Origin of the sequence: Candidatus Contubernalis alkalaceticus (assembly GCF_022558445.1) — a bacterium.
GTDB classification, from domain to species: Bacteria; Bacillota; Dethiobacteria; order SKNC01; family SKNC01; genus Contubernalis; species Contubernalis alkaliaceticus.
The window spans coordinates 115343-230685 of the sequence record NZ_CP054699.1 but is presented as its reverse complement, the minus strand read 5'-3'; the positions used below and the strand labels follow the sequence as shown (position 1 = coordinate 230685).

At 42.2% G+C, this 115343-nt stretch carries 104 protein-coding genes, 2 tRNA genes, 2 riboswitches and 1 other annotated feature (2 of these 109 running past the window's edge); of the genes, 14 read left to right on the top strand and 92 right to left on the bottom strand.

Annotated features, from left to right (window positions below):
* The 13 genes from HUE98_RS01050 to HUE98_RS00990 form a co-directional block, all read right to left on the bottom strand.
* Window positions 1-626, bottom strand: partial view of a sodium-translocating pyrophosphatase gene (locus tag HUE98_RS01050; protein ID WP_241422055.1) — the beginning only. It extends 1345 nt beyond the left edge of the window; the window shows 626 of its 1971 coding nt (coding positions 1-626); the start codon lies at window positions 624-626; the stop codon falls past the left edge of the window.
* Between the two features lie 33 nt (window positions 627-659).
* Window positions 660-893, bottom strand: a complete 234-nt coding sequence (gene secG / locus HUE98_RS01045) for a preprotein translocase subunit SecG (RefSeq protein ID WP_241422054.1) — start codon at window positions 891-893, stop codon at window positions 660-662.
* A 393-nt stretch (window positions 894-1286) separates the two neighbouring features.
* Window positions 1287-2576 (bottom strand): phosphopyruvate hydratase, encoded by a 1290-nt coding sequence (eno, locus tag HUE98_RS01040; RefSeq protein ID WP_241422053.1) that lies wholly within the window; start codon window positions 2574-2576, stop codon window positions 1287-1289.
* A 98-nt stretch (window positions 2577-2674) separates the two neighbouring features.
* Window positions 2675-4222 (bottom strand): 2,3-bisphosphoglycerate-independent phosphoglycerate mutase, encoded by a 1548-nt coding sequence (gene gpmI / locus HUE98_RS01035; RefSeq protein WP_241422052.1) that lies wholly within the window; start codon window positions 4220-4222, stop codon window positions 2675-2677.
* Between the two features lie 80 nt (window positions 4223-4302).
* On the bottom strand, window positions 4303-5064 hold the full coding sequence (gene tpiA / locus HUE98_RS01030; protein WP_241422051.1) for a triose-phosphate isomerase: 762 nt from the start codon (window positions 5062-5064) through the stop codon (window positions 4303-4305).
* 105 nt (window positions 5065-5169) lie between these two features.
* Window positions 5170-6363 carry a phosphoglycerate kinase gene (locus HUE98_RS01025; RefSeq protein ID WP_241422050.1) on the bottom strand — a complete coding sequence of 398 codons (1194 nt, stop codon included), beginning with the start codon at window positions 6361-6363 and terminating at the stop codon, window positions 5170-5172.
* Between the two features lie 16 nt (window positions 6364-6379).
* Window positions 6380-7390, bottom strand: a complete 1011-nt coding sequence (gene gap / locus HUE98_RS01020) for a type I glyceraldehyde-3-phosphate dehydrogenase (protein ID WP_241422049.1) — start codon at window positions 7388-7390, stop codon at window positions 6380-6382.
* A gap of 189 nt (window positions 7391-7579) precedes the next feature.
* Window positions 7580-8521 (bottom strand): DNA-binding protein WhiA, encoded by a 942-nt coding sequence (gene whiA, locus HUE98_RS01015; RefSeq protein ID WP_241422048.1) that lies wholly within the window; start codon window positions 8519-8521, stop codon window positions 7580-7582.
* Between the two features lie 64 nt (window positions 8522-8585).
* Window positions 8586-9470, bottom strand: coding sequence for an RNase adapter RapZ (gene rapZ / locus HUE98_RS01010; protein ID WP_318036513.1), 885 nt, complete (start codon window positions 9468-9470; stop codon window positions 8586-8588).
* Window positions 9471-9846: 376 nt separating this feature from the next.
* On the bottom strand, window positions 9847-10587 hold the full coding sequence (locus HUE98_RS01005; RefSeq protein WP_241422047.1) for a PHP domain-containing protein: 741 nt from the start codon (window positions 10585-10587) through the stop codon (window positions 9847-9849).
* 314 nt (window positions 10588-10901) lie between these two features.
* A complete protein-coding gene (locus HUE98_RS01000) occupies window positions 10902-11633 on the bottom strand; it encodes a phosphatase (RefSeq protein WP_241422046.1) in 732 nt (243 codons plus the stop codon).
* A 13-nt stretch (window positions 11634-11646) separates the two neighbouring features.
* Window positions 11647-12447 (bottom strand): Cof-type HAD-IIB family hydrolase, encoded by an 801-nt coding sequence (locus HUE98_RS00995; RefSeq protein WP_241422045.1) that lies wholly within the window; start codon window positions 12445-12447, stop codon window positions 11647-11649.
* 42 nt (window positions 12448-12489) lie between these two features.
* Window positions 12490-12843: a phage holin family protein gene (locus HUE98_RS00990; protein ID WP_241422044.1), complete on the bottom strand. Its 354-nt coding sequence runs from the start codon at window positions 12841-12843 to the stop codon at window positions 12490-12492.
* Window positions 12844-12983: 140 nt separating this feature from the next.
* On the opposite strand from HUE98_RS00990, the gene HUE98_RS00985 reads away from it, so the two are divergent.
* Window positions 12984-13862 (top strand): hypothetical protein, encoded by an 879-nt coding sequence (locus HUE98_RS00985; protein ID WP_241422043.1) that lies wholly within the window; start codon window positions 12984-12986, stop codon window positions 13860-13862.
* Window positions 13863-13875: 13 nt separating this feature from the next.
* Here HUE98_RS00985 and uvrC read toward each other — a convergent pair whose 3' ends face one another.
* The 29 genes from uvrC to HUE98_RS00840 form a co-directional block, all read right to left on the bottom strand.
* Window positions 13876-15729: an excinuclease ABC subunit UvrC gene (uvrC, locus tag HUE98_RS00980; protein ID WP_241422042.1), complete on the bottom strand. Its 1854-nt coding sequence runs from the start codon at window positions 15727-15729 to the stop codon at window positions 13876-13878.
* Window positions 15730-15771: 42 nt separating this feature from the next.
* Window positions 15772-18645, bottom strand: coding sequence for an excinuclease ABC subunit UvrA (gene uvrA, locus HUE98_RS00975; protein WP_241422041.1), 2874 nt, complete (start codon window positions 18643-18645; stop codon window positions 15772-15774).
* The gene (gene uvrB, locus HUE98_RS00970) at window positions 18642-20630 is read right to left on the bottom strand and encodes an excinuclease ABC subunit UvrB (protein ID WP_241422040.1); all 1989 of its coding nucleotides are present in this window, start codon (window positions 20628-20630) and stop codon (window positions 18642-18644) included. The genes uvrA and uvrB overlap by 4 nt, the downstream gene beginning before the upstream one ends.
* 261 nt (window positions 20631-20891) lie before the next feature.
* Window positions 20892-22154 (bottom strand): L-lactate MFS transporter, encoded by a 1263-nt coding sequence (locus tag HUE98_RS00965; RefSeq protein ID WP_241422039.1) that lies wholly within the window; start codon window positions 22152-22154, stop codon window positions 20892-20894.
* Window positions 22155-22920: 766 nt separating this feature from the next.
* A complete protein-coding gene (locus tag HUE98_RS00960) occupies window positions 22921-24210 on the bottom strand; it encodes a site-2 protease family protein (RefSeq protein ID WP_241422038.1) in 1290 nt (429 codons plus the stop codon).
* 69 nt (window positions 24211-24279) lie between these two features.
* Window positions 24280-25749 (bottom strand): S41 family peptidase, encoded by a 1470-nt coding sequence (locus HUE98_RS00955; protein WP_241422037.1) that lies wholly within the window; start codon window positions 25747-25749, stop codon window positions 24280-24282.
* Window positions 25750-26109: 360 nt separating this feature from the next.
* The gene (locus tag HUE98_RS00950) at window positions 26110-27342 is read right to left on the bottom strand and encodes a murein hydrolase activator EnvC family protein (RefSeq protein WP_241422036.1); all 1233 of its coding nucleotides are present in this window, start codon (window positions 27340-27342) and stop codon (window positions 26110-26112) included.
* Window positions 27343-27358: 16 nt separating this feature from the next.
* The gene (gene ftsX, locus HUE98_RS00945) at window positions 27359-28252 is read right to left on the bottom strand and encodes a permease-like cell division protein FtsX (RefSeq protein ID WP_241422035.1); all 894 of its coding nucleotides are present in this window, start codon (window positions 28250-28252) and stop codon (window positions 27359-27361) included.
* Window positions 28242-28928, bottom strand: a complete 687-nt coding sequence (gene ftsE / locus HUE98_RS00940) for a cell division ATP-binding protein FtsE (protein ID WP_241422034.1) — start codon at window positions 28926-28928, stop codon at window positions 28242-28244. Before ftsE ends, ftsX begins: the two co-directional genes overlap by 11 nt.
* Window positions 28929-29129: 201 nt before the next feature.
* Entirely contained in the window at window positions 29130-30068 is a 939-nt protein-coding gene (locus HUE98_RS00935; RefSeq protein ID WP_241422033.1) for a transketolase family protein, read from the bottom strand.
* Entirely contained in the window at window positions 30043-30909 is an 867-nt protein-coding gene (locus HUE98_RS00930) for a transketolase (RefSeq protein ID WP_241422032.1), read from the bottom strand. Before HUE98_RS00930 ends, HUE98_RS00935 begins: the two co-directional genes overlap by 26 nt.
* 125 nt (window positions 30910-31034) lie before the next feature.
* Window positions 31035-31895 carry a YitT family protein gene (locus tag HUE98_RS00925; RefSeq protein ID WP_241422031.1) on the bottom strand — a complete coding sequence of 287 codons (861 nt, stop codon included), beginning with the start codon at window positions 31893-31895 and terminating at the stop codon, window positions 31035-31037.
* Between the two features lie 60 nt (window positions 31896-31955).
* Window positions 31956-33021 (bottom strand): peptide chain release factor 2 gene (prfB, locus tag HUE98_RS00920; protein ID WP_241423473.1). Its coding sequence is split into 2 segments (ribosomal slippage): window positions 31956-33005 and window positions 33007-33021, totalling 1065 coding nucleotides; the frame shifts between segments, so codons are not numbered across the junction.
* Window positions 33022-33122: 101 nt separating this feature from the next.
* Window positions 33123-35636 (bottom strand): preprotein translocase subunit SecA, encoded by a 2514-nt coding sequence (gene secA / locus HUE98_RS00915; RefSeq protein ID WP_241422030.1) that lies wholly within the window; start codon window positions 35634-35636, stop codon window positions 33123-33125.
* 111 nt (window positions 35637-35747) lie between these two features.
* Window positions 35748-36293 (bottom strand): DUF5317 domain-containing protein, encoded by a 546-nt coding sequence (locus HUE98_RS00910; protein WP_241422029.1) that lies wholly within the window; start codon window positions 36291-36293, stop codon window positions 35748-35750.
* Window positions 36293-37546: an HD-GYP domain-containing protein gene (locus HUE98_RS00905; protein ID WP_241422028.1), complete on the bottom strand. Its 1254-nt coding sequence runs from the start codon at window positions 37544-37546 to the stop codon at window positions 36293-36295. The genes HUE98_RS00910 and HUE98_RS00905 overlap by 1 nt, the downstream gene beginning before the upstream one ends.
* A gap of 269 nt (window positions 37547-37815) precedes the next feature.
* Window positions 37816-38445 carry a hypothetical protein gene (locus HUE98_RS00900; protein ID WP_241422027.1) on the bottom strand — a complete coding sequence of 210 codons (630 nt, stop codon included), beginning with the start codon at window positions 38443-38445 and terminating at the stop codon, window positions 37816-37818.
* A gap of 90 nt (window positions 38446-38535) precedes the next feature.
* On the bottom strand, window positions 38536-39741 hold the full coding sequence (locus tag HUE98_RS00895; protein WP_241422026.1) for a hypothetical protein: 1206 nt from the start codon (window positions 39739-39741) through the stop codon (window positions 38536-38538).
* A gap of 302 nt (window positions 39742-40043) precedes the next feature.
* The gene (gene hpf / locus HUE98_RS00890) at window positions 40044-40580 is read right to left on the bottom strand and encodes a ribosome hibernation-promoting factor, HPF/YfiA family (RefSeq protein ID WP_241422025.1); all 537 of its coding nucleotides are present in this window, start codon (window positions 40578-40580) and stop codon (window positions 40044-40046) included.
* 208 nt (window positions 40581-40788) lie between these two features.
* Entirely contained in the window at window positions 40789-41487 is a 699-nt protein-coding gene (locus HUE98_RS00885) for a ComF family protein (protein ID WP_241422024.1), read from the bottom strand.
* A complete protein-coding gene (gene recD2, locus HUE98_RS00880; RefSeq protein ID WP_241423472.1) occupies window positions 41474-43648 on the bottom strand; it encodes an SF1B family DNA helicase RecD2 in 2175 nt (724 codons plus the stop codon). Before recD2 ends, HUE98_RS00885 begins: the two co-directional genes overlap by 14 nt.
* A 137-nt stretch (window positions 43649-43785) precedes the next feature.
* Window positions 43786-44010, bottom strand: a complete 225-nt coding sequence (locus HUE98_RS00875) for a DUF2922 domain-containing protein (protein ID WP_241422023.1) — start codon at window positions 44008-44010, stop codon at window positions 43786-43788.
* 48 nt (window positions 44011-44058) lie between these two features.
* A complete protein-coding gene (locus tag HUE98_RS00870; protein WP_241422022.1) occupies window positions 44059-44277 on the bottom strand; it encodes a DUF1659 domain-containing protein in 219 nt (72 codons plus the stop codon).
* A gap of 194 nt (window positions 44278-44471) precedes the next feature.
* Window positions 44472-45056, bottom strand: coding sequence for a response regulator transcription factor (locus HUE98_RS00865; protein WP_241422021.1), 585 nt, complete (start codon window positions 45054-45056; stop codon window positions 44472-44474).
* Between the two features lie 252 nt (window positions 45057-45308).
* Window positions 45309-46499, bottom strand: a complete 1191-nt coding sequence (gene metK / locus HUE98_RS00860; protein ID WP_241422020.1) for a methionine adenosyltransferase — start codon at window positions 46497-46499, stop codon at window positions 45309-45311.
* Between the two features lie 74 nt (window positions 46500-46573).
* A riboswitch (SAM riboswitch) is annotated at window positions 46574-46679 on the bottom strand.
* A gap of 152 nt (window positions 46680-46831) precedes the next feature.
* On the bottom strand, window positions 46832-47314 hold the full coding sequence (locus tag HUE98_RS00855; RefSeq protein WP_241422019.1) for a hypothetical protein: 483 nt from the start codon (window positions 47312-47314) through the stop codon (window positions 46832-46834).
* 216 nt (window positions 47315-47530) lie between these two features.
* Window positions 47531-47959 carry a 3-hydroxyacyl-ACP dehydratase FabZ gene (fabZ, locus tag HUE98_RS00850; RefSeq protein ID WP_241422018.1) on the bottom strand — a complete coding sequence of 143 codons (429 nt, stop codon included), beginning with the start codon at window positions 47957-47959 and terminating at the stop codon, window positions 47531-47533.
* Window positions 47960-48020: 61 nt separating this feature from the next.
* Window positions 48021-48779: an ATP-binding protein gene (locus HUE98_RS00845; RefSeq protein ID WP_241422017.1), complete on the bottom strand. Its 759-nt coding sequence runs from the start codon at window positions 48777-48779 to the stop codon at window positions 48021-48023.
* A gap of 93 nt (window positions 48780-48872) precedes the next feature.
* Window positions 48873-49541: a metal-dependent hydrolase gene (locus HUE98_RS00840; protein WP_241422016.1), complete on the bottom strand. Its 669-nt coding sequence runs from the start codon at window positions 49539-49541 to the stop codon at window positions 48873-48875.
* Window positions 49542-49670: 129 nt separating this feature from the next.
* Between HUE98_RS00840 and HUE98_RS00835 the strand changes: the two genes are divergently transcribed.
* Together HUE98_RS00835 and HUE98_RS00830 are read left to right on the top strand one after the other, a co-directional pair.
* The gene (locus HUE98_RS00835) at window positions 49671-50552 is read left to right on the top strand and encodes an AAA family ATPase (RefSeq protein WP_241422015.1); all 882 of its coding nucleotides are present in this window, start codon (window positions 49671-49673) and stop codon (window positions 50550-50552) included.
* 14 nt (window positions 50553-50566) lie between these two features.
* Window positions 50567-51907, top strand: coding sequence for a vWA domain-containing protein (locus HUE98_RS00830; RefSeq protein ID WP_241422014.1), 1341 nt, complete (start codon window positions 50567-50569; stop codon window positions 51905-51907).
* Between the two features lie 80 nt (window positions 51908-51987).
* On the opposite strand, the gene HUE98_RS00825 is transcribed toward HUE98_RS00830, so the two are convergent.
* The 18 genes from HUE98_RS00825 to HUE98_RS00740 form a co-directional block, all read right to left on the bottom strand.
* Window positions 51988-52152, bottom strand: coding sequence for a hypothetical protein (locus HUE98_RS00825; protein ID WP_241422013.1), 165 nt, complete (start codon window positions 52150-52152; stop codon window positions 51988-51990).
* 238 nt (window positions 52153-52390) lie between these two features.
* Window positions 52391-52466: transfer RNA gene (locus HUE98_RS00820), tRNA-Thr, on the bottom strand.
* A 128-nt stretch (window positions 52467-52594) separates the two neighbouring features.
* Window positions 52595-53359, bottom strand: a complete 765-nt coding sequence (locus HUE98_RS00815) for a UPF0280 family protein (RefSeq protein ID WP_241422012.1) — start codon at window positions 53357-53359, stop codon at window positions 52595-52597.
* An 11-nt stretch (window positions 53360-53370) separates the two neighbouring features.
* Window positions 53371-53778 (bottom strand): 4Fe-4S binding protein, encoded by a 408-nt coding sequence (locus HUE98_RS00810; protein ID WP_241422011.1) that lies wholly within the window; start codon window positions 53776-53778, stop codon window positions 53371-53373.
* Complete coding sequence (locus tag HUE98_RS00805) at window positions 53772-54992, bottom strand: homocysteine biosynthesis protein (RefSeq protein ID WP_241422010.1); 1221 nt, start codon at window positions 54990-54992, stop codon at window positions 53772-53774. The genes HUE98_RS00810 and HUE98_RS00805 overlap by 7 nt, the downstream gene beginning before the upstream one ends.
* Before the next feature lie 111 nt (window positions 54993-55103).
* Window positions 55104-55221: riboswitch (SAM riboswitch) on the bottom strand.
* Window positions 55222-55459: 238 nt separating this feature from the next.
* A complete protein-coding gene (locus HUE98_RS00800; protein WP_241422009.1) occupies window positions 55460-56332 on the bottom strand; it encodes a glycine betaine ABC transporter substrate-binding protein in 873 nt (290 codons plus the stop codon).
* A gap of 266 nt (window positions 56333-56598) precedes the next feature.
* Window positions 56599-57468, bottom strand: a complete 870-nt coding sequence (locus HUE98_RS00795) for an IS3 family transposase (RefSeq protein ID WP_407080286.1) — start codon at window positions 57466-57468, stop codon at window positions 56599-56601.
* Window positions 57469-57497: 29 nt separating this feature from the next.
* The gene (locus tag HUE98_RS00790; protein ID WP_241420515.1) at window positions 57498-57785 is read right to left on the bottom strand and encodes a transposase; all 288 of its coding nucleotides are present in this window, start codon (window positions 57783-57785) and stop codon (window positions 57498-57500) included.
* A 213-nt stretch (window positions 57786-57998) separates the two neighbouring features.
* Entirely contained in the window at window positions 57999-58850 is an 852-nt protein-coding gene (locus HUE98_RS00785; protein ID WP_241422008.1) for an ABC transporter permease, read from the bottom strand.
* Window positions 58851-60035: a quaternary amine ABC transporter ATP-binding protein gene (locus HUE98_RS00780; RefSeq protein WP_241422007.1), complete on the bottom strand. Its 1185-nt coding sequence runs from the start codon at window positions 60033-60035 to the stop codon at window positions 58851-58853.
* A gap of 368 nt (window positions 60036-60403) precedes the next feature.
* Window positions 60404-61339, bottom strand: a complete 936-nt coding sequence (locus HUE98_RS00775) for a nitrilase-related carbon-nitrogen hydrolase (protein WP_241422006.1) — start codon at window positions 61337-61339, stop codon at window positions 60404-60406.
* Window positions 61340-61459: 120 nt separating this feature from the next.
* Window positions 61460-62917, bottom strand: coding sequence for an asparagine synthase-related protein (locus HUE98_RS00770; RefSeq protein WP_241422005.1), 1458 nt, complete (start codon window positions 62915-62917; stop codon window positions 61460-61462).
* Window positions 62918-63057: 140 nt separating this feature from the next.
* Window positions 63058-64521 (bottom strand): trimethylamine methyltransferase family protein, encoded by a 1464-nt coding sequence (locus HUE98_RS00765; protein ID WP_241422004.1) that lies wholly within the window; start codon window positions 64519-64521, stop codon window positions 63058-63060.
* The gene (locus tag HUE98_RS00760) at window positions 64518-65201 is read right to left on the bottom strand and encodes a cobalamin-dependent protein (RefSeq protein WP_241422003.1); all 684 of its coding nucleotides are present in this window, start codon (window positions 65199-65201) and stop codon (window positions 64518-64520) included. Before HUE98_RS00760 ends, HUE98_RS00765 begins: the two co-directional genes overlap by 4 nt.
* A complete protein-coding gene (locus HUE98_RS00755) occupies window positions 65194-66735 on the bottom strand; it encodes a trimethylamine methyltransferase family protein (RefSeq protein WP_241422002.1) in 1542 nt (513 codons plus the stop codon). The genes HUE98_RS00760 and HUE98_RS00755 overlap by 8 nt, the downstream gene beginning before the upstream one ends.
* 2 nt (window positions 66736-66737) lie before the next feature.
* Window positions 66738-67562, bottom strand: coding sequence for a dihydropteroate synthase (locus tag HUE98_RS00750; RefSeq protein WP_241422001.1), 825 nt, complete (start codon window positions 67560-67562; stop codon window positions 66738-66740).
* Between the two features lie 30 nt (window positions 67563-67592).
* Window positions 67593-68999, bottom strand: a complete 1407-nt coding sequence (locus HUE98_RS00745; protein WP_241422000.1) for a trimethylamine methyltransferase family protein — start codon at window positions 68997-68999, stop codon at window positions 67593-67595.
* 34 nt (window positions 69000-69033) lie between these two features.
* Complete coding sequence (locus tag HUE98_RS00740; RefSeq protein ID WP_241421999.1) at window positions 69034-69573, bottom strand: hypothetical protein; 540 nt, start codon at window positions 69571-69573, stop codon at window positions 69034-69036.
* Between the two features lie 417 nt (window positions 69574-69990).
* Here HUE98_RS00740 and HUE98_RS00735 point away from each other — a divergent pair, with 417 nt between their 5' ends.
* Window positions 69991-70452 carry a helix-turn-helix domain-containing protein gene (locus tag HUE98_RS00735; protein ID WP_241421998.1) on the top strand — a complete coding sequence of 154 codons (462 nt, stop codon included), beginning with the start codon at window positions 69991-69993 and terminating at the stop codon, window positions 70450-70452.
* Between the two features lie 316 nt (window positions 70453-70768).
* Entirely contained in the window at window positions 70769-71407 is a 639-nt protein-coding gene (locus HUE98_RS00730; RefSeq protein ID WP_241421997.1) for a class I SAM-dependent methyltransferase, read from the top strand.
* A gap of 46 nt (window positions 71408-71453) precedes the next feature.
* On the opposite strand, the gene HUE98_RS00725 is transcribed toward HUE98_RS00730, so the two are convergent.
* Window positions 71454-73004, bottom strand: coding sequence for a peptide chain release factor 3 (locus HUE98_RS00725; protein WP_241421996.1), 1551 nt, complete (start codon window positions 73002-73004; stop codon window positions 71454-71456).
* A 358-nt stretch (window positions 73005-73362) separates the two neighbouring features.
* Window positions 73363-73719 carry a NifB/NifX family molybdenum-iron cluster-binding protein gene (locus HUE98_RS00720; RefSeq protein WP_241421995.1) on the bottom strand — a complete coding sequence of 119 codons (357 nt, stop codon included), beginning with the start codon at window positions 73717-73719 and terminating at the stop codon, window positions 73363-73365.
* 200 nt (window positions 73720-73919) lie between these two features.
* Between HUE98_RS00720 and HUE98_RS00715 the strand changes: the two genes are divergently transcribed.
* Window positions 73920-73996 (top strand) — tRNA-Pro (locus HUE98_RS00715).
* 73 nt (window positions 73997-74069) lie between these two features.
* Here the strand turns inward: HUE98_RS00715 and HUE98_RS00710 are convergent.
* A complete protein-coding gene (locus HUE98_RS00710; RefSeq protein ID WP_241421994.1) occupies window positions 74070-76205 on the bottom strand; it encodes an N-acetylmuramoyl-L-alanine amidase in 2136 nt (711 codons plus the stop codon).
* Window positions 76206-76279: 74 nt separating this feature from the next.
* Complete coding sequence (locus HUE98_RS00705) at window positions 76280-76984, bottom strand: pyrimidine dimer DNA glycosylase/endonuclease V (protein ID WP_241421993.1); 705 nt, start codon at window positions 76982-76984, stop codon at window positions 76280-76282.
* Between the two features lie 131 nt (window positions 76985-77115).
* On the opposite strand from HUE98_RS00705, the gene msrB reads away from it, so the two are divergent.
* From msrB to HUE98_RS00670, 7 genes are all read left to right on the top strand, one after another.
* A complete protein-coding gene (gene msrB, locus HUE98_RS00700) occupies window positions 77116-77541 on the top strand; it encodes a peptide-methionine (R)-S-oxide reductase MsrB (RefSeq protein ID WP_241421992.1) in 426 nt (141 codons plus the stop codon).
* Between the two features lie 132 nt (window positions 77542-77673).
* Complete coding sequence (locus tag HUE98_RS00695) at window positions 77674-78612, top strand: ABC transporter ATP-binding protein (protein WP_241421991.1); 939 nt, start codon at window positions 77674-77676, stop codon at window positions 78610-78612.
* A gap of 15 nt (window positions 78613-78627) precedes the next feature.
* A complete protein-coding gene (locus HUE98_RS00690; RefSeq protein WP_241421990.1) occupies window positions 78628-79851 on the top strand; it encodes an ABC transporter permease in 1224 nt (407 codons plus the stop codon).
* 10 nt (window positions 79852-79861) lie between these two features.
* Window positions 79862-81049, top strand: coding sequence for an ABC transporter permease (locus tag HUE98_RS00685; protein ID WP_241421989.1), 1188 nt, complete (start codon window positions 79862-79864; stop codon window positions 81047-81049).
* 178 nt (window positions 81050-81227) lie between these two features.
* Entirely contained in the window at window positions 81228-81635 is a 408-nt protein-coding gene (locus HUE98_RS00680; RefSeq protein WP_241421988.1) for a lytic transglycosylase domain-containing protein, read from the top strand.
* Between the two features lie 164 nt (window positions 81636-81799).
* Window positions 81800-83029 (top strand): DNA polymerase IV, encoded by a 1230-nt coding sequence (locus HUE98_RS00675; protein ID WP_241421987.1) that lies wholly within the window; start codon window positions 81800-81802, stop codon window positions 83027-83029.
* Complete coding sequence (locus HUE98_RS00670) at window positions 83026-83376, top strand: YolD-like family protein (protein WP_241421986.1); 351 nt, start codon at window positions 83026-83028, stop codon at window positions 83374-83376. Before HUE98_RS00675 ends, HUE98_RS00670 begins: the two co-directional genes overlap by 4 nt.
* 29 nt (window positions 83377-83405) lie before the next feature.
* Here HUE98_RS00670 and HUE98_RS00665 read toward each other — a convergent pair whose 3' ends face one another.
* From HUE98_RS00665 to HUE98_RS00615, 11 genes are all read right to left on the bottom strand, one after another.
* Window positions 83406-84551, bottom strand: coding sequence for an FAD-dependent oxidoreductase (locus tag HUE98_RS00665; RefSeq protein WP_241421985.1), 1146 nt, complete (start codon window positions 84549-84551; stop codon window positions 83406-83408).
* Between the two features lie 147 nt (window positions 84552-84698).
* Complete coding sequence (locus HUE98_RS00660; protein ID WP_241421984.1) at window positions 84699-84860, bottom strand: hypothetical protein; 162 nt, start codon at window positions 84858-84860, stop codon at window positions 84699-84701.
* 122 nt (window positions 84861-84982) lie between these two features.
* On the bottom strand, window positions 84983-85759 hold the full coding sequence (locus HUE98_RS00655) for a type III pantothenate kinase (RefSeq protein WP_241421983.1): 777 nt from the start codon (window positions 85757-85759) through the stop codon (window positions 84983-84985).
* Between the two features lie 17 nt (window positions 85760-85776).
* Window positions 85777-86604, bottom strand: a complete 828-nt coding sequence (locus tag HUE98_RS00650; RefSeq protein ID WP_241421982.1) for a biotin--[acetyl-CoA-carboxylase] ligase — start codon at window positions 86602-86604, stop codon at window positions 85777-85779.
* A 121-nt stretch (window positions 86605-86725) separates the two neighbouring features.
* Complete coding sequence (locus tag HUE98_RS00645) at window positions 86726-88489, bottom strand: formate--tetrahydrofolate ligase (protein WP_241421981.1); 1764 nt, start codon at window positions 88487-88489, stop codon at window positions 86726-86728.
* A 416-nt stretch (window positions 88490-88905) separates the two neighbouring features.
* The gene (ftsH, locus tag HUE98_RS00640; RefSeq protein ID WP_318036512.1) at window positions 88906-90834 is read right to left on the bottom strand and encodes an ATP-dependent zinc metalloprotease FtsH; all 1929 of its coding nucleotides are present in this window, start codon (window positions 90832-90834) and stop codon (window positions 88906-88908) included.
* Between the two features lie 76 nt (window positions 90835-90910).
* Window positions 90911-91435: a hypoxanthine phosphoribosyltransferase gene (hpt, locus tag HUE98_RS00635; protein ID WP_241421980.1), complete on the bottom strand. Its 525-nt coding sequence runs from the start codon at window positions 91433-91435 to the stop codon at window positions 90911-90913.
* Window positions 91436-91437: 2 nt separating this feature from the next.
* The gene (gene tilS, locus HUE98_RS00630) at window positions 91438-92862 is read right to left on the bottom strand and encodes a tRNA lysidine(34) synthetase TilS (protein WP_241421979.1); all 1425 of its coding nucleotides are present in this window, start codon (window positions 92860-92862) and stop codon (window positions 91438-91440) included.
* 460 nt (window positions 92863-93322) lie between these two features.
* Window positions 93323-95533 (bottom strand): SpoIIE family protein phosphatase, encoded by a 2211-nt coding sequence (locus HUE98_RS00625; RefSeq protein ID WP_241421978.1) that lies wholly within the window; start codon window positions 95531-95533, stop codon window positions 93323-93325.
* 108 nt (window positions 95534-95641) lie between these two features.
* Window positions 95642-95887, bottom strand: a complete 246-nt coding sequence (locus tag HUE98_RS00620; protein WP_241421977.1) for a FeoA family protein — start codon at window positions 95885-95887, stop codon at window positions 95642-95644.
* Between the two features lie 10 nt (window positions 95888-95897).
* The gene (locus HUE98_RS00615; protein ID WP_241421976.1) at window positions 95898-97667 is read right to left on the bottom strand and encodes a ferrous iron transporter B; all 1770 of its coding nucleotides are present in this window, start codon (window positions 97665-97667) and stop codon (window positions 95898-95900) included.
* A gap of 221 nt (window positions 97668-97888) precedes the next feature.
* Between HUE98_RS00615 and HUE98_RS00610 the strand changes: the two genes are divergently transcribed.
* A complete protein-coding gene (locus HUE98_RS00610; protein WP_241421975.1) occupies window positions 97889-98332 on the top strand; it encodes a DMT family transporter in 444 nt (147 codons plus the stop codon).
* Here the strand turns inward: HUE98_RS00610 and HUE98_RS00605 are convergent.
* The 17 genes from HUE98_RS00605 to HUE98_RS00525 all read right to left on the bottom strand — a co-directional run.
* Window positions 98325-99230: a Ppx/GppA phosphatase family protein gene (locus tag HUE98_RS00605; protein WP_241421974.1), complete on the bottom strand. Its 906-nt coding sequence runs from the start codon at window positions 99228-99230 to the stop codon at window positions 98325-98327. The two genes, HUE98_RS00610 and HUE98_RS00605, sit on opposite strands and share 8 nt — an antisense overlap.
* Before the next feature lie 160 nt (window positions 99231-99390).
* The gene (locus HUE98_RS00600) at window positions 99391-99858 is read right to left on the bottom strand and encodes a S1 RNA-binding domain-containing protein (RefSeq protein WP_241421973.1); all 468 of its coding nucleotides are present in this window, start codon (window positions 99856-99858) and stop codon (window positions 99391-99393) included.
* A 55-nt stretch (window positions 99859-99913) separates the two neighbouring features.
* Window positions 99914-100294: an FtsB family cell division protein gene (locus HUE98_RS00595; RefSeq protein WP_241421972.1), complete on the bottom strand. Its 381-nt coding sequence runs from the start codon at window positions 100292-100294 to the stop codon at window positions 99914-99916.
* 69 nt (window positions 100295-100363) lie between these two features.
* Window positions 100364-100867, bottom strand: coding sequence for a spore cortex biosynthesis protein YabQ (gene yabQ / locus HUE98_RS00590; RefSeq protein ID WP_241421971.1), 504 nt, complete (start codon window positions 100865-100867; stop codon window positions 100364-100366).
* A gap of 37 nt (window positions 100868-100904) precedes the next feature.
* The gene (yabP, locus tag HUE98_RS00585; protein WP_241421970.1) at window positions 100905-101204 is read right to left on the bottom strand and encodes a sporulation protein YabP; all 300 of its coding nucleotides are present in this window, start codon (window positions 101202-101204) and stop codon (window positions 100905-100907) included.
* A gap of 174 nt (window positions 101205-101378) precedes the next feature.
* A complete protein-coding gene (locus HUE98_RS00580) occupies window positions 101379-102380 on the bottom strand; it encodes a SpoIID/LytB domain-containing protein (protein ID WP_241423470.1) in 1002 nt (333 codons plus the stop codon).
* Between the two features lie 261 nt (window positions 102381-102641).
* Window positions 102642-102914, bottom strand: a complete 273-nt coding sequence (locus tag HUE98_RS00575; protein WP_241421969.1) for an HU family DNA-binding protein — start codon at window positions 102912-102914, stop codon at window positions 102642-102644.
* A 99-nt stretch (window positions 102915-103013) separates the two neighbouring features.
* Entirely contained in the window at window positions 103014-103826 is an 813-nt protein-coding gene (mazG, locus tag HUE98_RS00570; protein ID WP_241421968.1) for a nucleoside triphosphate pyrophosphohydrolase, read from the bottom strand.
* A 30-nt stretch (window positions 103827-103856) separates the two neighbouring features.
* On the bottom strand, window positions 103857-105518 hold the full coding sequence (locus HUE98_RS00565) for a putative polysaccharide biosynthesis protein (RefSeq protein WP_241421967.1): 1662 nt from the start codon (window positions 105516-105518) through the stop codon (window positions 103857-103859).
* A 224-nt stretch (window positions 105519-105742) separates the two neighbouring features.
* Window positions 105743-106297: a stage V sporulation protein T gene (gene spoVT / locus HUE98_RS00560; RefSeq protein WP_277623694.1), complete on the bottom strand. Its 555-nt coding sequence runs from the start codon at window positions 106295-106297 to the stop codon at window positions 105743-105745.
* 98 nt (window positions 106298-106395) lie between these two features.
* Window positions 106396-107352, bottom strand: coding sequence for a peptidyl-prolyl cis-trans isomerase (locus HUE98_RS00555; protein WP_407080269.1), 957 nt, complete (start codon window positions 107350-107352; stop codon window positions 106396-106398).
* A gap of 26 nt (window positions 107353-107378) precedes the next feature.
* Window positions 107379-110918, bottom strand: a complete 3540-nt coding sequence (gene mfd, locus HUE98_RS00550; RefSeq protein ID WP_241421965.1) for a transcription-repair coupling factor — start codon at window positions 110916-110918, stop codon at window positions 107379-107381.
* Between the two features lie 348 nt (window positions 110919-111266).
* On the bottom strand, window positions 111267-112103 hold the full coding sequence (gene pheA / locus HUE98_RS00545; protein WP_241421964.1) for a prephenate dehydratase: 837 nt from the start codon (window positions 112101-112103) through the stop codon (window positions 111267-111269).
* Between the two features lie 132 nt (window positions 112104-112235).
* On the bottom strand, window positions 112236-113246 hold the full coding sequence (aroF, locus tag HUE98_RS00540; protein ID WP_241421963.1) for a 3-deoxy-7-phosphoheptulonate synthase: 1011 nt from the start codon (window positions 113244-113246) through the stop codon (window positions 112236-112238).
* A gap of 100 nt (window positions 113247-113346) precedes the next feature.
* Window positions 113347-113641, bottom strand: a binding site (T-box leader).
* A gap of 85 nt (window positions 113642-113726) precedes the next feature.
* Window positions 113727-114311, bottom strand: a complete 585-nt coding sequence (pth, locus tag HUE98_RS00535) for an aminoacyl-tRNA hydrolase (RefSeq protein WP_241421962.1) — start codon at window positions 114309-114311, stop codon at window positions 113727-113729.
* A gap of 47 nt (window positions 114312-114358) precedes the next feature.
* Entirely contained in the window at window positions 114359-115006 is a 648-nt protein-coding gene (locus HUE98_RS00530; protein WP_241421961.1) for a 50S ribosomal protein L25, read from the bottom strand.
* A gap of 92 nt (window positions 115007-115098) precedes the next feature.
* Window positions 115099-115343, bottom strand: partial view of a ribose-phosphate diphosphokinase gene (locus HUE98_RS00525; RefSeq protein ID WP_241421960.1) — the 3' end only. 724 nt of this gene lie beyond the right edge of the window; 245 of the gene's 969 nt are visible here — the last part of the coding sequence; the start codon falls outside the window, past its right edge; it ends in the stop codon at window positions 115099-115101.

Below are 115343 nucleotides of genomic sequence, written 5' to 3'. Positions count from 1 at the left end.
ACATTGTCAGCGATAGTGGCAGGGTTCCGGGGATCATCCTCAGGAATTCCCGCTTCAACCTTACCCACCAGGTCTGCACCCACGTCAGCAGCTTTGGTATAAATACCGCCGCCTACACGGGCGAAAAGAGCGATGGAGCTGGCACCCAGAGCATATCCATTAATAACTTCAGGGTCACCATAAATCAAGTATAAAACACCAAGACCTAAAAGGCCCAATCCAACCACGGAAAGGCCCATAACGGTCCCGCCGGAAAAAGCAACTACCAGGGCTTCATTAATCCCGGTACGGGCAGCCTGGGTAGTTCTGGTGTTGGCTTTGGTAGCAATCTTCATACCAATATATCCAGCAGTAGCAGAAGCAAGTGCTCCCACCAGGAAGGATATAGAAGTCCCCCAGTCAATAAAGATCCCCAACACAATTACCAAAATTACAACAAAAATAGCCAGACTGCGGTATTCACGGTTTAAAAAAGCCATGGCCCCTTCATGAATGGCGTCTGACAAATCAACCATAGTCTTGTTGCCGGGGTCAGCTTTTCCGACTTTGTTAAATAGATACATAGCAAACAATAGTCCTATTGCTCCCGCAATGGGTGCTAAGATTATGTAGCTCTCAATATCCATATTTATTCTCCTCCTCCTTCAAAATAATGTACCTTACACATGAAAAATAGCTATAATAATTGAAAATATCATAAAAATTGCGGCTAGATAAGCAGTAATCTTTCCAAGCAGCTCTTCCTTGCTTTTCTTCTTTCCCCACAGAGCTTGGCCGCCACTGCCTCCGGATATAGCTCCAGTTAATCCTCCCTGCCCTCCCGACTGCAGGAGAACGGCTGAAATCAATGCAACAGATACTATTAGATATAGAACGGTTAAAGCAGTTTGCAAACAAATCACCTCCTTGGACTTATTAACTCTGTGGTACGCTTTAACTCCCCCTGCACAGCAGGAGGTTTTCCGGGATCGACTTGACCTTAGAATGTCTTCCCGGGGCTCCCGAAGGCGCCAAGTAATATAAGGTTAATAGAGCTGACTTTAGGCCAGTCTCCATAAACATTTTTTACCCCGGAAATTCCGGGAACCCTACTATTTAAACCAAATAATAAAGCTTCATACCTAAAGGTCCAAATATATAAGGGACATAGTTATAATTCGCAAGAAGCCATAAAAATTCCTTCTTTTTTTAATACTTTGTCTGAATTTTTTTAAATTTTCTAAACCTGTTAAAACACTATCTTAACAATATTTTTCATATCATAAAAGGGTATAAATTCAGCATTATTATTTCAGCCCAAATTTTTTAAATTCTTCTTTTCCGGCATAAAATCCTGTTTGATTCAATTCCTCTTCAATCCTTAATAAACGGTTGTATTTTGCCAATCGTTCAGAGCGGGATGGTGCCCCGGTTTTAATCTGTCCAGCACCGGTAGCCACAGCCAGGTCAGCAATGATATCATCCCCAGTTTCCCCTGAACGATGGGAAATCACCCAGGTATAGCCATTACGTTTGGCCAGGTCAATAGTATCCAGGGTCTCTGTAACGGTACCAATTTGGTTCAGTTTTATTAAGATGGAATTAGCAACCCTGCGGGAAATACCACTGGATAGTTTTTCCGGATTGGTTACAAAAAGGTCATCCCCTACAATCTGAAGCTGATTACCGACCCGGTCCGTCAAAAGCTTCCAGCCCTCCCAATCCTCTTCATCCAACCCATCTTCTATAGAAATAATGGGATAATTCTTTAAAAGATACAGGTAGTAATCTACCATCTCTTCAGAAGTTTTTTCCAACCCTTCCCCCTCCAGGTGATACGTGCCTTCCCTGTAGATTTCGCTGGCCGCTACATCCAAGGCCAGGTGAAAATCCTGTTTGGGCTTGTATCCTGCAGCTTCAATGGATTTAATAATAACCTCCAGGGCCGCCTCGTTGGAAGAAAGATTTGGAGCAAATCCACCTTCGTCTCCAACAGAAGTACTTAACCCCTCCTTAACCAAAGCCATTTTTAAATGATGGTAAACTTCGGTCCCCATGCGAAGAGCTTCCTTAAAACTGGGGGCTCCCGTAGGCAGGACCATAAACTCCTGGATGTCCACATTGTTATCGGCATGCTGACCTCCGTTTAAAATGTTAAACATGGGAACAGGAAGAATGTTGGTGTTTACTCCCCCCAGGTAACGATACAGAGGGATTGCCAGAGCTTCCGCCGCTGCTCTGGCCACAGCCATGGAAACACCCAAAATAGCATTAGCCCCCAGATTCTTTTTATTTGGAGTCCCATCTAACTCTATTAATAATTGGTCAATATTATTCTGATCCAGGGCATCTTTTCCTTCTAATTCCGGTCTAATAATTTTTTTCACATTTTCAACAGCTTTTAAAACACCCTTACCCTGGTAACGTTGTTTATCCCCATCCCTAAGTTCCACCGCTTCAAACTTACCGGTAGAAGCTCCCGAAGGCACCGCAGCCCGGCCAAAAGCACCGCTGGACAAGTAAACATCTACCTCCACTGTGGGATTCCCCCGGGAATCTAATATCTCTCTAGCTTCAATTCCAATAATTGTGGTCATTCTATATCCTCCTGTTATAAATTTTTAATTTTTAATTTTTTCTAAGTATATATAGCCTTATGCTCTTAACCCAACTGCAGTAATTAGTAACTTTTAACTTACTTTTGCGCTATTAAACTCTGCCCGGTCATTTCCCGGGGCTTCTCTATATTTAGTATTTCCAAAATAGTAGGAGCTATATCAGCTAAAATTCCTTCTCCCCTTAATTGAATGTTAAAATTATCCCCAATCAAGAAAAACGGTACCCGGTTGGAGGTATGGGCTGTGTGGGGCTGCCGGGTTTGTAAGTCGATCATTTTCTCTGAATTTCCATGGTCAGAAGTAAGCAGTACAACCCCCCCTCGGTTTAAAACAGCCTCCACAACTCTACCCACACAGCAGTCCACCACCTCTACTGCCTCAATGGCAGCTTTAAGGATACCGGTATGTCCTACCATATCAGGGTTTGCAAAATTAATCACAATCACATCATAAATGTTTTCTTCTATCTTTTCCAATACGGCTTCTGTAACCTCATAGGCACTCATCTCAGGTTTAAGATTATATGTAGCTACTTTGGAAGAAGGAATTAATATACGATTCTCCCCCGGATATGGTTCTTCCAGCCCACCATTAAAGAAAAAGGTTATATGGGCATATTTTTCAGTCTCTGCAATCCTTAGCTGGCTCAAACCTTCCCAAGACAACACTTCTCCCAGAGTTAAGGTCAAATTATCCGGTGGAAAAGCAACGGGAGTATCAATGGTAATATCATAAAGGGTAAAACAGACAAAATTTACCCGAGGAGGAGCTTCTCCTCGATTAAAATGAGGAAATTTATCATCAACCAGGGCCCTGGTTATCTGCCGGGCCCGATCCGGCCGAAAATTAAAAAAAATCACACCATCTTTTTCCCTAATTAATCCCCGGGGTACCCCCTGTTCATTCAGTACTACCGTAGGCAGCACAAACTCATCAGTCTGACCGTTCTCGTATGCCTTTTCCACAGCATGCAGTGAACTGGCCGCCACCTCCCCCTGTCCCAATACCATAGCTTGGTAAGATTTCTCAATTCTTTCCCACCGCCTATCCCGGTCCATGGTATAATAACGCCCACTGACTGTGGCCACCTCACCAATTCCCAAAGCCTTGGTTCGAGCTTTGAGATCAGTCAGATATTCTTTAGCATTTGCCGGAGGTACATCCCGGCCATCCAGCACAGCATGTATGTAAACTTTAGATAGACCCTGTAGTTTAGCTAAATCCAGAAGAGCATACAGGTGACGAAGGTGACTGTGCACTCCTCCATCGGACACCAACCCTATGAGATGCAGGGAAGATTTGTTTTCTTTAACCTGCTGGATTATATTTAATAGTGCGGGATTTTTAAAAAAACTACCATCTCGTATGGCTACATTTATTTTGGTTAAATCCTGGTAAACAATTCTGCCGGAGCCAATATTTAAATGACCTACTTCAGAATTACCCATCTGTCCTTCTGGAAGCCCTACCACTTCTCCGCTGCACTCTAAACTGGTATAAGGGTAACGACTTTGGTATGAATCTATATTAGGTGTCCTGGCCAGAGCAATAGCATTTCCCTCCAGGCCAGTTTCCAGGCCCCACCCATCCAATATGGTAAGAACCAGGGGTTTTGGCCTCTGCATATGGTTCTCCTTTCAAAATATATTAGAATATAATAAAACATCAGATATTTAAAAGCTGCTAATGATTAAAACAACAATTACTAGAAATTATTGGCAGCAGTCACCATTTTTATAAAAGAATCTTCCTTAAGACTGGCCCCACCAATCAGGGCGCCATCAATCTCTTCCTGGGCAAGGAGATCCTCAAGATTGTCAGGGTTTACACTGCCCCCATATAAGATAGGAATATTTTGGGCTATCTCGGGTGAGAAATTATCAAATACCCACTGCCGAATAAATGCAATAACCTCCCGGGCATCCTCTACAGAGGCAGACCTGCCGGTTCCAATAGCCCAGATAGGCTCATAGGCAATAGTTAAATCAGCGGCTGAGGATGAATCTACCCCCAAAAGGCCCTGTTCCAGCTGCCTTTCAATAACCTTTTTAGTAATCCCCTCTTCCCTCTGTTCCAGGCTCTCCCCAATACAAAAAATTGGTTTTATGTTAAAAGAAAAGGCAGCTTTAACTTTATCATTCACCTGTGAATCCGTCTCCCCAAAATAACCTCTTCTTTCAGAATGTCCAACAATCACATAACTTACACCCAGATCAGATAGTAAGTATGGGGAAACCTCACCAGTATAAGCTCCTTCCTTTTCCCAAAATAAATCTTGGGCTCCCAGTTTAATAGAAGTATTTTTCAGATCTTCCACCATATTAGCCAATGATAGAAAGGTGGGACATAAAATCACTTCCACACCGGTAAATGACTCACAGGCAGGGACAACCTTCTTTACAAACTCCCTGCTTTCAGAAACCGTTTTATACATTTTCCAGTTGGCTGCAATTACAGGTTTGCGCACTTTAATAAAATACCTCCTCTTTATGTTGCAAGTGTCAAGGGGACAGTTCTTCTGACAAACCTTGACACTAAAGCCCCGCCCCTACTAACAAAGGGCGGGGAATTTTTACACCTTAACTTTTTCTGGTAAAACTGACAGTGCAGGGAGTTCTTTCCCTTCCCAGAACTCCAGAGCAGCTCCTCCACCCGTAGAAATATGTGTCATTCTGTCGGCAACCCCTGCCCGTTCTACAGCAGCCACCACATCGCCTCCACCTATAACCTTAACCGCTTCCAGATCTGCAATAAAGTGAGCCGTCTCTACGGTGCCCTGAGCAAAATCTTCAATTTCAAACATACCCAGAGGGCCATTCCAGATTACCGTCTTGGCTGTATCTAAATATTCCTGAAACAAGTCTACTGTTTCAAGGCCTATATCCAAAGCCATCCAATCCGATGGGATTGAATCTGCCGCGACTACCTTCTGATCAGAATTTTCCGAAGCTTCGCTGGCAGCTATAAAGTCTACAGGTAGAACAAATTTTGCTTTCTTTCCCTCAACCATAGCCAGTATTTCTTTGGCCGCTTCTACCTTATCCTCTTCTACAAAAGATTTTCCCATCTGATATCCTTTGGCCTTTAAAAAAGTATTAGCCATACCTCCTCCGATTAGCAGCACATCCACGATATCTATAAAATGAGTGATCAGCCCAATTTTATCGGCAACTTTTGTTCCTCCCAAGATGGCCACCAGTGGCCTTTCAGGGTTTTCCATCACTTTGCTCATCACAGAAATTTCCTTTTCCATGTTTAAGCCTGCAGCAGAAGGCAGAAGTTCAGCCACCCCCACCGTGGAGGCATGAGCCCGGTGACAGGTACCAAAAGCATCATTCACATAGAAATCAGCCAGCCGGGCAAATTCCTTGGCTAACTGTGGATCATTGATGGTCTCTCCCGGGTGAAACCGAATATTTTCCAGCATCAGGATATCGCCATTCTTCAACATATCCAATGCTTTCAGCGGTTCTTCTCCCACCACATTATCCGTTTTGTACACCGGCATTCCCAACATCTCTGCCAATTTTTTGGCCACGGGATCCATGCGCAGCTCCTCCACCACCTGACCCTTAGGCCTGCCCAGATGGGAAGCAATAATCACTAAAGCTCCCTGCTCAACCAGATACTGAATGGTAGGGAGGCTGGAACGAATTTTGTTCTCCTCTATAATCTCCCCATCTTTGTTTATGGAAACGTTTAAGTCTACTCTTAACAATACTCTTTTACCCTTGACATCCAAATCTTTAACACTTACTTTATTCAATCTCTATTTGCTCCTTTCAAACAGCGTATCCTGTTCTGGCGATATAAAGAACCAGGTCTAAAGTTCTGCAGCAGTAAGCCCACTCGTTATCATACCAGGATACAATCTTCACCATATTATCCCCCATTACCATAGTAGATAAACTATCTATAATTGAGGAATAAGAATTTTTCACATAGTCAACAGAAACCAGCGGCTCATCACATACTGCCAATATTCCATTTAAAAACCCTTTCGAAGCTTCCCGTAAAGCTTCGTTAATTTCCTCTACCCCGGTACCGGTTCCCAGTTCCACCACCAAATCCACTACTGAAACCGTAGGAGTAGGCACCCGTAACGCATATCCATCCAGTTTCCCTTTTAATTCCGGCATAACCAGTCCCAAAGCCCTGGCCGCTCCGGTAGAAGTAGGTATAATGGAGAGTGCTCCAGCCCTGGCCCGTCTCAAATCAGAATGAGGAAAGTCATGTATCTGCTGATCATTAGTGTACGCATGAATGGTAGTCATTAAACCTCTTTTAATCTCAAATTTTTCATGAAGCACCTTTGCTGCTGGAGCCAAACAATTGGTGGTACAAGAGGCATTGGAGATCACCTTATGCTCCGGAACATATTTGTGATGATTAACTCCCATTACCACAGTAATATCTTCGTCCTTTGCCGGCGCTGTAATAATAACTTTTGAAGCACCATTGTTCAAATGGCCCTGCACCTCATCCTTGCTCCGAAAGACACCGGTTGCTTCCAGTACAATATCTACTCCATGTTCTCCCCACGGCAGTTTTGAAGGCTCCCTTTCCGCCAACACTTTTACTTCTTTCCCATCAATAATCAGACAACCGTCTCCGGCCGCTACACTCAGTGGAAATATTCCGTATATTGAGTCATACTTTAGCAGATGAGCCAGGATTTTCGGATCCCGAGTGCTGTTTACCGCTGTAATTTCAATATCCCTATGATTCTCAAAAACAGCTCTGATACATCCACGGCCTATTCGACCAAACCCGTTGATTCCAACTTTGACCATTTTTAACTTATTCCTCCCCTAATCAATTGTAATGCACTCCTTAATTAATTATTGTATCCTCTAGCTGTTTTAGAACTACTAAACAAAATTAATTAGTACATCACTTTTAATGAATTATGTTATTCTATTTAAATTTAATTCTATTCTTAGTATTAAATTCCTGCCTATACTGTATTTTCTTAACAATTTTTATTTTTTAATATTTTTGGACATTTTTTCCAGTTTTCGCATTCGGTGATTCACCCCCGATTTACTTAAAGGAGGGGTAAACATCTCCCCCAACTCCTGAAGAGTGGCTTGGGGATATTTTATTCTGAGTTCAGCCACCTGCCGCAGAGAATTGGGTATATTTTCAAATCCTATCTCCAGACTTATATTCCTTATGCTCTCCAGCTGGTTCACAGCAGCAGTCACCGTTTTATTCAAATTAGCTGTGTCACAATTCACCAAACGGTTAATATTATTGCGCATTTCCTTAAGTATTCTAACATTCTCAAAATAAAACATCCCTTGGTGAGCCCCTATAACATTTAAAAGCTCAAGGATTTTGTGACTATCTTTCAGGTAGACCAGGTAACTGCTTTTCCTTGGGATCACCTTTCCCTCAATATCAAAGGACTCTAACAAAAAATTTATTTCTCCGGCCTGCTCTTCATATTCCGCTCCTATTTCCAGATGATAAGATGTGTCTGGATTACTTATGGAACCCCTGGACAAAAAAGCTCCCCGGAGATATGCTCTTCGACAGCATTTTTTACCAATTATTTCCCCGGCAATTTTTTTGTTGAATCCGCTCAAATCCTGTTCCCTGGTAATTATTTTCAGGCTCAACAGTATTTCCTGTACCATTTCTTTCCCCGAGATTTTCACCAGGTACATATTATTTTTTTTCAGCCTGGTTTTCTTTTTTACCAATAGATGACTGTTCACTGCAAAAATTTTTTTAAAGAAAAGAAATATCCGCCGGGCTACCGCCGGGTTTTCCGTGTGAACGACTAAAGCTATCTCACTATGGGTAATCTGCAGGCTGCCGTTCATATGAATAAAGGCCGTTAGCTCGGCCTTCAGACAGCAGTTTCCCTTAAAATTTATTCTAGCCAACTCATTCTTCACTCTAAAAGAAAATGACATGTTTATCAACCTTTTATAAGCAGGGTTAATCCCCGCCAGTAATAATTTTTAAGTGACATGACTTTCAATTCTTTAAAATATCCCTGTGTTCCAAGGTTGTCTGATAATTATATTCTTTCAACACATTACTAAGTTCGTTTGAGATAGTTACCGAGCGGTGTTTGCCTCCTGTACAGCCAATGGCAATCACTAACTGAGTTTTACCCTCCCGAACATAACAGGGAATTAAAAATTTTAAAAAACTCCTGAGTCTTTGAAAAAATTGTCTGGTTATAACCCACTGCCACACATATTCTTTGACTGAAAAATCATTTCCGGTCAAAGGACGAAGAGAATCCACATAGTGTGGATTGGGTAAAAACCTCACATCAAAAACCAGGTCTGCATCCATGGGAATTCCATACTTAAAACCAAAAGATACCACCGAGACCAGTATACTGTTCTTATCCCTTTCTTTAGAAAAAAACTCTTTTATTTTTTCTTTTAATTCCTTGGGAGCCAGGTCAGTAGTATCTATAATTAAATCCGCTTTCCCTTTAAATTTTTCTAAAAGCTTTCTTTCCTCTTTGATCCCTTCAGATATACTCCCCTGCTCTGCCAGGGGGTGCCTCCTTCTGGTTTCCTTAAACCTCCGTATCAGCCTTTCATCAGTAGCTTCTAAAAACAATATTTCATATTGAAAACCCATTGATTCCATGGTCTTTAAAGCCTCCATGAGATTAAGGAAAAACTCCCTGCCCCTGACATCACAAACCAGGGCTATACTGCTAATTTTCCCTTCAGAATGAAGGCAGAGCTCAGCAAATTTAGGGATAAAAGTTGGGGGCAAATTATCTACGCAAAAAAATCCCAAATCCTCAAAACACCTGATTGCTTCCGTCTTGCCTGCCCCTGACAACCCAGTAATTAATACAAACCGTATTTTTTCCCCCACGTCTACAGGTTTCATCCCTTGAATTCTCCTCATTTTAAATTTTTAATAATATTTTATAATAATTTTATAAACCTACATTTTCATTATATAATTCCTGGTTTCATTAATCAATTACATTGTGGCTAAATTCAGACAACCCCTTGCAAAAAACAGTAAAGTGCTGTATTATGTAAACAAGGGCTTGCCGCCCTTATCATTATTACCTCCTTTAAAAATATTTACAGGCATTCATGAGAATGCCTGATTTTTTTTATCTCTTTTTTTTGAGTATAAGACCCCCACCTCTAAGCTTAAGCGTAGGTGAGGGTCTTAATCAGGTGGAGTAGAATCTCCACCTGATTCCCCGATGCTTTTGTTTGCTAAAACAGATTCACTCACAAATTAGTCCTATTCAAAAGTTATTCTTAGTATTTATGATCCTTGCGGGGTCCAGTTTCAGTTCTCTGGCAATTTTCTCACCCTCCTCCAGCCTGCCTACCTCCTCAGGGCTGTGGGCATCGCTGTTAATTACAAATTTTACCTTAGTCTCTGCCGCTGACTTGACAAAATTTGAGGATTTTTGACCGTGAGAGCTGTTTATTTCCAAAGCGGTTCCCCGACGGGAACAAACCTCAGCTAGAACATGGGTATTAATGTTAAGTTTCAATCCCGGGTGTACCACCACATCAATAGGGAAACGCTCCACCGCCCTAATTACAGCAAGGGTATTAATATAGCGCATCTTAGCACCTAAAGAATCAATGAATCGTGACAACCAATTTTTGGCAATTAAGTTTACGCCGCTTTTTAAATCCCGGGAAATAATACCGGTGTGAAGCCCGGCTAAAAGTATATCCAACTTCTTAATGTAAGGTGAAGGGATATCAATATCCCCATCAATACTGACAATGTTGGCCTCCACTCCCAACAGTATTTTAATTTCCGGATATTTTTTTTGGCATATTTCAATTTCACTTTGAATCTTGTCCAGAGTTTTGGCACTTTTTATTCCCACCAGAATATTAGCGGGGCCGTGGTCAGTGATAGCTACCTCCTGGAGACCTCTTTTTATGGCTGCTCGCACATTATCCTCTACGGTGCCTTTTCCATGACTGTGCCGGGTATGAGTATGATAATCTGCAAAAAGCTCCAAACGATTCGCCTCATTTCTAATAATTTAATTTTATACGGTAATTTTTACCACAATTCCTTAGCTTATATTTATGTTTCGTTTATCATTAAGTAAATATTCCATTCACCTTAACCGTGCAAATCCCTCCACATTTACTTACAATTTAGGGTTGGTAATTTCTCCAATTATGTATATTCCGGCATTCATCTCCCACCTGTGGAGGCTGGAAGCCTTCTGCCGGAGAGCAGAAAAAAATAAGGCTATCCGTAAAAGGAAAGCCTTATTATAATTATTTTTAAAAACAACACCTGTGTATCTAAAATACCTTAAGAAAATTACCCGTCCACAAACCTCTTTCTTCCTTTTTCCCCTAGATACTCCTTAATCTTGTCCAAGGAGGAATTAAGAACTTTTTCCTCAGTAAATCCAGCTTCCATTATCATTTCCAGCGAAGTTGAAAAATTCCCTACATGACAGCTGGTATGGGCGTCACTGCCAATTACTATTTTGGCCCCCATTTCTTTTGCCACTTGGGCAATTCTCTGACAGTTTTCACAGCTGCCCTTTCTGCTGACCGTCAGGGAACTATTGTTAATTTCTATCATAGTGTTATGTTTTATAGCAGCTTCCACCACCTGGTATTCATCAATGGGGTAATTAGGATTTCCGGGATGAACAATTATATCCACCTGTGGATTCTCCATAACCTTAATCATAGCCCTGGTGTTCTGTTCCTTTGAGCCGCCGGGATAACAGATGGCATGAAAGCCCGCCAGAACAATGTCCAACTTCTTCAAATATTCAGCGGAAAGATCAATGTTTCCCTGATGATCTATAATATTCGCTTCAATCCCCTTTAATACTTCTATACCACAGATTTCCTCCGGAAGAACATGAAGATTACCAAAGTAATACGCATGGGGACCCCCGGGCATAGCCGGCCCGTGGTCAGTAATTGCTACCATGGACAGCCCTTTCCTGGCTGCAGCTTCAGCAATTTCATTTATCGTGCTGTACGCATGACCGCTGGCAATAGAATGAGTGTGTAGGTCAGCTACCAGTCTCATTTTAAAATCTCCCCTACCTTAATATATATTTATTAATTACCTGGGTTACCCCATCGTTAATATTGGACGCCGTAATATAATCAGCTGCTTTTTTCACATCTTCCCGGGCATTTTCCACCGCCACTCCCAGCCCTGCATACTCTAACATATCAATATCGTTATAGCTGTCCCCTATGGCTATCACTTCTTCCCTTTTTACACCCAGGGAATCAGCCAGCGCCTTTAATGCCTGGCCTTTAGTAGCCCGAGCATTAGTTATCTCTAAAAAATAGGGCTTAGAAGGAACCACTTTAAGTTGATTTTTATATTTCTGAGAAAACAGATTCCAGTAACTTTTTATAGTGTCTTCCTCAGAGGAAATCATAGTCATTTTAGTAGGCTCAACCTTCAAAAATTCCCTCAGGTTACCCACTGACTGGTAGTCAACATCAGCGATACTCACATAAAGACGGATCATCTCGTTGTCCTCCCGGACAAAAAGTTCGTCGTTCAAATAAAGGTTCAGATGATTGCCATTTTCTTCCAACAAATCTATAATCTCCAGAGCCGCCTGCAGAGGCACAGGACAATGAAATATCTGCTCTTGGGTCCGAGCTGTTTTCACCAGAGCTCCATGGTAGGTGATTAACGGCACATCCAACTCCAGCTGTTGAGCATATGGAAGGGTAGAACGAAACATTCTTCCCGTAGCCAGAGTTACCGTAACTCCCTTTCTAATAGCTTCATGAATTGCTTTTTTGTTTTTTTCGGATATAACAAATTCTTCGTTCAAAAGGGTATCATCCAGATCCAAAGCAAGTAACTTAAAACTCATGATATAATAACACTCCTGTATCTGTTATTTTAGACATACAACTTACCTTTTTCTATCTTTAACCAGTGCCGTTAATAATCCACTGATAATACTTAACACTAACGCTCCAAAAATCCCTGCAAAAAAAACATTATCCACTGTAAATCCAGACACTGTGCCGGCCACAGCCCATAGAGTAAATCCGTTAACCACGAAAGTAAAAAGGCCCAAGGTGAGGATATTGAGGGGCAGCACAATAACGTGAAAGATAGGCCTGATCACAGCATTTACTAAACCCAAAACAAAAGCGGCAAATAATGAGGCAATAAAACCATCTATGGCTATACCCTCAATGATACCGGCAGTTAAATAAATCGCAAGCCCATTAAGTACCCAGCGTATGATTAATCCTTTCATCAATTCTTTCCTCCCCAGTAATTATTTCTTGGGCTAAAGTATTCGACAATAGTGTGAATTATACCTTTATTTTAAAACCTTCTATCATACTTTAGCCAGAATTAGTAAAGAATAAAAAAGAAAAAGTGGAAGTGCAAACAATGATTGTAACTACTACCGAAAAACTAAAAAAAAGGGAACCTGTAGAATGGGCACTGGACTATATCAAAGAATCCCTTGCCTTTTTAATGGACAGTGAAATTGACCAAAATTATAAATTAGAAATCATTTATACCTCCGGTAAAGACCTGGCTCTAAGTTATAGGGATATGATTGCAAAAGGAACAGTAGGCCAGGAGGGACTGCTGATAGCAGTGGGACTACCCGCAGCTAATCTCAGTGTGCTTCGTCTGCTGGTAAAGTGTACTCCCTGTCCAGCTCAGCAAAAAATTAACTCAATCCAAAAAATACTATTTTATTACGCCTCTAATCTTCGATATATTGAAACTTTTTTGGCCGGCATGAATACGGTTCCTTCCAGCAGCACAGTATCTCTTCCCTTTATAATGGAAACCTTAAAAATGGCCCGGGAGAGAGGCCTAAATACCGGCCTTTTAGAAATGAACAAATATCCCCTGCTGTTGTGCTCTCTTCCCTATGAAGAAAAGGCTCCCGCCTGCTATTTAAATTCCTTCCACACGGTTATTCTTTTTGCAAACGACTATTCTACCTTTCTTAAACGGCATATTATACTGCACGAAATTGGACACATTCTTTTTAATTTAAGGAAAAACCATTTCAAGAGCAAAAAAGCCTTTGTCTACCTTATTTCTTTGCTGGAAAAAAAATGTTCTGATTCTAAGATCACCTCTCTACATAACTATCGAAAAAAATTTATGGAAGAACTTTGTGCAGACCTCTTTGCTACTTACCTGCTCTACCCTGAAATGAAAAAAGAAAATATAGATAGCTCTCAGTTGGTCTTTTGTGAAAAGTTATCGGCAGCAGTCCGGCTTTACCTGCACAGCCTTAATTCCTGATTTACGCACACTGTCATCTGTTAAAAAATGCATTAAAATAACTGTAAATCTCTTGAGCTGTCTTTGAGTCCATGCCCGGAACTAAACACAGTTCATCCACAGAGGCCTGGCTTATTTTTTTAACACTTCCAAAATGCATCAAAAGATTCTTCTGTCGTTTTTCTCCCACTCCTTTAATACGGGTTAAAACTGAATTCATTGCATCTTTATCCCGCAGGAGACGGTGATAGGAAAGAGCAAATCGATGTGCCTCATCTCGAACTTGCTGCATGAGTTTCAGTACCGAAGAATTAGAGGGCAGCACCAGGGGAGATTTTTCCCCTGGAAGAAACAGGTGCTCTTCCTTTTTCGCCAGGGAAACCAGGTTTATTTGACTTTCGAATTCCAGTTCCTGCAGTGCCTCCAAAGCAGCTTTAAGCTGTCCTTTCCCGCCGTCTATAAGTATCAGCTCCGGAAGAGGAAGAAATTTGGCAGAGTCCAGAGTAAGATGCCCTTCAGATACCTCCTGCTGCTCCCGTAGGGCACCTTTTAGCCTCCGGGTCAGGGCAGAATTAAGGGCCAGATAATCATCGGGGCCCTGCTGCTCCTCCATCTTAAAGCGGCGGTAAGCACTGCGCAGTGGGATACCCCCTTCAAAAACCACCATGGAAGCTACAATTTTACTTCCCTGAAGGTTGGACACATCAAACCCCTCAATACGAAATGGAATTTCTAAAAGGCCTAAAATTTGTTTCACTTCTTTCAGCAGAGATATAATGTTTTTTTCCTTTTGCGCTTTTTCCTCCATAAATAAAATCGCATTCTGATCAGCCATGTCGATTAATTCTTTTTTTAATCCTCTCTGTGGACAAAGAATTGCTGCCTTAGCTCCCCTCCTCTGAGAAAGCCAGGACTCCAAAACTTCTTTTTCGGAAACTACTGCCGGTGTCAAAATCTCTGCAGGTACCGCCGTGGAAGAATTATAGTACTGCTTAATAAAAGCAGTCAGGATTTCTCTTGCTTTCAGCCCTTGAGTATTGGTCAAGGTAAACTGTTCCTTGCCCACAATCTTCCCCTGCCGGATCAAAAAAACCTGCATAAAGGTTTCCTGCTCAGCCTGGGAATAACCAATTACATCCAAATCCTTCAACTTAGGCGAAACTACCTTCTGTCGGGAAACCAAACCACTAAGGCCCTGATGCTTATCCCTTAAGGCTGCAGCTTTTTCAAAATTCAGTTCCGCCGCCGCCCCATGCATCTCCCGTTCCAACCTGCGTAATAGTTTTTCCTGCCTTCCCTCCAAAAAAAGAGTCAAATCCTTTACCAATCCCCCATACTGCTCCGGAGATACCTCTCCTTGACAGGGAGCCAGACAGTATTTTAAGTGATAGTTCAAACAGGGCCTTTCTTTTCCCCTGACCCGAAATTTTTCTTTACAGCTGCGCAGAGGCAGAACTTTTTTCAATACCTTCAGGGTCTCCCTTAAGGATTTTACATTGGTATAAGGACCAAAATAACGGGAACCATCTTTTTCTATCTTTCGGGTGAGAAGCAGCCGAGGGTATTCTTCCGACAGCGTAATCTTTAAATAAGGGTACTGCTTATCATCCTTCAGGCTGACATTGTATCTAGGTTTATACTGTTTAATTAAACTGTTTTCTAAAATCAAAGCCTCTACTTCCGTCCCGGTCACAATATAATCCAAATCTCGGGCATGCCCCATCATAGCCTGACTTTTGGTGTCCAGAGAATTATTTTGAAAATAAGATCTAACCCTATTCTGCAGGGAGACAGCCTTCCCTACGTATATAACTTCCCCATTTTTGTTTTTGAAGATATATACTCCCGGCTGATCCGGCAGGTTTACAGGTCTATCCTCAAGCCTCACGTCTTTTTCCCCCTGACAACCCTAATCCTATTTTCTTACATATTATTGTATTTCCTTGCAGGGAATTGCTGCGCTCTCCATTTTTTGCCCCTGCTCCCCGTCCACAATTGACTTTAGATACTGCCCTGTATAAGATTCCAACTCCTGGGCCACTTCCTCCGGGGTCCCTTTGGCTGTCACCCATCCTCCCTGGTCTCCCCCTTCAGGGCCTAAGTCTATAATATAATCGGAAGATTTAATAACATCCAGGTTGTGTTCAATCACCATCACGGTATCCCCAGCATCTACCAATCGGTTCAGAATACTCAAAAGCTTTTTGATATCATCAATATGCAGGCCGGTAGTGGGCTCGTCCAGAATATAAAGGGTTTTTCCGTTACTGCGGCGGCTCAGCTCTGACGACAATTTGACCCTTTGAGCTTCCCCTCCGGACAGTGTAGTAGCCGGCTGACCCAACTTCACATAGCCCAATCCCACATCATAAAGCACCTGCAGCTTTCTCTTAATTTTAGGAATTGCCTGAAAAAAATCCAGAGATTCGGCCACAGTCATGTCCAGCACCTGAGCTATGTTTTTGCCTTTGTAGGTGACCTCCAGTGTTTCCCTGTTATATCTTTTACCCTTGCACACCTCACAAGGGACATAAACATCCGGCAGAAAGTGCATTTCTATTTTTATAATTCCGTCTCCCTTACAAGATTCACACCGTCCCCCCCGCAGGTTAAAGCTGAACCTGCCCTGGTTATATCCCCTGACCTTGGCATCAGGCACCTGAGAAAATAATTCCCGGATGTAAGTGAATGCCCCGGTATAGGTAGCCGGATTAGAGCGGGGAGTACGACCGATGGGTGACTGATCAATCTCGATCACCTTATCTAGATGTTCTATCCCCAGTACTTGCTTATGTTTACCAGGTTTTGACTTGGCCCGATGAAGCTCCTGGGCTAATTTTTTATACAGAATTTCGTTAACCAGAGTACTCTTCCCTGACCCGGAAACACCGGTTACGCAGATAAACACTCCTAGAGGAATTTCCACATCCAAATCTTTCAAATTATATTCCCCGGCACCCTTAATCTGCAGCCATTTTTCTCCCGTTTCCCTGCGTCTGGAGGGCAGAGGAATCTCCTTCTTCCCAGACAGATACTGTCCGGTGATGGAACGGGGTTTCTTGAGGATCTCGTCAACAGTCCCTGCAGCTACTACTTCCCCACCCAGGTCCCCGGCACCAGGACCGATATCAATAACGTAATCAGCGCTCCAAATAGTTTCCTCATCGTGCTCCACCACAATCAGAGTGTTCCCTAAATCTCGCAAATTTTTCAAGGTGTTTAACAATTTCAGATTATCCCGCTGATGCAGCCCTATGCTGGGTTCATCTAAAATATACAGCACCCCGGTAAGCCCTGATCCAATCTGTGTAGCCAGGCGAATCCGCTGGGCTTCCCCTCCCGAAAGAGTCCCCGCCTTCCGGTTTAGGCTCAGGTAATTAAGTCCCACATTTACTAAAAAGTGCAGCCTTTCCCTGATTTCCTTCAGTATTAACCGGGCAATCATTTTCTCCTTTTCCGAAAGCTCCAATCCCTCAAAAAATTCCAAACATTGAGAAACGCTAAAAGAGGTAACTTGCGATATGTTTTTCCCCCCCACCAGAACAGATAAGCTTTCCTTTTTAAGGCGGGTGCCCTGACATTCTGGACAAGGCCGGCTGCTCATGTACCGGGTGATTTCCTCCCGGACGTATTCCGAGGTGCTCTCCCGGTAACGCCTCTCCAGATAAGGGATAATACCGGGAAAAACTGCATAATAATTGTGCTGTCTTCCTGAAGTGGCTGCATAGGAAAAGTGAATTTTTTCATTTCCTGAACCTCGGAGCAGGAAGTCAATATCCTTAGAATCCAGATCTTTTGTCGGCAGGTCCGGGTCAATATGATAATGCTCACAAACTGATTCCAAGAGCTGCTGGTAATAGGTATAATGCTTGGTTCGATTCCAGGGTATTATGGCTCCCTCCCGAAGGGAGAGAGCTTTGTTTATCACCAGGTCTGGATCAACCTCCAGCTTAAACCCCAGCCCACTGCAGCGAAGACAGGCGCCATAAGGACTATTGAAAGAAAACATCCGGGGGGTTAATTCCTCAAAACTGAAACCACAGTCCGTACAAGCAAAATTCTGACTGAAGATCTGTTCTTCTCCCTCTAAAAGGTGAACAATCACCAGCCCTCCTGACAGGTTCAAGGAGGTTTCCAGGGAATCCGCCAGCCTTCTCTCCAACCCTTCTTTAACCACCAGCCGGTCCACTACCACTTCAATGGTATGCTTCTTATTTTTGTCCAGGACAATTTCCTCCTGGAGTTCTCGGATCTCACCATCTACCCTGACCCTGACATAACCATCTTTACGGATGTCGTTAAAAGTTTTTTGATATTCTCCTTTTCTTCCCCGAACCAGAGGCGCTAAAATCTGCAGTTTTGAACCTTGGGGATAGGACAGAATCCGGTCTACCATATGCTCAATACTCTGCTGGGCAATGGGATCCCCACAGTTGGGGCAGTGGGGCCTGCCCACCCGGGCGAACATCAACCTGAGATAGTCATATATCTCGGTGATGGTTCCCACGGTAGAACGGGGGTTCTTACTTCCTGCCTTCTGGTCAATGGAAATTGCCGGAGACAACCCCTCGATATAATCCACATCCGGCTTATCCATCTGACCTAAAAACTGCCGGGCGTAAGCAGAAAGGGACTCCACGTATCTCCTCTGACCCTCTGCATAGATGGTATCAAAAGCCAGGGAGGATTTCCCTGAACCGCTGAGGCCCGTTACTACCACCAGGCTGTTCTTAGGAATCTCCACATCTATATTTTTCAGGTTATGCTCCCTGGCGCCCCTGATAATCACATAATCTCTGCTCATTTTTTCTCCTCCCGGACTGGACTTTTTAGTTCAAAAAGAATGTCCCTGATTTCTGATGCCTTTTCAAATCTTAGTTCCTTAGCCGCCTGCTTCATTTCCTTCTCCAAGCTATCCATAAGCTTCTTTCTTTCCTTCCGGGACAATTCGGAAAATTCACTCATAGTTATATAACCAGAGGGCTCTTCCGCCACCCGGGTTGCCTCAATAACATTTCTGATGGCTTTTTTTATAGTTTCCGGAGTAATACCATGCTTCTGGTTAAATTCAACCTGCAGCCCTCTTCTGCGGTTAGTCTCTTCTATAGCTTTTTTCATGGACCTGGTTATTGTATCTCCGTACATGATTACCTTACCATGAACATTCCGGGCGGCCCGTCCGATGGTCTGAATTAGCGAACGGTCAGAACGTAAAAACCCTTCCTTATCCGCATCCAGGATAGCTACCAGGGAGACCTCCGGCAGGTCCAGGCCTTCCCGAAGCAGATTAATACCCACCAGCACGTCAAATTCCCCCAGTCTTAAGTCACGGATTATTTCCATCCTCTCCAGAGTTACAATCTCAGAATGCAGATAACGGACTTTAATGCCCCTTTCCTTAAAATAACTAGTCAGGTCCTCTGACATTTTTTTAGTCAAGGTAGTGACCAGTACCCTCTCTTTAGCCTCCGTCCGTTTGCGAATTTCACCGAAAAGATCTTCTATTTGCCCCTCCACAGGGCGGACCTCCACCTGGGGATCCACCAGGCCGGTGGGTCTGATAATTTGTTCAATAATCTGCCGGCTGCAGCCCAGTTCGTAAGGCCCCGGAGTGGCAGAGGTGTAAACCACCTGGTTGACCATCTTTTCAAACTCCTCAAAGCGCAGCGGACGGTTGTCCATTGCCGAAGGAAGCCTGAACCCATGGTCCACCAAATTCTGTTTGCGGGATCTATCTCCCTGGTACATTCCACCAATCTGCGGTACGGTGACATGAGATTCGTCAATAATCATCAGGTAGTCTTTAGGGAAAAAATCCAACAGTGTATAGGGCCTGCTCCCCGGCGGCCGGCCTGTTAAATGCCGGGAATAGTTTTCAATTCCTGAACAAAAACCCACTTCCCGAAACATTTCCAAATCATACCGGGTCCGCTGTTCCAGCCTCTGAGCCTCCAACAGTTTGCTGTGCCGGTTTAATTCCTCCAAATGGCTTTCCAGCTCCTCCTCAATATCTTTAATGGCCCGTTCCATATTAGGACGGGAGGTAACATAGTGAGATGCCGGAAAGACAGCCGCATGCTGACGTTCCCCCAGCATTTCCCCCGTAACCACATCAATTTCCCGGATCCTTTCTATCTCATCGCCAAACATTTCTATCCTCAGGGCCTTTTCCGTATAAGAAGCCGGGTATATCTCCAGTATATCCCCTCTGACCCGAAAATTACCCCGGGCAAATTTAATATCATTGCGGGAATACTGCATGCTTACCAACTTCCTTAATATATCCTCCCGTTCCCGGTTCATCCCCACCCGTAAAGATAGAACCTGATCCCGGTACTCTTCCGGAGAACCCAAACCGTAGATACAAGAAACACTAGCTACAATAATCACATCCCGCCGTTCCAGCAGTGCACTGGTTGCCGAATGCCGCAGCTTATCAATCTCATCATTTATAGAAGCGTCTTTTTCTATATAGGTATCTGAGGAGGGAAGATAAGCTTCCGGTTGATAGTAATCGTAATAGCTAACAAAATATTCTACGGCATTTTCTGGGAAAAAATCTTTAAATTCACCGCAAAGCTGAGCTGCCAGAGTTTTATTGGGAGCCATGACCAGCGTAGGCCTTTGAACTTCATTTATAACCTGGGCCATAGTGAAAGTTTTACCCGAACCGGTTACCCCCAAAAGGGTTTGGTGGTCAAGCCCGGAGAACACCCCCCGGCTTATCTCTTTAATTGCCCGGGGTTGATCTCCCCCGGGAATATAATCTGAAACTAGTTTAAATTCCAATGAAAACACCTCAAGTCTAATTATAACAAAAAATCAACCGGTTAAATAGCTCTACCCAGCTTGCTAATATTTGTTATTACTTAAAACTAATTATACCAAATACTTAAGTCAAAGACAACGAAACGGCTGTACTGAAAAGTTGTCAGAAGAACCGCCCCTTGACAACTTGACAACATTGACAAAGAGAAAGGCTGCCAGGAAGATTATCACCGGCAGCCTTTCTCTTTGCTTATGTTTTTAATTAACTTTGAGCGTGATAGCTTATGAAGAGGCAGTCAACTGCTCTTCCTCCTGGATGTCTTTGGGAGCTTTCATGGTTACCGCCAGGATTATGCCGAGAACACTAAGAACAGCGGAAATTGTGTAAGCAACTCCGAATGTTCCGGTGGCATCCCGAACGAGACCTCCTACCAGCGGGCCAAAAACTCCTCCGCCGCCCCAGGCTGTAAATACTAAACCGTAGTTTACACCCAGGTTTTTAACACCGAAGTAATTAGCTGTTATAGCCGGGAAGATGGTAAGCATCCCGCCGAAGGCAAAAGCAACTAATGCGGTGGCGATAAAGAGGGGTACTGCCGTGACAAAGGTGGAGAACAAGGCAAAAACAGCAACCTGCAGGATAAACATGGCCACTAAAGTATTTCTAAAACCTAATTTATCTGCAATAATACCGCAGCCGATCCGTCCACCCCAGTTAAATACTGCATACATGGAAATCAACCAGAAAGCTAAACCATCATTTAGGGCTGCCTGCTCGATACCAATCCTTCGAAGCTGACCGATAATCAAGAGACCGGCAAAGGTTCCGATACAAAACATGCCCCATAAACCGTAAAACTGCGGAGTTTTCATCATTTGCTTGTAATCCCAGTCAACCACCAGGCCCTTGGCTTTAGCGGCAAATTTAGAAGCCAGGTGTTCAGGAGGAGGTTCTGGAATGTACCCTGCGGGTGGGTTGGAAATAAGCTGAGCCAGCAGAATAATGATAATACCATAAGCAATACCAAGAATAATAAAAGTATTTGCAAGGCCGAACTGTGCCAAAAGATACCTGGACAGAGGTGCTACATATACTCCGGCCAAACCAAAACCACTGACCACAATACCGGAGATTAGACCTCTTTTATGAGGGCCAAACCACTTTACGGCTGCTGGAGTAGGAGCCGCATAACCAAAACCCATAGCCAGACCGAATACAATACCGAAAGAAATTGACAATCCCACCGGTGTAATTAAAAAGCCTGACAAGACCATACCTATTAGGGCCAGCACACCAGCTGCTATAATAACTGTCCTGGGACCAATCCTATCCTGAAGGCGGCCGCCGGGAACCATTGAAACTGCAAAAATGAAACAAGCAATCATATAAGGGATTTGTGATTGAGTTGATGTCCAGTTTAATGGTTCAACAACCAGGACACCCTGAAAAGCTCCCCAAGAATATAGCACCCCGAGGCAAAGGTTAACACCCATACCTGCAAGGGCGACTACCATTCCTCTGTTACCTGTGCTTTGATTTGACATAATTTCACTCCTCTTCTAAGTTAATTTGAGGTTATAACAAACTAAAATGAGTCAAGAAATATTATGTTACAAGTCAATTGCTATTGACAAAAATTCGGCTGTAGATGCTGTTATTTTCATATGAACCCAATGTGATAACGAACCGATAATAACTAACCCTTTAGTCTTATAGACGAATCTTCTTCAACTAACACCTCCCTGCCAAGTTATCCCACTATGGTCTTACTTGTAATAACTCTCTATTTACAACCATAGTTCCACCCATACTTCCTCCGAATATTTCCACAGCCAAAGGCTCTTATAAACTCAAGAAATAAATTAAATCTAAAGATCATGCTATGGAATATTACTATTTCACCTCCTTTGTAATAGTATTTATATTTTTGCATCTCTTCAGTTTCTAGAGAACACTTTTAGAAAAGTGGGGGAAAGGCAGCCCTGCCCTTCCCCAAAAAATATATGGAGGGGAGAAACAATTGTTGAAGCATAAGTATATTTAATTAACTTTAAATTTTTGCATAAACAAAATCATTTAAAGTTAAAATATTATAATTTATGTATAATTCTATTCCTATTTTCCAAAAGAAAGATTTATTCCCTGATAAAGCTTTAGTTTTGACAATATTTAAAAAATTGTCTCTAAGTTCTAAATTTTCTGAATATTCCTCTTATCATTATATTCTGAATTTAATAAATATGCAAGTATAGTTTTGCAATTTTTTAAAAAATATACCCATTAGCAGTTATTATCCATCTGTTAATAAACCTATTTCTTTCTGGGCAGCCTTTCCTTAAGGGAATCCAAAAGGCTTCGCTGCTTTAATTCCACATATGTGGAAGTCTGAGAATCGGGAACTAAAATAATCCCCAGTTTTTTCGGAGAGGATTCCAGGTTAATGCGATACTTTACTTTTTTCCCATTGACCTTTTCTACCCACAGGGTAAAATGCTTCTCTTCAGACTGTATGCAGCGGTTCAAATCGCTGCGGTCTTCCATAATACAATCATTTATCCTCATAATAACATCCCCGCTGCTTAAACCGGCCTTATGGCCAGGATAACCAGGCAGTGTGTCTAAAATTTTAATGCCTTTTTCCGGTGGAACAAATATTGGTTCCTTGGAGAATTCTTCCCTGTTTCCTTTGATAATTAAATACTCATGGCCCAGGGGGGCAAAAATAACTGCTAAAAACATTAATTCTACCCGGTAGTATGCCAAAATAGCCAGTCCCAACAGAAGGAGGCTGTAACCGCTTAAATTTTTGGCCGAGCGTAGAGTCTTTTCCCGGGGAAAGGAGGATATAGAAATATCGCCGTAACCCAATCCGGCAGCGATGGGAAGCATCATAAAAGCAGCCTTGACCCCTTCTTCTAAAATTTGAGAAGAACCTAATAAGGGCCACCATGTTGGCATTTCAAGGCCCTGCGGAAGCTGCTGCACCGCCTCAGGCACCAATATAGTAATTAAACCTACAATAGGCAGAGGCCAGAATTTTTGCAGGCTGAACCCCCCTACCACCTGGCCGGAATTATTTTTAATAAAGAGAGGGCTCACTCCTATATGTCCGCTTAAGGCAATGAGCAGGCTTTCCGTCAGATGCAGGATGCCAATCAAGGCCATCAAGCCGGGAACGTTTATGTTTATTAACCCCTCTAAAAAAATATTATTGGGAAGAATCGGGGAAAGGCCTTTAGATACCATACTCAAAAGTCCAATAATCCCCCCGGCATAAGCAAAACAGATATAGCGAGGATTTATAAACATAAATAAAATAGCCAATGGCCACAGATATATAATTCCTACCTGATCCAACGAAATGCCCACAATAATCAGCATGACACTGGCCAATATCCCTCCTAAAATACCAAAGCCTGCCGAAACTAATGTTTGGCGCAGTATACTGTTTTTAGGCACCCCGAACATTTTAACCTCCATGCCAACAGTTTTCTTATATTGAAAAACTACCAGTAAAACCACCAACCAGAATATAAAATTCCCAAATGTGTACAAAAAACTATTAGAAAGCATGCCAAGCATCTCTATTACAGTATTCATCCAAAGGCCACGACCTCTCCACTTGAATTTAATAACTCTTGTAAATGTATATACCTGAAAAATACAGCCTTATGGCTCCGGAACAGTTTCCGCCAAACCTTGAATATACTCTATAGCGGTGTTCAACTGTGTATCCAAACCTGCCAGCTCTTTTTCCACTTTTTCATAGAGTACTCTTAAGGTGGTGCTTTCCAGTATTCCACTGGGGCCTAAATTATTAGCTTTTTGAAAAACTTTTAAATTCTCAACAGTTTTTTCATCAAAATACCCTTCCATCTCAAAATTATAGCCTAAGCCTTCCAGCATTTTTTGAAAAATTTTAACATCATCTCCATAGTTTCCAAAAGAGAGCTCCCTGGTAAAAGGAAAACGATAATAGTTAAATATCTCGGGGAGCTCAACATAAATATCCGGCTCCAGTCCAACGCTGTGAATATCCCTGTGCTCAGGAGTGAGATATTTAGCTACGGTTAACCGCAAACCCACATCTTCGCCATAAAAGTTTTCAATAGTCTGCACCGTTGATTTACCGTAGGTATTAACTCCAACCAGCACAGCAGCATCAGTATCCTGAAGCGCTCCAGCAATAATCTCAGATGCACTGGCTGAATACGCATTAACCAGCACCACTATTTCGTATTCTTTGGCCCGGGCTGAAGAATAGTAAGACCTGATCACTTCTCCCTCGGAATTCACCATAAAGGTTATGGGTCCCTGTGGGACTAATAGTTCTCCCAGTTCAACCGCCCCCTGCAGTACTCCACCAGGATTATTCCTTAAGTCCAGGATCAACCCCTGAATATCTTCATCCTCCAGCTTTTCCAGTTCATACTTGAAATTGTAACCGGTATGTTCATCAAAATTGGTAACCTGTATATAACCTATATCACCTTCCAGGATTTTAGAACTCACCGTATCCAATACTATATTTTCTCTTTTAACTTCAAATTCAAAGAATTCACTGAATCCCTCTCTTTTTATGGTGAGATTAACCTGGGTATTTTCCGGCCCTCTAATTCTACTTATAGCCTCCACCAGAGAAACCCCCTCCAGGCTTTCCCCGTCCACCGCCAATATTTGATCCCCGGAGACCAGCCCCACCTTTTCCCCCGGGCTTCCCTTTATGGGAGCAATTACCGTTATTCGGTCATTTACTACCGAAACCTCTATGCCAATCCCGCTGAAAGAACCTGATATTTTAATATGAATGTTTTCCAGCTCTTCCTCATCTAAAAAATAAGTCTGCGGGTCCCCCAAGGACCCAACCATTCCTTGGATGGCTCCTTTAAGCAGCTGCTCAGGTGGAACCTTTTCAATATACCGGCTGATCAGGGATTGGTATACTTTTAAAAATAATTCCAATTCCTCCGGATAAGAATTATCCCTTTCAGCTTGAACTTCCTCTTCTCCAGGCAAGAGCTCTTCCAGTAGAGCAGAATCTTGGCCAGAAAAATGTTTACTGGTAAAATGATACGTTGCTATGTTACTGACAAAAACCAGCATACATAGCAACGCAATCATAATTTTTTTATCTCTCATTTCTTAAAATAACACCAACTTTCCAGAATATGAATGCTTTAAAACCAGCTTATCTCTATTAAAAATTATAACATATTAAATAAATATTAAATAATAATTTTAATAAACACTTTTTTTAATATCTACTCCTCTTAAATCCTGCAGAATTTTTCTGCTACTGTAGCTATAATGAATAATTTGTGAATTACTTTCATGTATTATCTGAACAATAATTTGTAAAGATTAATCCGCCATAACATTAGCCCCTTTCTATATTCGAAAGGGGCTGTCATATGTATTCTTTCTAATTTTTTTTGCATTAATCATGACTGTTATTAGTTACTTGCCATTGGCTTAAACCCTTGAAGCTAGAACCGTTGATTAATAATAATTAAGAGGATTTACCCTTGTCCCGTTTACCCACACCTCAAAATGAAGATGAGGCCCGGTACTGGAACCGGTGGAACCCACAATGGCCAGTGACTGTCCCCGGCTAACCTGCTGGCCGTTGGAAACATGAAGGGCGTGAGCGTGAGCGTAAACAGTAGTTAACCCTCCTCCATGATCAATGATTACACAATTTCCATAGCCGCCGTAATACCTTGCTAAAATAACAGTACCGCTTTCCGCTGCCACAATGTTAACGGGACTCCCATTATAGTGGGAACTTCCCGGCCAGCGGCTGTGGGGAATACCTATATCAATTCCACCGTGGAAAGAACCCGCCTGCCTGGTAATAGGATCAACCCGATATCCAAATGGGGAGGTAATCCAACCTCTTCCGTACTCAGGAACCGGCCAGGATAGCTGACCAGTGGGAGCTGCCTGCTGCCTTCTTGCCTCATCCTGCATCTGCCTGATTAATTGTTCAATCTGCTTTGATTCGGCCTCCAGATCCCTAATCGCTTTTTCCTGAGCGTCAATAGCCTGCCTCACCTGGGAAAGCAGGGCATTCCTTTCCCTGGACTGCCGGTCAATTTGTTCCTGCTTGTCCAACTGAGATCTTTTTAACCCAAGCAGTGTCTGTCTGAAACCTTCCAGTTCATCCTTCTGAAACTTTAGTTCCGCCCTCTGGATTTCAAGTTTTTCCCTCTCCTGATTAATCTGGTTAAACAGACTTACATCACTGTCTAAGATACTCTTCATATAATTAAAGCGGGTTAGAAAATCATTAAATCCTGATGATGTAAAGAGTACCTCCAGATAGCTTAGGGAACCGTTTTCATAGATTGCCCTGATTCTTGTTTTTACCAGCTCATCCTGTTCCTCCAGCCAGGCCAACACCTCTGCAATCTCTTTTTCTTTTTCCTCTATTTCCATTTCTTTTACTAAAATCTGCTCTTCGATATTATTGATGTCATTATTTATCTTTGCTAATTCTTCTTTCGCCTGCTTAAGCTGATAGTCAATTTCATTAATTTCTGACAGCAGTCTATCTTCCTGGGACTTATACTCTTTCAGTTCACCCTGTTTATTGCTTATTTCACCCCGCACATCCTTCAATTCATCCTGTTTTTCACCTATGGTACCCGCAAAGGCTGTTGCTGTAAGGGAAAAACAAAAAAGTAATACCAGTAAAATATGAATTGCTTTTTTTTCCTTTTTTCCTTGCAAGATCATCCCCCCGTCGCTATACTTTTAAAAATTTCCTAAGGGAAAAACTGCTTCCCAGCACTCCCAATCCAATCCCCAGTATAAAAAGAGTCTGAAGCAAAAAATTAAATACATCCATCACCGGCATTAGACTTAAAAAAGGTATATTTATGGCCACCCATTCCACTATATACCGATAACCGTAAAACAATCCCACTACCGGCACCAGGGACCCTATAACCCCCAACACCAGCCCTTCAATCACAAAGGGCCAGCGAATAAACCAGTCTGTGGCACCCACAGTTTTCATAATTGTAATTTCCTGTTTTCGTGTAAACACCGTCAGCTTAATAGTATTGGCAATTAAAAACGTGGCAGAGACAGCCAGCCCAATCATGAAGGCAACTCCAACCCAGTTTAGTATACGGGTAATGGAAAACAGCTTCTCTAAAACTTCACTGCCGTAATCCACCCTGACTACTCCCGAAAGCCCTTCTATTTCTCCGGCCAATTTCGGCACATCTTCAGGAACAACAGTTTTAACTTCAAAAGAATCCCATAAGGGGTTATTGCCTTGATTTTCATAACCCTCCAACAGATGGCTCTGTTCCCCCATCTGAATTCTGAGCCTTTCCAGTGCTTCCTCTCTGGAAACAAAGGTCACCTCCTGGATTCCTTCAAAACCCTTAATTTTTGTATGCAGCTGATCAACTTGTGTCCTGGGTAAGTCTTCATCTAAAACCACCACCACTTCAATTTGCGATTTAATATCTGAGGACAAGAAATCGATATTGTAGTTCAACAGCATAAAACTCCCTAATAAGAAAAGGGTAATAATTACGACTCCCACCGAGGCCAGACTCATCCAAGTGTTTCGAAAAATACTTCGTAACGCTTCTAAAATAAAATAACCCCATGTTCTAGGCTTCATTTCGATAAGCCCCCTTCAGCTGATCCCTGACAATCATGCCTCCCTCAACTTCCACCACTCTCTTACGCAGGCGGTCTACAATTTCCTGGTCATGGGTACCCATAACAATTGTAGAACCCCTCAAGTTAATTACCCTGAGCAGGTTAACAATATCTTTAGAGGTTTCGGGATCTAAATTTCCCGTAGGTTCATCTGCTAAAATTATAGCCGGCTGATTAACAATAGCCCTGGCCAAGGACACCCGCTGCTGTTCCCCACCAGAAAGCTCCGTAGGTTTAACTTTAAATTTTTCCCCTAAGCCCACCAATGCCAGAGACTCCAGAACTCTTTTTTTTATTTCCCTACCTGGTGTTTCTATTACTCTGAGGGCAAAGGCCACATTTTCATAAACAGTTCTATCGGTTAAAAGCCTGTAATCTTGAAATACTAAACCTATATTCCTTCGGAAATAAGGAACTCTACTTTTTTTTAATTTAACTACGTCTCTTCCCAGAACTCTGATGCTGCCGTTGGTAGGTAAAAGCTCCCTATACAATAATTTTAAAATTGTCGTCTTGCCGGCTCCACTTGGCCCTACCAAAAAAACAAACTCTCCTTTTTCAATAGTTAAACTAATGTTTTTAAGAGCTTCCAGTCCATTGGGATATCTTTTTGTCACATTATTCAATTGGATCATTTATGTTATACACTCCTAGAATGCTAAGATACTTCGACTTACCTATTCGACAAATTATTTATAATTCCTTTATAAATTACTATTTTTAACAAAAAAGTTATTGTTTTTGTATAAAAAAAACCAATCTCGCCAAAAGAGATTGGGATTAATAACTTATAACTATTTTATTCCTTGCATTATGTATTCTGTAGTATGTTTTTGTTATCTTTTGTTAAGAAGTTCCTGCGCTGCCTTTACAATGTTTTTAGAAGTCAATCCATACTTCTCCAGCAGTAATTCCGGGGAGCCGGATTCTCCAAAGGTATCCCTAACCCCCACTCTTTTTACGGGAACCGGACAGTTTTCCGCAGTAACCTCCGAAACGGCTCCACCCAGGCCGCCAATAATGCTGTGCTCCTCTGCCGTTATAATGCCGCCGGTTTCCTGAGCTGCCCTGATAATAATTTCCTCGTCTAAGGGTTTCAAAGTGGGAAGATTGATTACCCTGGCTTTTACCCCCTGCTGCAGCAGGGTTTCAGCAGCTTCCAGGGCGATGCTTACCATAATTCCTATGGCAATAATCGTAATGTCTGAACCATCTTTAATAATTTTTCCTTTTCCTATTACAAAAGGTTCCTCCTCAGAAAACAATACCGGAACCCCCATACGGCCTAATCTTACATAAACCGGCCCATTCAACTCCACCGCCGCCTCTACTGCCTTTTTAGTTTCCGGACCATCTGCCGGCACTATTACAGTCATGTTGGGCATAACCCTCATAATGGCAATATCTTCAACAGACTGATGCGAACTCCCGTCTTCGCCCACAGTAATCCCGGCATGAGTTGCTACAATTTTTACATTTAGGCCAGTGTAAGCAATGGAATTCCTTACTTGATCGTATGCTCTACCTGCAGCAAAAACAGCAAAAGTACTGGCAAAGGGGAGCAACCCCGCGGCGGCAAAACCTGCTGCTGTCCCCATCATATCTGCCTCCGCCACTCCCATGTTGAAAAATCTCTGGGGGAAAACTTCTTTAAAATCAGCAGTTTTAGTTGACTTGGATAAATCGGCATCCAGGACCACAATAGATGAGTTCTTTTTTCCCAATTCTACTAATACTTCTCCATAAGCATCACGGGTGGCAATTTTTTGCTTCATATCCGCCTGACCCTCCTTCTAATTCACTGAGAGCTTTCTCCAACTGTTCCTTATCAGGAGCTTTCCCATGCCAGTCCACCATATTTTCCATAAAAGATACCCCCCTGCCTTTAATCGTACGGCAAACCACCATAGTGGGCTTTTCTTTTACAGTCAATGCTTCCTGACAGGCCTCCCATATTTGCTTTAAATCATGTCCGTCTATTTCAATTACCTCCCACCCAAAAGCTTCCCATTTTTCCTTAAAAGATAGGGGGGACTTTATCTCCGCACAAGGGCCGTCAATCTGAAGCCCGTTATAGTCCAGAAAAGCAGTTAAATTATCCAATTTATAATGAGCTGCAGTCATAGCTGCTTCCCAAACCTGTCCCTCCTGGCATTCTCCATCCCCCAGCAGCACAAACACCCGGTAGTCCTTTCCCATCACCCGGGCTGCCAGGGCCATGCCATTGGCGGCAGAAAGGCCCTGTCCTAAAGAACCGGTAGACATCTCTACCCCCGGCACCCTTTTCATGTCCGGATGTCCCTGAAGGAAAGAGTTAATTTTCCTTAACTTCCAAAGCTCCTCCTGGGGAAAAAATCCTTTTTCCGCCAGAGCTGCGTACAGGGCTGGAGCACCATGGCCTTTGCTCAATACAAAACGATCCCGGTCGGGATCCCGAGGATTATCCGGATCAACCTTCAAAACCTTGAAATACAGAACTGTTAAAATGTCCGCCGCAGAAAGAGAGCCTCCAGGATGGCCTGAGCCGGCTTCACCAATCATGCGAAGGATGTTTTTTCTTAAAATAACGGCTTTCTTTGCTAAATAATTAAAATCTACCTGATTTGTATTAGCCATTTTACACCTCCTACTGATTATGTATGATGCATTTTTTATAAATTTATTGGACAATTATCATGATATTGAAAAACCTTCATTATTAGAGAGCAAAAATAATTATACTATCTCAATTACGGTAGGCATCAATACCGCTGAAAACCCTCCCCCAGCACTTCGTGAACATTACTAACAATGACAAAGGAACCGGGATCTATATGCCAAACAATCTTTTTTAAACTGGTAACCTCCGCCTGGGAAACCACACAGAGCAGGATCTCCTTTTCCTGGCCAGTAAAGCCCCCCTGCCCTTTTAAAATTGTATATCCCCGGTCCAATTCTGTTTGAATAGCCTGGCCAATCTCCGGACCACTTTCAGAAATAATATAGCAGGCCTTGGCAAAACCCAGGCCCTCCTGAACCAGGTCGATTACTTTGCTGGTCACAAACAGGGAAATAAGAGCGTACATTGCCAACTCTGCACTAAATACCAGCCCGGCCAGAGCAATAATAACAAAGTCGATACCCAAAAGGCTTTGACCAGTTGATAAACCAATTGAATAATTTAAAAGCTGTGCAGCCAGAGCTGTCCCTCCTGTAGAACCCCCAACTCTGAAAACAATCCCTAAGCCTATACCCAAAAGGATTCCACCATAAATAGAGGCCAACAGAAGATCTGTCGTTAAAACCGGGAGAAAACTTAAAGCCTCCACCAAAACAGGTAAAAACAAGGAACCCGCAAGGCTTCTGATTACAAACTTCATGCCTAAGTACTTCCAGGCAGCAATAAAAAGCGGTACATTGGAAAAAAGTATAGTCAAGCCTACAGGGATATTAAAGGCATGAAAAATAATAATACCTAATCCGCTGACCCCCCCGGAAGCAATTATGTTAGGAATCAAGAACATGTTCAACCCAAGGGTCATAATAAGAGACCCAATCAGGGCTCCCATTATCGGCCATAACGCTTTTAAAATCACCTGAAGAATTTTTTTTGCTTTTTCCACTAAATACTTCCCCTAATTGATTATTTGTAAGGGGCATCTGCCGTCTAAGGTAACGGCTTACTATTTTACGGATTCTCTGTCCGATGCCTTCTGTCTTAAATAATGGTCGATAAAAAAATCAATTTCCCCGTCCATTACCGCCTGCACATTCCCTAGTTCAGCGTTGGTTCTATGATCTTTTACTAGACAATAGGGGTTAAATGTATAGGAACGGATTTGGCTGCCCCAGGAAATCTCCTTCTGCTCTCCTCGAATTTCCTCCAGCTGCTGCTCCCGTTCATTTTGATAGAGGGAAGCCAGCTTAGCTCTCAGGATTTTCATGGCCTGTTCTCTGTTAAAATGCTGTGAACGTTCGTTCTGGCACTGGGCCACAATACCTGTTGGAATATGAGTAATGCGCACCGCCGAATCAGTTTTATTAACATGCTGACCACCGGCACCTTTGGCCCGAAAGGTTTCTATCCGTAAATCCTCCTGATTAATCTCAACCTCGCCGCTTTCTTCTTTTACCTCCGGCATAACATCTACCGATGCAAAAGATGTATGTCTGCGGCCGGAGCTGTCAAAAGGAGATATCCGCACCAGGCGGTGCACTCCCTTTTCTGACTTTAAATAACCGTATACATCTTTGCCGGTCACAGAAAAAGTAACGCTTTTTAGCCCTGCTTCATCTCCCATAAGCATATCTAAAATCTCTACCCGATAACCTTTTTTTTCAGACCAGCGGGTATACATACGAAAAAGCATTTCCACCCAATCCTGGGATTCAGTACCTCCAGCCCCAGGATGAAGGGCTAAGATGGCATTATGGTCATCATATTTCTGATTTAACAGCATGGAAAGAAATAAGGAATCCAACTTCTCCTCAGCCTGGAGCAAAATCTTTGTAATATCCTCCTCCAAAGATTGGTCATCTTCCTCTTCCCGGAGAATCATCATTACCTCTACCTCTTCCAAAATATTCTCCAGAGTTTTTACCCGGTCCACAGAAAATTTTAAAGTGTTTAATTCATCTATAACCTGCTGAGCCTTTTCATTGTTGTCCCAGAATCCCGGTAAAGACATTTTGTCTTCTATCTTACTTATTTTTTGCTCTTTATTGATCAGGTCAAAGAGAAGCCCTCATTTCTTCAAGCTTTTCCTTCAATAAGACTGACTTTGCCTTAATTTCTCCATAATCCACCAGCTAAATCCCTCCTCTACTTATCATCTAAACCCCTTAAGTTATTAGCTGCCGCAGCACTTTTTATATTTTTTCCCGCTACCGCAGGGACAGGGCTGATTCCTTCCGATTTTTTCTGCCTTGACCGGCTCTTTCTTTTTACGTTCCGAACCAGAAGCATTTCCAGAGGAAATCTCCTGGGTTATCTCTGGCGGTTTATTCTCCATGTTGGAAACTACCTGAACCCGGAACAGCAGTCGGACCACATCCTCCTGCAGACTTTTAATCATGTTATCAAACATCTCATAACTTTCAAATTTATATTCAATTAAAGGGTTTCTCTGTCCATAAGCCCTAAGGCCGATTCCCTGCTTTAAATCATCCATGGCATCAATATGCTGCATCCACTTGCTGTCCACCATGCGCAGGAGAATAACCCTCTCCAGGTCTCTCATCATTTCCGAACCCAGTTCTTCTTCTCTCTTCTGATAAGCCTTATATGTTCTCTGCTGCAGCAGTTCACGGATTTCCTCCCGGTCAAGGTCTGCCAGGTCTTCTTCTGTCAGGGGAGTTAAGGGATCAAAAATGTTGTTGGCATAGTCTAACAACCCTTTCATATCCCACTCCTCCGGATAAACCTTTTCATTGGTATACAGATCCAAGCAAGCCTCTATAATGGATTCCACCATTTCCAAGATGCTGTCCTGGAGATTTTTCCCTTCCAGTATTTTGCGCCGTTGCGAATAAATTAATTCCCGCTGCTGGTTCATAACTTCATCATATTCTAGAACATGGCGCCGAATATCGAAGTTTCTACCCTCTACCCTTTTTTGGGCTGATTCAATGGCTTTGCTAATCATGGAGTGTTCAATGGGCATATCCTCTTCCATCCCCAGCTTATCCATAATGCCCTTAACATTATCCGACCCAAAAATCCTCATCAGGTCATCCTCCAGGGAAATGAAAAACTGTGAGGATCCCGGATCCCCCTGGCGCCCGGAACGGCCTCGAAGCTGGTTGTCAATTCGCCGGCTCTCGTGCCTTTCCGTACCCAATACATGGAGGCCCCCCAGGGCAGTAACTCCTTCCTCCAAAACAATGTCCGTTCCCCTTCCGGCCATATTGGTAGAGATAGTAACTGCCCCTTTCTCTCCTGCCCGTGTGATAATTTCTGCCTCCTGTTCATGATGCTTGGCGTTGAGGACCTTGTGGGGAACCCCCTTTTTTTTCAGCATATCACTGAGTTTTTCCGATTTCTCAATATGAATGGTTCCCACCAAACAAGGTTGGCCTAAATTATGACGGCGCTGTATCTCCTCCACCACCGCCTTGTATTTGTATTCTTGTGTCTTGTATATAACGTCTGGAAGATCTTCTCTGATCATGGGCATATTGGTGGGGATAATCACCACATCCAAACCATAAATCTTAGTGAATTCCTCCTCCTCTGTAGCCGCTGTCCCGGTCATCCCCGCCAGCTTATCATACATTCGAAAATAGTTCTGAAACGTAATGGTAGCCAGGGTCTGACTTTCCTTAGCCACCTTAACCCGCTCTTTAGCTTCAATAGCCTGATGAAGCCCGTTGCTGTAGCGCCGCCCATACATGGGCCGCCCACGAAACTCATCTATGATAATAACTTCCCCATCTTTTACAATATAATCCCTGTCCCTCTTCATCAAGGCATGGGCTTTCAATGCCTGGTTCAAATAATGGGAAAGCTCCATATGAACATCATCATATAAGTTCTCCACTCCTAAAATTTGTTCCGCATGGGCAACCCCCTCCTCAGTGAGGATAACTGTATGGGCCTTTTCATCCACCGTGTAATCTTCATCCTTTTTTAGCCGGGGAACAAATTTTGAAAACTTTTGATACATGTCCGTAGACTGTTGAGATGGCCCGGAGATAATCAGGGGCGTTCTGGCCTCGTCCACTAAGATACTGTCCACCTCATCCACAATGGCATAGTTCAGTTCCCGCTGAACCAGATTCTCGTAGGTAACAGCCATATTGTCCCGCAGAAAGTCAAAACCGAACTCATTGTTGGTGCCGTAGATAATATCTGCAGCGTAAGATTCCCTGCGTTGAGCAGGGGTAAGCCCATGGACGATCAGTCCCACCTTAAGTCCCAAAAAATCATAAATCCTGCCCATCCATTCACTATCCCTTTGAGCCAGGTAATCATTTACTGTAACGATGTGCACTCCCTTACCCGTTAAGGCGTTTAAATAAGCGGGTAGAGTTGCAACCAGTGTCTTTCCTTCCCCGGTTTTCATTTCTGCAATCCTGCCCTGGTGCAGCACAATGCCCCCCAGGACCTGAACATCAAAAGGCCTCATTCCCAAGGTTCTTTTGGCGGCCTCCCTGGCCACAGCAAAAGCCTCTGGAAGCAGGTCCTCCAGGGTTGCTCCCCCCTGCAGCCGCTCCTTGAATATCTTGGTCTTATCTTTGAGCTGTGAATCAGAAAGCAGAGAAATCTCCGGTTCAAAAGAATTCACTTGATCCACTGTTTTCCTTAATTTCTTTATCTGTCCCTCGTTACTGTTTCCCAAAAGCTTACTAATAAAATTTAGCAATACAGACCCCTCCCTGATTGGGATAATAATTAATGCTTATATAGTTAAAAGGAACCTCTTTGGGTTCCCTTTGATTTGACTTTTATGAAAGTCCCCTAAATTATTTTACCATTAATTGTTTTTAAAAACAAGACCGCTGTCCTCCTGCATAGCATTTTGAACCAAGAGCATTACCCCCAGCAAAATCACGATATCCCCAAGGCTTATCACCATGGTTAAAGGATAAGGAGGCGGCAGAGGTATTACATCCGAGAGCCAGGCAAACTTTGTGCCTTCATTCATCAATATGTGAGTCCCGGTTTCGGTCAGTGTCAATCCTGCAGAGTTCAGCGCCGAAGAAGAAACCGGCATTTTCCCCCCGTTGGCAGCGATAGCCAAAAAGTTGGCAAAAGAACCCACACCTATAGCTTTAAATTCAATATACTGCCAGCTCTGCCATATACCTAAAAAAAGCACTCCATAGGCTGCTATCTGAATAATCCCGCCATTTATGAAAAAAAAGTCTATGCTTCTAGACAAAAAAATGGTTGCATAACGCATGGCCATGGCCAATATTACCAGGTTCAACCCCTTTAGATTCAGATTCAAAAGATTCTTAAGTCTGCCGCCCCTGAGCCAGCCCATTACTAGTGCCAGGATAACCCCTTCCAGAATCATTATTCCAGCCCTCCCCTTTCCATAAGCCCCACGAAAACTTCTACCACCTGGGAGTCAAACTGGGCTCCGGCACAGCGCTGCAGTTCCTTCAGGGCCTCTTCTTTAGTTAAAGCCTTCCGGTATACTCTTTCCGTGGTCATAGCATCGAAGGAATCAGCTACCCCTACAATCCTTGCCCCCATTGGAATTTCATCCCCCTTCTTACCTAGAGGGTATCCACCTCCATCAATCCGTTCATGATGAAAATGGATCACATCCACCAAATCTGAAATTAATCGCACCTCTTTAATAATTTCGGCCCCGATAGCAGGGTGTTCTTGAATGGCCACCAGTTCCTCCGCCAGCAGACGGTCCGGTTTGTTCAAAATAGATTCACTGACTCCCACCTTTCCCACATCATGAAGCAAAGCCACATACTCCAGCTTTTCCAGATAATCATCCGGAAGCTTCATAGCCCTGCCGATAGCCACTGAATATTTTGCCACCCTTTCCGAGTGTCCGTGGGTGTAATGATCCTTGGCATCTATGGCCTTGGTAAGAGCCTTTATGGTGCTCAGGTAGGTCAGCCTCATATCCATATACTGCAGAAAGGTGTAGCGGGCCAAAAGCAGGGGGATTAATAAAAGAAGCACACCAGCGATGCCAATTTGTAAATATACTACGGAAATAACTATGCCTAAAGGCGCCAAGGCAACGTAATTTGGAATCGCCCATCGGAAGTTCACTAACCACATACCCCACATGGAAACTCCTTGAGAAATGGACATAACCACAATAATAGCTCCAGCATTTATGAGAAAATAAACAATACAAGCAACTATTACAGGTAAAATATCCCCAGGAAAATTTAACACCCCGGGCACTCCTCCTAAATAACCATAGGCAATTCCAGCCACCCCAGCAGCCAGAGCTACCTGTGAACCATTAAACAACGTACGATAATAATAATTTTTAAAAGATATAATATCTTTATAGGTGCAAATCCCAAAAAAGGCAACCCAGGCAGCGACTTCTAGGCCAAATATTAAAATAGCTGCTAAGGTAAATGCCAAACTTACAGATACAAAACTCTCTCCTTTAGGTAATTGCACTGCCAAATGTTCAGAGGCAATATTTAGAGCAGCAAAAAAAAGAAAACCTACAACAATCGACGGGCTCCATTCCGGCTGAAAAAAATATAAAAAAGCAACTCCAGAAACTATTACAGCAATTATATAAATTTTAAGAATAAAAGGTTGCTCCCGAAATGACATGAAGAGTTCTCCTCGTATAAAAAAAAGGCCGACCAGTTATGCTTATATTACCAACCCCACTTAAAGTTAGCACCGCCAGCCAGTAACAAACCTGACACCGCCAAAAGTACACGAATCACTCTTGCCATTTTAATAATTCCTCCCTCACGGTTACTCTACCCACTCCGCTAATTGTTGGGCAGGAAAACCGCTCCGCTCGGAAAGAACACTTCATTATTTCTTCGTTATGGTATGGTCGGCCCATTTTTTCTATTAATTTGTCTTAAAACCTAAACCTTTCGGTTGAGAGCGTTTAAAGTAGCCCTCACCACGGCATCTTTATCATCACCCTTTATAAATGCACATCCCACCAAGCTTTCTTCATCGAAGTTCTGGTTAATCATGCTCAGGGAAACCATCATTATCTTATGCTGGTTAATATTAAAAGACATAACTTCTTCCGGCGTAAAAATTACTTTATCTTTCAGCAGCAGCTGCACGGCCTTCAGAGTAGCTTCAGCTACCAGACGGATGTAGTTGGACTTGGTGTAAGGGCCTTCAGTATAACCCTCAAAAATCTCAGAATTGTGGGATAAACATACCTTGACTTTGGCTTTTTGCCCATTCTGATTGAAAGAAATTCCACAAAATTTCAGCCGCTTCGGCACAATACTGTTAAACCCGTTATCCACACGAACCACACTGACCTTCTTATAATCCAGCTTCAGGTTGTATTCCGCATGAACCAAAGATTCTATATCCCGAACAATTTGTTTGGGAGATCGTCTGTCCCGGGCCAGTACATGGACCTGCTCAATTAAGCCATCTTCACTAGTAACAATATTTGAGGAGATAACATCGTCAATCTGTTCTATCAGCTTTCGACATTCCTCCGGTTTCCATTCCTTTTTTCCTTCCATAAGCTAAGGTCTCCTATATAAAGACAATTTTTTCTATGGCTAATATTCTATTAAATAAGAGTAAATTCCTGCCTATACATGAAAATATCTCTAATTTTTTAGTTCTTTTATAATTTCATTAGCTAGAGCCCAGAGGCCTCCGGATATCAAGGAATGCCCCCCCAGCAGCACCGGCACCGTTGATTCTACAGCCCGCCGGGTAAACTCCCGGGCAAAGGGATCCTGAAGCTTTTCATACATTCCCAGGTCGGAGTAAAAACGATCCGTCTCTGTCAGGTCCAGCTTAAAATGAGCGAAAAGAACCCGGCTGTCAATCAAAGCACAGGCGGCAGTTCGTTCTATATATTCAAAAAATTTATCTATGCCCACCTCTTCTACAAAAAACCCCATCAGAGCTACAACTTCCCCCTGGTCCATGCGGCCTAGAGCTTTCATTCCCCTCTCTTCAGAAAAAATCCGCAGCCGGCATTTTAAATTAGTATTTATATGAGCTATGATGTGAGCCCCTACTCTGCCCATCAGCACAATATCTTCATAATAACCCGCCAATATTTTTTTTGCCTTAAAAATTCGGTCCAAATCTAAATCCAGGTTCCCAATTACCTCCCTGGTTCTCTCCCCGGTATAAGAGCTTGCCGCCAAAAGCAGTATATCCATAGGTGTATCCAGGTCAAATACGATTCCCAGGGAAAGAGGCATTAACTCCAAATCAAAATCTGCTTCATCCCGTAATACATTAGCCAGCATATTATCCATGGGAGGCAGATTTATATGGTTTATCATAGAAGCAGGCCTAAAAGCCACCAGGTCCGCAGACTGAGAATTGTTAGACAGGAGTACTTTTGGACGAGACAGTAGAATTTTGCAGATTTCCCTCAGTTCCTCCGGTTGAATCAGTGGAATGCTGGCACCGCCAAAATAGAAAACATTTTCCATGGAATATTCATTGATGAATTTCTGAAGCATTGTACCAAAATGAAAATTATCTTCATTATTTTCTATGACCTCAACCCCCAGGGATGCAGCATCCCTGGCCAAATCACTATAATTGGTAGAAAGAAATATTTTATCAATTTCCCTTACCTTTTTCATTTTCTCAAGGTTGTCCAAAAGAATAGCATTTCGAACCTCAAACATCAGCTTTTCCGGAACACTCTGGGGGTTCCCTCCTTCAAAAATAACGGCCTTAACTTTTTCGCCCATGGGTTCACATCCCTTTCTAACTAAAAATACTCCAAAATCATCACCCCAGGTTCCCCTAAGGTTATCAAAAAAGTTCACTTCTCTAAATTCCACAAAACCAAAAAAAACCCTTCCATTTATCATAATACATCAAAACAATTTAAAAAATAAAATAGATAAATAGTCATTATTATAGCTTTTACATCTATTGATAAAAGAGGTATTTATCAGCAGCACAGCCCAAGAAAAAAAGGGCTGCCCCGAGAATAACTCTGGAACAACCCTTCCTAATTTTATATTTAATTTTTAAAAAACAGCAAAAACTTTACTGTTTAATTTAATATCCCTTTTTTACTACTAAAACACTGGAAAATAATATTCCTTCCTTAGAGCCGGGCCTACCTGCGGCAGAAACCTCAAGATATTTCCGGTTCAATTAATCCATAATCACCATCTTTGCGGCGATAAATCACGCTTACCGCCTCCACGTCCGCATCAAAAAATAAAAAGAAATCATGATCCAATAAATTCATCTGCAGGATGGCCTCTTCCACTGTCATAGGCTTCATGGCAAAACGCTTCACCCTTACCACCTTAGGCTCATCTTCCAATAATACACTTTCTTCAGGATCAGCTTTAATCATTCTCTTTACGGATTTCTGTCGTAAATTACGGTTCATCTTGGTTTTGTACTTTTCCACTTGTTTTTCTAATTTTTCCACTACCTGATCAATAGAAGCATACATGTCCGGGGTAGATTCTTCCCCCCTTAAAATCATACCATTTAGCATAATGGTCACTTCAATAATATTATTTTCCCTGGTTACGCTGAGGCACACCTGCGCTTCGGTTTCGGTATCAAAAAACTTATCTAGTTTACCGATTCGTTTCTCCACATATTGTCCTAAAGCGTCAGTGACTTCAATATTCTTTCCGCGTAAATTTATTTTCACAAGCCTCACTCCTTTCAGGGTCTCATAATACATATACTATTCCCTTTTCAGGCAAAAAAATCCTACCTAAAAACCTATAATTATTGTTAAGTTAAATTAAAAAGAAACCCCTTAATATTTATGGAATTTCAATATTGTTTAGACTTTTTTTCTGAGTTCTCCTTAATCACTAAGTTACCCCATATTATTTGTCAAATCAAAAGCAGCGTTACCTTCCAATCACAGCTGCATACAGATACTTCGCTCCTCCCTGCCTTAAAACCCCGGCAGCCTCATTTATGGTAGCCCCCGAGGTAAAAATATCGTCTACCACCAGCAGACATTTTAACTGAGAGGCTTCTCCCTCTACCAGACAAAAAGCCCCCTGCAAATTAGATATCCGCTCCCTTCTACCCAACCGGGCCTGACTTTCCGTGTCCTTTACTCTAGACAAGACCTTCATAAGGGGAAGGTTCAAATGAGAGGCAATCTTTTCTGACAATAGTTCCGCTTGATTAAACCCCCGCTGCTCCTTTCGAGTGATATGCAGGGGGATGGGAACTACTCCACAGGGAACCCTCCATTGACCTGAATCAACCCGGGAGATAATCCCCTGAATCAGTAATGGGGCAAAGAACTCAGCCAACTCTTTTTTCTCCTGATATTTAAAAACCTGAATTAACCTCTTTAAGTTCCCAAGGTATGGGCCCAGGGCATACATACCGTCTATGTATAGTTTTCTATGACTGCACTCTGGACACTCTCCCTCACTTTCATAGAAATAAGCGCAATAGGGACAAATACCGGGTTTCAAAGAAATGCTTTCCAGGCAGGAAACACACAAAAATTCCCCCCTGCCAATCAACTTTCGGCAGAGGCAGCAGCGGGGAGGATAAAGATAGTCCAGCCAGGATTTAAAAAACCTCATGTTCAGCGCTAAGCCTTTCTCCCAATAGCGTATATCGCTGTTCAACCCGGTTATTCTTCAGGGCAATAGCCAGAGCCTTCCTGGTGCCTACCACCACTACTAATTTCCGGGCCCGGGTAATAGCAGTATATAACAGGTTTCTCTGTAAAAGCATAAAATGCTGAGTAATCAGGGGAAGAATAACGACCGGATACTCACTGCCCTGACTTTTATGTACTGAAATAGCATAAGAAAGCACCAGCTCTTCCAACTCATTAAAGTTGTACTGAACCTCCCTAGAGCCGATTACGTCCGGATAGGTAACCAGCAGTTCCCCTTCCTCAGAATTAATTGCAGATATTCTCCCAATATCTCCGTTATATACTTCTTTCTGATAATTGTTTTTAATCTGCATGACTTTATCCCCCAGGCGAAAGGCCTCTCCCCCGGACATTATTTCTTTTTTCCCCGAATTGGAGGGATTTAAAGACTTCTGCATAAGTTTGTTTAAGTTTTCTACCCCCACCAGTGTCCTGCGCATAGGGGTAATCACCTGAATGTCCTCCAAAGGGTCTAATTTTATATATTTAGAAATCCGGTACTTGCACAAGTCCAAAATAACCTGGTTGATTTTATCGGGATCCTCTTCTTGTATAAAATAAAAATCTTTATTTTTTTCATTAGTAACCGGAAATTCCCCCCGATTAATACGGTGAGCATTGACAATAATTAGACTTTCCCCGGCCTGTCTGAAAATTTTATCTAGCGTTACTACGGGAATAACTCCAGAACCAATCAGGCTCCGCAGGACATTGCCCGCCCCCACTGAGGGTAGTTGGTCCATATCCCCTACCAGCACCAGCTTGCTCCCCATGGGTAGAGCCTTTAACAGGTGGTACATAAGAAGGAGGTCCACCATGGAAACTTCATCCACTATTAACACCTGGGTTTTCAGTGGATTTTCCTCATTTCTCAAAAAACGAAACTCCCCCTCCTGGTGACTATACTCCAGCAGGCGATGTATGGTTTTCGCCTCCCTGCCGGAAGCCTCGGACATGCGACGAGCAGCACGTCCTGTGGGAGCCGAGAGCATTACCTTAAGATTATTTTTTTCAAAAAGGTCTATTAAAGCCTTAATAGTTGTAGTCTTTCCCGTTCCCGGACCTCCGGTTATAATTAGGACCCCTTCCTCCATAGCTTTGCCCAAGGCACTATGCTGCTTAGAGGTTAAGTTATATCCGCTGTCTATGGGAAGCATTTTACTTGGTTGATCCAGGCTTCGCTGCCAGGAAGTCAATTCTAAAATCCTTCTGGCTACTCCTTTTTCTGCATAATAAAAAGGAGCCAGATAAATTAGCTTCTGATTATCCTCCGGTTGTGACTGGATAAATACCTCTTTTTCTTTCACCAAGGTCTGAATCTGTTCTGCCACTAAAGGAATATCTACATCTCCCTGGGAAAACAGACCTTGAATATCTTGAAACACTTCCTCCTCAGGCAGGAAAACATGTCCCTGAGACGCTGCTCCCCACAATACAAACTTAACAGCAGCTTTGATGCGGTGGGAGGAACGGGGGTCCATTCCCAGCTTAAGGGCAATTTTATCAGCAGTTTTAAAGCCAATCCCCATTATCTCAGCCAACCGATAGGGATTTTCTTGAATACACTTCAAGGTATCCCTGCCATAATGCCGATAAATCTTTGCCGCCAGTCCCGGGGTAACTTCAAAAGCCTGAAGAAACATTATGACCTCCCTCATATCCTTCTGCTCTTCAAAACCCTGGGTAATCATCTCCACCTTCTTTTCACCGATGCCCTCCACCTGACATAAACGATCCGAATGTTTTTCGATTATCTCCAGAACCTCCTGTCCAAAACAGGCAACCAGGTTTTTGGCAGTTACGGGGCCGATTCCCTTGATACACCCGGAACCCAGGTATCTTTCAATCCCCTCCAGTGTTTTAGGTACTATACTCTGAAAGTTCTCCACCTTAAACTGTTTTCCAAATTTGGGATTAACTACCCACTGTCCCTCAAGCTTTAGAGATTCTCCCGGGGATAACGAGGGTAAAACACCCACTACCGTTACCGGTTGATTTTTGTTCAAGGGCATTAACTTAGCTACGGTGAAATCATTTTCTTCATTCCGATATGTAATCCTTTGAAGCGTACCCTCAATCACTGACAATTATAATCACAGCCTTTTATAAATCATATATTTCAAAATATTTACACTTCTTATTTACACTTCTATTGTAACGAAAGAACCTTGAAAGAACAAGTGTTTTGCGTAAAAAAAGGGGGGATACCCCCCCTTTTTTAGTAATAAACTGCGTTGGAAACTCCCCGGGATATTAATCTAGAAGATACTTTTTCCACAATATCTCCCCCTGTTGTCGCAAAGATATTTTTTGTTATGATTAAATCCATGGCATCCTCCACCTCCTGGGGAACCAGCGGTTCCACAGGATTGGCGATACTAAAAGTTACTGCTCTGCCCTCATCATTTCGAAAACTAAGCTGTAACGTTTTGACTTCCTCCAAAACTTCACCTCCCATAAAAAACACTATTTTGTCTTATGCCGGTTTGATTTAAGAAGCAGTTAACTGATTCTCATTTATCCGGATAATTGAATCCACATCATACTGCTGTAGATTCCCCAGGGCAAAAGCTACGTCATAAACATCCTGGTCAGAACTATCATGTTTTACATTGCTGTAAGTTCTGGTACGGTAAGCCGGGCTTTCAACAGTTCCTACCTGCAGCCTCAGTTGAATACGGGAGTAACCGGGCAGTACCTGTAAAGGCAAAATTAAACACCTCCTTCCCTCTGCCACTGGCAGCACCTTAATTATAATTGGTTTTAAAATAATAAAAAAACACCGACATAAACCTGTCTCGGTGTTTAATTTTATCTATTATTAGAATTTTATAGGTCAGTAATTTAAAAAAACTTTGGTAGAAGAAATTATTTATACATATTCGTAAATTTCCATTAAAAATTTTATAGTACTACCAGGCCTCGTTTGGCAGCCTGAATAACCGCTTGTGTCCTGTCAGCTACTTCCAGCTTTTTGAATATACTGCTCACATGATTTTTAACAGTCTTCTCACTAATGTATAAAGTTTGGGCAATAGACTTGTTAGTTTTTCCTTGAGACATCAAATCCAATATTTCAGCTTCCCTCTTAGTCAATTTCTTAGGATCGCTTCCGTTTGACTTATGTGACATTTCCTCAATCATATTTATTAACTGGGAAGGCTCTATACTCTTTAATACATAACCAAAAGCTCCCTCCTGAATCGCCTGAGCTAACAGAGAATCTTCCTCCTTTATTGCCACTACCAGGATTTTCATTTTAGGATATTTTCTCAACAGCTGTTTCATGGTATCAAAGTTTTTCATCCCAGGTAAATCAAGATCTAATAACAATATATCCGGGCGGGCAGTATTTATCCTATGATTCAGTTCCCGTACATTGGCCGCTATTCCCAAAATACAGACATCCTTCTCTCTCTCGAATATCTTCTGCAGCCCTATTTGAAACAGTACATGACTATCTGCAATAAAAATTCCGATAGGCTGCATAAAAAAACTCCCCCTTGAGAATAAATTACGGTAATATCATAGGAACACACGAGTATTTTTAAGACTTCTATACCCACCACAATAAATCCTTCCTTTTACGACATAAATCCCCATATTTATATCAAATGTGTTTTTTAACTGTGAATTTTTTAATAAGACCCCCACCTCTAAGCGTTAGGGTAGGTGCGGCTTAAAATCTGGTGGAGTAGAGTCTCCCTGATTCCCCGATGTTTTTAGCTTGCTGAAAAGAGTTCACTTCAATTTTGCATCTTCCTTAAGCAGATGCACCTTGTCAGTACTTTCCCAAGCAAGGTTTTGTTCTTCCCGGCCAAAATGGCCGTAAGCCGCAATAGGCCTGTAAATAGGCCTGCGCAGCTGCAAATCTTGAATAATAGCTCCCGGCCTAAGATCAAAATGCTTTTCAACCAGCTGGATAATTTTCTCTTCACTAATTACATGAGTGCCAAAGGTATCAACCATAATAGAAACCGGTCGAGCTATTCCTATAGCGTAAGCGATCTGCACTTCACATCGGTGAGCTAATCCAGCAGCTACAACATTTTTGGCCACATAACGGGCGGCATAAGAGCCGGATCGGTCAACTTTGGTGGGGTCCTTGCCGGAAAAAGCACCGCCCCCATGCCGTGCGGTTCCGCCATAGGTATCCACAATAATTTTTCTTCCGGTTAAACCAGCATCCCCCATGGGCCCCCCCACCACGAATCTGCCGGTGGGATTTACATGAAATATAGTGCGGTCGTCCAGCAGTTCCGAAGGAATGGTTTCCTTAATTACTGTTTCAATAATATCACTTTGAATTTGGTCCATAGGAATCCCTGGTTTATGCTGACCGCTGACTATAACCGTATGTACCCTCTTGGGCCGATCATTTTCGTATTCAATAGTAACCTGGCTTTTTCCGTCGGGACGAAGGTAGGGAAGAATCTTGCTCTTCCTCACTTCAGCCAGCCTTTTGGACAGTTTATGAGCCAGGGATATAGGAAGGGGCATCAGTTCCGGAGTCTCATTTACAGCATAGCCGAAAACCATACCCTGGTCCCCTGCCCCAATGGCCTCAATCTCATCCTCTGTCATAATGCCGGATTTGGACTCCTGACATTGATCCACCCCCAGGGCAATATCTGGAGACTGCTCATCTATGGAACAGAGCACCGCGCAGGTATCTCCGTCAAAACCGTATTTTGCTCGAGTGTAACCAATTTCCTTCACTGTATCCCTAACAATTCTGGGGATATCTACATAACAGTTGGTGGTTACTTCCCCCACCACCAACGCCAGACCGGTAGTCACCGTAGTTTCCAGAGCAACCCGAGAAAAGGGGTCCTGGGCCAACATAGCATCCAAAAGAGCATCTGATATCTGGTCCGCCACTTTATCTGGATGTCCCTCTGTTACTGATTCAGACGTAAATAGTTTAATCATTGAACAAACCTCCTTAATATAATAAATCAAAATAAAAAACCTCTTTAAAAGAGGTTTGTATGATAATACAAGCCCCCTTATCTACCAGGAATATAATCCTGCGGGAATTGGCACCGCTGACTAAAAAAGTCCGGTTGCCGGGTTTCTTCGGGCCCGTCCCTCCACCTCTCTTGATAAGAGTATAAAATTTTGCTTAAACGGTCTTAAACCATCATATAATAAATATTTTACCCTGTCAAAAAATTTTTTACTCTTCTTCATTTCTATATATAAAAAAAAACACCTTTGACAGGTGTTAATCTCAAAAAATAATATATATAATATTATTGCCTCTAAACGTTAATAGAATCTATGGTAGAATTGGGACTTTCATTTCTCATCATAAATACAAAAATAGGCCCTAAAAATGGCAGAACAACACTGAGAACCGTTTTTAAGACCGCATTATCGCTATACTTATCAAACAAAAGGTAAAGAGAATATAACAATATCACCATACTGGCCAAGGATATAAGCCATCCTATCAAAGGTATTGTCCCCAAAATCGCAGGCGCCACAGCAGCAACCACTAAAGCCACAGGAACATTTGGCACTTCAAAATTCCCAAATCGCATTTCTTCAATAATTTGACCCAAAATATAAAACTGCAGTATGGGAACCCAGGCAAACCATGGATTTTCCAAACCTTTATTGTTGGCCATTGTGTAAAGTCCCATGGCTAATAAGACGTAGCAGATAAGACCAATTACAGCAAATACAAATAAAAAAGCTCCCAGTCCTAATAAAAAGGATAATAATAAAGCCTCTTCATTCATCTTTCCTTCCTCCTTACAAAATATTTTTTTTTAAAAATAAAAAATGAATCTTTAAACAAATTATACTCCTGTTACCTTACTATCCTTTACCCCCTCCCTTTTATAAATTTTAAATAAATTTACTCTTTTAATATATGGTTATTTTACTATAAAATGAGGCAAATTTGTTAAATAAAAAAAATTTTTTACTTCTATAAAATTAGCCTATATCAATCCTTATGCCTGGGCTATTGCAAAAATAAGCTCCCCCGAGACAACCAAATTATCACCTACATATGCCCTACCTTCCCCTTTTCCGATGGAAGCTCGAATTTTCTTTAGCTCCACTTCAATCCTTAGCTGATCCCCGGGAAACACCTGTCTTTTAAAACGCACTCCATTTATCCCGGCAAACAAGGCCAGTTTTCCTTTTTTGTCTTCCATGGAAAGCAGAGCCACTGTACCTACCTGAGCCATAGCTTCCACTATCAACACCCCGGGCATAACGGGATAGTCAGGAAAATGTCCAACAAAAAAAGGTTCATTAATGCTAACATTTTTTAACCCCACCGCTTTTACACCGGGCTCTAATTTTAGTATTTGATCCACCAAAAGAAAGGGAGGACGATGAGGAATAATTTTTTGAATCTCTACGCTGTTTAACAAAATAAACCGCTCCTTTCAAATAAAAAGCCCTAAACTTTCGTTCAGGGCTGCCTTCTAAGGTTTATATATTCAGCCTGTCTAACATCTCTTTTACAGCCAAATAAGCAGGAGAATCTCCCGGGAGGTCAAAAAGCGGATTGCCCTTAAGGTCATATTCCGATACCCTGGGATCCATGGGGATCTTTCCCACCAGGGTTAAACCGGTTTTTTCAATCTCTTCCTGCAGGGATTCCACATCTCCCTCATTCATTATCCTGCCAACCACCAGCCCCATCTGATTGACATCTAAATTCACAGACTTTACAATGTCATGAACCCTGCCGGCAGAGCGGATACCCCGGGCTGAAGAGTCACTGGTTACCAGCAGAGTATCTATATCACTCATAATCCTGCGGCTTATATGTTCCAGTCCGGCTTCGTTGTCCATTACCACATAATCATAGTTATCCCTGAGGTTTTCCAGGTGTTTCCGCAAAAGATCGCTGGGGAAACAGTAACACCCGGGTCCCTGGGGGTTTCCCATGACAATTAAATCATAATGCTTTGTCTCTACCATGGCCGAGTGAAGACGGTATTCCACGAAGATATCCTTAGTCATTCCCTCTGGAACCTTTTTGGGGTCCTTAATATCTGCCAGGATATCACTAATGGGGTTAATCCCCTCCAGTCCCAGAGCTTCATTAAGGTTTGCATTGGCATCGGCGTCCACAGCCAAAATAGATTTACCTGGTCTTTCTTCAATTATGTATCTGATTATAAGTGCCGACAGAGTAGTTTTTCCTGTGCCGCCTTTCCCTGCTACGGCAATTTGTTTTGGCATTATTTTATATCCCCTTTCCATTAGGTAAATACAACCACATTCATTATATTAAACAAAAATAAAAAAAGCAAATGATGGAAACTTTTAGATATTTTAAAGGGTATGGGACTCCCCCGGTGCCAGGATAATGCATTGTGCCGGGGTCTTTTCCTCAACCTTTTTCTTAAATTCATTAGGGTCACACTGAATTACCGGGTAAGTATTATAGTGCATAGGAATAACCTGTTTAGGTTTAATAAATTCTACTGCCAGGGCAGCATCGGAAATTCCCATGGTATAGTTATCTCCGATAGGCACCAGGGCCAGATCTATATCCTCCAGCTCCCCCATAAGCTTCATATCGCCAAACAGACAGGTGTCTCCAGTATGATAAATCACATGATCGAAAAACTTAACAATAAAGCCGCAGGCGTGTCCCCCTGGAATGCCCGAGCTATGAAAAGCAGGGGTTACCCAAACAAAACCAAATTCAAATTTATGCTTACCCCCCAGGTTCATGGCATGAGCCCGGTATTTCCTGGCCTCACAGATTTTAGCCAGTTCAAAGGTAGATATTACCATGGAATTATGAGCTCTGGCTATCTTGAAGGTGTCCCCTAAATGATCCACATGCCAGTGCGTAAGCAGTATATAATCTGCTTTCACCTCATCGGACTTGACCGGTGAAAGAGGATTATCATCCAAAAAGGGATCAAATATCAGTGAAGTTTCCTGGTTTTCCAATAAAAAACAGGCATGACCGTAAAAGGTAATTTTGGTCAATAGATGAACCTCCTTTATTTTACTATTATAACATATTCGAACTCAAAATCAATGCAGCCTTTGCAGTCATTTTAATGATATAGTATAATTAGCATTATTACATGAGAATGGTGAAAGGATGTGTCCTCCGTGGAAATTACTATGGAAAACATAAGAAATGGATTTGAGGAAGTTGGATACATAAGTGACCCCGAAGTTATCGTAACAGTATATCTTGCCCTTAAGCTGCAGAAACCCATACTAATTGAGGGGGAACCTGGGGTAGGGAAAACTGAATTGGGGAAAGTGCTGAGCCAGATTTTTCATACAGACTTGATTCGGCTTCAGTGCTATGAAGGCCTGGATGAAAACAAAGCCCTCTACGAGTGGAACTACCAAAAACAGCTGTTAAAAATACAGATTATGAAAGAAACCCCATCCTGCGACCATGTTGAAGACGACCTTTTCTCCCGGGAATACCTGCTGGAGCGTCCTTTATTAAAGGCCATTCAGTCAGAAAAAAAACCCGTCTTATTAATTGATGAAGTGGACAAAACAGATGAAGAGTTTGAAGCGTTTCTCTTTGAACTCCTTTCAGATTTTCAAGTTTCAGTCCCCGAACTGGGGACCCTGATAGCTGAAAAAATTCCAATGGTTGTTTTGACCAGCAACAATGAACGGGAACTTTCCGACGGTTTAAAACGCCGCTGTATATACCTTTTTTTAGACTTTCCCACGGTGGAACGGGAAGTTGCCATCATTAAAGCTAAGGTCCCGGAAATAACCGATAAACTAACCCGGCAGATTGCTAAAGCTGTTAATTTAATACGTCAAAACACAGAAATAAAAAAGAAACCCTCCATAGCCGAAACCCTGGACTGGGCCAGAGCTCTCCTAACTTTAAATGAAGACGGCCTCAGCGAAAAAGTAGTTAAGCAGACCATAAACATCCTTTTGAAAACCAAAACGGATATTGAATCCTTCAACAAACAGATTGGGGCGGCGGCCCTGGATGAGTTCGCCCGTTCTTAAAGGCAGGTGTTAAAATGGATAAAACCTTAGAGGCAAATATTGTAAGATTTACCCATCTACTGCGTCTAACGGGTATTAAAGTAGGCAGCGGAGAAGTCATTGACGCTCTAAATGCCCTGACATTTATTGATTTTTCCGACCGAGAACAGTTTAAAATAGCCCTGCGGTCAATTTTAGTCAAAAGAAAAGGGGAAAGAGACATCTTTGACCACACCTTTGACCTCTATTTTGCGCCTCTGGAGGAACGGGAAAGACAGCAGATTGAGCACCAGATGAGGCAGAAACAAAAACAACAGCAGATTGAAGAGGCCGAACAGGATCTTACTTTTGAAGAAGAAAAGCTTGAGCTGTCAGAAGAAGAAAAATATCTATACAGCCAGATGGATCAAGAGGACAAAAGTAAAATTAAAGAATATATAAAAAAGGCAGAGGAGGGCAAATCCCGAATCTGGGAGCCCACTGTTAAATCCTTGATTGAGAATGTAGTTAAAGGGGCTTTAAGAAAATGGCTGCACTCCCACCAAGATCAGGTGGACCTGAAAGATAGGGTATCCACAGGAGATGAGCAGCTGGATTATATTCTGGAGGATTTAGACCATTCTGCTCCTAGCAGAGACGAATCATTGATGTATGAAGATATGCAGCATATCAAAGATAAAGACCTCCCCAAAGCTAACCTGCTTATCCGACGCCTGGCTAAACACCTGGTTACTCGAATCAGCCGAAGATACAAGCGCAGCAGAAGGCACCAGCTCCTGGACTTAAGAAGGACAATCCGGGATAATATCCGTTACGGCGGAACAATGTTCAAACTAAAATACCGAAGCAAAAGGATCCAAAAACCCAAACTGATTCTCATATGCGATGTATCCGGTTCAATGGCTCGTTATGCTTCCCTGGTACTACAGTTTATCTACGGTATACATTCGGTGCTGGGGCAAATCGAAAGCTTTATATTTTCCGATGACCTGGAAAAAATCAGCCATCATTTTCATCCCGGCAGCGATTTTAACCAGTTGATGGTAGACATTATGAATGAGAGCAGAATTTGGGGAGGTGGAACCCGACTTCATAAGTCCCTGAGCACCCTACGAACAAATTATTCCACACTGTTAACCTCCGATGCCTATATTATTATTCTCAGCGATACAAAGACTGAAGCCATTGACGATACTCTGCAGGAGCTCCAGGCCATTAAAAAATCCGTAAAAGATATACTTTGGTTGAATACTCTGCCGGAGCAAGAATGGGAAAAATCAAAGAGCACCAAAACTTTTCAGGCCCTAATTAAAATGTATCCATGCAACACCTTAAACGATATAGAAAAAATAACCCACAGTAAAATTTTTAACTAATGAAATATAAAAAGGGGCTGCCGCCAAATGTTAAGATTTAGTGGCAGCCCCTTTCTTCTACCTATATATTTATGAAACTCCTATTTTTCTAAGTAATCTCCCTGGCTTTTTAAAGATTCGATTACCTCGTCAATTTCTATAATCTTTTCCAGAAGTTCCTCTCTGTTCTCTTCCCCTGTGGCTAATAAATCATCCAACATCTGATCCCTTTCCATTGTCAGGTTATCTATAACCTCTTGAGTCATTTTCATTTCCTCCTTTATTTTGTACTACTTAATATCTTGCCCAAACCATTTAAAATAATACATCTATGCCAAAAAAGTTGTCATGGGTTGTCAAGGGGACAGTTCTTCCGGCAATCCATTCATTATCTTGATTGTAAAAAATTTGTTTGTCAAAAGAACCGTCCCCTACAATTTGCACTTTACTCGTCATATAAAAATAGACATAGAATATTTTCTATGTCTGAAAACTTTTATTTTTTGGAGCCGGCAAGAGGACTTGAACCCCCAACATGCTGATTACGATTCAGCTGCTCTACCTATTGAGCTATGCCGGCCCATTTGCAGTACATATTATATTATGAAAAACTCTATTTTGCAAGCAGAAGTGACATCTGATGAGTTAGATAGTTTCCCCATTGTTTTCCTTTAATACATCTTGTTTAAGTTTATTTATCATCTAATCTTATGTCATAGTTCCGTTACTTTTTGGTGAAACAATTTTAATTTTTCCCCAGAGACCCAGCTTATCCCCTTTTATAATTAATACTCCTTTTACCCCGGTAATTTCTTTAGCTTTTTCGATGGTTTTTTCAATGTCTTCTTCCTCTTTTACCTGATTTGCCAGGGCAGTAGCTGCTGCGTCTGCCAAAGGGACAGAGGGAGATACCACCACCACAGCATCTGCCCTTCCTAAGCTCAGAGAGGGGCCAATCACTCCCGAGGAAGTACATACCCCCATGGGAGTATCACCCGGCTTAATCTCCAGGGCTAACCGGCAGCTGAAGGGGGAATGACTGCCACACAGAACAGAGATCTTTCTTTTCTTTTTAACTTTTAAAAATAAATCTCCCCCGTTTTCAACAATCACCTCTTGCACATGGGGCATTAATTCCCTACCCACAACTTCCGCAAAAGCCCCTGCCACAGAAGCCATGGGGCCCACTCCTGCAGTATTAGCCGCCCGGGCCATCATCAGAGCTATGGCCGGAGCCTGAGCAGAAATAAGGTATGGCACCAAAGAGGTTTTAAAATCCTTCTCCCGGTCAATGAAACTCTCTAATTCCTGCCGATGATGCCAGAGAGTGCTTTCCACCCTATGAATCAAATCCCCGTTAAAACTACCTGAATCCACCAGCACAAACAGATCTGTTTCCTTAACGGTTATCTGAAAAGAAGACAAATCTCCCTTGTGATTGATATTCCTGTAAGAACGAATATCGTAAGACATGCTAATTCTCCTTAATAATGCTCCTCCACAGCCCTTACCGGACAGGCCTTTAGACAGTGGCCACAGGCAATGCATTTTTCTCCATCAAACTTAACGGTCATCTCAGGTCTGATCATTTCCAGGGCTGAGGTAGGGCAAATTACAGTACAGGCCCCACAATGGGTGCAGCTGTCAGAATTCCAGACAATCTGCTGTTCCAGCGGCTTGGCTTTAACTCCTCTAGCCTGCAAAAAATTAATTCCGGACTCATAATCATTTTTTTCCCCTGCAAGTTCCAGCACCAGCATCCCTTGTTTTCTTGGATTAATATTTGCCTTGAGAACGTTGATAATTAAGTTATAATCTTTAACCAGATTATACAAGAAAGGCTGTTCAACTACAGTGGCAGGAAATAACAGTACAATTTTGTGCTTTACCACTTAATCTCCTCCCCCTTAGTGCGAATTGTTATGGGATTCAATTTCTTCCCGGAATCAATTGAGGGCAGTTTTTCCACCGGTTCCGCAATTAAGAAATTTCCTTCTGTTATCCAGGCCTTTAATATCTCTGCAATTTCCTTGGCTTTAGAGTAACTGGATAAGGGAGCGGTGGGAATCTCTTTTCCATCAATATTAATCATACCAGACTTTAACTGTGCATAAGTCACTTCTCCCAAAGGGCCCCTTTTCCCATAGGAATACCCCTCACTGTACTCTACTACCGGAGCAAAAATATCTTCGTCTTTAACTGCTGTGTTTTTTAGAATTTCCTCATTCAATATAGGAATAGGTACTCCAATACCCACCATCAAGGAAACTCCATATCCTAAAAAGCTTACCCCCCTAATCCACTGGGAATCCATTTGTTTCATATCTCCCATAACAGAGAGCGTACCGGAAGGCCCCTTGGGAACACCGTTTTCATCTCTGGCCGCACAAGGGTTATGCTGTGTTCCATGCCAGGAAACATAACCGATACCTCCGCCCAGGAAAATCCGGGTCCCAATACCTGTTGTACGGTAAAGGGGATCATTAAACAGTGGGCTTAGCTGACCCGAGGTGCTGTAATTGGCATTCCCCAGCTTTGGTTTCAAAATACCCATGTAAGTATATATAGTCTTATCAGATGAATTCACGGCCACATTATAATTCTGATAAGCATTACGGACGTTAAACATTAAAGCTTCATTCATATCCTCAAGCTTCATATAGGTCTCAAGCTTCTTGCGGGGATAACAATCTGTTCCATAGCCATAGGCCTCTAAAAAAACTTCCTTGCCGGCAATAAGATCCTCGATAACATGTCCTCCACCGTAATTAAACTCTCCCGGGTAATTTTGATTAGCCGAGTCTGTTTTTGGTATCTCCGTTGCCCCCAGATATGCGTCAACAGCAGCAATTCCTGCATATGCACTGACACCGTTCAAATAAACTTCAGACATTCTTATTCGGGGCATGGGGTGGCACAGGTTCAAAAAGGCCCCGGAGGAACACATAGGGCCGAATGTCCCCGTAGTGACTACATCTACTTCCCGGGCAGCCTCTTCTAATCCTTTTTCTTCTACCACAGAAATGATTTCCTCCGCTGTCATAACAACAGCTTCGCCCTTTCTAATTTTTTCGTTAATCTCTTCATACGTTTTGTTAACCTTCAAATAAACCCCTCCCTCTTTAGATTTCTCCCCTTATATCAAACTGTAAATCCGCCAATCATTAAAAAAACCTTTCCAAAAGATGGAAGGTTAATGGTGGCTTCAGCATTACACCTCTCATCTTCCAGAAACTTTCATTCTGCTGGATTTAGCACCGTACCAATCAATTTAGGTCAGTCGGCCGGTTGCCGGGTTTCACGGGGCCAGTCCCTCCACCTGCTCTGGATAAGAGTTTTTATGAAAATCATTTTTATAATACAACGTAAAAATATCTTAACACGGGTCCCTTATCCTGTCAAGAAGCAAAACCCTGTAGAAGATTCATTAACACCTGACCTGCATTGAAACAATGCGCTGCGGCACTAACCCCGTACACAGTTAAGGGAACTGCTGGTGAAGCAGTTCCCTTAACTGTGTTAGTTATTATTCAAGCCATTGTCCTAATTTTTCATTCTTTTATTTTGGTTATTTTAGGGAAGCCAATTCTGGACTACATCCTGATTATTATCAACCCAGATTCTAGCATTACCTTCAGGAGTTCCACCCTCCATGTTCATCTCTAAAACTTCTCCGATTTGAGCGGCGGTCCAATTAAAGTTCTCCAGTATCGCATACACTTCAGGCATATCTTCTTCCAGTCCCAGACGGGCTACGGAGGCAATATACTCTTCGCCACCGAGAGCTTCTTTGGGGTCTTCTAACGCTTTCAGATCCCATGCAGCAAATTTCCAGTGGGGTTCCCAACCGACTACTACAATCCATTCCTCACGAGAAATAGCATCCTGCAGGGCTGCAACCATTAAAGCATCGCTGCCTTCTACTAACTCAGCATTCAAACCATATTCTAAAATAGCAGTTTCAGAAAGTCCCATTACTCCTGCGCCGGGATCAATTCCGATAATTTGTCCGCCAAGTTTATCCAGATTGTCATTAATATCTTCAATGGAATCCATGTCTACATAAGTCGGAACAAACCAGCCTAAGCGGGCGCCTACATAGTTGGTAGCCACTTCATCAATACCATCTTCGTATTCTGATACATATTCACCATGAGTTATGGGCAGCCAGGCGGTAGTAATGAAATCACCATCTCCGGAAGCCAGCCCACTATACATTAAAGGACCGGAAACGGAAGTTACTGAAACATTATAACCCAGATCCTCCAATACTGTTTTAACTACATAGGTGCTGGCCGTAGCACATTCCCATTCAACATATAGGATTTCTACGTCACCCTTGTCTTCTACTACTCCTCCATTGTCCTCAACATCCTCAACATCATCACCATTACCATTACCAGCTGCATCTTCTCCATTGCAACCCGATAGGCTGAAAATAAGCATTCTGGAGTTGTCAAATTTGGGTTAGCCCCAAAACTCGTAATTTTTGGATTCGTTAATAAATGGATTCCTTTTGGAAATACTATTTACGGCTCTTATCTACAGGCAGAATAGTGCTCTGCTGGAGAGCAACACGAGCGGCCTGTAGAGTTCTGCCAGGGATAGCCAGGGGAATCGTTTAATAAACCCTGGTTGTCTTCTTTTCTATCCCTGGGAGAACCAAAGCGAAAAAACTCCGGGGGTTCGGGGGCAGAGCCCCTGAATACTGTTTACCCTGCCTGGGATAAGTTTTCCTGATAATAGAGCGAACGCTTGACCAAGGGTGGGTAGCCTCCATTTGTAGTGTAAATTCTTTTTCGGTTGTAGTAGATTTCAATAAATCTAAATATGATGCTTTTGACGGTTTCCATTTTCATGGTTTCAGTTTTAAATTTGTAGATGCTTTCTTTTTTCAGTGTGGCAAAAAAAGACTCCATCCGTGCGTTGTCAAAGCATTTACCTGTGTTGCTCATGCTTTGTATTGCTCCATATCGGGCAAGGGTTTGACGGAAAAGTGTGCTAGTGTATTGACTCCCCCTGTCTGAATGGAAAATCATACCATATGCCTGATGTTTTTTGACACCGGCTGTAAAAGCTTCGACGCAAAGCTCAGCGCGCATGTGATTAGCCATTTTTAGTCCGACAATGCTTCCATCAAAACAGTCCATTACGGCGGCTACATAAAGCTTACCGTCAGCCGTTGGAATTTCTGTAATGTCACTCAGCCATTTTTCATTAGGTGATTCAGCTGTAAAGTCTTGCTGGATCAGGTTTTCACTAGCTTGTGCAGCAAGATCAGCCTTGGTTATCCCCTTGCTGTGACGTTTTTTCTTCAGCATTAGATGGTGTTTTTTACAGAGCGCGAGGATTAGATAATAACTGCCCTTATAGTCCTGAAAAAGTTGTAAATGCAGATATATCCTATACGCTCCATAGTCCGGGTTGTCTGCACGAATTTGAAGAATCTTTGCCAAAAGAGCATCATATTTGTAGGGCCTGGACTGTCTTTTTAACCACTTATAAAATCCGTTTTCACTAACCCCTAATACCTCGCACATGGTCTTTATGCTGTGCTTAGATTTTCCTTGGGTTTTTTCCAGGCATATCCACTTAAACAGTTCTCGTGCAGCTACTTCTTTTGGCTCATTGCGAAAAAAGCCAGGGCTCTTTTCAAAATATCATTGGTTGCTTCAAGTTCCTTGAGTTGTTTTTCTAATGCTCTGATTTCAGCGGTTTTTGGATCTACACGCTTATGACCACTGCCGACAATAGCCATATTTCCATAACGATTTGCATTGCTTCGCCATGTGTAAAGAGTAGTGACTGGAATTCCCAGCTTTTCAGCAGCTACTGTCGGACCTACTTCACCGGACAGCTTAATGGCTTCTTCTTTAAATTCTTTATCATATACTCGCATCTGGACACCTCTTTCTTTTTGGGTTATTATTTCCAGAATTACGAGTTTTGTTACTTAACTAAAATGATACCACTCCATTCCTGCCAACAGGATCACCACAAGAGATAACCACTTCTTCTTGCCAAACATAAACATTTAAACCCTCCTCTTTTTTTAAATACCTTTTTGGTATTTTGACGCCTATTTATCACCTGCTTAAAATCCCTGGGTTACTTAACTGCTTGAATTAGTTTTTCTAACTCTTTGAGTAACCCGATCCAGGACAATGGCTACCACCACTACAGCCAGGCCGCTTTCAAAACCGCCCCCTATATCCAGCCTCTGAATAGAGCGCCATACTGCTCCTCCCAGCCCCCCTGCTCCAATCATGGCAGCAATAACTACCATGGATAGAGAGAGCATAATACACTGGTTAACCCCTGCCATAATGGTGGGCAGAGCTAAAGGAAGCTGTACTTTAACCAGTTTTTGCCACTCTGTAGAGCCGAAAGCTTCGGATGCTTCCACCAACTCCCGGGGAACCTGCTGAATACCTAGACCGGTTAACCTTATTACCGGGGGCATGGAAAAAATTACTGTAGCCATAACTGCCGGGACAGCTCCCAGCCTGAAGAAAAATATTACCGGAATCAAATACACAAAAGCCGGCATAGTCTGCATAAGATCCAATATGGGCCAAACTATTTGGTGAACCAGCTCTTTGCGAGCTGCAACAATACCTACCGGAAGTCCAATAACAATGGATAAGGTAGCGGCCAAAAGAACCATGGCAAGAGTTTCCATAGAAGCTGCCCACAAACCCATGTTATAAATAAGAACCAGCCCAAAAAAGGAAAACAATCCCACTGAACGGTTGCTCATACGCCAGGCAATTACGCTGAAAAATATTATCAGCAAAAGAGGTGGAATCAACATCAACCCATCGTTAAAACTGTTGATAGCAGACCTTAGTATTGTTGCCAGAGCCCTGGTAAAATCTCCAACATGAAATAAGAGCCAATTAATAAAAGTATCGATCCAATCTCCTAAAGGAACTCTGGGAATCAGGTCAAGGGGATTATACATTTATACAGCCTCCTTAACGAGTGCTGACAAAATAGCTCCTCTTATAATGATGCCCAGCAATTTTTTTTCATCGTCTAATACGGCTATGGGAATGGCTGCCGCAGCCGATATTTCAAACAGCTCATTGAGTGTGGTTTCGGGGGATACTTTGGCTGAGTTATTTTTAATAATCCCAGTTAATTCCTTTTCCCCACGCTCAGCAGCTTTAGCAGCATCCTCTGCCGTAACATAACCCAAAAGCTGGCGAGCCCTGTTTACCACAAAAAGGCTGTTTATACACTGCTCCTTCATCTTTCGCAGCGCTACCCTGGGGCCATCTTTAGGAAAAGCCACGCTCTTGGGGTGAATCATAACCCCTTCGGCGGTCAGGACTTTTGATAAATCAACATCCTCCACAAATTTGGCCACATACTCGTCGGCAGGGTTGGTAAGAATCAATTCAGGGGGATCAATCTGGACCACCTCCCCGTCCTTCATTAATGCCACCCTATCACCTATCTTCAATGCTTCATCCAGGTCATGGGTTATAAATACAATGGTTTTGTTCATTTTCTGCTGAAGATCCAACAATTCGTCCTGCATCTCCCGTCGAATCAAGGGATCCAGCGCACTGAAAGCCTCATCCATAAGAAGAATTTCTGGATTTACTGCTAAAGCCCGGGCCAGACCAACCCTCTGCTGCATACCTCCGCTCAATTGTTCCGGATAATTTGTTTCCCACCCTTTTAGACCCACCAACTCCAATGCCTTTTGAGCCCTATCGGCCTTATCAGAATTACTGGCGTTCTGTATTTCCAAACCGTACGCAGTATTTTCAAGAATATTTCGGTGTGGAAAGAGAGCAAACTGCTGGAAGACCATAGCCTGCTTATTCCGGCGAAACAAACGAAGTTCATTTTCGTTCATGGCTGTAACTTCATCATCCCCCACAAATATCTTGCCTCTAGTAGGTTCAATCAAACGGTTAAGACACCGAATTAGCGTGGACTTTCCGCTGCCGGAAAGCCCCATTACCACAAAAGTTTCTCCTTCTTCAATTTCAAAACTTACATCCTTTATGCCCACAGCTTGTCCAGTTTTATTTAATATTTCATCCTTTGGAATACCCTGGTCCATCAATGCTAAAGCTTTAGTAGGGTTATTGCCAAATATTTTAGTAAGATGTTTTACCGAAATTTTAGCCATGATTCCTCCTCAAGTATGAAAATAATTGCCTCACATAATAACTGTACCTTAAACAAAGAGGTGGGTCAAACGACTCATTACAAAACAATTTGGAGCATATATCCTGCTAAAAGAGCATATGCCACATATAATATTCTAAGAATAAGTATGAATGGCTCTTCCTTACTCTCCCTTGATTTCGATGATTTTTTATGAAAATAGCCTTAATTCCCCATTAAGAAGCGTAAAATGAGAAAGTTGACTATTTTAACCTGCTCTTAAAATCGTTCATAGTAAAAAGGCCCAGCAAAATCTGCTGAGCCTCAATTCTTAGTCCTACTTTTTTTAATATCCCTACCCTACCCTACCCTTTGGCCCCTGCCACAACATCAGAGTGTTTGTCTGCCTGGATTTGGCTTATATAGTATACGGGACAGCTCACGACAGGTGAAATAGGGATCATCATTTTTAACATAAGGCAGTAAAATCTTTTTTTGACGCAATAACTCTCGGGAGATATTGGCTTCTATTTCATCGGTTTTGTAAAGCTGAGCCTTGCTTATAGTTTTACCAAAAGGATTTACTATTTCGCTGCCGCCCCAAAAACGATAAGAGGAGTCCGTTTCCTCTGTGGAGGAATTGTCAGTCTTACCCGGAGAACAAACTGGTAAATCATTGCTGCACCGGCCGTCTATGAACTCTTGCCCCACCCGGTTTGCACAAATGTTATAGATACCAAAAATACGGGAATAAAAAGTGTTTATAATGCCCCAGGTTTCTATGTTGCTAAATTCTGACCCCATAGAACCTTGAGAAGAATTAAGAAGGGTTAAGAAAATATCGGCTTTCTGTGTAATACCCAAGTAAGGCAGAGCTGGGTGCCACATATCATTACAAATAAACACAGAAATATGAAAGCCCATTAACTCGAAGGTACGAATTTGTTTGCCGTTGGCAAAAATTTTACCTTCATCAAAAACACCGTAATTAGGTAAATTTAGTTTTCGATAGGCAAATTCAATATTCCCATCAATCAACACCAGGGCAGAATTATAAAAATTCATTGAGGGTGATTCTTCAATAAATCCAACTACTGCAGCAGTGCCTCTAGAAGCCGCTTTTAAGGTTTGAATCTCCTTTGAGTCCATTCGCAAAGCAGCTTCATGGTAACGATCTCCCACAAAATAGCCGGTTAAGGCTAATTCCGGGAATACCACCAGGTGAGAGCCTTTTTCACGGGCATAATGGATTTTACTAATTATTTCTTCCAGATTGCTCTTTACATCCAACAGCTGCGGTGCCGTTTGACAGACGGTTACTTTCAAGATGCTTCCTCCCCTTTACACAAAAAGGCAATATGTGGATATAGTGCTGTGTTTTTAAAAGTTAGACTATCCAATACTTCGCCAATCTCTTTATAATACCTGCCTACCAGAAGATCCTTCTTATTTAAAGGGATCCCATCGGCCTGTAAGACACTCAAACCCTTTGGGGAAGTGTTTCTGAAAGAGCCTATAAAAATAGAGTTCTTTTGGAGACTGCAGAGATAACCCCCCACAGCTTTTAGGGTTCTCCTTTAGCTCCTTTTCCCCAATGTTGTCCGGAACAATTTTATCTACTTGATCATCTACTCCAACCCCTCGGGAAAATCTTAATTTTGGACGATCCGCAATTTCCTTAGGAAGCATATCTCTAAAAGCCTCCCGAAGAATCCATTTTTCAACTGAAACCTCCCCTTGATAAACCTTAAGCTCCATAGGAATTTTATGGCTCATGGCAACCACCGCTGGATGCAGAAACGGGGCATAGTATTCAATGCTGTTTGACATCCATCCCCGGTCAAGCCTGCGCAGCGCCGTATTATATGAAATATCCAGCAGTTTCCTGCCAATTCTCTCTTTTTCAGCAGGGTCTGAAATATCCTGCAGTTCTCTAAAATATCCACCAAAAAGCTCATCAGCACCTTCTCCTACCAGCACACCGTTTACATGTTCTGAAGCAAGACGAGAGGTATAATAGTTTGCGATAAACCCCACTATACAATCCTCATCGAAGGATTCTAAATACCACACCGCCTCTGGAATGATTGCTTCAATATCTTCCTGAGTTATTCTATAAATATGATGCTCCACCCCAAGGTAATCTGTTAACTGCTTTGCGTACTGCAGATCCTCACCGGGATGTTCATCTAAGGTAGCGGTAAAGGCTTTAAGGTTTTTATCAAACTTATGGGCAATAGCCAATATTATTGAGCTGTCCAACCCCCCACTTAAAGCAATTCCGCCAATATTACCGCTGGAGAGCGCCTGTTCTACCGCCTGAATCAACAGTTCCCTCACTATGCCGACAGCCTCTAAAGGGGTATCCCATTTAGGAAGGGTAAGAGCACAATCATTAAACTGTCTCTGACCCTCTTTTGTTGAAAAATAATGACCTGGAAGCAATTCTTCAACATGATCGGTAAACTGTTTCAGTGCCTTGGCCTCCGAGGCAAAAAACATCTCGCTTTGGGGTGATTCATTATATATCAATGGCCGAGCCCCTACATGGTCCCGGGCAATAATACATTCATTTTCATCCATAACGGCACAGGCGAAACTTCCACTGATTTTAGAAAAAGCTTCTTTCCCATGCTGAATATATTTCTCTCTCAAATAATCAGCGTCTGAAACTCCCTGCCTTTTATCATCACGAATTAGCGTTCCGTCAACCATAACAAATGGCGCTGTTTCTCCACTTATACCAAGAGAGTTTTCTCCAACAAATCCAACACAGCTTCCAGCACAACCTGAAGCTACAGTTTTTATTATGGGCTCACTAACTCCCCGGTGTTTTATTTCTTGAATCATTTGCTCTACTTTTTTTGAAGCTTCAGCACCAACACAACCTGCTATTCCAGCCATATGTTTCCCTCCCAAAATAATCAATTTCTTTTCTTAAATTTCCTTTTGTCATGACTCAAATTCAGAATTTTCTTGTTAATTTAAGCAGTAATTTTTGAGATAGCATTCTAAAAGTTATGCACCCAAACTCTTTTTCTTTTTTAAAGAGTACCAAATGACTCTAACCTCTCCGTAACCTGGGACAAATCCAGGGGGACATCAATTCTGTTCCCTCTGTAAAGATATCCTCCCCTTAAACCTTTACGGGCTTTGGTCATAAAAACCGTGCTGCTTTTAGATTGGGTTACCGCTTTTTCTATAACGGCAAGCTGTTCATTGATATATTCATCACTATAAGGCTCTAGAGGATTTTCAATATGCCGAATACGGGCAGCCAGCTCGGCTTCCATATCTGTATCTACCGGGACACCAAAACAGCTTAGTGCTTCAACCGCAGCATTTAATGCTATATGTGAAATTTCTTGTGTTTGATGTTCTTTAAATTTTTCCTTTACAATCCCCAAAACAATATCATCCATCACATACTGATAGTAAGAAACCGACATAACCTGGTGAAGCATTCCTAAGGCACTGTTAATATAATGGGCACCGGAGGCTATCTCGTAGGTCCAACTTAACACCTTTTCGCTTATCCCCTGTGCACAAGGTACTGCTTCATCCGATACCCCTGCCGTGCCACAACAGGGAAGATTGTAAAAACGACACAGCTGTGCCGCCAGAGCAACACGGCGAATACTCTCTGGTTGGCACCATCTGGGGGATCCGTCCCCATAAAGATTGGAAGTAATCGGTATCCCTCGATACAGCACTGACGCCCCTGGGCGAATGATATTGGCTAACACAAACCCAAACAAAAGTTCTGCGTTCAGCTGCAGCAGTTCTCCCACTTCAGAAAATGGCGCAGTGCTCCCCCCCTGGGGACAGCTGGATATGGCTACCGGAAGATTTTTTTCTAAAAGTGCGATTAACTTATCCCCGGCAGAACTATCCATCACCAGAGGACTGGAAACCAGGCAGTCGATAAAAGAAAGATAAGAGGAATTACCAATAATCTCAAGCACTTCATCTAAACGATCCACCTTGATAAGATTAGCTAGATTCATAGGTTTAGAGCAGTACTCACGAAATATTTTAGCCTTTTCTACATCCATCTGATCTTCCGGGACATCACACTCTACAGGCCGGGTAATAAAATCAACCTGTTTTAGCTGATCACATAGAGCAAGAATCTTTTTTAAATCCTCTGTCCCTGCCGGCCGTCTCTCCCATCCTTGGGAAGTACGATGCACAACATAGAGTGCCTGCCCACCGGTCCCAAACTTCACCTGATTTTTTAAAGCATCAACCGTAAATCCATAGGCCGGATCTGGTGCATCAAATTGAATAACTTTGGCAGTCTCCGCCAGAGCATTTTCCACCATATTTTGAGGTATAAGTACTCTATCCCCTTTACGCTGTGCTCCCCGGGATATGAGCATTTCAGCAATCCCTTCATGGGTAACCTTAACCCCTACTTCTGATAAAAGCCTGCAGGTCCCTATATGAACTGATTGCATTTCAGCAGGAGAAAGCATCTTTATTCTTTGTATATCAGAAATTATCATGATGCCGCCTTCATTTGTTCCAGCTTATGCATGGCATCCATAACATCCCGGCAGTAATGGTCAGCGCCAATTTTTTGTGCAAACTCTTCTGAGGTAGGTGCCCCACCAATGAATACCTTTATATCTGAAAAACCTTCTAACCTGATCAGCTTAACTACCTGCTCCATTTCAATCATAGTGGTAGTTAACAGTGCCGAAAGCCCAACAAAATCCGGTTTAAATTCCCTGATGGCCTTCAAAATATCTGCTGCCGGTACATCTATACCTAAATCCATCACCTGAAATCCTGCCCCTTTGATCATAGTAGCAACAATATTTTTACCTATATCATGCAAATCCCCCTCCACCGTGGCAATAAGGAATTTGCCTTTTTCAGAGCTAGTGCCTGCCTTAAGTTTTGGCTCTATAATATCCATGGCTTCACCCACACATTCAGCACTGGCCAACATGTCGGGAAGGAAATATTCCTCTGTCTCAAACAGGTCTCCTACTTTTTCCATTGCTGTTCCAAAAATTTTCAAAATCTTCTGCGGCTCGATTCCCTCTTCTAAAGCTTTGTCTACTAATTCCAATGTTCCAGGAGTTCCTTCCATAGTTCCATCAAAACCTTCGTCATCAGCATCAAGATGTCCCATTATAATGGCATTCTCCAACGTTTTCAATAGATCGTCATTACTCATTATATAAACCTCCCTTTATTTTATTTAATAATCCAGGTATTTCTTTATAAACCTTTGCAATTGTTTCCTCTGACAAGGTGTTGGAATCATCGACAAGGCAAGCGTCAAGTTTGGCTTGAGCCTGTATAAAAACTTGATCTTCCTCCCCCTTAGAGACAAATTCATAGATATCTGAAACAACCTTGCTTCGAAGCTGCTTTCTAACTCCCCGGGTAAACATCCCTGAACCTTCCGCAGTTTTCATAATTTCCTTTAGAGCTGCTTCAATATGCTGCTCTTCACAGCTGGGAACCCTAAGAATATCCTTCACTAAAGCAATTGAAGCGTTATCCAGGACAGCTTGGAGAGGGGAAAAGATATTTGTACCATCAAGTAGGCCAAAAGCATAATGAATATAGTGGGCCCCCGCAGAGGCTACCCCCTTATAAGAAAAAAGTTTCTCTACCATGGCTTGAATTCCCGGTCGTTTAACGTCACCTACCCCGGCGGAAGAATAACAGGGTATTCCATAAAACCGTGCCATTTGGGCGCATCCCATGGCATAATGGATGAAATTTCCTGTCCCATAGCAGTCTTGAAGTGTATCAAGTCGTGCCCGGGTGGGAACAGATCCATACAAGACCGGTGTTCCAGGATTAGAAAATTGTGCTAAAGCAATTCCTGCCAGGATTTCTGCGTTAATTTGCGTTACTATTCCTTCTTCCTGAATAGGAGCCGTTACCCCCCCTTGAGGAGAAGATGATATCACCATGGGAATTTTCTCCCTCGCAATGGCTATAACTTTTTCAGAGCTGTCAGAGACCATAAAAAGAGGACTTTTTATGGGACACACTATAAAAGACAAGGGAAGATGAGGCTGATCCCCGGCAATAATTTTTGCTAAGGAAATCACCAATGGAAGAGCCTTGGGGTCAGTAAGCCCCCCCTGTACATGCTTGGCAGTATTAAGTAAAGAAGCGAAAAAGACATTTACGTCCTTGTTTTTCGAATCTATTTCCTGATCCTGTATATTTATATTTCTAATAAAAAAATCTGCATGTTCTAGATGGTCTATGAGTCGGGCTGACTCACATAAGGCAGATATGGAACCCGGCTCTTCTTCATATACAGGGTACTGCAGTGTATTCTGGCTGCCTCCAGTGCTAACAAACTGTTCTATTTTTGACCGTAAATATATGTTAGTCTCTGAGCCTGTCCCGAAATAAACACCAGGAACATTTGCATTTAAGTATAAAGTGTTTTGAGGATCTCTTGCACCCAAAATAACCTGGGAGGGCACACGCTTTAGAGCCTTTTTCAACACTTCTTCCGGAAACCGTATATTCCACTGCTTTTGTTTCCCGACTTTACTTTCACTTACCAGGCACCCTGCGCTGTGATATACTCCTGCTGCCTGTTCTCCCGCACATTTAATACCTGTTTCTGACAAAAGTTTCATTGATGCATTATGTATGCTCTTGATCTGTGTCTGAGTTAACCGTTCAACCGGCTGAACATACAGAGGTTTTCTATACGTAGGTTTTTGTTCATCCATAATTATCTCTCCTCTTCCTCAAATAACCCTACCCTTATGGCTCTGGAGAATTTTCTACAGAACTTATCCTTTCCAGCCAGCAGGTTTCCCATGATGACAGACTGTTGAATACTTTTTTGAGTAGGGTCTAAAATCGCTGAATGCAATCCAAAACAAACCGCCGTAGTAAGGAAAGCTCCATTTACAAAAAAGCGCTTTTTCAATCCATGAGAAATATTAGTTAGGCCCAGGGTGGTCTTTACCTGAGGGAAAAGCTCATTAATCCTCTCAATGGTCTTAAAAGTAACTAAAGCCTGATTGGTATCTGTTGCAATAGGAATCACCAGAGGGTCAAAAAAGATAAGTTCTTCAGACAATCCTCTTTTTCTCACTTCATTCAGGATTGCTTCACAGATGGCCAACCTTTTATCAGTTTCAGGAGGTATACCCTTCTTATCCATAGCCAGAGCTATGAGGGGAACCTGGTATTTAGAAGCAAGTTCAATGATTTCCATAGACCGGCTGGACAGTTCACCATTAATGGAATTAAGCATCCACGGCCTTCGATCATCTAAATGTTTTGCCGCAGCTTGTAGAATTTCAGGGCCTGCTGCATCCAATACAAGATTCTTCTCCGTGCACTCTAAAGCTATATCAATCAACCAGCACAGATCATCCTTTTCCTGCTGTATTACTCCAGAACCCGTCCCGGCATTCAGATCAATATAATGTGCTCCTGCCATATCCTGCATGACTATCTCATCTTTTATGGTAACCGTATCCTTTTGCTGAATAGCCGTTCTGATACGCTTTCTTGTTGCATTCACACGTTCTCCTATAATAATCATATTTACTCCTTTCAAAGCCTTTACTTTCCACTATTTTTTGAGTTTTTCTTTCACTAATAAGTACCTCTTTGGTTTTTCTTTAAGGATACCGGTGACTATCTCATGAGCCCTCTGATCAGCTGTCATATGCCCTTCTGAAATCCATAATGAACGTTCCTGACGGTCACTGAGGGTAGGCTGATAATGTTCAGACCGCATGAATTTCCGGGTACTTCTGCTGGTTAAGAAGTTGCCGCCGGGTCCAGTCTCTTTGATCTCATCAAGACAAAGGGTTTCCTCAGATACATCAATGCCCTTAATAGCCTGTTTAACCATACCGATAATTTCATTATCAATCACCAGCTTCTCCAAGCTTACTGTAAAAGCAAACTCCATAAGGCCCGCAGCATCATGTATAAAATCAGCTCCCGCTAAACCTACAAGCATGTTGGTTATTGCAGATTCGTACCCACATTGAGCATCCAGTGTCTTTGAGTCACTAATCCCCGCAGTTGAATAATAGGGAATACCATAGTAATGGGTCATCTGTGCCGTTGCAGCATTAATTAACCCACTTTCTACAGGAGCACCTAAATAACTCATAGACCTCATATCCATGGAGGAAGCAACACATCCATATATTACCGGTGTCCCTGGATTTACCAGCTGCGTTAACATAACATTGATCAAAGCATCACAATTTTGGATTACAAGGGTTCCGGCTAATGACATGGGTGAAGTGCCACCGCATAAAGGTTCTACAGGCACTGCCAACGGAATACCTTCTTTAGCAACTTGAATCATAAATGTTCCATACTCATTATCCACTCGAAGGGGGCTGATTCCACAGGTTATGATTGATATGAAGGGCCGTTCCCGCAGTGCTTCTGGAGAACCAGCAGCCTCTTCGGCCATACGAATCACATCGTCTATTCCTTGAGATGTGTATACCCCGCCCATAATATGTTTGTTGGTGTAGGTAAGCCCTGCATTAAATCGATGTACGTCAACCTCACTAATATCTAATTCACTGGGATATGTAGGAAGCAGACAGATATCAATGTTATCCATCCTATGCACGATTCTAATCACATTCTCAAGATCCTGCATGCAGGCAGTCCTGCTTTCTTTTTCTCCATAATCTAACATGTTTAAAGCTGTACCACCTGTTCCAAAGTATACTTCCCCCGACCCAAGCCGACAGTCATGTTTCTCCTCTCTTCCATAAAGAGTTACTGTGGAAGGGACTGAAGAAATCAATTCCCTAATAGTTTTTTCCTTTAATTTGATAATTTGATTCTGTTCATCCACAAAATCAGCAACCTCTTTGAAGTATGCAAAAGCTTCCGGCTGATGCACTTCAAATCCAGTTTCCGACAGCACCTCCATGGTTGCCCGGTGGACTTCCTCAATATCTCTCTGCGTCAGGGGCTTATATTGATGTATACGGGTATTCACATTTACATTCCTCCTTTAATGTATTTGGTTTAGATTATCGTCGATATTTACAGGTTTTTTTTTGATCACATTGAAGACATGCATTTCCATGATGATTAACCTGCTCTTGATCTCCAATCCCTATCAATGCCGTTACAGATTTTTTGGGACTCATCAGGTATGAAGGAGAAAGATGGATACCAAGAAGTTTTAGGGGCAGTAGAGAAAAAATTATACTCTGTTGTTCAATAGGCCAATCACAGTGTCCAGGGCTGTAGCGTTTGGTCATTCCTTCCCCCGGCTTACATACCCTCCCAATTTGTTTCTGTCCTCTCTCCATAACTGTTTCCATAACCTTAGAAGCAACCTGGTCAAGCACTACCTTTTCATGCATGCGCATATTTTCTTGCTTCATTGCATCATCTAAATCTCTACCCAAAGTAGCAGCACATAGAACAACATCATTACAATATGAAAGAACATATAAAAGCTTCCGACTTTTCACCGGATATGCTGTGCGAAAAACTGCACAGCCATCCTTCAATTGAATTATAGGAAGCTTTCTCCATATCATATTAGCATTGGCAGTTGCCAAAATAGTTTCAAGGGCAGTGTCTACTTCTTGCTTTGTTCGAAAAGAAATATTGTTTTTTTTTATAATATTTATATACTAATTTTACTGCAGTCTGTAAATCTAATGGTTGGCATAGAAAATTGTTCATAGCTCATACTCCTTGTATAAAGTATATAATACATAGTAATATTGTCAAGGGAGCCTAATTTTTTCCTATGTAAATATCTGGAATGTTGATTCTCGTAAATTTATGGGTTGCGAGAAGAGCTGTCGTAACCTATACATTTTCTCATTTTGTTTCGGAAGTTATGTATTCACAATATGCTAAAAGATGAGGTTATATGCCCAAGATTTTGAAATTGTTTAAATATATACTGGACATATAGGCTCATCCAAATTATGATGTTATCAAACATTTATTTAGGGGAGAGTGACATCATGTCAGCAAAAAAATGGATTGTAAAACTGACATTGGATGAAAGAAAAGAACTTTTGTGCATAGTTAATACAGGCACAGCACCCGCATACAAAATAAAGCATGCCAACATTTTGTTAAAAGCAGACCAGGGAGAGTACGGTGAAAACTGGACAGATGTAACCATTGCAGAGGCATATCATTGTCAGTTTAACACCGTATTTAATGTAAGAAAACGATTTGTTGAAGAGGGTCTGGAAAGAGCGTTGGGTCGAAAAAACAGAAAAAATTATACACGAAAACTCAACGGCCATCAGGAGGCTCAGTTGGCGCTGTTGGCCAGCAGTGTACCACCAGAAGGCTATTCCAAATGGACAATCGTTTTATTAGCCGAAAAAATGGTCCAGTTAGGATTTGTCCAAGACGTATCACCTTCCACAATTCAGCGTACGTTAAAAAAAATGAATTTAAGCCCTATCAGGTAAAGCAGAGGGTTTTTATAAGCTTCAAGAAAGTTTGTGGCAAGGATGGACGACACCTACAAATATATTAGATTTGAACCGCTGGCAGTTATCCTCCATTTAGGTTAGGCAAAAATGACATTTAAGGTAGGCAGTACATGGATTTTTGTGGGATTTGTTTTTACATGCCAAACTTTTTTTAATTTTTTTGGATTTTAAAATTTCTATCCCCTTTTTCTGCTAATAGTGAGTGGTTTCAGGTAACAGTTTTTGCTTCCGAGCCAGGGGACATTAATACCAAAGAATAATTCTTTTTTTAAAAATAGAAGGTGGATTGCCCATGGAATTAAAAAGAAAATGTACATTATGCAGCGCCCAAACCCATTTCTTTTATGAAGAAAAACAAAAGAAGTACTATAAATGCTGCAATTGTTCATCTATACTTTTAGATGCCGGTGCGTACCTGTCCAAAGAAAAAGAAAAGAACCGTTATGAAGAGCACAATAATAATGTGCATGACACAGGATATCAAAATTTTGTTGCACCCATTGTATCTGCTATTCAAAATAAATTTACCAAAGAACATTTAGGGTTAGATTTTGGCGCAGGAACCGGTCCCGTTATATCCAAACTTTTACGGGATAACGGGTTTAACATTAAACTATACGACCCGTTTTTCTGGAACAACCCCACATTACTACAAGACAGATATGACTATATTGCCTGCTGTGAAGTAATAGAACATTTTCAAGCCCCCGCAAAAGAATTTGATTTACTAAGATCCCTTCTAAAACCAAATGGATCTTTATATTGCATGACTGAAATTTACACAGAAGACATTGAATTTAAAAAGTGGTATTATAAAAACGACCCAACCCATGTGTTTTTCTACCATTCAAAAGCTTTCACATGGATTAAGTCGCACTTTAATTTTTCCACAGTAAACATTCAGGACAGACTTGTTCATTTTGCCACCTAACCTCAGAAGAGGTCTTTTAGCGGTTAGAAACTGCTGGGAAGCTCTTCTAATGCATAAAAGGTACAGCGGGGTTTCTGCTTATGGCCCACTCCAATGAAAAATCATTGTCATAAAGAAATACGAGATTACCCTCCTCATCTTTTACTTTGAAGCCTGATAAATTTGATGGGGGTTCTTTCACCCAACGGGCCCGCTGATACGGAAGCCGCTGCATAATCACATCCACACCATACTCTGATTTGAGTCTGTATTGAAAAACCTCAAACTGAAGTTCCCCCACAACGCCCAAAATAATTTCTTCCCTACCAACAGCCTTATAAACCTGAATTGCCCCTTCCTCTGCCAATTGGGACAAGCCCTTATGAAACTGCTTATACTTCATAGCATCACGGGTAGTCACGCTGGAAAAAAGTTCAGGTGAAAATCGGGGCAGCTTTTCAAACTGGAAAGAATTCTCCTGGGACAGTGTGTCTCCAATCTGATAAATGCCAGGGTCATATATGCCAATGATATCTCCCGGATACGCTTCTTCAATAATATTTCGGTCTTGTGCCAGAAACTGTTGTGGTTGGGAAAGACGAATGTTTTTTCCCGTCCGCACATGGCAAACGGTCATACCACGGGAAAATTTGCCCGAACATACTCTTAAGAAAGCGATGCGATCCCGGTGCGCAGGGTTCATGTTGGCCTGGATCTTAAATATAAACCCTGAAAAGTTATTTGACTCTGAATCGATTAGGCCAACACTGCTATTCTTTGGCGCAGGAGGTGCGGACAGCTCAAGAAATTTATAAATAAATGACTGGAGACCAAAACCGTTGATAGCGCTGCCAAAGAACACCGGCGTTAGGGCTCCCTCCTTTATTTTTTCTTCGTCAAAGGGCTCCCCGGCTACATCCAGAAGTTCCATTTCATTACGAAAGGTTTCATAAAGTTCAGCCCCCAATATATGTTTCATTTCATCCTCATCCAAATTTTGCCCAAGAGTTAAGTCGCTCTTTTGTCCTTCTGTATACAGCTCCATAGTTTTTAATCTTCGGTCATAAAGGCCATAATTACCGGAAGTTAGCCTGACTGGCCAGTTGAAAGGGAAAGAACCAATACCCAGAACTTTTTCAATTTCATCCAATAAGTCTAATGGCTCCCTACCTTGGCGGTCCAACTTATTGATAAAGGTGAAAATTGGCATCCCCTGTCTACGGCATACTTCAAACAATTTAACAGTCTGTGGCTCTACTCCTTTTGCCATGTCAATGACCATAAGAGCACTATCCGCAGCCGTCAGAGTACGATATGTGTCCTCACTAAAGTCCTGATGCCCCGGTGTATCCAAGATATTTATCCGATACCCACTGTAAGAAAACTGCAGAACACTGGAGGTAATGGAAATTCCCCGCTGCCTCTCCATCTCCATCCAGTCGGATGCAGCATGTTTCTTTGTCTTTCTTCCCTTAATGGAACCGGCTAGTCGGATAGCCCCCCCCAGATACAATAGTCTCTCCGTTAGAGTTGTCTTTCCGGCATCAGGGTGGGAAATGATAGCAAATGTTCGTCTGCTAGCTATTTCGTTAATAATGCTGTTAATCTGTAAAGTCATGTCTTAAGTCCCTTCTTTTAGCAGTGTCACTGCACGCGCTGATAAAACTCAAAGTAAAAACTAACAAACAATATAATGCTGATATAATTTTATGTAGACTGAAGCCTTCAATCTTAACCTCTAAATTATATCACCTTAGCATGTGGTTTTGTAGTGTAGAAGCATAGACTCTTTTTATAGGAGGATAAGAAAATCATAGGTATCATTATTCAATAGTGAAAAGCGGCATTAAGTGTAAATCTAGATTTAAATTTACATCTAATACCGCTTTTATAAATTGAATTTATAAATTTGGACTTTATGTTTTTTTTGAAAATACCGGCGGGAATCCTTGGGGTCTATTGACCCCGTGAGGATGTCACTTACATCCATGCTCATGTTCACGGCAGGAATCACCAGAGTCAGTAAGAGCTCCATCAAGCCATTTAAGAGCCACAACCTTAACATCACCTGAACATCCACGTACTACCTCTATCCCTGAGTTGTTTAAGACCCTTACTGCTCCCTGGCCCATATTGCCTGCAAGCATTATTTTCACACCTATTTCTGAAAGAGTTTGTGCGATATTTGATTTGCAGCCACAACCTGTCGGGGAAGTGATGATTTCTTGAGCAATTATTTCTTTGTTGTTGTTGATTGTGAAGACAGTAAAATATTCACAATGACCAAAATGATCGTCTATAAGATTCTGGCGAGATGGTAATGCAATTTTCATTAATTATTCCTCCAATAGAGTTAGAGTAGCATTATGTACAACATGACGTTATTGACATATGCCCCTTATGTATTAGAATAAATCAATAAAGAGTATATGTCAATAACGAAACTATCAATAGATATGAAATATGCCACAAACCCTTCTATCATCGCACCTATTGCAATTTGCCCGATGCTGTGTTATAATAAATTGCGCGTCGGGGCGTAGCGCAGCTTGGTAGCGCGCTTGGTTCGGGACCAAGAGGTCGGAGGTTCAAATCCTCTCGCTCCGACCATTGAAAGAACGTAGAAACCACGGGAGTTGTGGAACTTCCCGTGGTTTTTTTGTATTTCTTGATAAATTAACATTTAGTGAATCTTAATTAAATTATTCAAAATTTCGACAGAATGTTCTATCCCCACTTCCAGCTCATTCTTTCTCTTCTCCATCTGGTCCAACGCTTCACTAACCCTGGTCAAATCGTTTTTCAACTTATTATTTTCTTCTATTAATTCCTCACAAACAGGACAGTCCGGCGGATTTACCGGATCTGAAATCTCTGTGGCCAGCAAATCCTTAAGATAGTCCCTGATAATACTGTGTCCATAATCCGATGAAGGAGCCCATTTCCCCCCCAGCTCCTCAACTGTTTTAACGGTCCCGGCCCAACTTAGGCCTTTTACAAGATGATATCTGCCATGAGGCTCACCTATAGGCTCCAACCCTACATAGGCGGAAATATGATTAAAGTGTGCCCTCACGCCCTCCTCCGGTGTAGGGAACTGCTGATGGTCCTCCGGTCTGTCCCCGGCTGCTTCTCTAGTTTTTATGCCGGCCCAGTTATTATGGCTGGGAGGAACAACTCCAGGATATTTACCAAAAGCAGTCTCTTTTGCTGATTGAGCATAGAGTATCTCTGGCCTGATGCCGGTCTGCTTACCATAGGCCCAGTAGACCGGTGCAATATCAATAAATCGCTGGTGTACTCCCCTGTTTAATGCCCAGGCCTTAGCCTGTTCTACCACAGCCTGGGGCTCTCCAATTATTAGAGTTCCCACCGCTTCACCTCCTAGTAATTTCTTCACTTCTGCTTGAAGCTCTTCCATCCTAAAGTTTTTTCCGGGGCAAAGGGTGGCAGTGGCATCTTTATGGCCAATGATATCATCAACCTTTAACCCCTCTTCTTGAATCAGCTTAGCATTTAACCAGGCTCCGCTTTTCAGCTGGGCATCAGTCATCTTTTGTGTTTCAAAATTACCCTGATAACCTATCCCTAAGCTCCTGCCGTTCCAGTTTGCTCCGGCATGAGCACCAACATTACGGCCCCGACACTCATAAATAGTGCCATCGAAAGCTATCCAATAATTATATCCAATTCCTTTCCAACCATTTGTATTCTTATGGTAGTTGTGAACATCAAAAACTGTCCAAGTAGTGTGTGCCATATGATGTTGGATGAGTTTTTCAATGGGGTTGGTTATAGGAACCAATGGAGAACTCCAACTTAAATCAATTTCTACAATTTTCATTTTTTCCTCCTCTTCTGGGGGCTCCGGTTCTGGCTGTGGGGATGACTGAACCGGGGCAATGTTAGAAAACAATTCTGCTGCTATACTTGTCATTCTTTGATAATAATTTGGCTTGTCTATTTTTTCAAAGATAAGGACAGTTTTTGTTCCTTCTCCCATCTTTATAGTTGCATTATTATTCACTCTAATATTCGAAGTAATAAACCTAAAAGGATAATCACTATCTGGTTTGCTTATGGCCTTAAAAAGACTCACTCCAAAAAATTCCTTATGGTGATGCTTTATGTCATTCCAGTTATAATGATTTCCATCCCCTCTTTCTTCCGAAAGAGCACTAATAAAAAATTCTAAAACTCCTGAAATTGATTTTGAAAGCATTTGACCATAATTCCCCAGCCAATAACTCCCATGAGTTTGATTGACTCCTACTGCATGGCTGGTAACCTCTCCACCGTCATAACAAGGAACCCACACAATTTTTAAATCAGAACGCATTATTTCCCTAAAAGCTATGGGGTCACCAGCTACATTATGTTCCAAACCATAAGGAGTATCTGGAGTTATGCCTAAACTGTGTTTTCTAGGAGGGTTTTCTTGTGCATCTCCACAAAATACCCATACTTCTTTAATTTTACTTTTGCATAAACCCGGATTAGTCCTATACGCCCAATATAGGTCGGTACAAGTTCCTACTATAGTTACAACAACACTGGTTGGTGCATTTTGTATAACATTCAATAAAGCATGGTAACCCGTTACACTTGGGACATTGGTTCCGCAAATACTATTTAACTCATCTACCGTAATTCTACCTGGCCTTCTCTCCTGCTCAGCAGGTTGGTCAAGAACAAATGCTAATAAATTTATCTCTTTCTTACAGTGCAGGGCAAACATTGCCATGGCATCACCAACATCATCAAAATCGTCGTGGGGCCTAAATAAATCTGTGCAGTGTATTACATTTGCAGAACTCATATCCTAAAACCTCCATATTAAAAGCTATACTTTCAATATATGTCTCACAGCAAATGCTGTGACAAAAATGAAATTTAAAAAAGATCAGAAAAAATTGTTGAATACAAAAAATCGTTCTTTTGATATTTCTTAGCCAGTTGGAAAATACAGCTCAACAGTTGATTTTTATCCCCCTGTCCAGAGGAGTATTCTTCCCTCTCCTGAGGCGGCAAATCATCTATTAAGTGCTCCCATAGATGGTTTACTGCCTTTTCTAAAGCGTTTTCAGTCACTGGTCTTTCCATAATGGAAATTATTTTAACAATGAGATTGTTCTCCCCAGCAATAGAAAGATTTGCACTTTTTTTTATATGAGACTGTAATTCCTCATGATAACCATAACCCCGGGCCATAATTGAATATTTATAATGTTTCCAGAGATCGTATATATTTTTAGGCAGAGGAATACGGCCTTGCTGCTTACGCTTTAAATATTTTTCACGGAGAATCTTAATTTGGACTACCGGTGGATCAACATAGGAGAGTTCCCCTGTTCCTGACAGGCATTCCCTGCTGCAGGGGCTTTTATGACCAAAACCCCTAAGCAGCATCTCCTTTACCGTGAGGTCATGTCTGTTTTTAAGTTTATCCATATGGCCTTTCCAACGAAGGGTTTCTGGATGCGCAGAATAACCTCTCTTACCCTCCCCTAAAATACTCAGCAGGGCATGAATTTCGGCATGCTGTCCTAAAAGGCTTTGGCGGGATAAATAGCCTGCGTGAATATCCCATACCCTCATACAACCCCCCCCATTTGTTTGAAGCTGTAAAATATTTTAAATTGAACATAATATTGATATAATTATAGATATAGTTTGTCAAAAAAAACTAATAGATATGAAAACAACTAACGAAAAAGGAAGGACGAATTATGTTGAAAGATAACAACCAAAAAAAACATTTTGAAATCACAAAAACTGAAGAAGACTGGAAAGAAAAACTGTCTCCCGATGAATTTCATGTTCTAAGAGAAAAGGGAACTGAGGTACCCTTTAAAAACAAATACCATGACAACAAAGAAAAAGGCACCTATTACTGTGCGGGGTGTGGAAGTGCTCTTTTTAGTTCCCAAGCAAAGTTCGAGTCAGGCACAGGTTGGCCCAGCTTTAACCAATCCATATCAGAGAAATCCCTGGGAACCGAAGAAGACAAAAAGTTTGGAATGTTACGAACCGAAGTTCACTGTGCAGTATGTGGAGGACATCTGGGGCACGTATTCAACGACGGGCCTGAGCCTACCGGGCTCCGGTACTGTATGAACTCGGCTGCTCTAACCTTCAAAAAAAATAAAACATAAAACCTTTTTATACTATGGAAAAAGTTTTAAATGTTACAACAAAACAATAAATATCGAAGGTATTCTTACCCCCCGTCTAGAAATATTTAAAAAGAATATTTTAAGATATTCATTAGAAAGAGGTGTGCCCTTTTGTCTTCCCCCTGTGTAATCGTAAGTAACCTTTTAAAGAAGTTTAATGATCATATAGCGGTGAAAAATATTTCTTTCGAAATCCCCCAGGGCATAATATTCGGCCTGCTGGGGCCTAACGGAGCCGGCAAATCCACCGTTATATCCATGATGAGCGGGCTCTTTCCCCCCGACGCCGGAGAAATAACCATCGGAGGATACAGCATTCTTCAAGAACCCATGAAAGCCAAGAACATAATGGGGGTAGTCCCTCAGGAAATAGCCCTTTATCCAACGCTGACTGCCCGGGAAAACCTGATGTTCTGGGGAAGGTTGTTCCGGATGAAGGGAAAATACCTGCAGAGCAAGGTAGACGAAGTTTTGGAAATGGTAAGCTTAACTGAGCGGGCCAATGAACGGATTGAAAACTATTCCGGGGGGATGAAGCGGCGCATTAATATTGCCGCTGGACTTCTTCACAACCCTGGACTTTTACTGCTGGATGAACCTACGGTGGGAGTAGACCCCCAATCCCGACGGAATATCCTGGAAACTATAAAAGAACTGAACCGCCAGGGCATGACTGTAGTTTATACCAGTCATTATATGGAAGAAGTAGAGGAGCTATGTCAGTCCATTACCATTATGGACTTGGGAAAAATTATTGCTTCGGGTTCCCCAACAGACCTCATACAGATTGTGGGGAATACGGACCTGGTAAAACTGGAGCTTAACCGTCCAATGGAGGATTTTAAAGCCTTAGAAAAAATACCTGCCGTTAAGGCGGTATCCCTGGAGGGGACAACCCTACAGGTAACCGTCAACGACAGCAATAAAACCTTGGTTTCCATTCTGGCTGAGGTAACGGGAAAAGGCTTTCTGGTCTCCTCCATAAAGGTAGACCAACCTAACCTGGAAACCGTTTTTCTACACCTGACCGGACGGACTCTGCGAAATTAAAAGGAGTTTTGAACTATGACCCTGTTTTGGATAGCATTTAAAGACATAATCCTACTTTTGAAAGATAAAAAAGCTCTTTTGACCCTTATGGCCACTCCCTTAATTCTAACCCTAATCCTGGGGATGGCCCTGGGTTCCCTGTGGAGTAACGAAACACCACCCTCCCGGATATACTACAGCAACCAGGATGAAGGGGCTCTGGGCAGTATGCTATTTGATGAAATTTTCGCCCTGCCGGAACTGGCCGCCCGGTTTAACCTGGAAGAAATTAATGACCAGGAAAAGGCCCGGGAACAAGTACAAAGAGGTGAAGCCGTAGCCTTGATCAATATTCCTGCAGATTTCAGCAGCTCCCTGGCAGAAGGAAAATCCACACAGATTTCAGTCCTGGGAGACCCCGGAAGTTCCATCCGGGTGCAGATTGTCCAATCGGTGGTGGAACGCTTTGCTGCAGAAGTTTCTGCCCGGCAGGTGATCTATGAAACTCTGGCAGAAACAGCTTCCCTTGGACACCCTCCCGACAGCCTACTGAACCCGGAAACAGGACTCCAGGAAACAGCTGACCTGGTAGAAGAGGTTTTTTCCTCGGTGGAAATAGGTGTCTCCTTTGAAGACGGGTTTGTAAGGGCCCCCTCCACAACAGGGCCTCAAGCCATAGATTACTATGCTGCCGGCATGGGGGTTATGTACCTCTTGTTCACAGTAAGCCACGGCGCCACTCGCTTTCTACAGGAACGTCACGACAAAACCCTGGCTCGCATGCTGCAATCACCCACTCCCCATTGGCAAATTGCCGGGGGAAAGTTCCTGGGAATATTCTTGATGGGGCTGCTGCAATTTGGAGTGATTATTGCCGTTTCCACCCTGATATTTGGAGTTTATTGGGGCAATCCTCTGGGGGTGGCTATGCTGACCGTCACAGCAGCTTTTGCCGCTACCGGAGTGGGACTGGTTATCGCCGCTTCGGTCAAAACCTCTGAAAGCGCTTCTGCTGTAGGAACCTTTGTGGTTCTTTCCATGGCCGCCTTGGGAGGTTCCATGTTCCCCACCTTTGCTATGCCTCCCTGGATGCAGGCTCTCACCAAAATTACCATTAACGGCTGGGCTATGGACGGCTTTGTTATGCTGATGTTTTCCGAAGTTGGGCCGGAATCAGTTTTATTACATTCTGCTGTCCTGACAGGGGCAGGCATTATTTTATGTGCTTTCGCCAGTTGGCGAATTGCCGGGGAGGTGTAGTGAAAATCCTATGAAAAATATTATCTGGATCTCTTTAAACCATCTTAAATTACTATCCAAGGACAAAACTGCTTATCTGCTCCTTTTGGCTCTCCCTTTGGCTCTGACCCTTATTACCGGAATGGCCTTCGGGGAAAGCGGCAGTTCTAAAGAAGCCTATATCCTTCCCCTGGCCATTGTTGACCAGGATAACTCAGATGTTTCTGAATACCTGATCCAGGCTCTAACAACTGAAAACACCAGGGTGCAGCTTATTGAAGAGGATAGTGCCCGAGAATTAGTAAAAAACAAGGAAATTCCAGCAGCTGTAATTATAACCTATGGTTTTCAGAAGGATTTACAAGAGGGGCGCCCCGTAGAAATTACAGTTTTGCAGGCGGATCTCCAAGAATCCCCTCGGATTGTAGAACAGCTGGTAAACAATCAGCTGTTTAGATTAAAAGCCAACACCGCTGCTGCTGAAATTGGGCAAATTGGACAGGATTTCTCCCCTGAGCGGTGGATTTACCTTTTTGAACAGGCAGCAGATAAATGGCACCCCTCTCCCGCCGTACATGTTCATATGGAAAATATATCAGTAAGCAGAGACTCAGACATTCCCTTGGGAAACCAACAGTCATCCCCGGGTTATGTGGTCATGTTCGGCATGATGACAGTAATCGTGTCAGGATCCACCACCCTCCTGGAGGAACGCCGAAACGGAACCCTGACCCGCCTGCTCTCAGCCCCGGTGAACCGGTTTCAGCTGCTTACTGGAAAAATGCTGGGCTTCATGGTCAGCGGAATATTTCAAATGATTTTGATGATTACAGCAGGACAATTTATATTTGGAGTCAACTGGGGACAAAATCTGCCGGCAGTTATTCTTCTGGTAGCTGCCTTAAGTTTCGCCTCTACTGGTTTTGGAATGATGCTGGCTTCCCTATGCCGAACCCAAAGCCAGGCTGAATCTTTAGGGGTGTTGTCGGTAATCATCATGTCTATGCTGGGGGGTGCCTGGTGGCCGGTAGAAATTCTGCCCTCTTACATGCAAATTTTGTCCAGACTTGTCCCCTCCGGTTGGGCTATGCAGGGCTTTATTGATTTAACCTTACGGGGGGCTGATTTGGGACATATAGCCATCCCCCTCCTGGCCCTAACAGGTTTCGGCACTGCTTTCCTAACCATGGGAGCCTCAGCCTTCCGATTTCAAAAATAATCTTGACCCCAGTCACTAAAATGTTTAATTTGTCTTGTCAACTTACAGAACAAAATATAAAAAAGCTCTTTGATGAAAGAGCTTTTTTTGATGTTTAAATATTTAATTGTTAAAAACCAATGTATCCTCTGCTTAAACAAATGCATATGATGCTGTAAAAAAATAAGGAGAATCCCTAATGGACACAAATTATTACATGTATTTAGAAAACCTGGCCTCTGCCAATGCAGAAAAATTCCAGATACCCAGGTCTATTTTTTTAGGACTGATCACTCTAGAAAGTGGTTGGAACCCCAATGCTGGTAATTCTTCCGGGGCTATAGGGCTTACCCAGATTATTCCCTCCACCGCTGCCTTATTAGGCTATAGGCCGGAGGAGCTGGCGAATAACCCGGAACTGCAGCTGGAGGCAGGGGCTAAATACCTCAGCAGCATGTACCAGGAATTTGGGGACTGGAAGCTGGCCCTGGCCGCTTACAACGCCGGTCCCGCTGCCGTTAAAAGATACAATGGAATACCGCCCTTTAAAGAAACTCAAAATCATGTGAAGCGTGTCTTAGAAATGTCCCAAACCTTTGAAGATTAATCATCAAGATGGGTGTGTCAGGGGGTTGCCAGAAGAACCGTCCCCCTGACAACCTGACAACCGGCCTTACCATTTAATACCACAAGATTCCACTTTTCAGGGATGAAAAAATGTAGTATACTCTTAATACGAACACGCGTACGTTTTAAGGGTGGGATTAATTTATGCACAAAATAATTTTACTGGCAGACATGGAATCCTTTTACGCCAGTGTGGAGATTGCCCGGAACCCTTCGCTGCAGGGGAAGCCGGTGGTAGTGTGCGGGGACCCCCAACAACGCCGGGGTATCGTCCTGGCGGCCAACCGGGAAGCCAAAGCTTACGGCATCGAAACAGCCATGGGAGCCTGGGAATGTAAAAGCTTATGTCCCCATGCAGTTTTTATTCGCCCACATATGCAGGAATATATCAATGTTTCCCTGCAGATGACGGAGATTTTTCAGCGCTTCACCGATCGGGTGGCCCCTTATTCCATCGATGAGCAATTCTTGGACATGACCGGTTGCGAAAACCTCTTCGGGACTCCCCAGGAAATGGCCCTACGCATAAATAAGGAAATACAGAAGGAAACCGGAGTGCGCTGCCGCATAGGTATCGGGGAAAACCCCCTGCAGGCCAAGATGGCCTGCGATCGGTTTGCTAAGAAAAACCCCCAAGGGGTTTTTCAGCTGAACTGTGAAAACTATGCCTTTTTAACCTGGCCCCTTCCCATCCGAGACCTCTTTGGAGTGGGATTCCGTATGGAACGGAACCTGCACCGTATGGCAGTAAAAACCATCGGCTGCCTGGCCGCCCTGCCCCGGGAAAAAATGAAATCCCGTTGGGGGATCAATGGGGAAGTGCTGTGGCTGAACTCCCATGGCATAGACTACTCCAATATCCACTCCTGTTCTACGGAAAAACACAAAGGGGTGGGCCATTCCATGACCCTACCCCGGGATTATAACCATAAAGGAAAAATAGAGGTGGTTCTTTTGGAAATTACAGAAGAAGTATGCCGGCGAGCCCGGGGGTTAAAGAAGATAGGCCAGGTAGTGAACCTGTACTGCCGGGGGGCGGATTTCAACAACCCCACCGGTTTTTCACGCCAGAAAAAATTGGCGGAACCTACCGCCGTCACCATGGATATATACCCTGTAGTCTTGAAGCTTTTTGATATCCACTGGAACCGCCTGCCGGTGCGGGCCCTGGGGGTATCCCTTTCCGGACTGATAGAAGATCAGTACATACAGCTGTCCCTGCTGGAGGACAAAGAGAAAAAAATCCAGCTGGGGCGAGCCATGGACGAAGTCCGGGAACGCTTCGGAATCACCAGCCTTTTCAGAGCTTCCTCCCTAACCTCAGGAAGTCAGCTTTTTGACCGGGCCCATAAGATTGGAGGACACGAAGCATGAGCCGAAAATTTTCAGAACAATTTTTATGCAGCCGCATGATGCTTCCTGAACACCGGGAGGGGTTAAACCGTCAAAACAGGAAACAGCATAAAAGGGAAATTTTCCCAATACCCCTCATTGATGAGCAGCAGTGGGAAGAATTCCAACGTCTGTTGGAAAAAGCTCTGGAGCAGTGTTTGGTGGTGGAGATCCTCCGAAAAAAAAATGATATCCATCAATCTATAATAGGAACTCTCAAGAAAGCAGACAGTCTAACCGGTCTAATATTTGTACAAACAGAAGATGAAATAATAAAAGTAAAAGCCGGGGACGTGTTATCCCTTCGGATAATTTACACAGATATTTAAAACTAAGCAGCCTTTCGCTGTAGTGATACTTAACAATCGAGACCTGAAGAAGGTAAATTTCCATCACGACAACTTCCCTGCCAATCCATTTTAACAACTCCCGCTAGGAGTGATTTCATGATATTTAACTCAGCTTTGAGAAAACTTCTGTATTTCCAGAGCATTGCTGGAGTAAGTTTCCCTTCCCCTACAACAGCAGCACCAAATATTTCCTCAAAAGCATCATAGTCTAATTTTTCCCAAAACGTCAGCAAATCCTGTTCCATCTTTAATTTTAGACCCACTATCTCAAACAAGCGTTTTTGATAATTGTGGGCACCCTTTTCTGCCTCCTGAACTGCCACCTTTCCGCTGATACAAGCCAAATCAATCCCTCCTGCATGCAAAGGAGAAACCAACCCTGCAGCATCCCCAGCCAATAGAACATTATCATATACTAGAGAATCCAGAGCCTTAACAGAAATACATCCACCACTTTTCTTTACAATTTGGTAATTTTCCAGACCCTCTTTTTTTAATACCCTTTCCAACTCCCAACGTATACTTAACCCTTCAGGTTTTTTGAGAAAACCAATACCAACATTGGCTTTATTAAATCCATCTTTTATATTTCCTTTAGGAAAAATCCAATAATACCCGGTGTAATGAGGCTCAATTCCAACTTTAATGTTTTCTCCCAGATGACTAAAATCTCCCTCCATCACATACTGCACAACTCGGGCAGAACTTTCTTTATAAACCGCCTTAAAATTGTAAAGCTTTGAGGTAACCGATCCTGTTCCACTGGCATCAATAACCCACTGGTTCTGTTTTTGCAGATCCTTCAAATCCTTCTCTTCAACCTTAATCCCCTCCCTGATACATACTCCCTGTTCCTTCGCCTTTTCCCCAAGGTCTTTCTGCCACTTAGCTCGGTCTATCATCCACAAATTAAAGTTCCCGCAGTCTATTTTATAGTGCTTTTTCATTTCTAAAAAAATTTTTTTAACCTTAAATAGAATTCCGCTTTCAGGTTTTCCCAGCAGTTTTAAGGTATCAAAATAACCTTCGGCACAGTTGATATTCTCTCCAATTCGATTCTTTTCATAGAGGGAAACCTGATATCCCCTCTCAGCTGCTTCCAAAGCGGCAAAAAGTCCCGCGGGACCTCCGCCTATCACCGCTATCCTTCCCATATTATACCTCCAGAACTTTTTTGGTAATATAATATGTATTATACTACTAAATTAGCTAAGATGATAAAAAAATAATCCAGCATTTATCCGGATTTTATTTGTATTAATATTCTTTTCCTTTGTGCCCCCATCATTCCTACTGCTTTATTACTTATTTTCCTCCTGCAGCAAATTTATATTTTTTAGAGAATTATGACTCTCTGCACAGGATATATCTTCTTCGCAGTAAGGACAAAGCCAATTGGTATTTGGGTGGTCTGAAGCAGAATAAGATACTTTTTTACAATGGGGACAAAGTTTATAAGGCATTATACCACACCCTCCACTATTCTCTATTCTCTGCTATACAACCTATATCTAGTATATTCTTTACAGATTCTGTAATTCCTTCGTAAAACACTGTAATATTTTATTCTTTTTAACTAATATTACTATCTTTTAAATATATTATTTCTTTCGTAAATTATTCGTAAACCCTCCAGAATTAAAAATGCGTGAACATGGTCTATTACCTTAGATTCCTGTTTTATCAACGAAGCAAAGCCACCGGTAGCTACCACAACAGGTGCCTTTGAAAAAGTGTCAGCCATACGGGTTACAATTCCCTCCACCTGTCCCACAAATCCATAAAATATGCCCGCCTGCATACTGCTAACAGTATCTTTACCAATAATGCTTCTGGGCTTCACCAATTCTACCCGAGGAAGTTTAGCCGCTTTTTGAAAAAGTGCTTCCGTAGATATCCCAATACCGGGGGCAATGGCTCCCCCCAGGTAATCCCCCTCCTCTGAAACCGCGCAAAAAGTAGTCGCGGTCCCAAAGTCTACAATAATTAACGGCCCCTTGTAAAAAGCATAGGCTGCTACGGCATTGACGATGCGGTCTGCACCCACCTCCCGAGGATTTTCCATTTTAATGTTCAACCCGGTCTTTATACCAGGGCCTACCACCATAGGCTTCAGCTTAAAATATTTCTCAGTCATTTTACATAACGTAGGCATTAGTGGAGGGACCACAGAGGAAATAGCAATCCCTTTGATTTTTTCCATCAAAATTCCTTCATATTCAAACAAACCTTTAATTAGCATTCCATATTCATCTACCGTTTTCTGTCGATCTGTGGATATGCGCCAGTTGTATTTAAGTTCTGTCCCCTGGTAAACCCCTACTACAGTATTAGTATTCCCAACATCAAACACTAACAGCATATTAACAACCCCCTCCATTACTTAAAAATAATACTTCCTGCTAAAACCTCTATAATCTGTCCCTGCTCAGTCTTCAAAAGCAGAGCGCCTTTTTCATTAATTCCAATAGATTGTCCCGAGATAACCTCCAAAGGGGTCTCCACAGATATCTGCCTACCTAACAGCAGGTCATACTTCCGCCATTCATCAATAATTTTTCCAAATCCTTCTCCCAGGGCCTGATCATATAATAACTCTATTTGCCTTAGGACCTTAGCCAGGATTTCTGAAAAAAATAATTCTGTTTCTGTTTCGTCCCCCAGGCAGATTATTTTCTTCTTCAGTTCCCCGGGGATAGAGTCTGAATCAATCTTTATGTTAATCCCAATACCTAGAACGATGTAGTTTATCAAGTTCATTTTCGCACTAATTTCCGTTAATATTCCTGCACACTTTCGGTTCTTAAGATATACATCATTAGGCCATTTAATTTTTAACGGTAAAGGAACCAGCTCCTGAATCCCCCGGACCACTGCTAATGAAGCCAGCAGTGTAACAAAGGACGCCTGTTGGGGGTCTATATCAGGTGTAAGTATAACCGAAAACCAGATACCTCCCCTGGGAGAAAACCAGCGGTTACTGACTCTGCCCCTGCCTCCCGTCTGTTCCTCCGCCACCACCACAGTTCCCTGGGGAGCTCCCTCTAAAGCCAGCTCTTTGGCCCGACGATTTGTAGAATCAATAATCCGGAAGTGCTCTATTATCTGTCCTATTTCTTTTGTGCTTAGATACCTCTTTATCTCTTCCGGCAGCAGTAAATCAGGCCTAAGAGATAAACAGTATCCTTTGATAATTTCTTCCTTCATCTTTTCTCTTTTCGTTTACTTTCATTATAACATTTTTATACGAAAGAAGAAAAAAATATCCCCTCTTCCAATTACGGAAAAGGGGATATTTAGACGTTAATTTATTATTAACAAGCGTTTTTTAGAATACACCTTTAACCTTGCCGGACTCAACATCTACATCCACACGACGGTAAGCCGGGTTGGATCCGGTTCCGGGCATCAAGCTGATGGATCCGGCTACGGGCACTACGAAACCTGCGCCTTTATAGGTCAGGATATCGCGAACAAAGAGCTTCCAGCCTTTAGGAACACCCTTCAATGCAGGGTTGTCGGACAGACTGAGGTGAGTTTTAACCATGCAGGTTCCCAGCTTCTGGATTTCAGGATCTTTTTCCATTCTTTCAGCTTTCTGCAGGGCTTCTGGAGAGTACTCAACACCGTCAGCGCCGTAAACTTCAGTAGCAATCTTATGAATCCGATCTCTCAGCGGAGTTTCTAATTCATATAGGAATTTGAAATCACTTTCTTCTTCGCAGGCTTCTGCAACGGCATCAGCAAATTCAAGAGCGCCTTCGCCGCCATGCTCCCAGTGCCTGGAAAGAGCAACCCGGGCTCCGGCTTCGCCGGCAAGCTTGCGGACTGCTTCGATTTCTTTATCAGTATCAGTGTAGAAAGCGTTGATACATACAACAGGGCTCATACCGGACTTCTTGATCACTTCGATCAGGTGAAGCAAGTTTGAGCAGCCCTTTTCTACCAGGTCTACGTTTTCTTCTTTGTAGCTATCATGCAGTGGCTGTCCGGGAATGGGGATAGGAGCTCCACCGTGGCACTTCAGGGCCCGGATTGTGGCTACCAGCACGGCACAATGAGGCTTCAGGCCGGAGATACGGCACTTCAGGTTCCAGAACTTCTCGAAACCGATATCGGCTGCGAATCCAGACTCGGTGCATACATAGTCGCCCAACTTCAAGGCAACACGGTCGGAAATGATGGAGTTCTGTCCGATAGCAATGTTAGCAAAAGGTCCTGCGTGTACGAAGCAGGGCTGGCCTTCCAGAGTCTGCATCAGGTTGGGGTTAAGAGCCTCAACCATCCAGGCAGTCATGGCGCCATCTACATCTAAATCAGCAGTTGTTACCGGGTTGCCCTTCTTATCATAGGCCACCACAATTTTACCCATCCGCTCTCTCATGTCTTTCAGGTCGGTAGCAACGGAAAGGATAGCCATAACTTCAGAAGAAACAGCAATTGCAAAACCGGAATTCATCATAAATCCGTCTGACTTGCCGCCAAGACCAATAATAATGTTCCGCAGTGCCTGGGCACAGAAGTCCATAATCCACTTCATCTCAACGTTTCTGGGGTCAATGTCTAATCTTGTTAATCCCTGTTTGGCCAGGAACTTATCACTGTAGTTGAATTCATGCTGAATCCTGGAGGTAGTAGCAACCATGGCCAGGTTATGAGCATTCATAATGGCGTTAATGTCACCGGTTAAACCTAAGGAAAACTCAGTCAGGGGGATACACTGTGCCAGGCCGCCGCCGGCTGCAGAACCCTTAACGTTCATGGTGGGTCCACCAGATGGCTGGCGGATACATGCTATAACATTCTTGCCTCTCTTACCCATACCCTGTACTAATCCAACCAGGGATGTGGATTTACCTTCTCCCAGGGGAGTTGGGGTGATGGCAGTTACGTCAATATATTTTCCATCAGGAACATCCTTCATACGGTTTAAAACTTTCATGTAATCTATTTTGGCTACATAGTGTCCATAAGGAAGAAGCTCTTCTTTTTCCAGTCCCAGCTCTTCACCAAGCTGATAGACTGTTTTCATTGTTTTTTCGGCATCTTCGGCAATTTCCCAGTCAGCGTGTTTCGTTGGATCTAAAGGCAATTATAAAACCTCCTTAAATTTTTTAAGATTGTTAACATTGTAACTTACCCATAAAAATACTCGCCCTCCGTTACTTTTTTATCACCCTCCTTTTTAAGATAAAAAATGAATTGTACTATTTGTATAGTTTTATGTACATTGCTTCAGATTATTTAGAAAATTGTATTATACCTTATTTGGTTATTACTAGGCAACCAAGTATATAGTTCTACAATTTTAAGAAAATTCCTTCTGAACTTCTATAAAATGTTATAAATATTTTTGGCAGCCTAAAGTATTTTTTGTTATTTAACAAATAAACCTCAAAATAAAAATAAGAAAGCTTTAGCCTTCTTATTTTTAGTAAATGTTTAATTTTTATACTCTTTAATCTGCATAAAAACCAGATGTTTATTTATGCCCAAAAGCCTCAACTATTAATCAATTTGCAATTCACCTTTAAGACTGTCGTTATCCTTATCTTGTCTTTTGGATACACCTTCTTGGGCCTTTTTATCCTGAAGTAAAGGCTGTTCATTTTCCTCAACTTTCTGATGTTGATTTTCTATAGTTATTTCTTGTCCCTCAAAAATTGCTGCAACCTGGTCCGCATCTATAGTTTCCTTTTCCAACAGTGTCTGGGCTAAGGATTCCAGCTTATCCCTGTTCTCCAGGAGTAAGTCCTTTGCTCTTTGATAACAACGCTCTATGGTTTCTTTAACATCATTGTCGATAGCCCTGGCAATTTCCTCGCTGTAGTCCCTATCCCTGGCCAGATCCCTTCCTAAAAACACCTGGCTGTCCTGTTTTTTGCCCAGAGTCAAAGGCCCTAATGAGTCACTCATCCCATATTCCATTATCATCTGACGCACTAGATGAGTAGATCTCTCCAGGTCATTTTGGGCACCGGTACTGATTTCATTAAAAACAATTTGTTCCGCCACCCGGCCGGCCAGCAGAGTAGTGATTCGCTCCAATAGTTCTGTTTTAGTCATGTAATAACGGTCTTCTTCCGGAAGCATCAGGGTGAATCCTCCTGCTCTACCCCGAGGGATAATGGACACTTTATGAACCGGGTCGGTGTGAGGAAGCATATGTCCCACCAGAGCATGCCCTGCCTCATGATAAGCCACCAGATTCTTTTCAAAATCACTTATAACCCGGCTTCTTTTCTCAGTTCCGGCAATAACACGGTCAATAGCCTGCTCCAGCTCAGTCATTTCGATTATTTTTTTATTTTTTCTACCTGCCAAAAGGGCTGATTCATTAATAATATTTTCCAAGTCTGCACCAGTGAAACCGGGTGTTCTACGGGCAACCACTTTAAGGTTCACATCCTTAGTTAAGGGTTTCCCCAGGGCATGAACCTGCAGTATTTCTTCTCTGCCCCTTACATCAGGAACATTGACCACGATCTGGCGGTCAAACCGACCTGGTCTGAGTAGAGCAGGATCAAGGATATCAGGACGGTTTGTAGCTGCTACCACAATGACCCCTTCATTGACGTCAAAGCCGTCCATTTCCACCAGCAGCTGATTCAAAGTCTGTTCTCTCTCGTCGTGGCCGCCCCCCAGGCCAGCCCCTCTCTGACGCCCCACCGCATCTATTTCATCAATAAAAATAATACAAGGTGAGTTTTTCTTTGCATTTTCGAAAAGATCCCTAACTCGGGATGCTCCAACCCCTACGAACATTTCTACAAAATCCGAACCACTGATAGAGAAGAAGGGAACTCCTGCTTCCCCCGCTACAGCCCTGGCCAAAAGGGTTTTTCCCGTACCTGGAGAGCCTACTAAAAGCACTCCTTTGGGAATCCGTGCTCCCAGTTCAATAAATTTCCTGGGTTCTTTTAAAAATTCAACAACTTCTACCAACTCTTCTTTTTCCTCATCAGCCCCCGCCACAGAATTAAAAGTAATCTTTTTCCTTTCCGTATCGTAAAGCCGCGCCTTGCTCTTTCCAAAATTCATAACCCGGCCGCCGCCCCCCTGGGACTGCTGCATAAAAAAGAAAAAAATACCAATCAAAATTATAAAGGGAAGCATATAGGTAATTAGAGTTGTCCACCACTGAGGCTCCGGCACCGGCTGTGGATTATAGGGAACATCGTACTCCAGCAGCCTGGCGGTAAGATCATCATCCTCCGGCTTATAAACCCGGAAACTGGTTCCATCTACCATTTCACCCGTTACCTCATTGCCAACTATCTCCACTTCACTGACCTGCTGGGCTTCAATGGCCTTTACAAATTCATTGTATTTAATTTCTTGAGGCTGCTCTGGACCCTGGCTGAACGCTTGCAAGAGAGCTATAGCAATCATTAATATCAAAATATAAAAAGTAGCCTGTCTGAAAAATTTTTTCAAAAAAATAAACCCCCTCTATTAACCCGAAAAACTCTTCCTGTTATTTTATCACATGTAACCTGAAAAAACAAGAAACTCAGGACCTTTGTAAAACACAGACATCCGCTAGATTACGGTATTTTTCCGCACAATCTAAACCGTACCCCACCACATATTCATCTGGAATCACAAAACCCTGGTAGTCAGCACTTATCTCCACCTGACGACAATCAACCTTGTCCAGCAGAACACATATTTTTAAAGAAGCTGGTTTACGAGCTTCTAGATTTTCCACCAGATACTTCAACGTTAAACCTGTATCGATAATATCCTCCACAATAACCACATGTCGACCCTTTAAGCTGGCATCCAAATCCTTTATAATCTGGACCACCCCAGAGGTTTTTGTGGCTTTGCCATAGCTGGACACTGCCATAAAATCTATTTTTACCGGCACAGATATGCTTCGAATTAAATCCGAAAAAAACACTACCGCTCCCTTTAAGATGCATATCATCAACAGTTCTTCTCCCTGATATTCCTGAGAAATTTCCTGGGCCAAATGCTCAACTTTTTTTATAATCTGTTCCCTACTCAACAATACATGTAGTTTATCCTGCATTACTAACACCCTCTCTGTGTTTTTTTTGCCGTCAAAACCAAAACTTTCTGGGTCTTCTCCGTCAAACGGCAGGGATGAGATACTCTGATTCCCACGATCCAAAGAATATCGGTTCCTCCGATAATTAGGGGCACTTTATCCCTCTCTTCCAGGGGCACCTTTTGGTCTATTAAAAAATCCTTTACTTTTTTGCTGCCCTTAAGCCCCAGAGGTTTAAACCTGGCCCCGGGCCAGCGCAGGACCAGATATAAAGGCCGCATCACCCGGTCATAATCCAGGTATGCTTCTTTTTTGGGGTCTGGAGGCCAGGGCAGTCCATCCTTATTTTTAATCTCCGCCTGAATTTTCAAGTTCAGTTCAGGTACTGCCGTAATACCCGGCACCTGTATCATTACCTTCTTCAGCAACTTTTTTGCTTTTTCCTGATAATTTTTCAAGAAGAGCAGACGACTGTAACTTTTTTTAATGATGACGTTCCCCGGAAGACTCAAACTGCCATGGGGACTTCCCCTAACAAGCATTTCCAAAATAGCCTCCAAGTGTTTGTATTCCACTTCAGTAAGGTTTCCTTTCAGCCTTTCCAGAGCCATTCTGAGAATCCTCCACTGCAATGCCGGATGCAGATTCATTATATGAGAACCCTCCAGAACCACCCTATCCGAAGTATGTTCCAACAACACATCAGAAAAAACCCAACATGCCTGCTGCTCCATAAAGCTGTTTTCTCTGGCTAAACTTCGGGACATGTTCAGCAGAACTTCTTTAATCCCAGGGTTATATTGCTCCTCCAGATAGGGTATCAGTTTCAGACGGATCTTATTCCGTTGATATACTGGCTTCAAATTACTGGGGTCTATGCAGTAAGACAGGTGATTCTCTCGGCAGTACTCTTCAATTTCTTGCCGAGAGGTTTCCAGCAGCGGCCGAATAATAGAAATCTGGTTTTTTCCTGGAAAATCATCCATCAAGCTCATTCCAGCCAACCCCCCTGCTCCAGTTCCCCTAAGCAGTCTCATCAATATTGTTTCCACCTGGTCATCAGAATTATGACCTAAAGCAACCTTGGAAGCATCAATCTTTTCAGCTGTTCTGGCCAAAAGCCTCAACCTGACTTTGCGAGCAGCATCCTGCAGGGAAAGTCCGGTAATCCTGCGGTACCTGGAAACATTAAATGATTCATTATATGACGGAATCCCCAGGTTCTCTGCCAGCTGTTTAACAAACTGGGATTCCTGACAGGAACTCTCTCCCCTAAGCTGGTGATCCAAATGGAAAACAAAAAGTTTAAGGTTGAGCGGCCCCGATAATTTATTTAAAATATGCAGCAGACATACAGAATCGGGCCCCCCGGAAACTGCCACCAGAACCCTGTCTCCTTCTAACAAAAGATTTTTAGCTGCTGCTGTAATTCTCATTTCATTCTTCATAAACTTTTAATTTTGCCCCTTCATATTAAGCATTATAAACCAAAATATCCATGATAAAGTAATTTTGACATAATATCATTATAAAAGAAAACTATTCATAATCATACCCCGAAATACAGTTTAATATTATTTTTCCCAAAGCATGTCAAGCTTCAAGAAGCAGATCCAAGTGCCAAAAATGTCAAAATGTCAAGGGGACGGTTTTTCTGACAAACCATGATATGGCAGAAATAGAAATAATAGCATTATTAGAAGAACCGTCCCCCTGACAACCTTGAAAATCTCCCCTTGACACTTGGCAATCTCTTGGCATTCTTACAATGAAAGGAGCCTGGGCTTTTCCCAGGCTCCTTTGTATAAGACCCCCACCCCTAAGCGTTAGCGTAGGTGGGGCTTTTAATCCGGTGGAGTAGAGCCCCCACCTGATTCCCCGATGTTTCAGCTGCTGAAACGAGTTCACTCAAGCAGGCTGATTGGCTCTATTCTTCAATCGTATTACCCGGCAGACCACTACGGTAAAGTCATCCTTCGCTTTTCCCCCTGATTTTTGATAGGCTTCGTCCAGGAGATTGTCAGCCATAATTTGTGGATGGACAGGTTTCATTCCCTTGATTATTTCCTTAAGCCAACTTTCCTTGACTTTCCCTCCTCGGAGCTCTGTAAACCCATCGGTGATGAAAAAAATATAATCATCATGAAGAAGCTTTTCCCGGCTGACCGAAGGTTCCATAACGGAAACAATGCCCATGGGCAAAGAGCAGCCATTGATCTCCCGGACTGTATCTCCTCTTTTTATGAAACTTGGACAGGCACCAATTTTAATAAATTCTCCCTGGCCTTTTTTTAAATCTAACAACATCATGTCTACGGTGGAAAAGGTCTCCTTGGACCTGAGCTGCAGTAGTTGATTTACGGTTCGAGTTACCACCTCCCGCTCCAATCCCAACTGTAATAACTTTTCCAGAAGGTTTACTGTCACCAGGCTTTCATTCTGTGCCTTTTTCCCACAACCCATACCATCGCTTACTACAACCACCTGCTTTGCTTCTTTTAACTGAAAGAAATTGAAAGAATCTCCTGAGACTTCTTCTTCCGCCCGGGCCATTTGGGCAACCCCCAATTCGATGGTATATTCTCTCTGCTGACCCTCAGTTTCTGCAGGTTTTTCCACAGTATTTATTTTTCCGGAAAGTTCTTTAATAACCTCAGACATACCCTGCAGTTGGGCACTAACAATTTCCTGACTTCCCTTTACCTTTTGCTGCCAGACATTACTAACCTGGTAAAGCTCCCACAAGCTGTTAGCTGATTGGGTCAGCTCTTTTTTTCGGCTGCAGGTTTTGTACAAATTAATAGGCAGCTGCCGTACCGTTAATTTACCATTCTTCTCAAGGCTGCCCAACAGCTCCTGCATACTTTTTTTAGTTTTGTGTATATCTCTCTTCCAACACCGGTCATACTGATTGCAGGGATTGCATACTTTCACTGCAATTCTGTCCACCAGAAAACATGAGCTCTCTTCCACCTCAGACTCTTCTTCACTGTAGTCCAAAGAGGCTGCAATTTCTTCAAAGATGTTAGCCAGGTCTCTCACTCTATTCATGCTGACATTGCTTGCTTTCTCCTCCTGGGAAGCCCTTTCTTCTCGCTTCTTTATATTTTGCTGTTTTCTCATTCTACCGTGCATCAGAGTAAGCCTGGAATAAACACTTTTAGGAATCAGCATGAAAGCCATTAAAACTACAACATCTTCTAATAGAACCGGCATCAAACTAGGTATATCAAAAAAGTAAAAACTTAAAAGAAGGGAACCGATCAGGTAACCGGTTGCAGAACCCAGTTTTCCCAGTTCCCGAAAAGTTCCAGCCATTAGTCCGGTAAGAGTGAATATACCCATCAATGCCACCAGCTGTTCCCCGCCGTGTAATATTCTAATAAAACCCAGCACAGCGCCGGCGGCAGCACCTAACCCTCCGCCCCCTAAAAAACCAAAAGAAATAATAATAAACTTGCTGATTAGGCTTTGAAAATTAACCAGGCCAATGGTTCCTTCCCCGATTCCAGTAATCATAATTACACTGGTAAGCATCAAACTGATCCCCTCTTCAAAAGTCAAGCTCCTGGAGGGAATGCCTTCTTTTAAGAAAGGTACCACCACAAAGAAAACCGACCAGGCTAAAAGTGCCAGGACAACTTCAAAGGCAAAAAGAACCGCATCGTATAAAAAATAATAGTTAGTTATGTATTGAGGTAAAAAGGCCAAAATCATTGAAACGGATAAAATAACCCATCCTGGTATTTCAAATTTACTTCTTTTAAAAAGATGGCTCACAAAAGTAAAAATAAGGATACCTAAAGCCAAATTCAATGGATACCAACCCAGAGAGTGGGTAAGACTTCCGGCAATTATACTTAAGGCAACATATAGACTCTTATAGGGAGATATGGTAAAAACAACCGCCCAATATGCCAGGCCGAAGGGCGCCAGTTCCCCAAGAAAAACTGACCTGCCTAATAGAAATCCCACCATACATAGAAAAAACCGACCCCTGAGGAGAGCCTGTCCCACATTTTGCAGGATTTCCTTTGCGTTGAAGTATTTTAAACTCCCATTGGCTGTGGGACTATACGATTTTTGATAACTTTGAATCGCTCCTCCTTTAATTTTCACAACAGCTCCTCCTTGTCCCAAGTATTTCATTCCATTATAAACCAACTCTTCCAAAAATTTTGTCACACCGGGGAGGAGCACCTAATTTTTTTTTCGACAAATTAATCCTTATCCCTCATTCTGAATAATAACCTGTATTTTTTCTCCCAGGCTTTCATCAACTGCCACAAAGGAATAACCCAGCTTAAGGAGAATAACGGGATATTTCTGCAGCAGAGTAAACTCTTCCCCCGGTAAAATCCCCAGGGTTAACAGCTTACGGCTTTTCTCCCAGTCTGTGCCGATATCTTTGATAATTCCATTACTACCCTTTTTTAATTCTGTCAATTTTACAGCTGCCTGATTTTTTTTCATATTCTCCCCCTTATAACAATGGCACTATGTTTAAAATCCTACTCAATAAATATCCGGCACCGAAAGCAGCAAAGAGGACACTGACTAAAATGACCATTCCTCTAAACAGGCCCTGTTCTTTTATCACCATGATAAACTGAGCAATACAGGGTAAAAATAGAGACAGGGTGAGAGAGGCTGCCACCAGCTGAGATGTGCTTAACGTTCCTATCTTAACCAAATCATAAAGTCCGGCAGCACCATAATCCCGACGAAAAAAACCCAAAATAAAAATTGGCGCCATTTCCTCAGGCAGATTCATTACTCTCAATAGAGGGGCCAGCAGCAGGATTACATAGTCAAGCAATCCTGACATTGCCCCGACCCACATAATCACACTGACCAGAAAAAAAAGCGGTATTACTTCTTTCATATACCATTTGATCCTGGCAAAAGTTTTATTAAACAGTGCCTTACCATGGGGAATGCGCAGGGGAGGTATCTCCATATAGAAATGGGGATTTGTACCCGGAAGAATTTTATCTAACAAATAACCGGTCATCCCTAGTATCAACAGAAGGCTGACAGCCCATACTGCCAGGGCCCGAGGCTGTCCCGCCAGAATAGACAGAATCAAACCCAGCTGTGCTGAACAGGGTATACCTAAGGCTAACAGCAGCACGCAAATAAATCTTTCCCTTTTGGTTTCCAAAGTTCTGGCGGCCATAACCGCCATAGTTCCACAACCCAGCCCTAAAATTAAAGGAATAACGGAACGGCCATTTAGCCCAAATTTTTTAAAGAGTCTGTCCAAAAGCATGGCCAGGCGGGGAAGATATCCTGAATCTTCAACAACAGAAAAAAATATAAAAAAAGAAGTTACAATGGGTAAGACTACCGCCATGCTGTATCGAAGCCCAAGGTTAAATAGGCCATATTCTGCGTACAAAAACTGTTCCAACCAGAAAAAGGGGATACAGTGACCCTGTCTGATTAACCAAGGCATAACCAATTGCTGATATAGATAACCATCCATAAAATCTACCAAAGCCCCTGCCCCAAACATACCTACAAATTTATAAAGGCCGTAATATAAAACCAGAGCCAGAAAACAAAGTCCCCAAAAAGGGTGCATGGTCAATAAACTAAGCCTGTCCCCCAGGATTTGTGGTCTTTTTTTTTGTGAACTGGACACTTCTTTTACTACTTCCCTGGCCGCCCTTTGTCTTTGCAGCTCTCCGGGATAAGAGCTTTTAAAAACTGTTTTTTGGTTTCTTTTATTACTATTTAGTTCCTTACAGATGATTTTTTTTAACTGCTCTATTCCCTGCCCCTTTATAGAAACTGTACCTATAACTGGAATTTTAAGTATTTCCTCCAGCTTTTTTAAATTCAGGACCAGCCCAACCTCCCTGGCCTCATCCAACATGTTTACCACCAGAACCAAAGGATGCCCCGCCTCCATCAACTGAAAAGTAAGGGACAGCATCTTATCTAAATTTTTTGCATCCACCACATGAAGCACCAGGTCTGCTTTCTGTTCCTTCAACAGGGAGACCGTTACTTTTTCCTCCTGGGTAAAAGGCGTCAAGCTGTAAATCCCTGGAGTATCCTTTACCCTTAAAATCCTCTTGTTACACCTTAATTTCCCGGAAGTTATGTCTACTGTAGTGCCCGGATAATTAGAAACCACTGCATAGGAATCAGTAATCCGATTAAAGATAACACTCTTTCCAACGTTTGGCCTGCCCACCAACAGTATAACCCCATCTTTCTTTTTTGCTGATTTTCCCGTATTCAAACCTTAAAACCCCCCGCATTTTTCAACCACAGTTTAAATTTACTCTGCTTCTCTTGATGAAACCTTCCTCTATGCTGCTTGTCTAATCTATTACTATGCGGGAAAGCTGGTATATTTCCAATTATTTTTGTTTAAGATAATCTGTGAAATACTAAAGACCTTAGATTTTGGCTTAACCAAAAAAAAATAGTTAAATAAGATTAAAGAAAGGGTAAATTTCAATGTCTTTAAAAATAATTGCTATGCTCATTGCTGTACTTTCAGGAGTTTCCATGGCGGTCCAGGGAGCCTTAAATACCGTAATGGGAAAGTTTATCGGCGTTCTAGAAACAACTTTTATCGTACATATTGTAGGGACTCTGGTAGTCTTTCTGGGTCTGTTCGTTTTTAAACTGGGATCCGGCAGCTTTGAGAATTTAAACCGGGCTCCCTGGTACGCTTTTATTGGAGGGGTTTTTGGAGTAATCATCGTTTACAGCGTAGTTTACAGCATTTCAAATTTAGGAGTAGCCATTGCCACTACCGTAATCATCACCGGACAGATTATTACAGCTGTTCTCATCGATCATTTTGGACTGTTCGGACTGGATAAAATCTGCTTCAGCTGGACTAAAGTATTAGGGATCCTTTTTCTTTCCTTAGGGGTAAAATTTATGCTCAATTGAACTTGTGAAGAGCACCCAAAAGCAGGTCTCCTTCACTAACCATAACCTGATGAAAATGAAGTTGTTTCATAAATGCCAGTATAATTGCTGTCCCGGCCACAATCACATCAGCCCTTTGGGGCTGCAGCCCAATAAATTTTTGTCTATCCTCTTCCTTTACAGAACAGAGACGAGTTAAAATATCGGAAATTTCCTTTACTGTCAAAATAAAACCGTGTACCTTAGTAGAGTCGTATACCTTTAGTTCTTGTTTAATAGAGGCCAGGGAGGTGATAGTGCCTCCTACCCCAATCAACTGCTTAAACTCCTCTTTCATTTCCGCCTTTACAGGATATATAAGATTTCTGGTGTACTGCTCAACCTTTCTTACCTCTTCAACCCCAGGGGGATCTGAAGCTATAAAAGCCTCCGTCAACCTAACCACTCCAAGTTTTAAACTTTTAAATTTTAGTTGTTCCCCTTGCTGCCAGATCAGTTCTGTGCTGCCCCCTCCCAGATCGAATATAAGTGGTTTTTCTGTTGGGACAATAGTATTTATCACCCCCAGGTAACTTAATTCCGCCTCCTGAACTCCGGACAGGACTGTTAAATTTACGCCGGTTTCTTTTTTCAACCGATCAATCAAGATTTCCCTGTTCCGGGCTTCCCGGACAGCACTGGTAGCCATCACAACAGTAAGGTTAGCCTGATGTTCTTTAATAACCTGAAGATAATTATTCACTATCTCCAGAGTACGCTCTACGGCTTCCCCCTTAAGTTCCCCCTGCTTTGCCGTCCCTTCCCCCAACCTGGTTATTTCATTACTGCAGTAACAGGGGATATAATTTCCTTGGGGAGCTTTTCTAGCAATGAGCAGCCGCACTGAATTGGTACCTAAATCCATCACAGCAAAGTACATGAAAACTACTCCTTTCATTTTCTTATGTCAAATCTTCAAATTCAAACTTATCAAATTTAATCTCACCAACAAAAAAAGTATTCCCCAGGAATACTTTAAATAGTACTGGCTTTTATCTCATATAATTTTTTATCGGATAATCCAGGAAGGTAACCTTTAATTAATTTCCGGTTTCCTGTCTGTAATTTCCCCGACCTCCTCTTTTATTCTCAGTATTTTTCTTTAAATCATGCAGCCTTTCATCACTTTCCTTTAAAAATTTAGTCATTTTGTCCTCAAAACCCTGTTTTTGGCCTCTTGGTGGGGCAGGCTTTCTTTTATCCCCTCTATCCCTGCGCTCAAAACGTTCTGGCCTTGCAGGCCGTTCGGTCTGCTGACGGGGAGCAGGAGCCGTGGGATTTGCCTGCTTGATGGAAAGGCCAATTTTGCCTCCCTGATCTACGGATAAAACCTTAACTTTTACCCGATCTTTCTTGGTCAGAAATTCATTAATATCCTTGACGTACGTATCTGCAATTTCTGAAATATGAACCAGACCGACTTCTCCGCCGGAAAGCTGAACAAAAACACCAAAATTAGTAATTCCCGTCACTATTCCTTCAACAATGCTGCCAACTTCAATAGACATACTAAAAATTATCCTCCTCGGGTTGATAAAAATTAAAATAAATATATATAAAGAACTACCTTTCCTTTTCTTTGAAAACGTAGCGGTCTTTATCTACTTTAAACAAAACTTCCCCTGATTTAATCAAACCCAGTTCTTTCCTGGCTAGTATTTCAATATATTCAGGGTTATGAAGAAGTTCTACTTCTTTTAATAATTTATCTTTTTCATTTTCTGCTATTGTAATATCTTCCTTGAGAGCTGAAAGTTGAGCATCCATGCTAAGCACCTTTAAGTGCTGATTGATGAACAGACCGCTAAAATACAAAACCAGGAGAAAAAAAACAAAAAAAACAGCTTTAGGAGAAGAGAAACTATTTGTTCTCCTGCCGGATTTATTTTTTTTATATTTTGAATAATTTAACACTTTATCCCGGGAATCTATATTTTTTCTCATTTTCTAAATTCTCCCCTGAACAATCCTTGAACATAACTCTTGATTCGAGTATTATTTTCTCTGTTTCTTTCAAAAAATCCTTCTTTTATGATTAATTTTATTTAATATTTTACCCAGAGGCTGATAGAAATTTTTAATTTTGTTTTTTAATTTTACTAATTTTTGGTATGCCGGCCTACATAGCCTGCGCAGTATTTTAACAAAAGGACTAAAAATAAATCTAAAAAACCGTGTGATAATTTTAATTATAAAATGTGTAATTTTTAAAAATCTGTCTATTAAGAATACATATATTCTTTTTACAAAAGGACTGAAGAGTACGTAATATAAGATCAGTCCTCCACCCATAGCTAAAAAAATGTATAGACGCACTTCTCCCCAGTTAACCAACAGCAGCAAAAAAGCAGTTATCATGGTAATAATTAACCATAGACTAAAATCTAAAATTAGACGGAGCCAGGGAGTTACCCTGATATACTTTTTTAGAATATGATAAAAATCAAAAATAAATCCAGATATAAATCCAATACAGATTAAAAAAAACAGGTCAGCAAACTGGTTTCCCACAGTCATAACGGCACCTCCGTAATAAACAGCCCTAACTATTTATTTACCTGAAAAGCCTCTCCAGGAAACTTCCGCCTTTGCCTCTCAATCCCCTGGTTCCTTTTTCTTCCGAGTAAGCTAATTCCAACACAAACCCTTCAATAGACAGGTTGCCCTGCTCTAGGTTCAAATGTTTTATATGAAGTTCCTCGCCCCGAATTGCCAAGAGCCCCATCTCTGTTTCCAAAATAATTTCCTCATCATCAAAACTATCCACATGTACTACTCCATTAATTTCCATATACTCACGATTTTCTATAACCAGCCTGTGTTGTTGGTTTACCGGCTTCCTTTTTTCTTCCACTGTTTTTCTCCTCCCTTTTTTAATTACTGCTAATATTTTCTTTAATTTCATAATTATGCAGGATTAAAGCAATTATGAATGGTCTCAACAATAAAAATAAATAATTAAACTGGCTCAAAGAGCCAGTTTGATTATTTATAAAAATATTTTAGTTGAAATGTTAATTAACAAATCCTAATCCCAGAGTTTAACGATATCTACGTCTTTATAATAGTATCTGACAATTTCCTCTGGAGATAATCCGTCATCAGCATGGGCCCGGGCACCCCACTGACACATACCCACCCCATGACCAAAACCGGTGCCGCTAAAAGTTACTTCATTTCCTGATATATCCATTTCATTTATGAAGGTGGATCGCATTTCTGTGCTGCCCAGAGCAAGCCTTAAATCAGGAGCAACTACCTCGGTATCATTGGCCCTAAAGAGAGTTACCCTGCCAGAGGGACCCTTCTCAACAATTTCAAATTCAGTGATGGGTCCCGGATCTTCTCCTGTTACTTCCTGAACAGCACTTCTTATCTGCTCCAAACTGAAAGATTCATCCCAATCTTTTTCTTCCTGAGGAACAATATCTGTGGCTGGACTTCTAACCACATGAATATAAGGTGGATTCCCTCCTTTAAAAGCTAAACCCTCGTCCGCCAGTGCCGTCTGAGGCCCCGCAAAAGCATGAAACCAGCCTCGAATAAAATTACCCTGATGCACAACAACTTCCCCCCGGGTCATCTCCACCGCTTTTTCTACATTCTCCGTTATGGCTTCGGCATCATACGCCTGGAACTCTTCAATATCTGTGGAAGCATGGGCATTTCGTTGGGGTACTCCACCATTTTCTTCAATTTTCTGGAGTGTAAAACTCCTGGCAATAATGGCCTGTGCAGCCAGTGCAGTTTCCGGCCAATCCGGCTTCATTTCCCCGGCCACCACACCTTTTATATATTCTTCAAAGTCCATACTCCTGACAGACCCTTCCTCACTGATATAAACCTGTAATACCGGTTCCTGATTTTCTTCGGTTTTGATCTCCGGGGGAATCTCCGGAGAAGCCTGCTCCTGAAGCGGCTGAATTTCCTGTCCATCCCTTGAACCAACAAACCTGCTCACCACTACCAAAAACAGAATCACTAACAAAACTGAACCAACAATCCAGTAATTCTTATTATGAGTAGGCATTTTAATCACGTCATGCCTCCTAAAAAATGCTTGTATTTAAATCATCTTTAATCATAGTATTCGCTTAAAAAGTAAAACATTATACCCACATCTATCTAAATTACTCATAGAAAATCTATTTGCTTTTAACTATAGGATGTAAGAACCATGGAAAAATTGCTTACAGAATTATACCTGGAAAAAACCCAAAAAAAATTAGGCTCAAACGTGGAGAACCTAATTTTTAACCTTTGTGCTTTTGTTATGGATATCTCAAGGTTACTACTTTACACTTTCTTTTAGAGCTTTACCGGCTTTAAAAACGGGAACAGTAGCTTGAGGTATCTGAATTACATCTCCTGTGGCGGGGTTTCTTCCCTCCCGAGCCTTACGGGTCCGTAAATCAAAGGTGCCAAATCCAATTAACTGAACTTTTTCACCTTTAGTCAAAGTATCAGTGATCCCCTCAAAAACAGCATTAACCACCTTTTCGGTGTCCTTTTTCGTCATCCCTGCCTTCTCTGCCACTACGCTGATTAGTTCAGATTTATTCACCAAAATCCCTCCTATTTTACAATCTTAATAATTAGGTAATATAAAAGCTAATTCGCTATTGTTTTTAAAACTCCTGCATATTTATTGTTTTTTTTTACCTTATAATCCATGTTTTTTAGCCTTTTCCCATAATCTGTCCAACTGTTCCAATTTATATTCAGTAAAATCTTTTTCTTTTTTTTTGATTTCTCTTTCCATATAATTCAATCGACGTAAAAATTTGTCCACCGCAGAACCCATAGCTAACTCCGCATCTACCTCTAACATCCGGGATACATTTACTGCGGCAAAAAGTAAATCTCCTATTTCTTCTTCTATTTTATCCTTTTCCCCATTTTTATATACGTTATCCAGTTCCTTTAGTTCTTCTATTACCTTGTCAAAAGCTCCATCTACCTTATCCCAATCAAAACCTACCCCCGCCGCTTGCTGCTGAACCTTTTGTGCTCTCTTTAAAGCCGGCAGCCCCTGGGGAGAAGAAAATAGACTTTTCTGCTTCTTTTCCTTCCTTTTAATTTCAGACCATTTTAAAGAAACGCCCTGGGCGTCCTCAATTCTTTCCTGACCGAAAACATGGGGGTGTCGGCGGATAATTTTTTCGCATATTTTTTCAATAACTTCACCCATATGAAATGATCCCGTTTCCGATGCCAGCTGACTGTGAAAGACAACCTGCAGCAGCAGGTCCCCCAATTCTTCACATAGTGAATCCATATCTTTTTGGTCTATGGCATGTATTACCTCAAAAGTTTCTTCCAAAAGATATGGCTTCAAACTCTGATGCGTCTGTTTTTTATCCCAAGGGCACCCATCAGGCTGCCTGAGCCGAGACATCATGTCCACCAGCCGGGAAAGGCTTTGTGCCTGGTTACCGTTCTTAACTTCTTCTGATGCTGTATTTTTTTCCTTCATAAATTGTAATCTCCTCACCTGACAAAATTCTTATCCCCTTAAAATATGAAGCATATTGGCTAACCTGATGAGATAAGGGCCTAACTTGGGGATTAATTTGAGGTCCTCTCTAGTAATACTCCCCGTTATAAATAAAAATATACCATAACTCACCATTCCCGCTACGATAGCCAGGAGTGCAGCCCCTGCATTGCTTAAAGATATAGCTCTGGACGCTGTGACCAGGTCCGGCAGCTGCAGAAAAAGGGCGGTAAACAGTTGATTTAAATAAATATATGCCAGATAAACAACCACACCCATGCCTGTTACCGCCGACAGGGGCTTAATCACCAGTTCACTTAAAGTTAATCTAACCCTGGTTAATTTATACACATCTAAAAAGTTCAGCAGAGATGAAACCGCAAACCCAATCACTGTGGCAAAGGCAGCTCCCTGTATGTTAAACTGAGGTTGTGCCGTCAGGGTCCAGGTGAGTATGGTCTTGATGAAAGCTCCATAGACCATGTGTTTTACCGGCAGCATTGTCTTCCCCATCCCATGTAAGATACCGGTGGTAGTCTGGTAAAGAGTAATGAAAACTACACTCAGAGCGCTGGCCTTTAAAGGCAGTGCCGCTTCTGCATTATCAAAAAGCAGTACAGTAATGGGTTCCGCCAGAATAAACAGGCCTACCGCCGCCGGCAGCCCTAAAATTATGGTAAGCCGGACCACCAGGTTAGTATTACGCCTGATTACACTCTGGTTATTTAAAGCCAGCGCTTCAGATATGGAAGGCACCAGGCTAATTGCCAGGGCTATGGTGAGAATGGCGGGAATCTGAATCAGAGACCCGGCCATCCCCGTCAGCTGACCATAAAGCGCTCTGGCCCTCTCCACCGTAAAGCCTGCGGTTTGAAGCTGTTGTGGCACAATACTCAAATCCAGAATTGAAATCAGAGGTAGAACCAGGTTACCTACCGTAATAGGAATAGAAATTGCGGCAATTTTATATAAAGCCCGGGAAAACCCCAGAGATTCTTTTGTTCTCTGCCTCCCTGCCTTTTGAAACATGTCCGGAGTAGTTTTAAAAAAATATATGACCAGAAAAGCCAGGCCAAAAACTGCTCCGGCAGCAGCCCCAAATGTTGCCCCACCGGCTGAGTACTCAAGCCCCCGGGGAAGCAATGCCAGGGCCAAATAAATGGCAACGGCTACCCGGGTTATCTGCTCTATTATTTGCGATATCCCCGTGGGAAGCATAGACTGCTGTCCCTGAAAAAATCCCCGGAAGGCTGACATCACCGCCACGAAAAAAATAGCTGGTGATATAAATAAAATAGGTATTAGTGCCTGGGAGTCCCCAATTACATACTCTACAATATAATCTGCCCCATAAAACAACCCGACGCTGATAATAAACCCGCTTACAGCCAGAACAATAACGGCTACCTTAAAAACCCGAACAGCACCATAATAATTTTTTACCGCCAGATTTTCCGCCACCAGTTTCGAGACGGCAATGGGAATCCCTGCCGTAGATATTATTAACAGAGCACTGTAAATAGGATAGGCCATCTGATAGAGGCCAATCCCTTCGTCCCCTATTAAAGCAGCCAGGACGATTCTAAATATTGCTCCAATCATCCTGGAAATAATACCTGCTAATGTAAGAATGACTGCTCCTTTAATAAAAGACTGTTTACCCGGCAACATCTTACCCACCTTTCTACTTTCAGTGCACAGGCCAATTAATAACTACTAAAAGCTGACAATCGTGAACAACCTTTAGCCTAAAGTAGTCACAACATTTAATTATTAATATCCGTATGCATTTAAAAGTAATTATATCAATAAATATAAAAAAAAAAAACTACACAAAAGAAGTAGTAACCAATTAGTTACTACTTCTTTAGAGTTTCATTTACACCATCCATCAATTATTGCTCCATCTGTTTTGCTAGAAAACTAGCAGCAGTCTCCGCCAGCTTTAATTCCATGTCCCCCATCTTCACATCTTTTTCTTTATTGCCTAAAATGACTGCCCCAATGGGATCCCCCTCGGCAATAATAGGTGCAATTACTTCTACGGTAAACTTGATCACACCTTCTTCTTCGCTCTCCTTATAATAAGGGTGCTCAGCGGGGTTGTTGATGGAAACACTTTTCCTGGTTTCCATTACCTTCTCTACAGCCGGACTCAAAGGTCTATTTAAGAATTCCTTTTTTGGAGCACCAGCCACAGCAATAATTGTATCTCTATCGGCAATACAGGCAATATGACCGATGGCTTCGTAAAGGGAATCAACATATTCCTGCGCAAAGTCACCTAACTCACCAATGGGTGAATACTTCTTTAAAATAACCTCGCCATCGCGGTCTACAAAAATTTCTAACGGGTCTCCTTCGCGAATGCGTAAGGTTCTTCTGATTTCCTTGGGAATTACTACCCTTCCCAGATCATCAATGCGTCTTACGATGCCTGTTGCTTTCAAATACCTTCCCTCCTTTTTCTGCTTTGAATTACAGATTAAACCTTCTTGTTTTAGTATATATCCGAAGGAAAGGTTTTATTCACTTTTGCTTTTAAAATTTAATTGTCCTCTAAATAATTTTCAATAACCGCATTTTCTGTAAGTTCTGTAGTGTAATGATAGAAGACTTCTTCTTTTTTTAGCATCATAACATCTTCTTTAATCTCATCATAACTGTAATAATATGAATCTTCCTTCTCATGCAGCTTAATTACGTGCCAACCGAAAGGGGTTTCTATCGGTTCACTGATTTCACCCACCTCTAGAGCAAAAGCAGCCTCGGTAAATATAGGATCAAAGTGCTGATCTACTTCAGAAATCACAAACTCAGAGGATTCATCCAGAGATACATCATTAGATATTTCTTCAAATTCTTCACCGTTTTCCAGACGCTCCATTATTTCCAGAGCTTCCTCTTCCAGCTCTACCAGTATATGAGATATCCTTACAAAGCCGGGATCTAGAAACATATCCTTGTTGTCTTCATAATACTGCTTGGCATCCTGCTCTAGAATACCTTCCACTACATGCTCATAAAGAAGGTGTATCAGATAATTCTCTCTTAGCATTGACCTTAAAACATCTTCGGAGAGCTTATCCTTTTTCATTCTTTCCTGAAATTGTTCTTCACTTTCAAAAAACTCGACAATAATCTCCTTAAGTTCCTCCTGGTATTGTTTCTCCGCCTCTTCGTCATCAATGATCAGTCCAATCCTGTCAATTTCTTGACTGACCAGCTTGGACTGAATCAAAGAATTCAACAAGCTGGATTCTATGAAAAACTTAAATTCTTCATCGTTTTCCAGAGAATCAGAGTACTCCTCCATAAAAAGGTTAAAAATCAGTATCCTTTCATCCAGGTGACTTTGGGTAATCTTCTCACCGTTTACTTCTGCTAAAACTTTCTCCTGCTGACAACCGAATACCGTCAGAATAAGAGCCAGGAGAAGAAATAAAACCAGCAGCTTCTGAATAGATTTCAAAAAAAATACACCCTTTCTTTTTCGAATTGGCATGAATTATTTCTTTTTAATAGTACAAGTTAATTATAATGGATTGCTCTATCATCCGCAAGGCAAAAGAGTTTTTGACAAAATCTTTCAATATGGTCCACTAAAAGATTCTCCTGGACTCCTTGTACATTTAATTTAAAACTAACCCCTTGACCTACCTGCAGGCTGACTTCCTCAGAAAAACTGCTGGCCATCTGCAGCAGATCCTCTCCCCGTCCCTTGAAATCAGAATAAAATTTTACCTTAACCTGGGTTTTTTCCTGAGTTATTGAAGATATTTTCAACTGCCCTGCCAATACTTTTAACCGGGCAATTTTTAAGAGATTCTTTACCGGTTCAGGAACGGGGCCGTAACGGTCAATCATTTCCCTCTCCACATCTGCTGTCTCTTCCGGAGATTCTACCGCTGCTATTTTTTGATAGATATATATTTTTTGGCTGTGATGGTGAATATAAGAAGCAGGTATAAAAGCATTTATATTTAACTCGATTTTTACCTCAGGAGTCTCTTCTTCAGGAAAACCCTTAAGTTCATTTATGCTCTGCTCTAAAAGTTGACAATAAAGATCAAAACCTACGGTAACTATAAAACCATGCTGTTCCGGACCTAGAATATTACCGGCTCCCCTGATTTCCAGGTCTCTCATGGCGATTTTAAACCCCGACCCCAGCTCCGTAAACTCTTTAATGGCCTGCAGCCTCTTTTCTGCCACCTCAGATAAAACTTTATCCTTTTTATAAGTAAGATAAGCATAAGCCAGGCGGTTTGACCTTCCCACTCTCCCCCTCAGTTGGTACAGCTGAGATAAACCCATTTTATCGGCATCGTAAATAATCATTGTATTTACATTGGGAATATCCAAACCCGCCTCCACAATGGTAGTGCTAAGAAGTATATCATAATCTTTGTTTAGAAACTGGTACATGTTTTTTTCCAACCTGGCCTCGGGCATCTGTCCATGTCCAATGACAACCCTGGCCTCGGGTATGATCTGCTTCAATTTTTCTCCCCGTTTTTCTATGGTTTCCACCCGATTATAGACGAAGAATACCTGCCCTCCCCGATTAAGCTCTCTCTGAAGAGCTTCCCTGATCAATGCCTCTGAATACTCCACCACATAGGTTTGAATAGGGTACCGGTTTTCCGGTGGAGTTTCAATTACACTTAGATCCCTGACTCCCACCAGAGACATGTAAAGAGTTCGAGGAATGGGGGTAGCAGTCATAGTCAGCACATCTACATTTTTCCTGAGCATCTTGATTTTTTCCTTATGTTTAACTCCAAAACGCTGTTCTTCATCAATGATTAAAAGGCCTAAATCTTTAAAATGTATATCTGAAGATAACAGGCGGTGAGTTCCGATTATGATGTCTACCCACCCTGATTTGACCTGTTTTACAACCTCTTTTTGCTCTGAGGGTTTTCTAAACCGGCTTAACACTTCAATGTTTACAGGAAAACCTTCGAACCTTTCTTTAAAACTCCGGTAATGCTGCTGTGCCAAAATAGTAGTAGGGACCAGGAATGCTACCTGCTTATGTTCCATCACTGCTTTAAATGCTGCCCGTAATGCAATTTCCGTCTTACCATAACCCACATCACCACAGATTAAACGATCCATAGGTTTTTTATTTTCCATATCTTTTTTTACATCACTGATGGCTTTCAGCTGGTCTGGAGTTTCCTCAAAAGGAAAGCGGTCTTCAAATTCCCTCTGCCAGTTGTGATCAGGTGAATACGCGTGCCCCTGCACAGATTCCCTGACTGCATATAACTTCAAAAGCTCCTGAGCCAGTTTCTGCACAGATTCTTTTACCCTGCTTTTAACCCGAGACCATTCACTGCTGCCCATACCGTGGAGTTTTGGTTTCCTGCCTTCCCCACCGATATATTTTTTTACCAGTCCAATCTGGTCAGTGGGGATAAAGAGTTTATCCTCACCGGCGTATTTAATATAAAGGTAATCTTTATTCAGCTGGTTGATTTCCAACGTTTTAATGCCCAGGTATTGACCAATCCCATGCTGTTCATGGACCACAAAATCCCCCATCTCCAGATCATGATAATCAGAAATGGTAATGCCTTCTTTAGAGGTCTTCCAGACTTTCTTTTTTTTATATTTTGGAATCAATTCCTGCTCTGAAATCAGAGCTGTTTTTGTTTCCGGTAAAATAAAACCGTTTTCCAAATTACAGTTAATAACCCCCACTGTTCCCGGTAAAATATTCTCCGGGGTAGAGGTAAAAGAGGCCCTGATATTCTCCTCTTCAAAGGAATGGGCGGCTTCTTTTCCTCGTTCTTTGGAGGAAGCCAGAAGAAATACCCGATAACCTTCCTTAAACCAATGATTGATTTCCCCTCTCAAAAAATCCCACTGCCCATGGAACCGGGGCATATTTTTATTAGCAATGGTAACAATGCTTTGGGGAGTAAACCCTGGAATTTTACGCATAAGAAGGGAAAAAGAAAGGTATGGGGCCTTATGGGTAAATATAAAGTCATGAATACTTTTATTCAGTTTTGTTTGACCCGGAAGAATAGCCCCCTCAACCAGCATAGAGCTGTTGGTTTCTTCCATCTCAAAGGTCAACTTTTGGCTGTTTTCTAAAATATGCACCGGTTCATCCAAAAACACCAGAGCATCTTTAGGAAGATAATCCATAATGGTATGCAGCCGGGGATAAAAATAAGGAAGGTATTGTTCAATTTCACTAAAATAAATTTTTTCTTTAATTTTTTCCAAATGATACTCTACTTTAGATGCAAGTTTTGAGGCAGCCTCCATTTCCCCAGCCCTGTTAAGAGCGGTCAATCTCTTCTCTAAATCCTTCTCAATCTCTACCCTGCCCCGCAGAAATGCCCCTTGATCCAAAATTAGCTCCTGCACAGGATTTATGTGAACTTCCCTGAGGCTTTTTTTAGACCTCTGGGAAGAAAGGTCAAACTCCCGAAGAGATTCTGCTTCATCTCCAAAGAATTCTATTCTTACAGGATTCCGTAAAGTGGAGGGAAAAATATCTAAAATACCTCCCCGAAGGCTGAACTGCCCCCTGCCCTCTACCAGGGGAGACCTTTCATATCCCAGCTGTACTAACCGCTGGGTCAGTTCTTCCAGGGAAAAACTTGATTTCTCCGAAATTTTTAAGGAAGAAACTGCCCAAAGATCTTTGGGAGGCAAAAGAGACATCAGGGCCGATGCTGGGGCGATGACCAAAAAGTCACCTCCGGCCGTTATTTTTTCCAAAACCTGCAGACGCTGCTCTGTTATCTCTCTACTGTGAGAAATGGACTCATAAAAAATACTCTCCCTGGCAGGGAAAAGCAGAACTTTCTCCCCAGAAAAGAAATTCAAAAAATTCTCATAAATCTTCTCCGCATTAAAAAGATCAGTCGTAACCACCAGCACCGGACGCCCGGTATTTACCTTAACAGCAGTCATAACCAGGTTTTTCTGACTGCCGTCTATCCCATATATCAGCTGACTAGGCATATGTTGCTCTATATTTTCTAAAACTGTTTGAAAATTTTCATCTTCCGTTAGAAGATTTAAAATAAATTCACCACACATTTATACTGTTCCTCCCGGCTTCAAAGCAAAAAAAGCCTTAAGCAAAAACTTGAGGCCTGCTTCCTCCATGAACTTTTCTAAAGATATGCAATCTTTTTGACCTCCCAGAGTTCCCAAAAAAATTACAGCTTCTAAGGAACACCAGTTTGAATATACCATAATTGCAAGAAGAATGGAAGCCAAAATCCTTCAAAAATTACAGATATAATTTCAAATAATTTCAAATAACTAAAACGATTTTTTTTTATCCTTTTAAATGATAAATAGAATAAATAGCTTTCCACCTTGCTTATCATATTATTCCCTGAAAACCTGTATTATTCACTGATGCGCCCAAAAAGCCCACATTTAGGGCATCTCACCTTGAGGATATGATCCAAGGACTCTCAAGAAAACCGTATTTTCCCCCACAGACTCCAAAGTTTCTTTTATTTTAGGTTCATTTAAGTGCCCCTCTAAATCAACAAAAAACAGGTAGTCCCCAAAGTTTCTTTTTGAAGGACGGGATTCAATTCGTGTTAAATTAAGTTGCCTCAAGGCAAATTCCTTTAAAACTTGATATAGTGCCCCGGGCCCATCTTTAATCCCAAAAACCAGAGAAGTTTTATCCTTTCCGGTAGCTTCTCTATTATGCTTCAAAGAAAGCACGATAAAACGGGTATAATTGCAGTCATAGTCGTGAATGTTCTCCTCTAAGACCTTTAAACCATACAGATCTGCCGCCCTTCGGGTTCCAATAGCGGCACAAGTATTGTCATTTCTTCTTTCCGAGATTAACCGGGCTGCCTGGGCTGTACTTAAAGTTAACTCTGTTTGTGACTGCGGTAGGTGTTTTTCAATAAACTTGCGGCACTGAGCTACTGCCTGGGGATGGGAATATAAATGTTTAACATCTCCTGTTGTGCCTCCTTCTTTACCCAGCAAATGATGCGATACCGGGATAATAACTTCCCCATTAATAACCAGATTGGTTTCCCTGGCTAAGATGTCCAGGGTTATATTCACGGAACCCTCCAAAGAATTTTCTACCGGCACTATGCCCCATTCTACCTCTTTCCCTATCGCCCTGATTACTTCAGAAATAGTACTATATTCTTTTATCTCCTCCGGCGGCAGTTGTATATATTTAAAAAGTGCTTCCTGAGTAAAAGTCCCAGGAGGGCCAAGATAACCCATTTTATACATGATCACCACTCCTTGCTATCTACTTTATCATTTAAAATCCAGTCTTTTCTTTTTTTGCCTTAGGAAATGGTGAAGATAAGACAAGGAGGCAGGAATAGAGAAGGTTTCTCTTGTCTTATCATCAGCCCATCTTTATGCACGGCCAACAGCTTTTAGAAATGGTTTTAGCTCTGCCACAAGCCTTTGTAAATTTTTAGGGCTCAAGGACTGCTCTCCGTCACACAGTGCCTCTGAAGGACAGGGATGTGCTTCGATTAAAAGCCCATCGGCTCCGGCAGCTACAGCAGCCTTAGCAAGAGGCGCCACCAGTTTCCACATGCCGGTAGCATGAGAAGGGTCCACCACTATGGGCAGATGACTGAGACTTTTGATTAAAGGGACGGCGCTTAAATCCAGGGTATTTCGGGTATAGGTTTCAAAGGTCCTTATTCCCCGTTCGCACAGCACTACATTATAGTTTTCTTCTGCCAAAATATATTCTGCTGACATCAACCATTCCTCAATGGTGGCAGACAATCCTCTTTTTAAGAGGACCGGTTTTCCGGTCATACCCACCGCCTTCAACAAGGAATAATTCTGCATATTCCGGGAGCCAATTTGCAGCATATCAGCATAATTAGCTACCAGTTCAACATCCTGGGTGTTAATCACCTCTGTTACTACCGGTAGGCCTGTTTCCTCCCGGGCCCGAGCCAACATTTTTAGTCCCTCCTCCTCCAACCCCTGAAAGGCGTAGGGAGAAGTTCGGGGTTTGAAGGCACCCCCCCTAAGGATTTTGCCTCCTGCTGCTTTTACTGCCCGGGCAATTTGAACCATCTGTTCCTCGTTTTCTACAGCGCAGGGGCCGCACATGGTAACTACCTTGCTTCCACCTATTTCTACGTCCCCTACCTTGACCACTGTATCTTCTTCCTTTGCCTCTCGGCTAACCATCTTATAAGGTTTCATGATGGACATCACTTTTTCTACCCCGGGGTATGACTCCAGGTTGAGAGAATTAGCAACTTTGCGGTCCCCCACCGCACCCAACACCAACCTCTTTACTCCTTGAATCGGATGAATTTTAAAGCCTAAACTCTCCAGCCTGCTTTGCACTGCAGCAACTTCTTTTGAAGAAGCATCTAATTTCATAACTACAATCATTTTATTTACCTCCTATTAGATTATTATTTAAAAAATAAAACGGATATATAAGCCTTAGGGACGAAAGCTCATATACCCGTAAAATAAAAAAACCTCTCGTCATAGGGACGAGAAGTTACTTTCGCGGTACCACCCTAGTTGATTTCTGCCATACTGCTGCAGAAAACCTACTCTACAGGTACGGGACGTGCATAATAAGATACACTTCCGATACCCGCTTCCTGTTAACGGTAGAAGACCCCCGGCTCAGCCTACTTACTCATGGTAAACATAAGTTTCAGCCTGCAGTTCAAGAGGGAACTTCAACCGGCCCTTCAATAGCTGTGCTTTCAGTCAATGACACAGCCTCCCTAGAAATCAGAAACCCGCTTACTTTCCTCTTTCATTACTTTTATTATATACTTTCTAAAATTATAACACAGGCAGCAGCTTACAAGCAAGTGTTAATTTTAAAAAATCCCCCTTGCCTTGTTGTCAAAATCAACAATTATATCGATTCATGGCTGTATCTATTCCCTCTAATAGCAAAATTTCCAGGGCCTCCGCTGCCTTTTTAATAACCTCTTTTAGCAGTGGTTCCTCCTGAGAAGAAAACCCCTCCAGGACATAGTTTCTAACCCCGGCGCCATCGTCTTCAGGATTTCCATTATTTTGGGGCCTGCCGATACCTATTTTTAAACGAACAAAATCCCGGGTGTTCAACTTTTCAATAATAGAATCCACTCCCCGGTGTCCGCCGCTTCCTCCCTTGACTTTAAACCGAATACGACCCAGTTCCAAGTCCATATCATCATGCACAATCACCAGGGACTCTAAAAATAATTCCCTGGAACTCAAAAGAACATCCTTCACTGCCCTACCGCTTAGATTCATATAAGTCAAAGGTTTAACCAGCAGAACCTTTTCTCCAGCAATCTGTCCCCTGCTCAGAAGTGAGTGATGTTTTAACTGATTAAAGCTCATATTATGTTTCAGGGCTAAGGCTTCCACCACCATAAATCCAATGTTGTGTCTGCTAAAAAAGTATTCCCTGCCGGGATTACCAAGCCCTACCATTAACTTCATCTTTGCTCTCCTCTTTACCTGAAAAAACACACTTTCGGAAAATAATACTACTCTTCACTTTCCCCTTCTTCTTCTGCTGACTCTTCAGCGCCTTCTTCTAGAATTTCTTCCTCCTCCATCGGTTCTTCCTCAGCGGTTGGTGCCAGGACACTGATAATGGTCTCTTCTGGATCACCCATAACTTCTGCTCCCTCTGGAATCATTAGGTCACTAACATTTAAGCTTGCTCCAATGTCCAGTTGAGAAATATCCACCTCTAAGTATTCTGGAATATCGGTGGGAAGAGTCTCTACAATGACCTCCCTGAGCTGTATGGATGGAACCCCACCCTCTTTGACGCCTACCGGCTCTCCTATAAAACTGATGGGAACCTTTACCTGGATTTTGTCCTCCAGAGAAATTCCTATAAAATCTACATGCAGAAAAATATCTTTAATAGGGTGCTTTTGAATTTCTTTTACCATAACAGTTTCTTTACGTTTTTTATCTCCCTCAATCAACAGGTCTATTAAAATATTGGCTCCTGCAGAGGTATTAAGGGCCTGATATAGTTCCTTCCGCCCCACCGATACCAGGGTATTATCAACTTTTTTGCCATATACTACGGCAGGAACAACATCCATCTTTCTCATATCCTTTATCTGTCCTTTGGAGGAAACCTCCCGTGCCTGTGCTATAAGTTCAAGTCTTTCCATAAAACAGTTCTCCTTTCTACTGTGACCAAAACTGGTAATTTATCATAACTAGTATTATAACCATTAACTATTTTTAAGTCAAATAAGAGTCGTTAATCAAAAAGTTTGCTTACCGAAAGCTCCTCGTGGATGCGAATGATAGCATCCCCAATCAGGGGTGCTACCGAAAGAATTCGGATATTAGGCAGCATTTTTTCCTCCATCAGCTGAATGCTGTTGGTAACCACTACTTCCTTAATATTGGCACTTTCCAGTCTCTCCTTGGCAGGGCCTGAAAGAATGGCATGGGTACAACAGACATAAATTTCTTTAGCTCCCTGCTCCATTAGTGCCATGG

Excerpts from the sequence above, each read along its gene's own strand:
- eno (WP_241422053.1), bottom strand. The coding sequence starts at position 2,576 with ATGACCACAATTATTGGAATTGAAGCTAGAGAGATATTAGATTCCCGG.
- gpmI (WP_241422052.1), bottom strand. The coding sequence starts at position 4,222 with ATGCAGAGGCCAAAACCCCTGGTTCTTACCATATTGGATGGGTGGGGC.
- gap (WP_241422049.1), bottom strand. The coding sequence starts at position 7,390 with ATGGTCAAAGTTGGAATCAACGGGTTTGGTCGAATAGGCCGTGGATGT.
- whiA (WP_241422048.1), bottom strand. The coding sequence starts at position 8,521 with ATGTCATTTTCTTTTAGAGTGAAGAATGAGTTGGCTAGAATAAATTTT.
- rapZ (WP_318036513.1), bottom strand. The coding sequence starts at position 9,470 with ATGAAACCTGTAGACGTGGGGGAAAAAATACGGTTTGTATTAATTACT.
- HUE98_RS01000 (WP_241422046.1), bottom strand. The coding sequence starts at position 11,633 with ATGAGACTGGTAGCTGACCTACACACTCATTCTATTGCCAGCGGTCAT.
- HUE98_RS00995 (WP_241422045.1), bottom strand. The coding sequence starts at position 12,447 with ATGAGTTTTAAGTTACTTGCTTTGGATCTGGATGATACCCTTTTGAAC.
- HUE98_RS00990 (WP_241422044.1), bottom strand. The coding sequence starts at position 12,843 with ATGAAAGGATTAATCATACGCTGGGTACTTAATGGGCTTGCGATTTAT.
- HUE98_RS00985 (WP_241422043.1), top strand. The coding sequence starts at position 12,984 with ATGATTGTAACTACTACCGAAAAACTAAAAAAAAGGGAACCTGTAGAA.
- uvrA (WP_241422041.1), bottom strand. The coding sequence starts at position 18,645 with ATGAGCAGAGATTATGTGATTATCAGGGGCGCCAGGGAGCATAACCTG.
- HUE98_RS00965 (WP_241422039.1), bottom strand. The coding sequence starts at position 22,154 with ATGTCAAATCAAAGCACAGGTAACAGAGGAATGGTAGTCGCCCTTGCA.
- HUE98_RS00960 (WP_241422038.1), bottom strand. The coding sequence starts at position 24,210 with ATGAATACTGTAATAGAGATGCTTGGCATGCTTTCTAATAGTTTTTTG.
- HUE98_RS00955 (WP_241422037.1), bottom strand. The coding sequence starts at position 25,749 with ATGAGAGATAAAAAAATTATGATTGCGTTGCTATGTATGCTGGTTTTT.
- ftsX (WP_241422035.1), bottom strand. The coding sequence starts at position 28,252 with ATGAAGCCTAGAACATGGGGTTATTTTATTTTAGAAGCGTTACGAAGT.
- ftsE (WP_241422034.1), bottom strand. The coding sequence starts at position 28,928 with ATGATCCAATTGAATAATGTGACAAAAAGATATCCCAATGGACTGGAA.
- HUE98_RS00935 (WP_241422033.1), bottom strand. The coding sequence starts at position 30,068 with ATGAAGCAAAAAATTGCCACCCGTGATGCTTATGGAGAAGTATTAGTA.
- HUE98_RS00930 (WP_241422032.1), bottom strand. The coding sequence starts at position 30,909 with ATGGCTAATACAAATCAGGTAGATTTTAATTATTTAGCAAAGAAAGCC.
- HUE98_RS00910 (WP_241422029.1), bottom strand. The coding sequence starts at position 36,293 with ATGATTCTGGAAGGGGTTATCCTGGCACTAGTAATGGGCTGGCTCAGG.
- HUE98_RS00905 (WP_241422028.1), bottom strand. The coding sequence starts at position 37,546 with ATGTCATTTCGGGAGCAACCTTTTATTCTTAAAATTTATATAATTGCT.
- HUE98_RS00900 (WP_241422027.1), bottom strand. The coding sequence starts at position 38,445 with ATGGAAGGAAAAAAGGAATGGAAACCGGAGGAATGTCGAAAGCTGATA.
- HUE98_RS00885 (WP_241422024.1), bottom strand. The coding sequence starts at position 41,487 with ATGAGGTTTTTTAAATCCTGGCTGGACTATCTTTATCCTCCCCGCTGC.
- HUE98_RS00865 (WP_241422021.1), bottom strand. The coding sequence starts at position 45,056 with ATGCAGCCTATCGGAATTTTTATTGCAGATAGTCATGTACTGTTTCAA.
- metK (WP_241422020.1), bottom strand. The coding sequence starts at position 46,499 with ATGATTAAACTATTTACGTCTGAATCAGTAACAGAGGGACATCCAGAT.
- HUE98_RS00855 (WP_241422019.1), bottom strand. The coding sequence starts at position 47,314 with ATGAATGAAGAGGCTTTATTATTATCCTTTTTATTAGGACTGGGAGCT.
- HUE98_RS00845 (WP_241422017.1), bottom strand. The coding sequence starts at position 48,779 with ATGCCAAAACAAATTGCCGTAGCAGGGAAAGGCGGCACAGGAAAAACT.
- HUE98_RS00830 (WP_241422014.1), top strand. The coding sequence starts at position 50,567 with ATGGATAAAACCTTAGAGGCAAATATTGTAAGATTTACCCATCTACTG.
- HUE98_RS00825 (WP_241422013.1), bottom strand. The coding sequence starts at position 52,152 with ATGACTCAAGAGGTTATAGATAACCTGACAATGGAAAGGGATCAGATG.
- HUE98_RS00815 (WP_241422012.1), bottom strand. The coding sequence starts at position 53,359 with ATGTCTTACGATATTCGTTCTTACAGGAATATCAATCACAAGGGAGAT.
- HUE98_RS00800 (WP_241422009.1), bottom strand. The coding sequence starts at position 56,332 with ATGCTTATTTTCAGCCTATCGGGTTGCAATGGAGAAGATGCAGCTGGT.
- HUE98_RS00790 (WP_241420515.1), bottom strand. The coding sequence starts at position 57,785 with ATGCGAGTATATGATAAAGAATTTAAAGAAGAAGCCATTAAGCTGTCC.
- HUE98_RS00785 (WP_241422008.1), bottom strand. The coding sequence starts at position 58,850 with ATGTATAATCCCCTTGACCTGATTCCCAGAGTTCCTTTAGGAGATTGG.
- HUE98_RS00780 (WP_241422007.1), bottom strand. The coding sequence starts at position 60,035 with ATGGCTAAAATTTCGGTAAAACATCTTACTAAAATATTTGGCAATAAC.
- HUE98_RS00770 (WP_241422005.1), bottom strand. The coding sequence starts at position 62,917 with ATGGCTGGAATAGCAGGTTGTGTTGGTGCTGAAGCTTCAAAAAAAGTA.
- HUE98_RS00765 (WP_241422004.1), bottom strand. The coding sequence starts at position 64,521 with ATGATAATTTCTGATATACAAAGAATAAAGATGCTTTCTCCTGCTGAA.
- HUE98_RS00760 (WP_241422003.1), bottom strand. The coding sequence starts at position 65,201 with ATGAGTAATGACGATCTATTGAAAACGTTGGAGAATGCCATTATAATG.
- HUE98_RS00755 (WP_241422002.1), bottom strand. The coding sequence starts at position 66,735 with ATGGATGAACAAAAACCTACGTATAGAAAACCTCTGTATGTTCAGCCG.
- HUE98_RS00750 (WP_241422001.1), bottom strand. The coding sequence starts at position 67,562 with ATGATTATTATAGGAGAACGTGTGAATGCAACAAGAAAGCGTATCAGA.
- HUE98_RS00735 (WP_241421998.1), top strand. The coding sequence starts at position 69,991 with ATGTCAGCAAAAAAATGGATTGTAAAACTGACATTGGATGAAAGAAAA.
- HUE98_RS00730 (WP_241421997.1), top strand. The coding sequence starts at position 70,769 with ATGGAATTAAAAAGAAAATGTACATTATGCAGCGCCCAAACCCATTTC.
- HUE98_RS00725 (WP_241421996.1), bottom strand. The coding sequence starts at position 73,004 with ATGACTTTACAGATTAACAGCATTATTAACGAAATAGCTAGCAGACGA.
- HUE98_RS00720 (WP_241421995.1), bottom strand. The coding sequence starts at position 73,719 with ATGAAAATTGCATTACCATCTCGCCAGAATCTTATAGACGATCATTTT.
- HUE98_RS00710 (WP_241421994.1), bottom strand. The coding sequence starts at position 76,205 with ATGAGTTCTGCAAATGTAATACACTGCACAGATTTATTTAGGCCCCAC.
- HUE98_RS00705 (WP_241421993.1), bottom strand. The coding sequence starts at position 76,984 with ATGAGGGTATGGGATATTCACGCAGGCTATTTATCCCGCCAAAGCCTT.
- msrB (WP_241421992.1), top strand. The coding sequence starts at position 77,116 with ATGTTGAAAGATAACAACCAAAAAAAACATTTTGAAATCACAAAAACT.
- HUE98_RS00690 (WP_241421990.1), top strand. The coding sequence starts at position 78,628 with ATGACCCTGTTTTGGATAGCATTTAAAGACATAATCCTACTTTTGAAA.
- HUE98_RS00685 (WP_241421989.1), top strand. The coding sequence starts at position 79,862 with ATGAAAAATATTATCTGGATCTCTTTAAACCATCTTAAATTACTATCC.
- HUE98_RS00680 (WP_241421988.1), top strand. The coding sequence starts at position 81,228 with ATGGACACAAATTATTACATGTATTTAGAAAACCTGGCCTCTGCCAAT.
- HUE98_RS00675 (WP_241421987.1), top strand. The coding sequence starts at position 81,800 with ATGCACAAAATAATTTTACTGGCAGACATGGAATCCTTTTACGCCAGT.
- HUE98_RS00670 (WP_241421986.1), top strand. The coding sequence starts at position 83,026 with ATGAGCCGAAAATTTTCAGAACAATTTTTATGCAGCCGCATGATGCTT.
- HUE98_RS00665 (WP_241421985.1), bottom strand. The coding sequence starts at position 84,551 with ATGGGAAGGATAGCGGTGATAGGCGGAGGTCCCGCGGGACTTTTTGCC.
- HUE98_RS00660 (WP_241421984.1), bottom strand. The coding sequence starts at position 84,860 with ATGCCTTATAAACTTTGTCCCCATTGTAAAAAAGTATCTTATTCTGCT.
- HUE98_RS00655 (WP_241421983.1), bottom strand. The coding sequence starts at position 85,759 with ATGCTGTTAGTGTTTGATGTTGGGAATACTAATACTGTAGTAGGGGTT.
- HUE98_RS00650 (WP_241421982.1), bottom strand. The coding sequence starts at position 86,604 with ATGAAGGAAGAAATTATCAAAGGATACTGTTTATCTCTTAGGCCTGAT.
- hpt (WP_241421980.1), bottom strand. The coding sequence starts at position 91,435 with ATGCAGGATAAACTACATGTATTGTTGAGTAGGGAACAGATTATAAAA.
- tilS (WP_241421979.1), bottom strand. The coding sequence starts at position 92,862 with ATGAAGAATGAAATGAGAATTACAGCAGCAGCTAAAAATCTTTTGTTA.
- HUE98_RS00620 (WP_241421977.1), bottom strand. The coding sequence starts at position 95,887 with ATGAAAAAAAATCAGGCAGCTGTAAAATTGACAGAATTAAAAAAGGGT.
- HUE98_RS00610 (WP_241421975.1), top strand. The coding sequence starts at position 97,889 with ATGTCTTTAAAAATAATTGCTATGCTCATTGCTGTACTTTCAGGAGTT.
- HUE98_RS00605 (WP_241421974.1), bottom strand. The coding sequence starts at position 99,230 with ATGTACTTTGCTGTGATGGATTTAGGTACCAATTCAGTGCGGCTGCTC.
- HUE98_RS00600 (WP_241421973.1), bottom strand. The coding sequence starts at position 99,858 with ATGTCTATTGAAGTTGGCAGCATTGTTGAAGGAATAGTGACGGGAATT.
- HUE98_RS00595 (WP_241421972.1), bottom strand. The coding sequence starts at position 100,294 with ATGAGAAAAAATATAGATTCCCGGGATAAAGTGTTAAATTATTCAAAA.
- yabQ (WP_241421971.1), bottom strand. The coding sequence starts at position 100,867 with ATGACTGTGGGAAACCAGTTTGCTGACCTGTTTTTTTTAATCTGTATT.
- HUE98_RS00580 (WP_241423470.1), bottom strand. The coding sequence starts at position 102,380 with ATGCCTACTCATAATAAGAATTACTGGATTGTTGGTTCAGTTTTGTTA.
- mazG (WP_241421968.1), bottom strand. The coding sequence starts at position 103,826 with ATGAAGGAAAAAAATACAGCATCAGAAGAAGTTAAGAACGGTAACCAG.
- HUE98_RS00565 (WP_241421967.1), bottom strand. The coding sequence starts at position 105,518 with ATGTTGCCGGGTAAACAGTCTTTTATTAAAGGAGCAGTCATTCTTACA.
- HUE98_RS00555 (WP_407080269.1), bottom strand. The coding sequence starts at position 107,352 with ATGCCAATTCGAAAAAGAAAGGGTGTATTTTTTTTGAAATCTATTCAG.
- mfd (WP_241421965.1), bottom strand. The coding sequence starts at position 110,918 with ATGTGTGGTGAATTTATTTTAAATCTTCTAACGGAAGATGAAAATTTT.
- pheA (WP_241421964.1), bottom strand. The coding sequence starts at position 112,103 with ATGTATAAAATGGGTTATCTTGGCCCTCCTGGGACTTTTACTCAGGAA.
- aroF (WP_241421963.1), bottom strand. The coding sequence starts at position 113,246 with ATGATTGTAGTTATGAAATTAGATGCTTCTTCAAAAGAAGTTGCTGCA.
- pth (WP_241421962.1), bottom strand. The coding sequence starts at position 114,311 with ATGAAGTTAATGGTAGGGCTTGGTAATCCCGGCAGGGAATACTTTTTT.
- HUE98_RS00530 (WP_241421961.1), bottom strand. The coding sequence starts at position 115,006 with ATGGAAAGACTTGAACTTATAGCACAGGCACGGGAGGTTTCCTCCAAA.